Genomic DNA, 115343 nt, shown 5'->3' with positions numbered 1-115343 from the left:
AAAGCGCCAGGTACTGACCTGATTGTTGAATTGCCCGAAGGTCACTTGTGGTGTGGAGCCGGTAGCGTCAATGAGAAGGGAGATACTTTCATGGCTAATATGCCAACAGAGGAAGTATTCACTGTCCCTCTAAAAACGGGCGTCAACGGCTTTATATCAAGCACAAAACCGTTAAGCTATGGTGGAAATATCATCGATAACTTCAAATTAACATTTAAAGATGGACGAGTAACTGAGATTTCAGCCGAACAAGGTGAAGAAGTCTTGCAACGTCTAATTGATACAGATGAAGGTGCAAAACATCTTGGTGAAGTCGCACTTGTTCCACATGCTTCACCGATTTCCCAATCGGGTCTGCTTTTCTATAATACATTGTTCGATGAAAATGCATCGAATCATTTTGCGCTCGGCAGTGCCTATTCATTTTGTATTGAGGGTGGCAAAACGATGGCACGTGAAGAGCTTGTAAAACATGGTTTAAACCAAAGTATCACACATGTCGACTTCATGGTTGGTTCTGGGGAAATGGATATTGATGGAATTAATGATGATGGCTCTTCAGAACCTGTGTTCAGCCATGGGAACTGGGCTTTCTAATAATCGTCACAATTAGGTAAAACATTTCATGAACCCCTTAAATAATTTGGGTTTTTACTGTATACTGATGATAGTACCTAAACTAATAATTTTGAGAGGGGTCATATATATGGGCTTGATGTTCACTACAGTTATCGGCTTTATGGTTTGCCTTGGTATAACAGCTATGTTCACAATGCACTTTCTGTCTTCGGCTATGATTTCCGCCGATTCTTCAACAATTGATCCAAAACCAGACACAAACTTCTAAGAGTTGCCTTTAGGCAGCTCTTTTCTTTTTACATATTTTCAAGTATGATAAATAAAAACTTACAGAATGGGAGTATACGATGACAATTCTTTCAGAAATACTTGATTTTAATGATACATTTGTAGCTGAAAAACAATATGAACAATACGCAACAACAAAGTTTCCCGATAAGCGAATTGTAATATTAACATGTATGGATACAAGACTGACTGAGTTGTTGCCTAAGGCGATGAACTTAAAAAATGGCGATGCTAAAATTATTAAAAGCGCCGGTGCAGTCGTCACACACCCATTTGGCGGCATTATGAGAAGCTTGCTTGTAGCAGTTTATGATTTGCAAGCTGATGAAGTTTACATTGTCGGGCATCACGATTGTGGAATGAGTGCTGTCGATACAGGTCTCATTATAGAAAAAATGGTCCATCGCGGGATTGATAAAAATATCTTTAAAACTCTCAAGTACTCCGGTGTAGACATGGAAGATTGGTTACATGGGTTTGGCGATGTGACGGAAAGCGTCAAGATGAGTGTGGATGCTGTACGAAATCATCCCCTTATGGACAAAAAAGTAGCCGTTCACGGACTTGTCGTCCACCCTAATACTGGGAAGCTCGATATCATCATAGATGGCTATATGCACAATTCCAATGATTAAAATCGACGCATTTCCCGGGAAATAAACAAAAGCCGATTCCTATTTACAGGAATCGGCTTTTTATTTTAGCTATTAATTTCCGCAATGCGGTCTTACCCTTTCAAAAATCATCCTCCACAATAGCGTAGATATAATGGTCTTCCCAGACACCATTGATATAAAGGAGTTTGCGCAGCAGTCCTTCTTGGAAGTACCCAGACCTCTCCAGTACTTTTAACGAGCCGCTATTACGGGGTGAGACATATGCCTCGATCCGATGTAAAGCGACTTTATCGAATGAAAAATTAGTAACAAGACGAACCGCTTCCGTACCAATTCCCCTACCCGTTTCACGCTCATCGATTGAATAGCCGACAAAACCACTGGAAAAAGGAAGTCTTTTAATACTGTAAAGCGAGATATGACCAATTAGCCTACTTGTTGCCTTTTCGAAGATACCGAAGTTATATTCCCTTCGGTCCCGCATTTGATAAATTGACTCCCTTATTTTCTCTCTTTGGACAGCCACGGTAAAATAACTACTTTCGTGCCGTGGTTCGAAAATAGACCAGTATTCTTTATTAGCGCTAAGTAATTCCGTGAAGCTAAATGCGTCTTCCTCTGTCAATATTCGTAAATAACAAGTTTGCCCTTCAAGCAAAATCAATTCATATTCACCCTTTTACCGAAGTAAGTTCCAAGAACTCCTCAACATCTTTTATGCATAACGCTACGCCTTTTGCCCAAAACTCTTGTTTCGTAATATCCTCACCAAGATGCTTCATCGCAAGGTCTTCAACACTCATAACCGCAGTGTCCCGTAAAAGCGCCATATATTTCTGTTCAAATCCTTCTCCATCTTCTAAAGCTTTTGCATAGATGCTAAGGGAGAACAAATAGCCGAATGTGTACGGGAAATTATAGAATTGCACGCCCGTAATGTAGAAATGGAGTTTCGACGCCCAGAAGTGTGGATGTACCGTATTAAGAGCGTCTCCGTAAGCTTCTTTCTGCGCTTCTGCCATTAACTCGTTCAATCTTTCAGCCGACACGATGCCATTTCTTCGTTCTTCATAAAATCTCGTCTCAAAAAGGAATCTCGCATGGATATTCATAAAGAATGCAACACTACGTTGAATTTTATCTTCCAGTAATGCAATCTTTTCATCCTTCGTTTCCGCGGCTTTTACAGCAGCATCTGCGACAATCATCTCTGCAAATGTCGATGCCGTTTCAGCTACGCCCATCGCATATTGGCGGTTCATCCAATGCACTGGACGCAGTGCATATGAATGGAACGCGTGACCCAATTCATGGGCAAGTGTTGCAACGTTCGACATTGTTCCGCTGTAAGTCATGAAGATACGGGATTGTTCGGATGCTGGCATACCCGTACAAAAACCACCTGGACGTTTATTCGGGCGATCTTCCGCTTCGATCCAGCTATCTTCAAATGCCTGGCGAGAAAAGGCTTCCAATTCAGGACCAAACTCTCCAAAGTGTTTTAGGATGAATTCTGCACCTTCTTGATACGACATCTTCTTTGTTGATGCTGTAACTGGCGCATCAATGTCATACCAGTTCATTTTGTTAGTACCTAGCATTCTCGCTTTGACTTGCAAGTATTCTACAAACGGGGCTTTATTTACACCAATTGCTCCCCACATTGCATCAAGTGTCTCTTCGCTCATTCTATTTCGGAGGAGTGGCTCTTTCAATACTGAATCCCAACCACGTTTTTTGTATACTTCAAGCCTAAAACCCGCAATATGATTTAATGCAGATGCGAAGAAGTCCTCTTTTCCTTCCCAAGCTTCTTCCAACGCTTCAAATGAGCGCTTTCGCACATCTGCATTCTCATGCGAACTTAGGTTATTTGCCTGCCCAACGGAAAGTTCTTTCTCTTCTCCGTCCAATTCGATTTTGATTTTAATGTCACCAACGAGCATGTCGTATAACTGTCCCCACCCATGATAGCCGTCTACGCTTAGCGACGTGATCAAACTCTCTTCTTCTTCAGACAGTTTCAGGTTGACCTCTTCACGCCATTCATTCAGTACAAATGCAAATTCCTTCAGTTCATCCGATTCCATTAATCCATTCCATGTATCCTCATCTGCTTTTGCCAGCGTTTGTCGGATTTTAAGCCCGATTGTAGAAAAACGTGCCCCAAGGGAGCCGGTTTCGCCTTGCAGTTGCAATGCTTTTTTATCTGTTGTATCCGCTGCAAGGAAACACCCAATAACGGCACCTGCCTGTGACAGGTCAAGTGCAACCTCTTTTAATGATTCAATAAGGTTTACAACTTCTTTTGACGCACCAGCTGACTGAGGAACTTCAAATGCAGAAGCCGTTTCTTCTAATGAACCTAACTTTTCTTTTACGCTATCCAAATGTGTCCGTAGTTCTGTCGATCCACTTCCACCTTTAAAGAAAACGTCAAGATCCCATACTTCAGAATACGTTTTTTGCGTCACTATTATTCCCCCTTAATTCATTCAAAATTTTCTAAAAACACAACTTGATTATAACATGAATTTTCGGTATGCGAAATAATGCAATTGTGACGGAAGGTTCATACTTTCCTTCGCAGGTTCCACCATTCCTCTGTATACTATTCAGTAGGAGGATTTAAATATGTTTAGAATTATAATTATGACCTTTTCGCTCATTGCGGTCGTTCTAGTCAATGCAGCTGCGAATATAATGCCTATCAATGGAAAAACAACCGGGCAAATCTCTAATAGTTTACCGGTACTATTTACACCTGCAGGATATACCTTTTCAATTTGGGCAGTTATTTATCTGCTTCTCGCTATCTGGTTATACGGCTTTATGCGCAACACAGTAAACATTAATCATGCATTATTCAATCGGAGGGTAGTTTTGTTTGTGCTCAGCTGCCTATTAAATATCACTTGGATTTTGCTTTGGCATTTTGGTTTCTTCGGATGGACAATTATTATCAACCTGCTTCTTCTTTTAACACTGTTAACCATTTATTTTACTTATTCTATAAAAAATAGTCATATTCATGGTAGAGTTCCGATTGCTGTCTATCTAGGATGGGTTTTTGTCGCGACCATTGCAAATATCAGTTACGTCCTTACTTTGCATGAATGGTCTGGTTGGGGACTAAGTGACCCGCTATGGACCGTCATCTACTTGACTATCGCAACCGCTATTGCACTTCATTTTTTATACCATTACGCGGATATAGCATTTAGTGCTGTCTTCATATGGGCATTTATAGGTATCACTGTAAAAAACGGTGCTGATGAACTATTCGTCTCTGCCGCAGCCCTATTTCTTGCAGCTACAATCGCAGGATTCATGTTCTTCAGACGAAAGTCATTCACACCTAAATAAAAGTGCAAGACGCTGTTTAGCCCCGACAAGCGCTGAAAGACTTGAAGACAAAGGCGGTCTTTGCCTTTTCGGCAAGACTGAAATTAAAGGAAGGCAGTCTAAAATCGCGACATCCTGTCGCAACAAGGAGGGATGTAGCTCAATCCCTCCCCACTGCATGACCCACTTCGTGTGGGCCCAGGGGGCTGGCGTCTGGAGTCTAGACATCGATCCATGTAGAACAACTTATACTTTCTTACCTTTAAAAAAATCGCCGTCCTCCCACATTGGGCAGAACGGCGATTTTCTATTTTCTCTCTAAAAGACGCGGTGCTGTAGTGAATAATATTGACGCAACAATTGCTGATAATATTATTGAAGGTATCATGTAACTTGCATTGTATACGAGTGAATAGAGCCATACGGGCTGTCCCTCAGGTGCATAAGATGCAAAAAATACAATTCCACCAATGAAGTGAATCAAGTATCGAAGTAGGCCACCGATAACTGTCCCCACAACGATTGCTGTAACCATTGAGCCTTTGTTGCCTTTTACTTTACTACTTAACAGCCATGCAAGTGTAACACCTGCCACTCCAACCAACGTGTACGCCACGAAGTAATCAAGGGCAGCCTGTATTATATTAAAGACATAGCCTCCCATCATCAGTTGCAATAACCCGCTGACGAAGCCAGTCAGCATACCGCCTGCAATCCCCCATCTAAATGCCATGACAACAATCGGCAACATTGACAGCGTAACCGAGCCACCCTGTGGCATTTTAAAACCAATCTGATCAAGTACAAATGAAATTGCACCTAAAATAGCTATTTCAAGTAAAAGTTGAAGTCTTTTCCGATCCAAATTAATTCATCCCTTTCCTAGCTCAGCGAAAGATGTGGGCATAAAAAAAGACATCCCGAAATAGATGGGACATCGAATATGTCAATTTCCATCCACATTCCTACGCAAGAATAATCTTACAGGTTCTAAGGGTCAGGACGTGCTGTCCAATCTCAGCCAAATAGGCTCCCCCTGTGGTTCCAGTAATTTAGTTGTCTAGTTCATTGTATAAGATGGGGATCCTATAAGCAAGATGATTAACAGGGATGATAATTATCCTATATATGTTGAAATTAAGAATTCCATTAAATTCGCTGCGGCGCTAGGAGATGCCGCCAATCTCAGGCTCCAGTTAACCCTTGTATGGCCTCTTCGCCAAGTTTAATCTAGGGATTCATTTACTCAATATATATATAGTTAAACTAAAATGGAGGGATTCGTGTGTCGAACAATAAACTGTTAGCCGCCCTATGCTACTTTAGTGTCTTCTTCACCCCTTTACTTATACCCGTCATTATTTATTTCGTTTCGGATGACCGTGAAGTAAAACACCATGCCAAGCGCTCTCTCGTTTCACATCTTGTTCCTGTCGTACTTCTTATTGCAGGATTTATCATTTTTTCTTTTTCAATGTTTTCCTTTACCTACGACCTGAATGTAATGCCTAGTGGTAACTTTGGATTTTGGAAATTAACACCTGTCTTATTCATGCTAGTTTATGGAGTTTTGCTCATAGCAATTCTAATTTGGAATGTGTTTCAAGGTGTTAAAGTATTGAAGTGAATGTTTATAAAACCACCTATTCGGGAAAAAAGTAACAAATGCTGTGTTTAGGAGTGATTCGTAATGAATATTGGAAAATTATTAAAAACCGCTATTAAATTGGCGCCTATCGTCTATCCGATTGTTCGCAAAGTAATGAAAGAAAAAAAAGCAACAAGCACGACAATCCCAAAGAAATAATTCGACAGTCTGCAAACGTTTTTTAAGTTTGTAGGCTTTTTTGTTCAGCTCCATATGATATAGTATGGTATGGAAAAGAATGAACGGAAGAAAGGATTTGAACATAATGATTGCAAAGACTGAACAGGAAATTGAAGCGTTAAAGAAAATCGGCAAAATTGTTGCTGAAATCAGGGAAGCGATGAAAGAAGCAACTGTCCCTGGTAAAACGACGAAAGAAATTGATGACATCGGCGGTCGCCTATTCGAAGAAAAAGGTGCAATTTCAGGTCCTATCGCAGAATATGATTTCCCTGGATTTACATGCATCAGCGTCAACAGTGAAGTTGCCCATGGCATGCCTGGTTCCCGCGTCATAGAAGATGGAGATCTCGTTAATATTGACGTCTCAGGTTCCTACAATGGTTATTTTGCTGACACTGGCATTTCATTTGTTGTCGGTACACCCGATAAAAAGAAACAACAATTATGTGATGTGGCTAAGAGTGCATTTGAACGTGCAATGACGAAAGTTAAAGCAGGTTCAAGCTTAAACCAAATTGGTAAAGCAGTTGAACGCGAGGCAAAAGAAAATGGCTTAAAAGTCATCAAAAACTTGACTGGCCACGGCATCGGTAAAGCGTTGCACGAAGAACCTTCGCATGTACTCAATTATTATGACGCTTGGGATAAGACGCTTCTGAAAGAAGGAATGGTTCTGGCAGTTGAACCGTTTATCTCTGAAAAAGCAGAGCATATTATTGAATCAGGGGATGGCTGGACGTTCATTACACCAGACAAATCTCTTGTGGCTCAAATCGAACATACAATTATCGTCACAAAAGGCGAACCAATTATTTTGACGCAACTATAATTAGTGCCTAATGCGTCCTTTCAATATATATAGAAAAGGGCTGTCCCTGGAAATCCAATGCACTTGGATTCCTGGATAGCCCTTTTTATTATTGTCTAGATATGTGGTAATAAAATATTCCATTAAATTCACTACTGCGCTAGGGGATGCCTTCACTCGATTTATATAACTATTTTCCCACGTCTATTGATTAATCAAAAATCACCAGTGAATAACATGATCACCTACTGGGCGCTACTTGTATTCACAACAGGATTACCGAAAAAAGTGTGGCTAGAAGTGACAGAGTCACTTCTAGCCACACTTGCCTCATGGTAAATGTGTCGTGAATAGTTTGCCGAAAGCGAACCGGAAATGATTCAGTGAAAACGGATTTTTCTAAGCCCTATTCACCAGTGTTTTATGCAAATAAATGGTTAATCAACACACGTGCTATTTTCCCGACATATATAGATCCCTTGCGCTTGTCTTATTTCTTTTTAGGAGCTGCAATTGTTTTTGAATTTCCTTCGGCAAGATGGCCTTTATACCATACTTTTTGAACCGTTTTAATTCCTTTAGTCAGCTTACGATAATCTCGTTCTTCTGGGTACGACAACAATGTCAATACTTCCCCGTCTCCGCCTGCTCGTCCAGTTCTGCCTGAACGGTGTAAATATTGCTCAACCGTATGTGGCACGTCGATGTGAATAACATGTGTTAAGCCATCAATGTCTAGCCCTCGTGCCGCAAGATCAGTTGCTATCAAAATCTTCAACTCGCCTTTACGGAAACTTTCCAATGTTTGCTGTCTCTCAAATTTCGTCATTTCTGAATGAAGAACCGCAATTGGTGCTTCGTTATACCTAAGCTTCATTTCTTTCATGCGAAGCTGATCCACATTATTAATAAATGCAAGAGCACGAATTCCATTCAAATAAGAAATCCCACGCAATACATCCGTTTTGTCCCGTGCATCCGTTTTCACAAATGAATGAACGACCTTACCCGATTTCGGCATTTCTTCCGCTCCAACTTGGATGCGGATTGGATCATTCATAAACTTGCTAGCAACAATTTCAATTTCATCTGTAATTGTCGCAGATACGGCAATAACTTGTCTTTCCGGATTTGCCGCTTCAATCATATTTTTCACAACGACACGATGATCACGCGCTAAAAGCTGATCACCTTCATCAAGAACAATGTGACGAATATCATGCATTTTCAACTTTCTGACCTTGATAAGTTCAGCCAATCGACCAGGTGTTCCAACAACAATTGTTGGTTTTTTCTTCAATTGTTCAATCTGACGCTGCATATTAGCTCCGCCAATTAGTTGTGTAACCGTGATACCAGTTCCTGTTACCCATTCTCTGATAACATTAACGATTTGCATCGACAGTTCCTGTGATGGTGTTATAATCAGCGCCTGCGTCTGTTTTTTATCGCCATCAACCAATTGCAAAAGTGGCAATACAAATGCAAGTGTCTTGCCCGAACCCGTCGGTGACTCTGCAACGATATCTTTACCTGCTAGCATTTCAGGAATCATTTTCTCCTGGATTGGCATTTCGTACTCAAACTTCCATTTTTCTTTAAACATTTCGTCCATATTTTCTAAGAAGGACATCATTATCCCCACTTTCACTCTATTCCTTTCAGTTTATCATAATAGGCTCTGCTACACTCTATTTCTGACAAAACTGATTAAGGTTTTTTCCGTGCGTTGACATGCTGTTCGAACGCGTATGCATAGCCTATTAATTCAGGTTCAGTAAATGCTTTCCCTGAAAATGTAATGCCAAACGGTTCACCTGCCTCGGAATAGGCTGCTGGAACAGTAACAGATGGGAAACCCGCTGCCGCTCCGAAACTGCATCCATGATCTTGTGGAAATACTAGCGCTTGAATAGCATGCTCATCAAGTGCTTTGCCAAGTGCGATGTCCCCTGCCAAATGACGATTGCGGAGAAGTGCCTCGATATAAGCCCTTTCCGTCAGCGTTCCACTTGTTCGCTCCACTTTTTCCAGCATCACTTGACCGAATTTCAATGTTTCTTCCGCATGCTCATTGTTGAAGTTGATAATATCGGACAATGTACGAATCGCATTTGTTGCAGGTGTCTTCCCTAGATACGCATTCAAGGTCGCTTTAAATTCATAGAGAAGCACATTATAACCGAGGTCATTTTCCATTGTCCCTAATTCTACATCATCTATGATTACAGCTCCTGCTGCCTCGAGTTCTTTGAGCGCGGCATCGAAAAGGTTCAAACGTTCCGTAGATGCTTCTCGTTCGAAAATCGTTCTTGCAACGCCAAGACGAACACCTTCAAGTGCTCTACTATCAAGCACAGACGTCCAGTCAATTCCTACTAGACGGGATGCCTCCGCTGTTACAGGGTCTTCTGGGTCCGTGCCAATCAGCAGGCTAAATGTAATTGCTGCGTCGTGTACGGTCCTTGCCATAGGCCCCGGAGTATCCTGTGTGTACGAAAGAGGCATCACCCCTGTACGGCTGATTGTTCCTACAGTCGGCTTAATGCCAACGAGCGAGTTCTGCGCTGAAGGGTTAAGGATTGATCCGGTCGTCTCCGTACCAATTGCCACAGCTGCCATATTTGCTGCAATGCCTGCAGCGGCACCCGAACTCGATCCACCGACATCAAATAAACCATATGGATTATTCACTTGACCACCACGTGAACTCCAGCCGTTCGTCATCCGATCGGACATAAAATTCGCCCACTCTGTCATATTCGTCTTTCCGAGAATAATAGCTCCCGCATCACGTAATTTCTTAACGAGAAAAGAATCCTCTGCCGCATAGAAATCCTTAAGCGCAAGTGACCCACAACTCGTATGCATCATGTCGCGGGTCCCCATATTATCTTTCAATAAAATCGGAATACCATGAAGAAGTGAACGGATCCCTTTTTCCCGTCTTTCTACGTCAAGAGCCCTAGCAATCTGTACAGCTTGTGGGTTCAACTCAAGCACTGCATTTAAATTTTTGTTCCTATATGAGATCGTGTCAATATACATAAACGTAAGCTCTTCAGCCGATAACTCTCCGCTACTCATCTTTACCTGCATAGCAGAAATTGTTGCTTCATCTAGCCAATCGCTTTGAAGTTTTTTTAACTTGTCATCTAACATCGGATTTCCCCACCATTCTGAACCTTATCGCACTAGTTTACCTCAATTGGTTAAACATAAGACAATACACGCTAAAAATACCGGCTGATGCAATGGTTCCAGCCGGTACGATATTATTCGGTACGTATTATATAGGCTTTCATAAGTGCGTAAAGCGGGAGTTCGTAAAGATGTTTCCCATGTAGTTTGAAAACCCCATCTTTCACAAGTCTTTGGATGACTTTCTCTCTCTTCAAATCCATCTGTGTTTCTTCCATCTTTCTCATGCTGTAAGTTCCTCCTTGATGTCGAATCCACAACATGTATTCCTCTAATGACCTTATTTCAAACATAAAACCGCTAATTTTTCACTTAAGCAACCATATATGCGATAATTAGAATAGCAATTGGACGGAGATAAGTTCTGTCCTATTCATGGAGGGATTTAGGTTGACGATTTTCTTAACGGGTTCTACTGGCTTTCTTGGTGGTAAATTACTAAATAACTTACTAGAAACGACTGATCATACATTATTTGTACTCGTTCGGGATATGGACAAAGCTCAACGACTTGTCGCGAGTCTCTCAGGGGATGCCGCGAACAGAATCCAACTTTTAAACGGCGATATTACACAACCGCTTTTCGGACTTTCTGACGATGTCATTCATGAATTACAAGGCAAAGTCGACCTGTTTTATCACATCGCAGCTCTTGTGAAATTCGATGAAGAATTACGTAAAGAGCTCTTTTCAGTCAATTACGAAGGTACAAAAAACGCGTTGGAATTGGCCAAACTATTTAATGTAAATCAATTCATTTATATCAGCACTGCTTACACTGTTGGGAAACGTGCGCATGGTGTAGAATCACTCTATCCAATCGATGCAAACGTTCATAATCCTTATGAGGAGAGCAAAGTAAAATCCGAACACCTTGCCCTGTCCTATTCCGATTGTATGGATGTATCAATATTCCGTCCTTCAATTATTGTTGGTGATTCTGAAACAGGCGAAGCTGATTCTGAGTTCACGCTTTACGGTTTTATGCGGGCACTTGATGTGTTCAAGCGTCGTATCGCTAGATCTTCTGACAAGGCTGATGTGATTTACCGTGTCGTCGGAAGTAAAAACGCAACATCGAACTTTGTTCCAGTCAATTACGTCGCTGATATTTTAGCATTGGCTGCAAGTAAAGCGGAGGCTGGCAAGATTTACAACATCACAAACCCCTCGCCTGCGACGAATTACGATCTTCTATCTCTCATCAAAAACGCACTTGATTTTCAACAGTTGGAAATCATCGAGAACGCAGAACCTGGAATGCTGACAGCTGAGGAAGAGAGGCTGAACGGCATGATTAGTGTATTCAATGCCTACTTATCCCGCTCATTCAATTTCGATGACAATAACACGCAGCTACTTATTGAAGGAACTGATGTTAAGCATTTGGAGATGGACGAACAAACGACAAAGTTAATCATCGAAGCTTACTTCGCTGTTTAGAAATATATTTCAACACGTCTGGTGAGTAGGGCTTGATGACCTTGATTTTCACTGGACTATTTTCGGCCCGCTTTCGGCTAACTATTCATGACAGATTTACTGAGGGATCCTAGTGTGGCTAGAAGTGTCTCCGACACTTCTAGCCACACTTTTTTCAGTAATCCTGTTGCAAATAGTTGCCTGTCGCGTTCCTACACTATTCAAGTGAAAAATGCAGTAGTTTTGGAAGAAAAGAATAGATGATATTCTATGTAGAGTGTAAGTGCCCGAAGATACAATTTCGGGCACTCTTGCACGTTGTACAATGCGTTCCTTTCTTACTTTCAGTAAAGTTTATGCATCTAATTCATGTGATGTCTTATAGAAAGCGACACTTCTTTACTAAAAAAAGTAAAAACCATATAGGAAGAATCAGCCGGATATGAAGCCAAAAATTCTTTCGTCCTTAAAAGCTTCAGCGCTACGAGTACTCATGGATTTGGAGCACGACAGATAAAGTTAATCTTCAATCAGAGGGGGGTTCTTCATCCCCCACTGATTGTTAGTTTAACCATTCGGGCTTTTACGGGCAGTTGAACCCCCACTTATTCTTCTTGTGTCCTTGAATACTTGAAGTGGGGGTCTTACTGCCCGTTAATGCGGGATAAAGGACCACTATACGATTACCTACACATCTCGGTAATCGTATAGAAGTCATCCAATCCAAAGTCAACTATACACGTAGCGCGCTGTAGCCGATCATGTTATTCACTGGTTACTTTTGGTTAATCAACAGACGTAATATTTCAAAAAAATATCAAAAGGACGAATACCAATATGGTTTCGTCCTTTTTTATACGCAAAGAATCTTTAATTGAGAGTATCGCTTTTGAATCGAACTACTCAATTAAATACTTTATCAATCTTTTCTCTATCATAATCCAATATCCAATCGTTATATTTCGTATAGATACTCCGAATTGCTTCCGGGGACTTAGCCACCAAATCACAGCCTCTGTCATCATACACATGGAAGATGGTTTCATTTTTCACATTGATAAAAAAGACTCGATTATTAATACTCGGTTTTACTCCCATATCAGTATTGCATATGGCTTTTAAGAGGGAGACGTATCTAATGTCAGAGGTTTTACATTTAAGAATAAAGAGATGTGTTTTGTATTTACCGTCTTCATCGTCTTCGGGAATTATGTAAGGAATCATCTTATGCTGTAATTTGTACAGAACAGACTTATCCCGTACATACCGTGAGAACAAATTCAATTTCCCACGGAACGCCCATTTACCTCCGTAATCATGTGCATTTACCACAACTAAAATCTCTTCATCCTCTTGGTGTAAAGACTCAAACAAAGTGATAGCCCTGTCGTAAACTCCTCTAAGATAGACACTACCTTCTTTATTCTCTTCCCTTTTCCAGTCCACTCCTAATTCAAATCGAATACCAATGTCCCAGTTATAAAACAATGGTGGCGTAAGAACTAAGTTTGGGAAATTTGTTGCCATAAACTTTTCTAACTCCATATTTTTTGCTCCAATCTTCGTAGAAAAATTTGCGTTTCATTTTCTGCTCTCTAAGTCCTCTCTCACTAAGCAAGACATGTTCTTGAAATGTTTCTTACTATTAATACGTTGCGAGAACATGTTAAGTTTCCCTAGTTGCAATAACCAGGGAAACGAGTATTGTACTTACACCCTGTTTTCCAAATTACGTGCGGTCGGACTTTTTTCAACTTCCTTGTTTTCTTTAAAGGTTCCAAGCGTTTTATCGAATGAAGTATGGGTGACACCAAACCAATAATTCTCATTTTTAAAGTGATGCAAAAGATGGTGCTTCTTAATATATTTCCCCATTTTCGTACGGGGTTGTATTGGCTTATGGGCAATATAATGTTTCCATTCATAATAGAGGAAGTAAGCCACTAAGCCCGTCGCGAATGACGCCGTCAGGTTCGTGCTCCCCGTTATTAGGAATACAATAAGTCCATAAATGATAAATCCCGGAATACTGAACCATAACGGCAGAAACAATAATTTCAAATCATCTGGATCGACATGATGATCATAGTGTAACCGTTTGATCATCTTCAGCATAAACGGGTTTTCTGGAGTCTTAATGTGAAATAAAAAACGGTGAACCATGTATTCACTTGTTGCATATGTCAGCATTCCCAAGACTAAAGCAACCCACGTCCAAAGATGGAGTACATGTGGAACGGTTAATGAAGCACAAACTATCAAAATAAGCAGCATAACAGCAATGTCAGGAAAAGCGCCGAACTCCCTCAAGTATTTCCTCATTTACAAGCATCCCCCTTTCCTTATAATTATATATAAATAATTCAGACAACTCAACCATCTACTAATCATCCAATTGTAAAGATCATTTATTTTAGCAACTATAAGGTCAAAAGTATCCTTTATCATTTCAATCCATTACTGCCGCTATTAGTTATAAGTACCTATCTCCTGTTTCACCTTCGTTAGAAAGCCAGACGCGAGAAGTCTTTTTGTTTCGGTATAAGGCTACTAGACCTTTTGAAATCCCAGTCTTCGCTTGAAACTCCAATTGTAGGTGGAATGAAACTTGGTTCAAGTCTTCTATCTGATTGAACTTGTTTGTGATACCATGGTAGAAATAAAGATAATACCGAACTATTCATATTAGTTGAAACAATGTAGCCGCTTGAGGAGGAATACATATGGGCCGTAAAGACGATATTTTTTATTATATTAAAAAAGTAAAAAGTAGTGTCTCCGCCATCGAGGTAGCCGAACACCTTCAACTTGATCGGTCAAATGTCAGTAGATATTTAAATGTACTTTACAAAGATGGTTTAATTGAAAAAACTAGCGGGAAACCAATCCTCTATTTTTATAAGGAGTTATTGCCTAAACCAAAATATGCAGAACCCAATCACGATGCGTTTTCTCACTTAATCGGTACGGAAGGAAGTTTGAGAATTTCCGTCCAACAAGCGAAAGCCGCAATCCACTATCCACCAAGGGGTTTGCACACTTTAATTCTAGGTAAAACAGGCACTGGAAAATCCTTTTTCGCTAAAATTATGTACAACTATTCTCTTGAGTCAAAATGTATCGAAGAGAATGCCCCTTTCATTCAATTCAATTGTGCGGATTATGCTCAAAATCCCCAGCTGTTGTTCGGACATATTTTCGGAGTGAAAAAAGGGGCTTTTACAGGGGCCACTGAGAATCGGATAGGGCTAATCGAAAAAGCCGATAAAGGGGTCTTGTTTTTAGATGAAATTCATCGGTTACCTCCCGAAGGCCAAGAAATGCTATTTACTTTCATCGATAAAGGGGAATTTCGAAGCTTAGGGGATAGTGAGGAAACGAAAACCGCTTCTGTCCAAATCATCGGGGCCACTACGGAATCTACGGAATCTTATTTACTTGAAACTTTCACAAGAAGGATTCCGATGACGATAACATTGCCCTCATTAGAGGAGCGCCAATTTGAAGAACGTTATCAGCTAATCGAGCACTTTCTTATCCAGGAGTCAGGATCTTTGAATGAGACCATCTATGTTGAAAGGCATGCACTAACCGCATTTTTACTTTATCGTACGACTGCTAACATTGGTCAATTACAGCGTGATTTAAAACTCGCTTGCGCAAAATCTTTTTTGCATTATATATCAAATCAAACATCGAGCATCCTAATTCGGCAGAATGACCTATCAATCCATGTCCAAAAAGGATTACTGGACGTTAAACAATATCGAGAAAAAATGGATGGACTCATTGATACGGAAAAGAAAGTTTTCACGTTTTCCCATAAAGATGAAAGTACTGAGTATATTGACCAAGAACACGAGGAAAATCTTTATCAAAATATGGAGAACAAGTTAAAACAACTCCACCAAGAGGGTAAGAACGATAAAGAGATTCAAACAGAATTGCTTGTTGATTTCAATCAATATTTTGATGAATACATTGACCATTTACCACAAGTTGGTTTAAAAGAAATGGTTAATAATCAAATTTTGGAGATCACTGATAAGATTTTCCACTTTGCAGAACTAGAATTAAATCGTTCCTTTAAGAAGAAAATGAAATTTGCCTTTGCACTTCATTTACAAAGAACAATTGAGCGAATCGAACAGAACAACTTGATCTCACATCCCAATTTAAATAAAATTCATAAAAAATATCCAAAAGAATTTAAAGTCGCCATTGAAGCTGCACAAATGATAGGAAATGAAGTCGGTGTAGAAATTCCACTTGACGAAATCGGTTTTATCACCATGTTTTTAGTACCCGAAATAGAAGAAAACATGTATACCCAAGAACACAAGGTCATCATTATCGTCGTTATGCATGGAAACTCGACTGCAACTAGTATGTTAATGACTGTTCAGGATCTATTAGGCGTACGACTCGGGAAGGCTTTTGATATGCCACTTTCAATGGATGCACGGGATATGTATGACCTTATCAAAGGTGCAATACATGATCTACAACCGACAAAAGGAGTCTTATTCCTTGTAGATATGGGCTCACTTTCTTCCTTTGGCCATATGATTTTTGAAGAGATGGGCATAAAAACAAAAACAGTATCAATGGCAAGTACACCTGTAGTAATGGAAGCGGTTCGAAAAGCTTCATTAGGAAGAAGCTTGGAAGATATATATCATAGCAGTAAGCAATTACTTGAAAATCAGTTCAGTTCGTCGGCATCCCTTCCGAAACCATCCAAAAAAGCCATCATTACAGCTTGTTTCACAGGCGATGGTGTCGCTAAAATGATTAAAGAACAGTTAGAAAAAGTTGTAAAAGGAAAAAATATCGAACTTATTACTTTACAATTTCTTCATCGGCAATCTTTCACAGAAAAAATCGATCAATTACTAGAGGACTATAATATATTAGCGATTGCAGGGACTGTCCAATTCGAATACTTCAATATCCCTTACTTTTCACCGATTGAAATCTTCCAGGACCATCATTTAAAAAGATTAGAAAATTTAATTGGTAATCATGAACCCTATAGCGAGATGGTAGAAGCACTTGAAAATCACTTTAAAATGATTCCCTCTGTCTCTCGTTTAATACAACTGTTGCAAAAAACCGTGATTAAACTTGAATTGCAATTGAGCATCACACTGGATACTGGGGTCGATACGGGCATTATCCTCCATTTAGCCTTTCTCATTGAAAATATGAGATTAAATCAACCAGCACGTCCATTCCCTAGTCCAAAAAAGTTTCATCAAGAGCATGCAGACAAGCTCGCGATTGTGAAAACTATCTTATATAGCTTAGAAGTCGAATATGATATTACCTTTGCAGAAAGTGAACAGATGCATATTTATAAAATGTTTGTAGAAAACAATCGTATCTCAACATAGTTCCCTAAAAAAGTGAGGTGTGTGAACGTTTACACACCTCACTTTTATGTGTGTAACGTAAAAGGCGCAAAAAGACAGCGTTTACACCAAAAAAAGTCGGCACGCTTCTTGCATATTAAATAGACGTACAAGTAAATATACGGCTGTTACTATTTACTTGAATTATAAAAAGAGGAAATGGGGAGGAATAGACTATGAAAACCATCATGCTCGTTTGTTCTGCAGGAATGTCAACTAGCTTACTAGTGACAAAAATGGAATCGGCAGCAAAGGCTCAAGCTATGGATGTTAAAATTTTTGCTGTATCGGAAGCGGAGTCTAGTAGACACTTCGATTCAATTGACGTTCTACTATTAGGACCGCAAGTGCGTTATCTAAAAAAGAAAATTGAAAAAGCAGTTGAAGGAAAAAACATCCCAGTTCAAGTTATCGAAAGTATCGATTACGGCACAATGAATGGCGAATCCGTTCTTGCAAAGGCGCTTGCATTGCTATAATCATAGGCTCAAAGCTTTTCCAGTGATACGAAGATCATATGGGGAGAGATTCGGAGGTTTGTCGAATTTCTGATCTTTAATTTAAATTAACGTAATAATCAACTAAAAATACATTCTTTCTTATTCCAAGGAAGAATAAAGGGGAGAATAAAATGAACGGAAAAATGGATAAGTTTATGGAAATTGGTGGTCGTATTGGGGCTCAACGTCACCTAGCTGCCATTCGTGATGGCTTTGTTATTATCATGCCATTAATGATTCTTGGTTCAATGGTTACGCTTATCAATAATTTGCCGATTGAAGCATACCAGAATTTTATGGAGATGATTTTTGGCGGTGATGCTTGGAAGCAATTTGGTGGGGCCGTTTGGACGGGGACATTCGCAATTGTTTCGTTACTTATCGCCTTCACAATTTCCTATCAACTTGCCCGTTCATACGATAAGGACGGTCTGTCAGCCGGGGTTGTCTCTTTTGCTTCTTTACTAGCGATTACAACGCCCATTGCGGAGGGCTCAGGATTACCATTAGTTTGGGCCGGTTCACAAGGATTATTTATCGCTATTATTGTAGCACTCGTTTCAACTGAGATTTTCACGAGATTACTTGGCAATAAGAGGCTCGTAATGAAGATGCCTCCTAGCGTTCCGACAGCGGTAGCAAAATCATTTGCAGCTCTATTCCCAGCTATGATTGCAATAAGTATATTTGGTCTAATTAAGGTATTTACTTTAGTAGCAGGCATGCCTGATATCCATCAAGCATTCTTCGATGCATTACAGGAGCCAGTCTCCAAATTGGCTAACACACCTGGGTCGGCCATTGTTCTTGCATTGATTATCCATGTTCTTTGGTTTTTTGGACTTCATGGAGGAAATGTTATGGAGCCAGTTATGCAAGCGGTTTATTTACCAGCAATTGAAGCAAATATAAAAGCATTTGAAGCTGGATTAGAAATTCCTTATATCGTAACAAAACCATTTTTTGATGCCTTTATGTATTTAGGGGGTACAGGTGCAACGCTTGGTTTGATCATTGCGGTGTTTATTGCAGGCCGTCGTCATAAACATTATCGAAACATATCGGGCTTGAGTGCGGGACCAAGTCTATTTAATATTAATGAGCCAATTCTATTTGGTTTCCCGATTGTGTTAAATCCATTGTTAATCATTCCATTCATCTTGACGCCAGTAGTTCTGGTAATCTTTAGTTACGTTATGATTGCAACTGGAATTGTTCCAAAAACGGTTAACCTCATCCCATGGACAACACCACCTGTTATTGGTGGGTTTTTGGCCACAGGATCTTGGAAAGGGGCTGTATTAGCCGCTGTTAACTTAATCATTTCAGTAGTAATTTATCTGCCATTTGTTAAAATTGCGGAAAGAATTGAAGTGAAAAAACTTCAAGAAGAACTGGCATTACAAGATGAAGCTGATTCTCGTCAACAACAAAATGAATTATCAGTCCAAGATGGGCCTATATTACAACCAGAAGAAAAAACATTAATCTCAAGTAGGAAGTAGTGAGCAGTTATGAACTTAGAAGAACAAATCATGCAGATCATTCTTTATAGCGGGAATGCAAAAAGCACTGCCTTCGAGGCGATTCAAGCTGCAAAAGAAAATAATTTCGATCAGGCTAACGAATTGATTGAAAAAGCAAATGTGGAAATGAGCAATGCACATCGTGTTCAAACATTTTTAATACAGTCAGAAATTCGTGGTGAGAAAGTAGAATCCTCTCTCCTGCTCATTCATGCACAAGATCATCTTATGAACGCAATCACATTTAAAGATCTTGCAGGTGAATTTATCGCCTTATATGAAGCGATGAATAGCTGCCGGAAAAGTTGAATTGTAAATAATATCATTCGGGAGAAATCGAGTTAATACAGTGATTGCTCCCCCCTTTTATTTTTGACTATAAAATTCATACAAATATTATAGATATTGGAGGAACCAACTATGAAAATTGCGGTAATCGGTGGTGGCAGTAGCTATACACCTGAACTAATCGAAGGGATTATTCTTCGGGCGACTCAAATAAAAGCAGATGAAATCGTATTGGTTGATATTGAAGCGGGAAAAGAAAAACTTGAAATTGTCGGTTCTCTTGCAAAGAGAATGATTAAAAAAAGCGGTCTTCCCATCACGATTGAACTTACCTTTGATCGTGTTAAAGCAATTACAAATGCAGATTTTGTATTAACACAATTTCGGGTTGGTGGTCTTGATGCAAGGGCAAGTGATGAACGTATCCCACTAAAATACGATGTAATTGGTCAAGAAACTGTTGGACCAGGGGGATTTGCAAAAGCCCTTCGGACGATTCCCGTCATCCTCGATATTTGTAAAGAGATTGAGCAATATTCAAATGATGCCTGGTTGATTAACTTTACCAACCCAGCAGGAATAGTAACAGAAGCAATTCATAAGTACACGTCTGTCAAAGCTATCGGTCTCTGTAATGTGCCTATTAATATGAAACAAATGACTGCAACTATTTTAGAAGTTGATCGCGATAATCTAAACATGTCCTTTGCCGGATTAAATCACCTTGTCTATGCAACAAAGGTATTCGTCAACGGTGAGGATAAAATGAGTACACTTATCGAGCGCATCGCTGAGGGACGCAATATGAATATGCGCAACATTCATGATGCGCCATGGGATAAAGAGTTTTTACAAGCGTTAAATGCTTTGCCATGCCCCTATCATCGTTATTACTACATGATGGATGAAATGCTGATTGAAGAAAAAGAAGCAGCCGAACTCAGAGGAACACGTGCTGAACAAGTTAAAATCATTGAAAAAGGATTATTTGAAACCTATAAGAATCCTAATTTAGACGTCAAACCGAAAGAATTAGAAGAACGAGGCGGTTCACTTTATTCAGAAGCAGCCATCTCTCTTATTTCATCAATTGTTACCAATGACCATGCCATTCATACGGTGAACGTCCCTAATAATGGAACCATTACAGATCTCCCGGATAATGTTGTTATTGAAGTGTCTTGTACTGTTAATAGTGAAGGACCACAGCCCATTCAAGTTGGTAAACTCCCTCCTGAATTGAACGGCTTAATCCAACAGATAAAAGCATTTGAACAATTAACAATCGAAGCTGCTGTGACCGGAAATAAACAAAAAGCGTTGCTTGCCTTAACAACTAATCCGTTTGTTCCTTCCAGTAAAGTAGCTAAGTTATTGTTAGATGAGATACTAGAAGTCAATCAAGCCTATTTACCACAGTTTTCAATGAAGGCACTAGTGTAAATGAGAAAGCTCGGAATTTCAATTTATCCACAGTATGGGACAGAAATAGAACTCGTCAACTATATGGAAAAAGCTAGTTTCTATGGTTTCACACGTATGTTCACCTGTCTAATGTCCGCAACGGATGAACAAGATACCCAACAACTGCAAACTCTTTTAAAAAAGGCAAACGAACTCGAGTTTGAAGTTATTGCGGATGTCAGTCCATCTGTTTTCGAAGAAAAAAATCTTTCCTATAAAGATTTATCGTATTTTAAGGAACTTGGTTTGTCGGGACTTAGGCTTGACCTCGGTTTTTCAGGATTAGAAGAAAGCGTTATGTCTTTCAATGACTATGGACTTTCCATTGAATTGAATATGAGTCAAGGAACGAAATACCTTGAAAATATTCTTTCCTATCAACCGAACAAGCAAAAAATAATTGGTTGCCATAACTTTTATCCTCGACGTTACACGGGCCTATCAAGAGAACAGTTCCTCAAATGCTCTGCCCAATATAAAGAAAATGGCATCCGTACAGCAGCTATGATTTCTTCAAAAGATGCAGCATTTGGACCGTGGCCAGTCCAAGAAGGCCTTCCAACTCTTGAGGAGCATCGCTTTTTACCCATTGATGTTCAAGCAAAGGATTTCTTCCAAACAAATCTCATTGATGATTTGATTATCGGTAATGCTTTTGCGTCAGAGGAGGAGTTAAAAAGTTTATCCTTGCTCAACCGCTATTTATTAGAATTAAAGGTGGACTTTAAAGAACAAACTTCACAGATGGAGAAAGAAATTGCGTTAGAAAATCCACACTTCAACCGTGGAGATGTTTCCGCCTATGTTATCCGTTCTACGCAAAGTCGTGTTCTCTATCAACAACATGACTTCCCAGCTCATGATACAGATACAATTGCTCGTGGAAGTGTCACAATCGATAATTCCGGCTATGAGCGTTACAAAGGTGAACTCCATATTGCCCTCTCTCCTATGGAGAACAGTGGAAACACAAATATTGTTGCAACAGTTGACAAAGAGGAACAGTTTTTACTAGATCAGATTCATCCTTGGCAAAAATTTAAGCTAATCGAAAAGTAATCATTAGCGGTGTCAGGCACCGATTTCTCCACGTCTGACACCGTTTTTTCACAAACTCTGCCTGATAGTATATAACTACTTTGCCTTACGGGAAAAAAGTCTGGAGTGAGAGAAATGCTTACAAAGAGTTACTTATTCATGAAATTAGTAGTCGTCCATGGTGTCCTTGTTTTATCCGTCGGAGGAGCTGCCTCTCTTTTTGCACAATGGGAAAGCTTGCTTCTTGCCTATTTAGCCATTGGCGTACTTACAATTATGAGCATACTGGCATTCTATTTAACTTTTGGAAAAACATTTACGTTATTGGCACAAACCGCGTTGGAGGCTTCATCACTAACGAAAATAGATTGTTCGAATACACCGGATGACATTAAAAAGCTGCATTTGGTCATTCACAGCCTTTCGAATGACAATGAGGTGCTTTTCCAACAAGTTAGTGATGCAAGTATGCACGTCATAATGTCTGCCGGAGAACTTACAGCCATTTCCGAAGCAACCTCAGCCACTAGTGCTGATATCAACAGCGCCATTCTTGGCATTTCACACGAAGTATTACATCAGGTCGCAGATATGGAAATCGTCAGCAACCGAGTGAAAATGATGAACGATTCAATTGATATGATGAATCAACAAAATCAGATCATTAGACAAGTGACAACAAATTCAGAAATGGCCACACAACAAGGTGCAGAGATGGTTGCACAGCTTAAACAATCCAATGAAGAATCCTTACACGCCTCAGACCAAATTAGTGTAAGCATTTCAGCACTATATAATAAAACATTGGATATTTCCCGGATAACCGAAACGATTAAAGGTATTTCTTCAGAAACAAATTTATTGGCATTAAACGCCAGTATAGAAGCAGCAAGGGCGGGAGTGCATGGGAAAGGGTTTGCTATCGTTGCTATTGAAGTACGTAAATTAGCGGAGCAGTCAAATACTTCAACACAACAAATTCAAAAAATGATCGCAAGCATTGAATACGAAACAGAAAAGACCATACAGACAATGACGGAAACCATCTCCCATTCCAAGCAGCTTGATGAGTCCGTTAAAGCAACGGAAAAAGAATTTATCGCCATTCGGCAAGCCGTTACACAAACCATTGAAGCAATCGATACTTTAAATGATGAATTAAAAAAAGTGACCGAACAAAACCATACGATATCGATTGCTGTCCAAAACTCATCCGGTGTTTCTCAGCAAACTGCAACATCCGTAGAAAATATTACTTCATCAATAAAAAAACAAAGCAAAATGATCGCCATGATTGCAGAGTCCGCCGGAAGTCTAAGCGTGATCAGCATGCAGCTAGATTCGATAGTGGAATCTTAATAACACACCGCACTTATAAGTCGAAATAAACAATCCCCTATGCATATCGCATAGGGGATTGTTTTACCATGTACTATTTTTATATTTTCGATAGTAATTAACTTGTCTGGCGAATAAATACAGCTTACGTTTGAAATGACGGTCTTTTTTATAAAACAAAGGATTGCCGTACTTCCCTGCTCTAAGCAACGCTTTCACATCTTTGAGAACTTCTTGGTTTGACACAAATTTCTTCAGTACGATTTTAGGTACGACAGTGAATAGGAATTTTTTATTCAGTAGCGTCAGCTCTTTCTGTTGACCATGAATGACGTCATCGACTAAATACTTCGCCATATTATGTCCACAAGCCGTAATATAGTAGCTTGATCGTCCTTGTCGTATATTCACCTCAAACACTTTGAACTTACCGTCCCGCTCGTCATACTTCAAATCAAAGTTCGCATAACCGACGTAGTTCAATGCTTCAAGGAAGCCTTTTAGTTTCAACATCATCTCTTCGTTATATCGAGTGATGAGCGCTGTATAATTCCCTATTGCAGTGACTGTATGCTCTTGTAGCACGACTTGTGCGAAAGTGATCAGCTCAGCTTTTCCTTGACTGTTCATGTAGAATACGGAATCCCACATGTATGTATCGTCCCCTGGAATATAGTCCTGGATAATGAGATCCTCTCTATAGCCGCCCGCTTTAATCGTTGTAATAACGTTATGGACTTCATCGTAGGAATCGACCTTATACACTTTCTCCATGCCTGCAAACGGATTCTTATAGTACTCGACACCGTTGCTTGGTTTGATAATGATTGGGAACATGACCTTTTCTGAGAATGGCTTTTCATCCCGACAAGAATAGTAATATGTAGCCGGTGCTTCAATACCATGTTCTGCGCATAACTTATAAAAATTCGATTTAACGAGCACATCGTTCATAAGTGGTTCCGAAATATAATTAAACACGAAATGACTTTTCAACTCGTCCGCATTTTCAATAATCATCCGGACGTAAAGATCATTTGTTCCGATAAGCAGCATTTTTTTCCCTGGCTCCGCATACTTCTCTGCAATCTCTTTCAAGAAGCTCACGAATACTTGTTGTTCAGGCAGTTTTGGATTGAGTTCTATCGTCTTTATAATTGAGCTTAAACTGGTGAATGATAAAGATTCTTTTCCTACTAGAATTGGGTTGATACCATACTCTTCATGGAATGAGATCGCCATGTTGTAAGCATTCATGTCTGTTCCGATAATGATTGGTATGAAATTATTATTTGTCATTTTATCCTCCAACTATCTTTTCTACTCATAAGTGTATGGCTCCTGTTTTTCATTGTCAAGGAAGCGCATTATGAGCTGGACCATAATAAAATCCAGTACTGCCCCAATTGGCTAGTACTAGATTCCTTTTCATACTATGGATTACTCTCATGTCTATTGATTAACCATTTTCTTACACAACATACAGGTAAGCTAGGCGCAAAAGTCTTTATGTCGACTAGTACGTTCCTGGATCGCTTTCGGCTACAATAATCACGGCAGCTTTCCCAAGGAACAGATGTGGATTACTCTTGCACCAGCTGGATGGGGCCCTCGACTGGCCAAATTGAAAAATCTGTAATGATGCCGTCAACGTTGTATTGATAAGCTTTGTCCACCCATCCTCGATTTTTCGTAGACCAAACTAATACTTTTCCACCTTGATTATGTATTTGATTGATCTCACGTTTATTGACATATGAGACATTAAAGTTAATATATGTCGCAAAGGATGTCAGGTCAATTATTTTTTGAGAGGACAGAGATTGAATAGATGGTTTTATGAGTAGGGCCACCTCTAATTCTGGAAGCAACGTGTTCATTTTCCTCATCGATTCGATATCGAAAGATTGAACAATAATGCTGTTCAAATCATTATATTCCCCCAACAAAGCCACTACTCGCTCTTCGATACCCGGGTACATCGATGGCTTCTTAATCTCTATTAATAAACCAGTTTCCCCGTAAAATTCTTCGAGCAATTCATTTAAAGTAATGATTTTTTCTCCGGCAAATGAAGAATGGAATTTCCCTCCTGCATCTAGCTCTTTCAATTCGGCAAGCGTGAAGTTTTTCACATAGCCAGAACCATTTGTTGTCCTGTCCACTTTGTCATCATGCATAATGATTAACTCTCCATCTTTCGACAGGTGCACATCACATTCTAAAAAGTCTGCCCCAAGCTCTAATGCTTTTCGAAAAGCTGACTGCGTATTTTCTGGAGCAAAATTAGAAGCGCCACGGTGCGCAACACTAATCATTCCATTCATTTCTACATGATGAAAAGGTCGTGCCTCGTAACCAACTAGAAGTAGCATACATATACTTACAAAGACGAATAATAGCTTCTTTTTCTGTAACTCCCCCATAATTATAACCTCAGACCAAATGATGAATACTAACTATTCTAATCATTCTTTTTATTTATTATAGCATATGCGGAAGGTCCTGCAACTGTTAATTCTTACTAGGCTTAAAGATACAAATAGTTCCAATAAAAATCTCTATAGATAGTCGGCACTTAACAAATAGATTGTTCTTCCAACATCGCTTTGTCGCTAGATTCGTTCGTTATACTTGCGAGGTATACCACCTAGTTAATTCTAAATAAGCAGTGCGGAATATATAGATTGAAATAAAGAACCCCAATGAATTCGCTTCGGCTGCCCCTTGGAAGGCGCCTTCACTCAGTTTATATAGGTATTCATTTGTTAACATAAATTATTTCTTTTCTTATAAATACAAGGATTCACATGATCCTATTTCATTTAAAAGGGAGCTGTAAAATATGGCTATAAAACCACCTCACTTGCAGCCAGGAGATACTGTTGGGATTGTTACGTTGGGGAGTCCATTGGCAGCAAGTAGAATAGATGCAGGAATAACAACTTTACGGAATTTGGGGTTTAAAGTACTTGTAGGCGAGCATGTCTATTCATCGAATGGATTCCTCGCAGCGACGCCCCAACAAATGGCGTCGGATTTGATGAACATGTTTCAGAATAAAGAAGTGAAATGGATATTGCCTTCAAGGGGCGGCGTTGGTGTAGCAAGTATTCTCCCCTTCCTCGACTTTTCTATCATTTCTCAAAATCCGAAAATCGTCTCAGGCTACAGTGACATTACAGTACTACTAAATGTACTGTACGAATATGCGGACTTAATTTCATTTCACAGCCTTCTCCTGCTAGACTTCAATCCAAATACTCCGGCATATAATTTCAATCAATTCTTCTCAGCAACCACAACATTAACCGCGCCTTGGCTAATAAATAATCCACCTGGTATGCTTCTCGAAAGCTTAGTTCCCGGAAACGTAACCGGTCCCGTTGTCGGAGGCAATCTCACATCTTTCATCGGTACGTTAGGAACTTCTTTTGAAATCAATACGGAAGGAAAAATTATCGTACTTGAAGAAACGCATGAACCGATTAACACAGTTTACAGGTATTTGAATCATCTTTTATTAGCCAAGAAGTTCGATGATTGTGTAGGGATAATAATGGGGGAATGTACAAATTGTGTAGATGCATATGGAAAGTCCTATAACGATCTTATAAACGATTTTCTAGTACCTTTAGGTAAACCACTCATGTCCAATCTAGCAACTGGACATGGCATTTATAAAGCTACAATACCTATTGGAGCAACCTTGAATATGAATACAGTTAACCGGACAATAACTGTGATTGAACCTGCTGTTAGCTAGCAATAACACATTGCTTAATCCCTGAGTATTAATTATTAAATATGAAAGCAGTATGGATTCATCCTACTCCGAATACAGTAGATAGCATCGACACTATAAGAGGAGTGAATATCCGATTCCGACATTTGTAACACAATCATTGGATGAGATCCGATTTTGGTCACGGATTATGAAGGAACACGCTTTCTTTTTAAGTCTCGGGTTTACTGCAGATGATACAGAACTTATTCGAGAAGCACAGCAATTTATTGCAGTATTTGAACGAATTGAAGAACAAATTAGCAATTACAACGAAACAACAGATCCGAATGTAATTAGACAACTAAACATTCAAGTGTATCAGGCGGCAGCTTCTATTTGGGCTTATAAACGAAAAGTACTGGGATTGATATTACGGTGCCAAATTGTGTCCAATAATATTCCTTTATTAGTTGATCATACAAGCCGAGAGGCGGCTTATTTTGCTAAGCGATTGAAAGAATTAAATGAAGGTAAGCTGATACCTTTACCTGAGGCAATTATTAAAGAGAATGTGTTTTTCTTAAAAATAATGGCGGATCACTCAAAATTCATCAGCCATCTATTAGACCCATCCGAAAGAAAACTTGTCGATCAAGCTCGAGAATTTAGCCATGATTTCGACCAACTTCTTTTCCAAGCACAAGATTTGGATCACATGCGTCCTCAGTCAGAAACTCAACCGCTTTTAGAACACTTTCTTGACCAAAATCGCGTTTCTGTCGTATCGTTACGCGATTTCAAAAAGACGGCAAGAGATTTAATTGAAGCATGTAAAATAAAGAGCAACATTCCCGCTTTGCTTGCTGACCACGTTTACCGTGAAGCGGATCACTTCCTTCAAATTATTGATGCATTCGATGAGCATCTTACAACACAAAGTACTTAACACCTTATTATGAAAAAATTGCTGGGATTCATTTCGAGACACTTATTCCCCTTCCGGCGTATTTCATCATATACACCTCCACTATCATAAAAAAGTTATTACCTGACGTGGTATATCCAAAGAAAAAGAACCAACATATAAAATGCTGGTTCTCTCCTACTGAGGAATTATCTAAAAAATTCTCCAATAATATAATTCTTCCGTTTCTTTATACATTTCTGCACCCGTCTTTTCTAATACTCTATGAGAAGCATTATTGTCTTTTTCGGTATCTGCAATTATATACCGAACATTAGGCTGACTTAACAGCCAACTTTTCGTTCTAATAATCGTTTCCGTCAAATAGCCATTACCTTGATAGTTAGGCAATGTGTAATAGCCGATTATTACTTCACCATTTGCATTTGGCAAGCCCTTTAGCATCATGCCGCCAATTACACAATTATTATCATCAGAAACAATTAACCAATTTGTATTCCACAAATAATTTTGCTTATCATTTACTACCTTTGTAAGTCTATATTCCATGGCTTGCCTAAGTTCCTCACTAAGAATTTCATCTGAATGACTTAGTGATAACTTTAATTCCATTGCCTTCTGATTATCAATTAGTAATTTTAAGTTTACCGCATTTAAGGGTATTAATCTTAACCGTTCTGTCTTTAATTCCATCATTTATACACTCCTATCATAATTTGCGTCTATTAAATAGACAAATAACAAATTTAGAAATAAGTATATGTTATTGGCAGCGGCTCCCATAATATTAATTCCATATAAAAGAGGAAGCAATAAATTCATTTCCAATAAAAGTATGGATAATTAATTCTAACAATTAGATAACTTCCGTGCAAGTTCGCTGGTACTTTTCGCTATCTAACGGGATTCTTATAAATAATTCCGTATACAACCAGAAGATACCAATCATCAAAATAATTCCAATATAAACGGACATTATTGCAACAATTAAATCAGCTCCGCTAAATGGAATCTTTGAAAAGACCGAATAAGACTTCCGTTAATCTGCCAGAATCAAATCAAACAGCATCATTATATACCAAGCATTCGCCGACATGACCGATACTCTAAACTATAAGGCCAATCAACAGCCTGTTTTCGATATTAAGAACGCTCAACAAACGTACAACCGCAACTTCAACTCCATCAACATGTATGAATTCAAACATTTCCGCTAGACGAACACCAATATAACTATTTAAAGAAAGTTCCGCTGCAAGAACAAGTGCCTTGTTCTTGCAGCGGAACTGAAAACGCCTTTCTCAAGTTTTTTAATTAAGCGATAGTCTGATAGGATAACCATATGTTTTTTGGGAACGTCTTCCGTGTAACCACTTCGAATGGTTATACATAAATGGAAGGCGTTTTTCCTTACTATAGACTCTAATTTACAGTACAGGTATCAAACCTTGGACAGTTAACCATATAAGTAGTGCAAAATTAGCGCCACACAACAGAGAATGAAAATATGTGCAGAACGGGTATTGGATACTACGCCTGGGAGAGGAAGGTCGATCAACTATTAATCATTGAGCATGCATGCAGTATGGACATTCATAAATATTCAATTACTCGGTATATAATGATTCCAAAAGGAAAGGGAATTCGAACATTTTCTACTAAGACAGTATTTCTATTACAGTTAATCGACTGGGTTAAGAAGCATAAGTGTACGCCCAAGTTTAAACGTTTGAGAACAGCACTGTTGAGTAAATCACCTGATAGCTACTCTAATTCCACAATAATCGGTTCGAAATCAATACGTTTATTATCGCTTTGACTATTGCTTACATGTGCGAATGGATAAAATGTAATGGATGTTGCTTCTTGGGCAAGACCATGAATCGTTGCATTCCATGTGATATCTTCACTGGAATCTCCACCTTTTGTTCCTGTTCCGCCAGTATAAGGCACTTTATATTCGTTACCTAAATTATCAATTGCATGTAACTCTGCTTCAACGTACATCCAGTTGTTATGAACGGATGGTTTGACATTTTGTAAATAGTTTACTGTTAAATTGACATCTGTTTTGATTGCGTCAATTAATTCGACTGTAATACCTTCTTTACTTACTTGTTCATTAATCGAAATATGTGATCCCTTTAGCGCATTTAAAGAAAATGCAAACTGCCAATCCCCTTTTATTGTCTTTTGATCTGAAGAAATCGATTTTGGTTTCCAAATAACATTTACCGTCTCCTTAGCGTCCTCCAGCATTGATAAGGTCATCATGCCGACATAGCCGACTCCATCGACATACTCTCCTTCATAGCCAGCATTACTTATATTAGTGGGCAGATTTTCGAAAGTTGGAAATGAACCTAAATCCTCTTCTGTTCGCAGTACATACGAAAGCGTCACCGTATTCCCATCATAAAATGCTTTCTCAATAATTAGTTCGACGCCATTACTTTTTTCAACTAAACCAATATCTGTACTGATTTCCTCATACGCTTGATAATAGTCTTCTTGTAAGATGAAATAGTCGAATGCATGACCAATGACTGGAATTTGCGTAACAAAGTTAGCAAATGCAGGTGACACATAAGCAGAGGAAATCGTACAAATAGACAGAATCCCTACAACTGCAGTATATTTAACCATTCGTTTGAAGGGGAATTTTATTATCTTTTTCTCCTGTTTAAAAGCATCTATCAAAATAGCATCTAACTCTTCAGAAGGAACAGGAATTTCATTTATCACTTCTTTAAAGCGGTTTTGCTCGGTCATCTATATACACTCCTTTTAATATCGGTTTGAGTTTCGCTAACGCTCTCTTGCCATTCGATTTGACTGTACCGATTGGTTCGCCAAGTATCTCTGCTATTTGCTCAAAAGTTAAATCTTCATAATATCTCAAAATAAGGACTGTCTTATATTTGTCATTTAATCTATAAATGGCATCAAGTAAGTCCATTTTTTCATCAGATGTTGCCATCTCCGCGGAAAGGGATTGAAATTTCAGATCGTCCATCAAAACCACTTTCTTTTGTTTTTGAAGTACACCAAGTGATACATTGATACAAATTTTCATCAGCCATGTCGAAAAATACTTTGGCTCCCTTAACTGATGAATAGACTCAATTGCCGATAGCACAGTTTGCTGGAAAACGTCTAAAGCATCCGCCTTATTTCGAACATAACTAAATGCAGTACGATAAATTTTCTCTTTTTCTTGTTGAAGCAAAAACAACAACGCTTGTTGATCTCCTCCAATCGCTTTTATTACTTTCTTGTCATTAACCGTCATTTTTTTCACCGTCCTGACTATTAGAGAGTTTTCAATCAAAAAAAGATGCACTTTTTGGAAATAAAGAACTACTCAACCGATAATGGCTTCTCTTTTGGGGGGGACATTAGAGAAAAAACATTAATAAAAACGCTTATTGAAACGACTAAAAAAGCATCGGTGCAATAACCGATACTTTCACTTTTCTGAAAAAATTATAATTAAACTAAAAGGAGTGTTCGACATACATGTAGCGCAAAATCAGCGTTACAGCGCAGAGGATAAAAATGTATGCAGAACGGATATTGGATACTACGACTGATGAAGAAGGACAATCAACTATGTTGCCATAGAGCCCCCATCCGTTAGTCTAACACCAACGATTATGGTGCATCACAGACTATTGCACCCAATATGGGTAGCCACTTATGGAATATTAATCCTACTTTAGTTACTGGAACAGACTTACCTATATTATATGAAGGATGAAGCTGGAGAGTGTAAAATATCTTGTGTAAATGAATAAATACAAAAAGGAAGACCTTTTCTTGGTAGAATTAAGTCACCACAACCAATCCTAGAAAAGAGGTCTTCCCTATGACTCAGTTTACAGCAGATATTGTCCAAGCACTAGTCCAAAAACAAGATATTACCGAAGTTTTTCGTTCGCATTTAGAAACAGCGGTAAATGCGCTGCTCGCCACGGAGCTGACGGCTTTTTTAGATTATGAAAAATACGACCGAATCGGTTTTAATTCAGGTAATTCACGTAATGGTTCATATGAAAGAACGCTACACACGGAATATGGTGACCTCCAAATCACAATTCCCCGTGATCGCAACGGCGAGTTTAAACAACAGACAGTCGCACCTTATAAGCGGTCAAATGATACACTTGAATCATTTGTCATTCACATGTTTCAAAAAGGCGTGACCATGTCGGAAATTGCCGATTTAATCGAAAAAATGTATGGCCATCATTACACACGTCAAACAATATCTAATATGACACAGGTAGTGGGTGAACAAGTAGAGGCCTTTACTAAAAGGAAACTCAGTGCGCGCTACGTCTGTGTTTATTTAGACGCAACCTATATTTCTGTTCGACGTGAAACGGTCTCTAAAGAGGCTGTTTATATAGCTGTGGGCATTCGTGAAGATGGATCAAAAGAAGTAATTGCTTACACAATCGCTCCAACAGAATCAGCATTTAATTGGAAAGAGCTCTTACTAGAAACAAAAGAGCGTGGCGTTGAAGAAGTCCTTCTATTCCTTTCAGACGGCTTAACAGGTATGGTTGACACGATTACAAGCGTATTTCCTAAAGCGCAATTCCAAACATGTTTAGTGCATGTGGCGCGCAATATTTCACATAAAGTACGTGTTGAAGACCGTGCTGAGATTTGTGATGACTTCAAAACGGTTTACCGAGCTGATAATCAGGAAGCTGGGCAAGTCGCGTTAGATAATTTCTGTGAAAAGTGGAAAAAATCATACCCAAAGGTGACAAAATCACTCGCTACAAATGACCATCTACTTACCTTCTACAGCTTTCCAAAGTCAATTTGGCGAAGCATATACTCAACGAATTTAATCGAGTCATTTAACAAGCAAATCAAGAAATATACAAAGCGCAAAGAGCAGTTTCCGAACGAAGAAGCACTCGAACGCTTCCTAGTCTCGCAGTTTGAAGAGTACAACCAACGTTTCTCCACACGATGCCATATCGGTTTCGATCAAGCACGCGCAGAGCTGGCTGAGATGTTTGAAGTGAAAGAATAAAAAGTGTGATGATCATTAAGAAGAGGTCCGATTGTCATTTACACATAAATATTGACACTCCCTGAAGCTGTTGCTTAATTTACCTATACATTCAATATTATCGTTCTCTAGGCTTAGCTTTATTGTTATACATTATTATCATTAATTAGAGTTTTTTATTTCATGGAAGTTAAATAAGACTTAAATTTAATAGTCAAAATGTAATAAACAAAGTTTAACCTCTGGCCATTCATTTCGAATTCTCCGCTATCAGTAGCTGTTCTCTCAAATCCATTTTTCTCTAAAACTTTTTGAGAAGCTATATTGTTAGTTGTTGTTTTCGCTTTAATTTGTTTTATGTCTATGTCAGTTACTGTTTCTACTAATAACTTCAATGCTTTAGTGGCAATACTTTTTCCAGTATGTGCTTGCCCCACCCTATAACCGAGATGACCCGTTTTTTGAGATTTATCAATATCCACGACATTTATTCTTCCTAGAATTGAATTATCTTTATCTTTAATTAAATAAAAATATGAACCTCCTTGAACTTGTTCTTCAAGTAAATCTTCGTGTCTTTTTTTAAAAACCTCAAGGTTATAATAGTCATTTCCACGAGTAGGTACCATTTCTTCGAAAAATGCTCTGTTATCAAGTTCAAACTTATACAAACCTTCAGCATCTGTATCCTGTAATTTTTCAATATATATGTCCATGTATAATAACCTCTATTCTTATATTGTTGTCTATTAGAAGTCTCTCCATGAGATTCTACCTGTTAACAGCCATTCGATTGCTGAACGATCTCCCTTATCCCATGTGCTTAAGGTAAACATAACCCACTTCACAAACGCACTCGTTAATTGAAGAGTATACGAAGATAGGGAATTATTTTACTAATTCTTCTCCTATTAAAATTTCATAAAGGTCTGCTGAATCTTGCTTTGTTAATTTCACATATTTATCGCTATCGTTAACTATCTCTAGATTTTCACCATTTGAGCTAATCCATAGTAAATAAGACGCTATTTTGTCTTCGCTGCCGTAGCGATTCTTAGAAGGAAATTGAAATTGGTAGTCAGCATAGTGTGCCATTGCTACCTTTTCATTTTCAAAATCAGCATTTCCAACTATATCTATCGCTTTTTTTACCTGATTTTTTTTAGTGACTTCTTTGATGTCTTCAAAAACATTTTCTTCACCAGTTCGTTTCTGTACAGTTATTTTTTGCCCAACCATTTCATTCAAACAACCCGAAGTAACTAACAGAAAACCAAGTAGAGATAAAAACAGTATTAATTTTTTCAATCTGTTCTCCCCTTTTATTATTACTTTCTTATTGTACGACCCTGTACAGTTAGTTGAACAATAGTTGCACGGTTAATAAAGTTAATCTTCAATCAGAGGGGGGTTCTTCATCCCCCACTGATTGTTAGTTTAACCATTCGGGCTTTTACGGGCAGTTGATCCCCCACTTATTCTTCTTGTGTCCTTGAATACTTGAAGTGGGGGTCTTACTACCCGTTAATGCGGGATAAAACTATTCGAGCCTTTTTCGATTAGGCTAATTTCCAATCACTTCCCTTGTTATTCATTTTTTCTTGGTCCAAAAAGATATAAACCCTATAAAAGATAACAATGCTACAAATGTCCATATATTAAAGAAAATATTGTTCGAAAATTGACTAAGCAATCCTACCTCCATATATGGGTGATTTGTATTAATATAATTCCGGTATATTGTTGCTCTATAAAAAGTAATCACCCCAATAATAATGAAAACAATTAAGTAACTATACTTGAACCATTTCTGCTTTGTTAACGAAAGGATTTTATGAAGTTTCTCGAATACAAAAATCAATGAAAAATAGAAATAGAAAATAACTGGACCTGGAGCCATAACAAAAAACAGAGCTGCATTACCATTACCACCACCTAATAAATCATTTGTGGGGTCAAATGGAACAGTTAATCTATGTGCAAAGAAAAACCCAAAAGCAGTAATTAATCCAGAAATAAAAATGCTAATAGTAAATAGTATCCTCATACCCCTATCCCCCTCCAAAATATAACGTTCTGTTTCATTTATGAATTCGACGTATTTGTTACAATCATTGAACGGGCTTGCATAGTCCACACGCACCAGGTTAACATAACGCCATTTCACGGAAGTATTTAACTCCATTACTCAAAAATATAAAGCTACTATGAAAGGCAGCTATATCTTCACCAAAGCCCACCGTTATTGCAGCATATTAAATACTAAAGCAATTAGATAAAGTGGGACTCCGACAATTAACATTCCAGCAATTAGATAACAAATACTCGTAAAAATAAACTTAAAGAAATCAAAGATAGCTCCAGCTAAATCGTCAATAAACCTTGTCATTTCTACCCCTCCATAATCTGTCCTGTTATTAGAACATTTTCCCACAAAAGACAACAAAGCAAAAACAAATGAAATAATCTTACCAAACACAACTTCATTTTGAAGTATTTCTACTTTGTCCCACGCAACAACAATATCTGGTTTATAAGCGTTCGTTTTAAAATATCCAACTAACTTCATACAAGCTATATAAGATACATGGATTAATATTGAACCAATAATAGCCTGAAGAACCACCTTTACATTGACAGCTCCTTCTCAACTCACACCACCATAATAATCCATATTATTCATTTCACTAACTTGTCCATAGTTACACAAGAAACTAGAATAGCTCCATAAGAGCTAACTGAAAAACATCCATTCACTCGCTGAACGACTTTGTATACACCATTCACAATGGGTTGACATCCCCCTAATTGATTGAAGTATTTAAGTCCATTACTCAATTAGAAAGAGCTGTAATGAAAGGCAGCCTAATCTTCACTAAAGCAACCCGTTAGCCTGACTCCAACGACCACGATACGTAAAGCGCTTTCGAGAGATTAATCCTACATTAGTTTTTGCACCGGCATTGCCTATATTTTCTGAAGGATTGATTTGATTATATTTCCATTATACCATTCTCAACAAATAGACTTTTTCGAATTAGCTGTTTCCTTAAGTGTTGTTGCTTTAGGGATGATTTTTATTATATTTATATTTTCTGATATAATAGTAATGTAAACAATCCAAATGATTAATTCGCTATATCTCATATTATGTATTAGGTGGTGATTAGATTTTGAAAAACATTTCTTGGTTAAAAGGTCTTATTTTCGGTGTTCTATTTTCATTGGTTACTGCATTGTTATTTATGTTGATAGGACAAACGTTGGCTGGTGGCATAACTTTATTCAGGGGTGAAAGTTGGTTATATTTCTCAGTGATTTTTCCTTTCGCAATTACCTTTTCAGTGTTAGGAGGATATTTTCACAATAAAAACGAAATCTCCAACAAAAAACTTTGGCTCTTAAGCCTTCTAAGTGCATTTCTTGTAGCTTTATATAGCGGAACGATAGGTGCAATTTTTGGCGAAACTATCGTTAGAGGTGGCATGAAAACGATAAACGTTGAAGGTACATTGATTTGGGGTACAATATATGCTTTCATTTTACTTCCAATTACCACACCATTTGCAAGATTACTGATAGGCATTTTGCATAAAATTATCAGAAGATAGATAAATTACACATATTTCTCAAATGAACTAAAACATTATAATGCTACTATGCAGTTGAGCGATTGGATTGCTGTTTTATAGTTTGATCCATTTTTTTGCTGTATTAAAAAGTCCAATTCCGATTCCTTCTAAAATACTCTTTGCCTTGTCATCTAGTATTCCTCATCTCTTGAATAGTCCACATATAATACCTACATCGACAGTCTTCCATTTATACCTGCTTATCCAACGGACACAATGTTTGAACTCTACGAGAGTGGGTGGGTATGATAGGTTCATTTGCCTGATGCAATAACCGCTTCAGCCTTTCAATGTAAATCGTACCCACAGAGGCTCCATTTCTAAATACCTCACCTTATTTAGCTGAAGACAACCGACTTTTCTTACAGGTTAATATCGAGCTATAATTACCTTCATCTGCTACTATATATATACGTCTAAATTTAGTGAGTGATAACTGTGCCCCAACTTGGATTTAACTCAAAATTATATTTCAAAACCCAAAACCCTCGACTGGAATCAGTCGAGGGTTTTTGTTGCGTAAGGGAAAGAATTCTCCTGATGATGCTGAATTTATGAATCATGGTTTGAATTCGATAGGGGGCAAAAAAATGGAGAATCAAAAGTATAAAAACCTTAAATTAGGCGAACGTGGAGCAATCATTAGCATTATTGCTTATGTTTTTCTTTCTATCATAAAGTTGGTTGTTGGGTATATAAGTGACTCTGCCGCATTGAGGGCAGACGGTCTAAACAATACAACTGATATTGTCGCATCAATTGCTGTCCTTATCGGACTAAGACTTTCACAAAAACCACCTGACAAGGATCATGGTTACGGTCATTGGAAGAGTGAAACAATTGCCTCAATGGTCGCTTCATTCATTATGTTAGCAGTTGGTATTCAAGTATTGAATGAGGCAATTACCTCCATGTTTCAAGGTGGTAAAGAGACCCCTCATATTGGCGCCGCTTATGTAGGTGTTTTTTCTTCAATAGTTATGTATTTTGTCTACCGTTACAACAAAAAACTAGCCGAAAAAATTAATAGCAAAGCGGTTATGGCCGCCGCAAAAGATAACATTTCAGATGCCTGGGTAAGTATAGGAACGGCTATAGGTATATTCGGTTCACAATTAAATATGCCATGGTTGGATACGCTAACTGCCATTACTGTTGGACTATTAATATGTAAAACAGCTTGGGATATCTTCAAACTAGCTTCACACGAACTTTCGGATGGATTTGATGTAGATAAAATTAAACTCTATCAGGATATAGTCAAAAAGGTGGATGGAGTTCTAGGTATAGAAACAATTAAAGGGAGGTACTACGGAAATAATGAAGTAATCGATGTTGTGATTTTAGTTGATTCATCATTAAATATTAAAGACTCTCATGATATAGCCAGCCATGTTGAAAAAGTCTTGATAAATGATCATGGTGTATACGATGTTCATGTCCATGTAGAGCCTGAATGAATCTCCCGAGACTGAAGTCACGGGTGTTCTGGGCTTAATCATAAATTAATAATACCAACAAATAAATTGCTATTTCTTCCTCCTCAATAAAAAGCACCTGACATCCAAACATTTCATAACCATTTGGATACCAGGTGCTATTCGCTATACATTAACTTCTAGGCGCCCATAACATAACGGATACACCAACTATACAAATTGCAGCACCAATCCAATCGTATGTATCCGGCATCTTTTTATCGACGCCCCATCCCCAAAGTACAGATAACACAATGAATACCCCGCCATAAGCAGCATACACCCTGCCAAAAGTCGGGAAGTGTTGGAAAGTGGCAATCACTCCGTACATCGCTAAAACAAGCCCACCTATTAGACCCAAGTAAGCCGGTTTACCCTCTCTTAACCACTGCCAAATTAGATAACCTCCACCGATTTCCGCTAGACCCGCAAATAAAAAAAGCAGTATTACTGTAATCAAAATAAAGTCATCCTTTCGAAAGTTTAATATGCAGGTTTTATAGCCTTTTTATATAGATGAAGTAATCACTAGCAACCTGGAGAAAAACGCGGTAAAAAATCTCCAGAGGCATAAAGGTCATAATGATTCCCTTCAAACCCGCTTCGATCCACCCTCTTAGGCACCTTGGCTCAGTTTTTTATATGTATTCATATGTTCAATATACTTCGACATAATGCTGATTGAATTGAAACCCATTGTCAATGTTTGAATATTAATGTTTAGGAATGTCTTCATTATACTTCAATCACCCTTTCCTCTTTTGATAATATAATTGCGAAGTCCATAGGTAACAGCTTATACATTATTTCGTACCAATGAATAATCTATAGTAAGTAGTGACTTAGCCATCAGAGGAGGTTTTTATATTGTCACGGAGGAGAAATGGAAGATTTCGTTTTTGTATTCTACCAGGCTATAATTGGTGTGGACCTGGCTGTAATGGGCCCGGCGCACCTATTAATGATTTAGATGCAGCTTGTAAAGCACATGATGATTGTTATCGCAGGGGTAGAAACCCATGTGAATGTGACCGCGAATTTCTTAATCGGCTACGATCTAAAATAGATCCATGTACTAAAAAAGGAAGACACGCCCGTATGCTTTATAATTATATGAAACTACAAAAGATTTTCACTTGCAACTTTTATAGATAATGAAAGGCACTTGGTACTAAAGTAATTCAGCGTATTTTAGAACTAGGTGCTTTAAATCATGTTTTTTCCGATCTTTTAATTACCAATAAACTCATATGGTACAGTTAGCATTAAAAAAACTAGAAAAATAAGTGAAAATGATGAAGCAGATAGAACTTTTACAGGTTGCTAGTACTACTCAACTTAATATTTACACATCCTATATCTGAAAGGAATTCCATCCCTAAATGTTCCTAGCACTTATGCAAACTTCATTTGCACCACCAACCTGGCTGAAGACAATCTTGACGCTGCAATGGACTTGGTCAAATTGGGCGTTTGCAATTGTTCCGGTACGCTGACACTTCAAAACCCGAATTTGCACCTGAATTGTCCTGGTGACAGTAATTTATCACCATAAAGGATCATTGATAGGATCTTTCTTCTGGAGTTCCAAATAATATGGACCTAGGCTAAACATGATATACGCAGCACATGAGACATGCACAACAATACCTAGCAATATATTATCAAATAGCTGAGGGGTGATAATCATAAAAGGTATAAATATATTTAACATACCACCTTTTAATCTTGATTTTTTCGTTCGGTACTGTATTTGACCACAGTAAGGACATGTCATTTTTGTGTTTTTCATGCTTTGTTTCAAGGCCTCTCGATAGGACCATTCTTCACCACATTCCACACAAATCGGTAAGCCTTTTCCACTTTTTTGCAAGCCTCTCTTTAACAAGGCCCGCAGAATAATAAAGAAGCTTATGTAGAGTACCGCTTTTGAAAAATCATTAGTAAGCATTGACCAAGTCGTAGTCGTTATAGGTTCAATCGGTGCTGCACCTTGCGCCTTACTTGCAGGTCCCTCCTGTTGCCATAGCAAATAACTGAAGCCTATTGCGAATATCGTGAAAATCGCGAGCACAAATCGATATTGTAAGTTGATGCGTCTCTTGTGGTTGTGTAATTTTGCTTTTGCCTTCGTTACAATTAGCTGCTTCTTCTCTTTGGATAATGACACAGACTGAAGCTCACGATTTAAATCTTCCTTAAATTGATTCACGGCCTAGTTCCTCCCATTCATAATCAATTATCCGATTTCCCAGTTGCTTTCGCGCACGCTGTAATCTAGTTCTTACCGTAGCTTCCGGACGCTCCAATAATTCCGCGATTTCTACCGTCGTCATCTCCTGAAAATAATAAAGAATGAGCACTTCACGATAGGTGATTGATAATGTAAACAAGGCTTCCACTAATTCCTGCTTTTCCACTTTCTCAATCATTGCACGTTCAGGCGTATGAGTTGTGCCTCTCCCTTTAATTTTTTCAAACAGCATGGTTCGCTTGTTCTTCCAACTTCGTAAATAATCATGGCTGCGATTAACCGTCATTTTCACCAAGTAGGTCCTCAGCGATGCCTCCCCCCTGTACTGATCCTGTTTCTCATAGAAGGCAATGAACACGTCTTGTACAATATCCTCAGCGGTTGAATTATTTTTCACGTACAAATAGGCGACACGCAATAAATAATCACCATGTTCGGCAATAATTTCTTCAATTTCCGTCACAACCTCACCTACCTTCATCCTACTGACGCACCCCAAGCCTTTTCCGATTCACTTTTACTAACTTTATTTACTATGCATGTATTTTAAATCCTCATTAGATGCAATTATAGCGCTCTTCTTTGGGATAATGAAAAATACCTGGTAATAAACCCAAATGGGATTATTACCAGGTATTCGGGCTGTTCAAATTTACTTTGGGGTAACTCCAACCAGGCAACATGCTCGCAGTAGTGAACAATGAAAATAAGGTGTAGTGGTGCATCTTTTAACAATTCCGTTGAGATTGGACAAATTCCCAAGCGTTATTGGCTTATATTTTCAAACTTCCAGATTGCATTTTATAATTCCTAAAAACCATACCATTTGTCTGCGTCATACCGAACTTATCATAATAAGGAATTAAATCGTCATCACAGCATAGGTCAATCATATAGATGCCATCGAGTTCTTTTAGCATCCGATCTACTAATTCCTTACCTATACCTTTATTTTTGTATTCCGGTAAAACCTCAAGAAATGGAATGTAGGCAGATAGAACTCCATCACTTATCGCTGTAATAAATCCAACTACTTGATTAGTTTGATCATCAATAGCAATAATCACTTTACTGCTTTTCTTTAATAGTAGTAAGTGAGTTTGCGGATTTGGTGGCTTTGGCCAATCTACAAAAAAGCCCTTTAACATATCAGAAGAAATACCATCGAGTGTGTTCTTGTATATCATAATATATCAGCTCCTAATTTATAGTTATTTATTAGATAGATGATATATCTCAAAAGTAAAGTACCAAAAATATGACCTCCAAGCATTCTAAAGAATACTATACAGCAATTATTAAAAGATGCAATATTTAGTATTTTACCTATTAAAGCTATTTCACCTATATATGATGAAATAAAAAAGATACCCGGTCCTAACACAAGTCGCAATTGTATCAGAACCAGGTATCTTACACTATCGATTATTTCATAATTCTTTACTACTACACAAAGCTGGTGGGTACCTTTTATTCTTTCATTATATTATCAACCCTTCACTCTTCACTAATCTCTAACGGTTTACCTTCTAAAATCTGCTCGACTTCTTCGTAACCAGTTAAAAATGCGAAGTCGTAACGTGCGGGTATTGCAAAAACATATTTTTCATTACGATTTAATTCTTTTGGTCCGATAGGTGCTGCCCTATATGGAACTTCTCCTGCTGTAATGAATCCCATTGCTCTATTGTGAAAATCATAATCGGTATATCTTGACGCGGATTTTCCGAAGTCCACTGAGGATGTCGAATAGAATTCATTGGACCATTTTCAATTACCTCTTCCGTTTGAGCCTGTGAAACCGTCAAGCCCTCCCACTCGTCCGTTACAATCGAATAATCCTTCCAAGTTGCGGGTAATGTAAAATCAAACCCATATTCTGTGTTTTTATAAAGGAGCGCCATTTTAGGCGCTCCTTTATGATATATTCTGTTACATATCCCAAGCCAAAATTAGTAATGAACCCAAGATGGTAACAAGCGCTATGGCAACTGCATAATAGATATTCATATAAATCGCCTTTTTATCTTCAGTTTCACCAGCATGCATAAAGACAACGAGTTGGACTGCTGCTTGTACGAATGCTGTGACTAAAAGAATTGTCATCCCCACTGCAAATGAAAAATCTAAGAAATAGACAGTCAGTGCAGCTGCAGTAAGAACTAACGAAAAGATAAAGCCCATTACTTGTTTGCGCGGGAATAATTCGCTCATGTTACATCATTCCTTTCAAGTAGATGAAGCTGAAAATAAAGATCCAGACAACATCTAAGAAATGCCAGTAAAGTGAAAAGATAAATGATTTATTGGCTGTCTCAGGCGTCAAACCGCGCTTTTTCACTTGAAGGATGATGAATAATCCCCAAAAGAAACCAAGTGTAACGTGAGCTCCATGTGTCCCTAATGTAGTTAATAGGATAGCTGTGAATGCACTCGTTTGAAGGCCAGCTCCAACATGGACATAATGCGTAAACTCATAGATTTCTACGCCTATGAATGCAAGACCAAGTAGCAAGGTAATCGCAAAGAATGTCATCATTGCATTTTTTTTACCTAGACGCATTGCATGAACACCAAGACCAATCATAAAACTACTTGTTAACAGTAAAATCGTTTCAAAGAGCACTGGAGTGAGTTCAAAAATCTCAGCTCCGGACGGTCCGTTGCCCGTACGATGCTCTAAAATGAAGTAGGTTGCGAAAAGTGTTGCAAACAGCATTACTTCGGCTCCAAGGAAAATCCAGAAACCTAAAATGTTCAATTTATTTTGTTCTGTACCATATTCAAGTGGAAGCGAGTTATCTGTTTTCATCAGCCCGCACCTCGCAATCTTTTTCAGTGTCTTCTACTTCTTGAACGGAAATGTAATGCCCGTGGTCTTTCTCGAATGAACGGTAAGCCAAACACGCAAAGATTCCAATTGTCGCAAGAATTGCAGGAAGCCACATGTTGAATATGAGCGAGAAGCCCCATACGAAGAAAATACAACTCATGATGAACGGCATACCGCTGTTATTCGGCATATGAATCTTTTCAATTTCATCTTTGAATAATGGTTGTCCTTTTTTCTTATGATCCCAGAACGCTTCAATTGAATTAACTTGAGGTGTCTTCGCAAAGTTATACGATGGCACCGGACTGTGAGTGGCCCATTCCAACGTACGTGCATCCCACGGATCTGAACTGATATTTCTTGATGCATAGCGAATGCTGTGATAGATGTTATAGACAATTAAAGCAAAGCCTATCGCCAGTACAATTGCTCCAGCAAAGGACAGTAAATTAAGCGCTCCATACCCCGATGCTTCAGAGTACGTGTACATCCGACGTGCTTGTCCATCCAATCCAGTGAAGAACATTGGGAAGAATGTTACGTTAAAGCCAATCGCGATAAACCAAAATGCCCATTTCCCAATTCTTTCACTTAACATGAAGCCAAACATTTTCGGCCACCAATACGTGAGACCAGCTATCATCGCGAAGACAACACCAGGAATAATTGTGTAGTGGAAATGCGCAACCAAGAACATCGTATTATGGTATTGATAGTCGGCACTGGCCATACCAAGCATTACCCCGGTCACTCCACCGATTGTAAAAATCGGAATGAATCCTATTGTATAAAGCATCGGAACAGTAAATTCAATTTTCCCTTTACGCATCGTAAGCAGCCAGTTAAATATCTTAATCCCGGTCGGAACGGCAATCGCCATTGTCGTGATTGAGAAAATACTGTTTGTCAGTGGACCTTGTCCCATTGTAAAGAAATGATGAGTCCAAACCAAGAATGAGAAAAACGAAATGATTACGATCGATGCAACCATTGATTTATACCCATAAAGGTTACGACGGGAAAAAGTAGAAATGATCTCACTATAAATACCGAATGCCGGCAAAATCAGAATGTAAACTTCCGGATGTCCCCAAATCCAGAACAGGTTCGCCCAGAGCATATCCATCCCGCCATTTGTCATCGTAAAGATATTTGTGCCGAATAGCCGATCCATCGTTCCCAATAGAAGCGCAATTGTCAGTACAGGAAATGCGAAAACGACAATTGCATTCGTGATTAAAGCAGTCCATGTGAACATTGGCATTTTCATCAATTTCATTCCAGGCACTCTCATTTTGAGTATCGTAGTCGTGAAGTTAATGCCTGATATTAATGTACCAATACCGGCAATCTGAATCGCCAGCATGTAATAATTGGTTCCTACAGATTGACTGAAGTCATTCCCTGCAAGTGGGAAATACGAAGTCCAGCCGGCATCAGGAGAGCCACCAACTACGAATGAAATATTGAATAACATCGCCCCCATAAAGAACAACCAGAAACTAAGCGCATTCAAACGAGGGAATGCTACATCGCGCGCTCCAATTTGCAATGGAACAACGAAGTTCATTAATGCATAGATAAATGGCATAGCCATGAAAATGATCATAACAACTCCATGTGTGGTGAAAACTTCATTGTAATGCTGAGCATCTAGCAGCTTGTTGTCAGGTACAGCAGTTTGTGCCCGCATCATAATTGCGTCTACTCCACCACGGAATAGCATTATCAAAGCAGCAATTAGGTACATAATACCGATTTTCTTATGGTCTACGGTTGTCAGCCATTCACGCCATAAATAACCCCATTTTTTAAAATATGTTAATCCGAAGAGAATCGCAATCATGGTTAGGCCAATGGCAACCATTGATGCGTAAATCGCAGGACTTGGATGTGGAATCGCAAAACGATCAAAGTACTCCATACTTCTATGACTCCTCTCAAAAATTAGACTCTATATGCAAAGTGATTTGTTTGGAAATTTTAATGTTGATGTTCCGAATGTCCCATGTCTGATCCACCATCAACATCGGCAGATTCGTCTTTTTTTGCTTTATCATCGGAATTACCTGATCCATGTTGATGTCCCCCATGCTCCCCTTCTGGAGCCGGTGAGAATTCCAAGTGAGTTTTATTAAACGTTAATTGGCCAAGATGACCCGGTTCTAATAACTCTTCAAATCTCTCCTCAGTAAGAGTATCCGCAGTCGCTTTCACTTCTTCTACCCATTTATCGAATTCCGATTCAGGCATCGCTTCCACATGGAATATATTCTCAGCGAACCCTTTACCGCTAAAGTTTGCATTTCTCCCCATGTATTCTCCCGGAACGCTAGCTGCCAAATGTAACGTGGTCACCATGTCCGACATTGCATATTTTTGTCCGCCAAGTTGTGGAATCCAAAAACTCGTGATGGGTCCGTATGAGTAAAGTCTAAATTCCAACGGTCGATCTGTTGGGATATACAAATAGTTAACAGTTTCGATATTTTCTTCCGGATAACTGAAATGCCATTTCCAGTCAGAGGAAGATGCATAAACAACCAATGGCTTTTGACCTTCATATCCCTTTGGTGTCGCCTCAACTTCATAAGTGGATTTGACAGTGATGATTGAAAGGAAAATGATAATCAGAACCGGAATACCAACAATAATCGCTTCAACCACCGGATTACCTTCGATATGTGGGGGCTCATAATCTGCACTCTGTTTCGACGCACGATATTTTATTACGATGTATGCCAACATACCGAAAACCACGACCACAACCAACGCCATGGTAGCAATCGAAATCCAAATAACATTAGAAATCGTTTCAGCTTGCGGCCCTTTTGGATCCATAACCATTACTGGTTCACAGCCAGCTAACACTGCGATAATACTGATAATCAAACCTAAAAAAGTCCATTTCATTCTCATGAAGGTACCCCTTTCTTTTACTCTATAAGCTTTATTAGCATAATAAAAAAACATATTAGTCGGTTACTCTCACAACATATTTTCATCTTATTATAATGAAATACTAAAAACAATTACCTAAAGCGAACTTCATCAAAACTTCATCAATTCTTCACTGAAAGGCTGGTAATTACGTCACAAAACGTTCAACAAGTTCGCTTTTCATTTATATAAAAATAATGAATATCTTATTGTTATTAAATGTTTTAAAGTCTGATTACTGAAAAAATATGTTATTCACCCCTTATTAATTCAGGCTTTTCTCACCTCACAAATCCTGAAAGAAATAATTTAATTAAAACCCGTATTGGAATCAATTACATTAGTATTCATTTACTCGTTACCACACAAAAAAAACACTTTTTTCTAGAATGCATTTTCGTTTCACTTTATTAATAACATGCCAAACATCAAATCAATTAATAATAATTTGAGTACCGAGAGGATTAAGTGATTTGTTATTGAGTCGAATACTGGACACAAAAAAGGTACTAGGTTAAAAACAATTGGGAATTGTTTTTAACCTAGTACCTTTTGCAATACATGAATACCTGTAAACGATAAACTAAAGTGAGCAGTTTTCCACAAATAAGATTGAGCAGTTTCCCTCTAAATAATTCACTTCCTTTATACTAAACGTGTAAAAGGAAGTGAGGAAACTGGAGTGAAGAAAATCATGGTTTATATGAAAATCTGCGAGTTATCCGAAATGGGCTTTTCTAAGTCGGCAATTGCGAGAAAGTTGGACATTTCAAGAAATACCGTTTCTAAATATCTAAAGAGTACATCTGAAGAATTTGAGGATTATTTAGTCTCCTTACAATCACGTAAAAAGAAGTTGGATCCCTACAGGGATGTCATTGTTGGATGGTTGAAGAAATACCCTGATATGAGTAGTGCCCAGGTCTACGACTGGTTGAAAGAGAATCAGGGGTTGAATGAAGATAATATTGTGGAGAATACTACTAGGAATTATGTGAATGAGTTACGTACTGCATACCATATACCGAAAGTGTCTGAACAAAGAGTTTATGAAGCAGTTCCGGATAGTCCGATGGGTTTTCAAGCACAAGTAGATTTCGGTCAAGATTTGGTGACTTGTAATGACGGAATGAGAAGAAGGCTTTATTTTATTGGGTTTGTATTATCCAATTCTAGGTATAAGTACATTGAATTCTTAGATAGACATTTCCATACAAGAGATTTAGTCCGCTGTCATGAAAATGCTTTTGAGTTTTTTGGAGGCATGCCTGAAGAAATGGTATATGACCAAGATGCTTTACTAGCTGTAAGTGAAAATGCGGGTGACTTATTATTTACCAAGGAATTTGATAATTACCGTAAACTAAGAAAATTTTCTATTTATTTATGTAGAAAAAGCGATCCCGAATCAAAAGGGAAAATAGAACAAGTCGTCAAGTTCGTGAAGCATAACTTCATGAAGAATCGTGAATTTCAAGACATCCATTTGTGGAATCAACAAGCCATTCAATGGCTTGAGAGAACCGGAAACTACAAAGTGCATCATAATACAAAAAAAAGACCTTCTGAAGTGCATACAGTCGAAAAACTGCACTTAAGAAAAGTCTCTTCAAAATTCTCTTTCGAGAATTCCCTAATAGAAAGTATAACAAGAACAATTCAAAAGGACAATGTCATACGCTTTGAATCCAATCGTTATTCCGTACCTACAGGTACGTACGATGCGAAAACTAAAAACATGGCATATTTAGAAGTAACCGCAGATGACCACCTAAATATTCGATTACAGACATCTGGAGCAATAATCGCGAGACATTTACTCTGTAGTTCGAAAGGACAGTTAGTTTATGATCCAACTCATCATAAGAAACCAAGTCCAAAGAAAACGCTATTGAGAGACGAAATTGTGATTAGGTTTTCTAATAAAGAATTGATTTGTTGGTTTTTAGATGAATTGAATAAGAAGTATCCAAGACACTTATTAGACCAGTTGAAAGTATTACAAATGGTCATTCGAAATCATCCAGAGCATATAAATGAAGCGCTGGAAACTGTGAAAACTTTGCATATGATTAGTGCTAATGACTTCAGAGATGTCGCTTTCACGCTACATAAAGAATCACAGACGCAAGTAAAAGAAGTAAGTACCAATTCACCAAAATATCAAGAATATAAGGCAGCAGAACGATCAGAAGATTACTACACCGATTTATTATCTGGGGGTAAAAGGTCATGACCTCTCCTATTGAACTATTACAAGAAAAATGTAGAACCCTGAGACTCGCTGAAACCGCAAAAGAGCTTCCCGCTCTTTTGCGTAATGCAGAATCGGGCAGTTGGACTTATCACGAGTTTATTAATGAACTCCTTACCCATGAAATGGTGTGCAGAGAAAAAAAGACCATTCATCGACTAATGCAATGGGCAGACTTTCCCTATCCAAAAACACTGGCAGATTATCGACTGGAAGAACAAAATGCGATTGGCGATAGACAGTTTAAATTATTAAAAGATTTAAATTGGATTGAAGAGATGTTTACCCTAATTCTAATGGGCCCACCTGGGACAGGCAAAACACATTTGTCCGTAGGACTAGGCACTTTGGCTATTGAACATGGATATCAAGTGACCTTCGTTTCAATGGGAGAACTAATATATATTTTAAAAAGCCGTGATTACGTTAGTAAATCAAAGACACGCTATAAACGTATTACAACATCAGATTTAATAATTATTGATGATGTTATGTATATGACTGTAGATCCAAAGGAAGCAAGCCTGTTTTTCCAGTTTATATATGACATGTATGATAAAACCGCATTTATATTAACTTCGAATAAGGGTCCAAATGAATGGGGTAAATTTTTAGGAGATACCTCACTGACAACCGCTATATTGGATCGCCTTCTACATCGAAGTGAGGTGATTTCCTTCGGAGAAGACGAAGAAAGTATGCGTATGAAGTACAGAAAGACTTTGTTTCCCGAAGTAAGTGCTCAAACTTAATTGTGGAAAATTGATCAAACTTAATTTGTGAAAACTGCTCAATTCTACTTGACGGTTACAATACCCAATAAACCTTTACCCCAGTTATAGTAAAGAGATTATTTTTAATGGGTTTGATTCCTTATTAATCTATAATTAAATCTCCAACCATGTAACGCATTCAACGTGCGCTGGGTGCTGACGGTAGAATAAATTAAGATGTAACTGTATTCATTTCTAGAGCTACATATCTAAATTGACATTCGTTGCGTATGACATAATAAAAGGAAGGAGAAATAATCATCCCCTTCCTTTTATATAGTAAACTCAAATTCTTTTAAAGAAGGATTATTTGTCACTAAACCTTTTACTCTTTCTATTGTATTAGAATCTTTGGGTACCCCACCACTTCTATTAAGCACGAGCCACCTGAGTTCAAAAACTTCAAGTTCCTTCTGCTGAATATCCTTTTCTAAAAGATAAGCAGAACGAAACACATAAGCATATCGCTCTGAGACATATATTTTCAGTAAAGTAAGTGACCACGCAAAATCATATCTCGGGTCCCCTAATTGCCCATTCGTCCAATCGATTACAGTATACTGGTCATTTTCCTCCATAATGTTATTCACATGAAAATCGCCATGAATAATATGTTCTTGCTTTATTTGGGTTGTTTGTACAAGAGAAATCAATGCTTTATATATGTCAGAGTGTTCTCTTACTCCAGGAAAAAAGTAGTCAATGAAATCGTACTTTGGAAGTTTTATATTTCCAATCTCTTTAACGGGAATTTGATGTATTTTTGATAAGATGTTTGCAATCTTTGTCATTTTCTTTTCGTTTGCTTTAAGCACAGGTATTCCGTCAAATGTTGTTAACAACACCTTATCTCCGTTTAGATTTATCCCCCAGCCTAATGGTTTAGAGACTGATAATCCTCGTTCCAATAGGACATTCAATAATCGATATTGAAAACTAATATCGGGTTTGGAACTCTTACTCCACACTTTCAATACAAAGCTATCTTTACCTGAACATATCTTCATGACTTCAGCTTCAAATCCATGTTCCATTGGGTGCATGGTTAAGGTGTCTCCTTGAATTAATAGATCATCTATAACTTCATTTTGTTCTACCCAATCCACGATACCTGAAGGGTTTCCCAATAATATTCCATCTCCTTAGTGAAAGATACAAACTGCCCAAACAACTCGAAATACCTTTTTACATTTTCACAAGCACTATATTTCAATTTACTACATCTTTTTTCTCCTATTCACAACTACGTGACACCAGTCAATAACGCGATTAAATATCCCTTAGCACAACAAAGATATATTGTCATCTAACTGTTTTACAGCTCTGCTTATAGTATCTATAACTAATTCTGGGTTTTCTAAATGTATTGAATGATTGTTGTTAGTTTTAATTTGCACAGTATTATTTGTCAAATTACTAAGAAGTTTTTGTTGGTTAATCCAAATTGGGTCTATATTATTAGAACTTAAAATTGTTACGGATAAGTTTAAATTCAGTGGTTCGGACTTTTTAAGTTGCATAGCAGATTTTTCGCTATATAGAAATTCCTTAAAAACAGCTTCATAAGATTTTGAACGGTATCCTATATACTTAATATACTTCTGATATGGTTCTGGAAGTTGTTTTCTTCCAACAGGAAGTTTTAATAGTTTCGGAAGCCCTAAACCACTGGTGAGATAACCGAACTTGAATAACTTGAGATTTTTCTTATGCATTTTCCTTCGAACAGTGTCCCATTCAGCACTCAAATATCTATTTTCATGAACAGAATCAATTAAGATTAAAGATGCTACCTTATTTGGATATTTACTAGCAAATAATCGCATATTTAAACCCCCAAAGGAATGTCCTACTAAGATATATGGTGGATTTATTTGAAGTTTCTCTAAAATCTCCGATAAATCACTAACAACATCTTCGCTTGTGTATGCTTTCTCTATTGCAGTGCTCCAACCATATCCTGCTCTATCAAATGAGATTACCCTACAAAACTTAGACAATTGAGGCTGAATATAATACCAATCAATTGAACAGCAACTTAACCCCGCGTCTAATATTACAGTACATTTAGTCTCTTCACATTCAGAAACAACAGTATGAACTACCCTATCTTTTATATTTACTAAATCACCTATTTCTCTTACCCTATTCTTCTTATCAAAATACATGTTTGCCATTACAAACGGAAAACCTACTATCTCTAATGTGGTCTTAATGATTTTTTCAGTTTTCATGTCTTCCCACCTTCCCATACAAGGTAAATAATACCATAAACTAATTTAAATTCGCAGAAAACAATGCGAATTTGATAAATTGGTTAAAATCCCCTGGATCCGTTCACCTCTTCCAATTTAACCAAATTGAAGTAAGTTGTGACCTCAACCATCGGGGAACTACAAGTAAAACATCACCAAGAACAATAGAGAATACGTTTTCGAACACAAAAAAACGATCACATTTCGAAATGTGATCGTTTTTATTAAAGTGACATTGAATACCCATGCCTCGCCAAATACTCTTCCTTCTCTTTATAATCCGGCATAATACTTCCGACACGTCTCCAAAATGAGCGATCATGATTCATATGAAGTATATGACAAAGTTCATGGATTATCACATAATCGATGACTTCAACCGGAGCCATAGCTAGACGATAATTAAAAGTTAGCTTTTTATCCGAACTACAACTACCCCACTTGGCTTTAGACTCTACTATTTCGATGATTTTAGGCTTTACTTTTAGTTGTTTTTGATATATTTTTATCCGTTCTTCTATAATCGACCTACAGCTGGCGATATAGAACTTCTTGAGATTTCTTTTAAGTACCTCTTCATTTAACTCACTACTATCTATTAACTCATGAAGAAAACGGTCTTTCCCAAGGTATAAAAACTTCCCTTGAGCGTGATACTCTCTTGCCTTAGGGGCTTCTCGAGCTACTTCAATTTCATGTATTTTCTCTAGTATCCTTTTCCCTTTGCTCTCAATGGCACTGACAATCATTTCTTTACTTGTGTCATTTGGAGCTTTAACAGTTATGAAACCAAACGAATCTATCTGAATCGCTAGCTTCTTCCTATTTCCATACTGAACATTAAATTCTATAATTTCATTTTCAATTTCAACTTTCATAACTAACATCACCTTTATACATTTATTCCTAACTCTTGTTTATTAACTAATCCGCTGTTTTCTTTCTATTCTTAGCCACAATCCATCGATTCGCTTCCTGATACATTCATCTTAGTGTGTATTAACCATTCTGGCAACAAACGCTACGTGTACAACTACTTTTTGGGACGAAAGAACAGCGGTTCTTCTTATCTGGATATAATCCGCCAAAGATACAATTTTGGCGGCTGAAACTTTCTTTATGATTTTCTCTTTTTTAATAGTAAAGAAGTGTCACTTTCTATTAGGCATCACATGATTAGATGCATAGTCTTTCTTAAAAGTAAGCAAGAAGCACATTATACAACGTTCAAGAGTGCCCGAAATTGTATCTTCGGGCACTTACACTCTCTATAGAAAGTCATCTATTCATTTCTTCCAAAACAGCTGCATTTTCCACTTGAACAATGCAGGAACGCGACAGGCTACTATCCACAACAGGATTACTAAAAAATGTATGGCTAGTACCCCTCAGTAAATCTGTCATGAATAGTTAGCCGGAAATAGTCCAGTGAAAATGAAGGTCATCAAGCCCTTCTCACTAGTATTTTATTCAAATAAATGGGTCATCAACAGACGAAATAACATTTAAAAGAATATCAAGTCCCCATTAAATTCAGAACCTTTCTAGAACTCGGCACCTTTCCCTTGCAATTGCGTTAGAATAGAGGTAAGGTTTGTCTAATTAGAAATTCACTTATTTCAAAAATTTTGAAGTAAGGATAGAGGCGCAAAGACCATCAGTACACACGTGGAGGATGATGAGATCCTGTGACATTTGTGGAAAGGGGAATTTGCCGAAGTGGAGAGAATCTCATTTTCTTGAAGCTGGTTCTGTGTTGAATAAACACAGAATTGTCATATAGGAAACTATATGGAGGGCTATCTTATGCAAAGAAATAATTTATTATTTCTACTGCAACAACGAGCCCTTGTTGTTGCTTTTTTGCGTTCATTCACTAACTGCCCTTCTTCCTCTATTTTTTTAAAATAAATTATAGGATGTGGAGAAATAATGAATTTCGGACAAGTATTAACTGCTATGGTGACTCCTTTTGATGAAAATGGTGAAATTGATTTTCAAGCTACAAAAAACTTAATTAATTATTTAATTGCTAATGGAACAGATGGCTTAGTGGTATCTGGTACAACAGGAGAGTCTCCGACGTTAACAGAAGAAGAAAAGGTCAAATTATTTAAGTTTGCAGTGGACGTTGTGAATGGCAGAATTCCGGTGATTGCTGGTACAGGCTCGAACAACACAAAAGGATCAATTGAACTAACAATACTTGCAGAAGATGTAGGTGTCGATGGTATTATGCTCGTTGCGCCATACTATAACAACCCATCTCAAGAAGGATTATATCAACACTTTAAGACAATTTCGGAGGTCACATCTTTACCGATTATACTTTATAATGTTCCCGGACGCAGTGTTGTCAACATATCTGCTGAAACAGTCATTCGCCTTTCAAAAATACCTAATATCGTTTCTATTAAAGAGGCAAGCGGTGATTTAGATGCGATGGTCGAAATTATTACTCATACACCTGAAGATTTTTCATTGTATAGCGGTGATGATGGTTTAACAATTCCAGTGTTATCAATTGGTGGAACAGGTGTTATTTCTGTAGCATCCCATGTTATAGGAAATGAAATGCAAACGATGATTGAACATTTCAAAAGCGGCAATATTCAAGAGGCAGCTAAGGTTCATCGTAGACTACTACCAATAATGAAAGCACTTTTTGCTGCTCCAAATCCATCACCTGTAAAAGCAGCTTTGAATTTAAAAGGAATCCCTGTCGGTGGTGTCCGCTTACCTATGATTCCTTTAAGCGATGAACAACTAAGTTCACTACAACGAGCACTAGATATCCATGAAAAAGTAACTTCTTAATAAACCATTGTGACAGGTACCAGGTTCTAAAACAATTCACAAATCAATAAGAACCTGGCACCCATCACTCTATCTCATCGTCTATAAGCTTAGTGGGTGCGAAATTTAGACCCTCAGCGAGCCACGGAACCCCCTGGCAGCATAGTAGGATTCTGCTCCATTGTGATACACAAAGACAGTGTCGTAGCGCCAATCACAAAAGATAGCCCCTCCGAGTTTTCTAATATTGGCAGGTGTTTGCACCCAGCTCGATGTTTTCATATCGAACTTTCCAAGTTCCTGCAACTCCCGGTATTGTTCTTCCGTTAAAAGCTCAATGCCCATGTCGGAAGCCATATCAAGAGCATTATTTTCTGGTTTATGCTTTTTTCTTGACTCCAACGCTTCTAGGTCGTAACAAACACTTCTACGGCCTTTAGGGCTTTCTATTGAACAGTCATAAAAAATATATTCGCCCGACTTTTTATCATGACCAACAACATCCGGTTCACCACCGGTTATTTCCATCTCATTAAGCGACCATAGTTTTTCAGTATTCGCTTCCAACTTCGCTTGGACTTTACTCCATTCAAGTTCTTTATGGCGATTCATGTTTTTCTCAAAACGAGCTTTCAATATTTCGAGTAATTCTTCACGTTGTTCTAGTGACAACTCCTTGTTTCTCTTTGTCATACTAGTTTCCTCCCCTATTTTTTTATTATGTATAGAATACTCTTAATTTTTATTACGAGCTACCTTAAATAAAAACGGAGGAGAAAATTTTTCATTTTTCTCCTCCGTTTTTATTTTATGAATTGAAATCATATATTTGACCTTTAATCAAATATGCTGCGCTTTCAGCGATATTTGTGATATGGTCTGCTGTTCTTTCAAGATAACGATTTACAAATAATAATTGGACAAGCTGATTTGTTTCTTCTGGATGTTCACTTAGATACGTAGTCAGTTTTTTATAGTTTTCACGACTGCATTGATCCACTTCATCCTCTAAGTCGCCAACTTCTTTAGCAAGTACCATATTTTCCTCTAAAAAAGATTGGAGTGCTTTTCGGAGCATTTCAATTGATATGTCTTTCATCTTTTCTACATGTGTGATTTCCAGTAAAGATGTTGTTTGACCAATCTTAATGGTTGATTTTGCAATATTTACGGCAAAATCCGCAATCCGTTCAATTTCAGACGAAATTTTAAGTACACCAATAATTTCGCGTAAATCCCTTGAAATAGGCGCTTCTTTTGCCATAATCCAGATTGCAAACTGGTTAATTTCCACTTCAAGTTTATCTATTGCTGTATCTCCCTCCATGGTTTTTATAGCAATTTCAACATCTTGTGTTTTCAAGGCTTTAACTGATTTTTCTAAGGCAATAATTGATAGTTCACCCATTTCGGTGATTTTACTTTTTAATTCCTCTAAATTTTTCTCGAAGTTTTCACGCATGATCCTTTGTTACCCCCTGTTATCCGAATCGACCTGTGACATAATCTTCGGTTCTTTGATCTTTTGGCGTAGAGAAAATATTATCTGTATCATCGTATTCAACAACTTCTCCATTTAAGAAAAATGCTGTTTTATCAGAGATTCGTGCAGCTTGTTGCATGTTATGAGTAACAATAACAATCGTATAATCTTTTTTCAATTTCGTGATTAGTTCTTCGACTTTTAACGTAGAAATTGGATCTAGTGCGGAAGTAGGCTCATCCATTAATATAACATCTGGTTTCATCGCAATGGCACGTGCAATGCAAACACGTTGTTGCTGACCACCAGACAAACCTAGTGCTGATGTTTTAAGACGGTCTTTTACCTCTTCCCAAATCGCGGCTCCGCGTAAACTTTCTTCCACAATTCGATTTAATTCTTTTTTATTTTTTATGCCTTGCCCCTTTGGACCATAGGCAACATTATCGTAAATGCTCATTGGGAATAAATTTGGTTTTTGAAATACCATTCCCACTTTTGTGCGTAATTTAATTACATCACTTGAATTATAAATTTTTTCATGATCAATGACAACTTCACCTGTAATTTTCACACCATCAATTAAATCATTCATTCGGTTTAATGTTCGTAAAAAAGTGGATTTGCCACAACCTGAAGGACCGATTAAAGCAGTAACCTCATTTGCACGAATAGCAAGATCGACGCCGAACAGCGCTTGTTTCTCACCATAGAATAAATTCAAATCCGTTACATTAATTTTCGATGTACCTACTTTATGTTGCTCCATATGCGCAAATACCTTTCCTACTTGATTTTGTGTGATTGCTGGTTCTATTACTGCTGTACTCATTGATAAGCACTCCTTATTTGTTGGTTCCTTTGTTTAACTTTTTTGATATGTAGGTTGCTGAAAGGTTGATGATCAAAATGAGAACGATTAAGATGATCCCCACTGCTGCAGCAAGTTCAATGTCTCCCGATTCTTGTGTGACTAAATAGGAATGAACCGTTAACGTTCGAGCCGATGAAAAGATTCCATTTGGCATGGCAGCAACAGTTCCGGCTGTTAAGAAAATAGCAGCTGACTCGCCAACAATTCGTCCAACAGAGAGGATGATACCCGATAAAATCCCCGGCATGGCATTAGGTAAAATCACCTTATATAAGGTTTGTAGCTTCGTTGTCCCAAGTGCTAACGAACCTTCACGATAGGAAGCCGGTACTGTTTTCAATGCTTCTTCTGTTGTTCGGATGATGACAGGCAAAACAATAATCGTTAATGTTAATGAAGCAGCAATAATGGACATACCTAACTTTAAGGTTGTTACAAAGAATACTGCCCCAAACAAACCGTAAATAATCGAGGGGATTCCTGTCAAACTTTCTGTTGCAAAACGTATGATTCTTACCAAACGCCCTTGTTTCGCGTATTCTTGCAAGTAAACGGCCGCTAATATCCCAATGGGTGTTGCGATGATCAATGAAATAAAAATTGTGTAGACCGTTGTTACAATCATTGGCCAAATACCGCCGCCTCCAGTTGGTGAATAATCGCCAAAGATGAAATCGAAGCTGATTAAACGAAATCCTTTATAAAAGATGAACCCCACAATCATAACGAGGACAGCAACCGATAAGAAAGCCGAGAACCATAAAAGTCCACGTAACAAGTTATCTTTAAATTGCCTCATCTTAGTTGCCACCCTTCGCACTGATTCTGGCTAATACAAAATTCAAAATTAATATAAATGAGAATAAAACAATTCCCGTTGCAAACAACATTTCTTGATGTGTACCGAATGCATAACCCATTTCTAAAGCAACATTTGTCGTCAGTGGACGAACACTATCTGTAAGGCTCGTAGGGACGATTAAACTATTACCAGCTACTAAGATAACTGCCATCGTTTCCCCAATGGCCCTACCTAAACCTAATACGATTGCCGTCATAATTCCTGACTTAGCTGCTGGTACAATGACTTTAAAAATTGTCCCAATATGAGATACGCCAAGTGCTAATGATCCTTCACGATATGTATGAGGGACCGCACGAATCGCCGTCTCTGCTACAGTCACAATTGTGGGTAACATCATGATTGCTAGCACAAGAATAACAGCTAGTAAACTTTGTCCTTTCACTAAACCGAACGTATCTTGTAAAAATGGAACAATGATTGCAAGTCCAAATACACCATATAATACAGATGGGATACCAGCTAGCAACTGAATGGCTGGTGAAATAATTTTAGCTACTCTTTTAGAGGCAATTTCCGCCAAGAAAATCGCTGTAAATAAACCGATAGGAACCCCAATAATTAATGCTCCAACTGTTGCATAAATTGATGCAACAATCATTGGGAAGATACCGAATTTATCTTCACTCGGTACCCAATCAGTACCAAAAATAAAATCTATAAAGCTATAACCACCTGCTACAAAGGGATGAGCTCCTTTATAAAATACAAATCCAATGATTAACAATAAAGTGATAACTGAAAGAAGTGCGCAAATCAAGAAAATTCTTGAAGACACCTTCTCTAACAAATACTTCCTTTTATTTGCTTTACCGATTGCTACGGCCTGCTCGTTAGTTGTTGGGATAGACACACTTTATTCCTCCAAAATCACACTCAAAATTATGGTTCTGTTTTTCTTTAAGAATCTTTTATTTTATAGGAATAGCTCCTGCTTCAGCTGCAATGAGTTGTCCATCTTCACTTAAGATGAAATCTATAAATCGTTGGCCATCCTCTGTTAATTGACCTTCTTTATATAGAAATAAGAATGGTCTAGACAAACTGTATTGTTCTTTTAGAACATTTTCTGCATTTGCTGCTACGCCATTAATGTCGATTGTCGAAATGGAGTCATCTATATATTCAAATGAAATAAAGCCCACTGCATGTTTATTGTTCCCTACTGTTGTTTTAATATTACCGTTACCACTTGCAATAATTGCATTTCTTATTAATTCGCCAGAGCTGTAATCGACAATTTCTTGGAAAGCATCACGTGAACCTGAACCATCCTCGCGAGAGACAACAACGATTTCCATATCATCTCCACCAAGTTCTTTCCAGTTCGTCACTACTCCAGTAAAAATCTTCTTTACTTGCTCCATCGTAAGATCTTTTATTTTGTTAGTTGGATGAGTCACTACTACAATTCCATCATAAGCAATAACGACCTCATTCAATCCACTCGCTATTTCTTCATCCTTTAAATCTCGTGAAGACATACCTATTTCAGACACGCCACTGATTGCGTTGGTAATACCCGCAGATGAACCAATTTGGTTTATTTCAATATTCGTTTTGTCTTGCTCTGAATATTTGTGGGCTAGTTTTTCAGCAAGCGGCCCTACAGATGTTGATCCTGAAATAGACACTGTTGCGTTACTACCTTTTGACGCTTGTCCGTTAGGTTCATCATTGCTTGTACATGCGGATAGTATAGTAATTAGAGACAGCGTTAATAATCCCATTTTCACTCTTTTCAACCTAGTCATTTGTGACCTCCTAGAAATAGGTTAGGAACTTTTTTATGTCGTATCTTGTCTAATACTAGAATAATCGCCTAGTGTAAATTTTCAACAGGTATTTTGTAAAGCTTTTGTAAATTTCATTAAAAGCAAGATGCTTTATGTTAAAAATTGTTAAGAATTAATACTCGACAAGATAACTTAGGATGAGTTGAAATTAAAACTTAAATACCTTCCATTTATTTCACAGTCATTCTAAGTAGATTGAATACATGATTTCAATTTTATAGTCTCAAACAAAGCTGTGTAATCATCTCGTCATGTCATAGAATACAGTTTCCAAAAGAACCGCCTTTTGTCCCACTGATGGTTTTGAAGGTTTACCGAGTGATATTCCCTTCTTTGTAAGCAGACCTATAACTATTAACTGTAAAGGGATGATGACCGATTATTTGAGCAATCTAATTGATTTTGGACGCCCTATTGGTTATCTCTATACCCGCTAGGAAGAGCTTAAAATCTTTAAATCAACTATGTTGTTTATTTAGTTTCTTATTAATTTTTAAAATCGATATATTAAACACTGGAATTGTAAAAAGCTTGAGGATTCAAATTTGAATCCTCAAGCTTTTTACATTTATATAGTATGTAAGTCTAACCATGCCAACTCTTCGAATAAAGCTTTTAAGGAACAATATAAAACTGTTCGTTTCGAATTGCACCAAAGAAATTATATGAAAATCTCTAATTGGATGAAAGATGGTGTGAATATCGGTGTTAAAATCCTCAATAATAACGGTTTAAAATTCCCCAGTTTTCACAGATAATCTATTTCAGATAGAGATAGATTGGAAGTGTAGGAATGACCTTATTGTTGGAGGATTTTTTTATGATAAGAGAATTGAAACAGAAAGGTTGGACGATTAGTGCAATCGCAAGGGAAACAGGATTTGATCGAAAAACTATCCGGAAATATTTAGAGGCCGCAACAACCCCTCAATCAAAAAAAAGAATAAAAAGAGGAAGTAAGCTGGATTCATACAAACCATATTTACTGGAACGAATAAAGGAAGGTACCACGAATTGTGCAGTCTTAATGGAAGAAATTCGAGCGAAAGGCTACGAAGGAAAAAGTACTATTCTTCGAGAATTTGTCCAGCCCTACCGGGAGGCACCTAAGAAACAAGCAACCGTTAGGTTTGAAACGATTCCTGGACGGCAGGCGCAAGTAGATTGGGCAGAGAATGTCGGAGAGTTTTATGTAGATGGTCTGAAACGTCCATTGTACGCCTTTATTATTATCCTGAGTTATTCCCGTAAACGTTACATTGAGTTTACAACGGATATGACGCAGGAGACGCTGATGAAATGTCATATGAATGCCTTTAGCTATTTCAATGGCATTCCCCAGCAGCTTCTTTACGACAATATGCGAACGGTTGTCACGAAACATAGTGTCAGCCAGATTCGGTTTAACAAAAAGTTCGAGGATTTTCTATCCTATTATGGTGTAGTTCCGAAAGCATGTAAGCCCTATCGGGCACAAACGAAAGGAAAAGTAGAGAGGGCTGTAGCTTATTTAAAATCAAATTTCCTTAAGCGTCGCCTTCCTGAAAATCTAGAAGATTTGAATTCAGAAGTACGTAAATGGTTGGATGAGGTGGTTCACAAAAAGCGCAATCAAACTACGCAACAACGTCCATGTGATCGGTTTGAGGAAGAGCGTGCTCTCTTAATTACATGGAATACAAAACCGCTGTATCAAGTAAGACAATGGGAACTCCGGGAAGTGAGTAAGGATTGTTTTATTTCCTATCAGCAGAATAAGTATTCCGTACCGTATCGGTACGCCGGACAGCAAGTTAAATTACATGAAACTAATGAAGGAATGCTTGAACTATACGATGAGTATGAGCGCATAGCCGTGCATCCGCTACTAGACGGAAGACATCAAATGACGATGAAATCTGAGCATTATCAGGGATTACCTGGAACAAAAAAAGAGCAGGAAACGAATCTAGATGGTTTGGCGACCCCAGATTCTCCTACTCCAATACCGACTGTTGAAAGTCGATCGTTAGCTATATACGCTGCGCTCGAGGAAGGAGAATAACTCATGCATTCATTACTCGAAGAGCGCTTACAAACGCTCGGATGGCAACAGACAGCACAACAACTAGATGAACTGGTTGAAAGTGCTTCTGCCAATACTTTATCATATTTTGACTTTCTTGACACCCTGGTGAAACAGGAATGGGAAAATCGAGAATCAGAGGCATTGGCAAAACGAATACGAAAGGCGAAGTTTCCTTATACGAAAACGATTCATGAATTCGATTTTAGCTTTCAGCCTAGTATTAGTGAGCAACGTGTCAAAGAAACCTGTACCTGTCGCTTTATCGCAAATGGAGAGAATCGAATCATCCTTGGCCCACCTGGGGTGGGAAAGACACATCTAGCCATCGGATTTGGATTAGAAGCGTTAGCCAAAGGCTACCAAGTCTTATTTATGACGGCAGATGAATTAGGCGAGCAATGTCAAAAAGCTTCTCAAAAAGGTACTCTCTCTTATTTAATGAAACGTTTATGTAAACCGGATCTTATTATTTTGGATGAGATTGGATACTTTGACTTCGATGAAGTCACAGCCAATGTGTTTTTTCAAATCGTTTCCAAGCGATATGAGAAAGGGGCTATGATCATTACTTCAAACAAATCTTACTTAGAATGGGGAAAAATATTTGGAGACGATGTGTTAGCAACAGCGATTTTAGATCGTCTCTTGCATCACTCTGTAACTTTTAGTATTAAAGGCGATTCATATCGCATGGAGGAGAAAAAGAAGGCTGGGGTGTTCCCTCTGCCTTCAGTATCAGAATCAATGAAGTGAGGAATTTTAGTCCGGCGTTTTTGGGGAATTTTAACCCGGTATTGACAGATGGCACTATATACTTTGACTACACCTCTCTATTTATCCTATCTAACCAGTTTACCGATGAAATTCCCCATACCATTTCACAATTACCCTGCCTATTTATCGTTTGACTATGTCTGTATAAGAGCCAATTACATGGTGATTGGCATATATTACTCAACATAAAAGGTGAAGAATCAAGTTAAAAATGATTCTTCACCTTTCATTCAATATCTCGTTTCAAATCTCCAACCATGCAACGCATTCGACATATGTGTATTCACCTACACCATCATTCATGTATATATTTCAGTTGCTTCCCTTTTAAATAGTTGTTTGTCATCAAATACTTTAACTAACAAGAAGTGAGTATGAAGAAATTAATTTTCGCATGCAACATTGGATTCATAGTTCAATGTTACATAGGAACTTTTTATTAAGTATTCTAGCTAACCTGATTTAATTAAAGTTTTTTTGCAAGACTTGAAATAAAAAACCATTTAATTGATAATCGTTATCAACTACTATATATTTAATAGTGACAGAAAATATAAATGTAAAGGGAGAGTATAATGCAAATATACTGGACTAAAATAAATAAAATTATTGAAGAAACTCCTGAAGTGAAAACATACTTGCTCGATCGTCCGGAGGACTTTTCATGGGAGGAAGGTTCCCACACTCATTTCGCACTTAAAGGTTTTAACGCTGGAGATAAGCCGAACCGTAGCTTAATTCGCCACATGTCAATATCCACTTTACCTCATGAAAATTCAATTGGCATTACAACCCGTATCAGAGAACATTGCTCCGAGTTTAAAGCGATTTTAAGAAATCTTGAAGTTGGCAATGAAGTTGCAATATTTAAAACTCATTCGAATATACCACTTAAAAGAGAAAACAAAAATGTTTATCTATTGTCATCAGGCGTTGGCCTGGCAACTTTCAGACCACTTGTACTTGATTACTTTGAACGTGCGGAAAACGTCAATCAAGTTCATTCCTTAAACATCGATTCGTCAAAGGATTTCCTATTCTCTACTATTTTTGAATCTGCACCTGATAAGAAATTCATATCACGGTTCGTCGATAATCGGAAAGACTACTATGAAGAAGTGAAAAATCTAACTGCCGATAAAGACGGACAGTTCTATATAGTTGGCAGTGACGAATTCCTCATGCAGAATATTGAATTGCTGCGTGAACGAGGGATCAAACCAGAACAAATTATGCTCGATAAACGTCAACAGCAACTGTCTGAGTTTTTATGATTTTAAAAACGGGAAAAGATTCACCTTTTCCCGTTTTCCTTATCCTCGAATCAAATCTCCAACCAAGCCACACACTCCACATGTGGTGAGTGCTGAAGGTGGTGTGAAATATTGTAAAGGTGTAGTAGGATCTCCCCTTAACTTTTAGAAATTATATTTAATACTCTCTTTCTTCCCTAGTCCTTCTAATTTGTTCATCTTTCTGAAGCCCCTCTGATTGTTTAATTTCATATTCTGCCCATTGTCTAACTCTACTTACTCCATGGTTTAAATATGGCTCCATTTTCACTTTAAGATTTTCATAATTTTCTATCGCCTCAGAAATATTTATTACTTCAAAAGAATGTCTTCCAGCAATGAACTCGCGGAATAGTCTATCGTCCCATTCATAGGTTGAAAGGATCCACTCTGTAAGAGGAGGAACGTACGCTTTATCCTCTCCTTTGCTAGCTGGTGATTCAATATGTCGAGCTAAAGCTCTAGCTGCATTAATTCCATTTTCTTCGACCCACTTCTTAACAATTTCTATTTCAATAGATTCAAATAGCCCCCTGTAAACATGTAAATAAAAAATATAATTATTATCATTTAACATAACTGTACCTAAACTAGACATAACATATTCCGAGTAACCTTCTTTAGCAAACTTTTTAAGGTACTCTAGGGCAATATGTTCTAAATTAGAATGTCCAGCCTTTTTACTTTTTAGAATTACAACTAATAATGATATCTTATGATCGATTAGTTCTTCTGATACGATTTCAAAAACTTGTTGCCAGTCCCAATCGTCGAATTTATAGTTCTCATCAATCAAACATTCTAATAGTATTTTCGTTAAAAGTACGGACATTTCTGGAGTCGCAACAGTTTTAGCATTTTGACGATGATATCCATGCGCTAACTTCAGTATTATATATCTTGATAATATGTCACTAGATGCGCTTTCAATCTGTAAAAATAACTCATACATTTGAGAATTAGATAAAATTTCATTCCAAGTACCATATTGCATCGGTAATAAACTTCGAATAAGACTCATATCTTTTTGAATTATTCTTAATAACCTATCATATCCTGAATTATTTATTTCACAGTCAATTACTATTGATAAAATACTATTAGGGAATTTTTCTTCGTATTCATCTAGTAACGATTTATATATATCTGGAAGTGAGCATTCTTTACTTACTAGACCTTGTAAATATGCAATAATTATTATTGTATCCTTATCCTCTTTAATACAGTTAATAATAAAATCTTTAAAATGACTTTTCATATCTAAAAAACCAATTCTTCTCATTAACTTTTGAAGAAAAATATTATTTTGAGTATCTCCCACCAATTCTAAATAACTATCCATACTGATATTATTTTTCAGTACTTCTTTCGCTAAATAGTCAATATCTCCATCAACTGCTAACTCACCTTTTCTATGGTAGTTTCCCCAATAATCCCCCAGGAGATATCCTTTCATAAGAGCATCAAAGCTCGAGTCACTTAATTCATCTAACCAGTCTTTTAATGACTCAACATTTTTTACAAAATGACCATATTTATCATGACTATATAGCAATTCTTCAATCGCATTTTTTAACTTAATTTCCGTTTCTTCTTGGATTCCATATTTTCTAAAGATATCTTTTAAATCTTCTATTGCTCCATAATCAACGAACATTCTAAATTCCTTAATTATGAAATTATTTGAAATTTCTATTCTCTCACCTTGAATATCTCTTAAATTAGATACTAGTGTTTTCATAGCTTTTATTTTCAAATCATATAACTCTTTCTCAGTAGCAGGCCGCCACTCTTGCGGTACCACTCTACCTCCAATTACTTTTGGCGGTACCATCTTCATTCCTACTCCATTAAACACCGGTACAATAGCGTCTAGCATTAAATCAATATTTAAAATTGTTGAGTTTTTCAATCTTTTCATCAGTAGACTATATCTACCCTCAAATGGCGCCTCAGTATTCGATAAAATAGGTGTAAATAACCCTGTCCAAACTCCTTTACTATTATTCGATATATGTAGCTCAGTTTCATTCTGAGCTAAAATAAATAACACTTCCTCACAAGCCCAAAAATATTCTTTAAAGCACGCTAAATGTTCACACAGCCATACTATGTATCTTCTTTCCTTGTTCGAACTTAAAAACCCTCCATTCCCTTTAAAGTTTAATAATTCTTCACTACTAGCTCTCTTTAAAGTTCTTTTCAACCATCCTAGACCAATTTCAGGTGCAAACTCTGTATATACCTTAAAAACTTTAGCATTATCTACATTATTCAATAATTCTAATCTTTCTTCAGAAAAAGTCTCTAGAAACCATGCGGATAATTCCGCACCTACCTCCTGGCGAAAAGTTTCATGGCACTCTTCTACCCTATTAATAAAACGTTTTTTCATCTGGTTAGTTGGCATACCATTAATAAAATTACTTAAATCATTTTTAACAAAGGACCATGAATCATTCTCAAAAATATACCTTGATAAAGCTCTTGGTAGTGTTTCAAAAAATTCATTTTTTATTAATCCTAACCAACACTTACTCGCTTTATCAATAAACCCAAACATGCTTTGTTGATTTAATCCAAAATAATCTGATAGATAAATTATTTCTTTTTTATATTCTCCTGCTATACCAATATCTATTAGGAGACATAACTTACTATAATATTTTTTAAACTCATTTATATCTCCAAGTTCAGAAGCAAATTGGTGAAGAATTCTATCTAATGTGCTATCTATACTAGAAAATCTATCTCCAACATGGAGCATACTTGTTAACGATTGTTCTCTATGATATGTGTTTAATAAAAGTATTAATAATCTCAAATCTTTATCACATAATCGTGAAATATTCTCACGACCTAGAGGGTCTATAAACGGGTTAACACTTTGAATTAAGCTTATAATATCTTCATCTGATGGCTGCTCTATTATTCTTAGACCTTCTATAGCTCTAATTTTATGTTCAGGAGAGACACCTAAAGTAATAACTCGAATATTAGAGAGAGAAAACATTCTATTTAGACTTTCCCACTCATTAATAGTAATATCATCTATTACAAAGTGATATCTTTTATATGGATCAAAAATATACTTATTTACAGATTCAATAAATGAGACATAACTATTAAAGTAAAGTACATTCGATAGTTCTTCTTTCTCACTACAAGCTTGTAGTGTTGATCTGGTTTTACCAATTCCGGACCTTCCAACAAGGTGCAATATATTTATCTCATCATTATTAAAAAAATGATGATGAATATCATTAATTAACAATCGATTTCTTTCTGAATCTATCCATTCCGTAGAATTTAAGCGTTCATCTTTCTTCCATTCACTTAAAAATTTCGCATGTGGAAATACTTTTTTTAAAATGTAATCCGGCTTTAACATCGGTAGCTGTTGGTACTCAGTACTTGCTATTATTTCGTTAAATTGCTCAATAGACTCAGCATTTAATGTACGATATGCAACTTGCCGATCCTTAATTTCAGTAAAAATCCCAACTAAAGCAATTTTTCTATCTGTGGTTTCAATAAAAACTCCTGAACCTGAGAATCCTGGCAAATAAGTAGCTGCACCTCGATCAAAAGTTGATAAGTCATATTCTGTTTTCAATTCAATTATATTACTTTGTTCTTTTAACAAGTTCGCATCAAAGCTTTCCGCCGGATTTCTATGTGATCTTGTATGCTGCGGAAAACCATAAATTGTTACATTTTCTCTATAATTTTTTTCTGCTAATAAAATTTCTTCCAGATTTTCAGGGGATTTAACAATTATTAAAGCTAAATCGGCCTCATCATGTAATTTATAATCAATGACCTCAATTGAGTTCCACTCTCCATTTTCTAATCGCAAAATTTCTATATTTGCTTTTGAAAAACTTTGTGCTTCTTCTAAAGTCCCTTCTAAACAATGTTTAGCTGTAAAAACATGCGCATAATCTTGAGATGGTATTTTAAATAATAGACCACTTCCCTCTTCACCTATACACTTAATTTTCACTGCAATATTCTCATATATTTTTGAAAAACTCATATTACACCTCTATTTCCTCTATTTCATAACATTGAATTTTATGTTCTACTAATTCTTCCTTCGAGAAAATTTCATTAAAAATTTCATAATTAAAGTGAAATTTAGTTGATTCCTTATTTTTAATTATTCTTGCTAAGGCTTCTTTGTTTGGATGACCGTGTTTAGATCCATCCGTACTTACAATATAATTTTCACAATCTATCAAATCTAATAACTCTTTACTAGTGTTCTTTTTACTTGCATGATGTGACACTTTAAAATAATCGATTTTCAATTTATTCTCCTCGGAATAACCTAACTCTTTTAAAGATAAAACTATATCGCTCGGCCAACAATCTCCTAACAAAAGCAATTTTTTATCAGTATACTCCAACAACAGTGCTATCGAGCTTCTATTGGTATCAGAAGAATCTTCCGTAAATTTCTTTTGAACTAAATCGCATATATTCTCATCGTAATCCTTTTTATTTGCAGCTTGTAATGTCGTTTCATCTTCTTCAACTTTCATAACTTTTTTTAAAGCCTTTATACCTTCTAAAGTTGGTGCAAGAACTGTAATCTTAGCATTATCAATATTTAATTTTTCACCAAAAAAAATCACCTTTTCTTCCCAATTATTTTTTTTTATTAATTCTGCTTCTAATGTGTTTCCACTTTTCATTCCCATCTTAGTATCGCTAGGCATAAGTAAATTAATTTCTTCACTTGATTCCTCTAAATTTGGTGCCATACTTTTTAATAAACCTTTAGAATTAAACCATACTTTTTTTATTAAATCTTTATTAAAATCAATATCCTGATAGAACTCCACTATCCCTCCAATATGGTCATCATGTATATGTGTAATAACTAATAAATCTATACTCTCTTCTTTATCCTGAACACATTGTAAAATCGGTTTTAAATTTCTAGAATATGTTCTATGAGTCCCGCCATCAACTAATATATTTTTAACTTTTTCATCACTATCTAAAAAACTAATTAATATACAGTCTCCATCAAAAGCCTTAATAACTTTTATCTTTAACATGGTATCTCCTCTAATCTAATATTTCCAATCGTCTTTATAACTATCTAAGAACATTGGTACCAATTTTTCGCCATTTCTTTTCAATACCTCTTCTCTATGTATAGCCAAAGAGGTAAGAATTATCGCCTCTCTTACATATGAAATAAGTATCATTGCAGCTTCTACAAACTCTTCATAACTAATTGAATATGCTATAGGATCATATTTTTCCTTTCTATCTCTAGCTAAAGGAAATAAAAAACTGTCATGAATTTTTAAATATTTATGTTCTAAGTGATTGCGAATTGTTGCTAGCATTTCTATGTTAGGATCTAGATAATAATGCTCTACTTTTTGTTTACTAATATCTTTGCACAACCAATATAAACCTATTAATGGTTGGTTATAAGTTTGAGGATTTACCATGTACGCTTTTAAATGAGTTCTTGTTTCATAGGTTTTTTTCCCACGTCCCTGTCTGTTTCTCCAAATGGACTTATAGGATACATCCTTTTCTTCTATACCTAACTCAAAATACTCATTTATTAAGAAGGCTATTCTGTCAAAAATTGAATATAAACTTCTAAATGCAAATTTTATTTTTTCAATCCTCAAGCCGTATACAGGATAGTCTAATGTATTCACTAAATGAACTTCCTTATCTGAAAAATGTGGCTCATTTTGGTTAATTCCTTCGAATAACATATACCTAGCAGATACATATTCTTGTTTAATCTGATTAAATAGACCATGATATTTAGGTCCTTCATTAATACTCGTTACTATATTTGGCAAATGTAAAATATCATAGGCTGCTACTGGATGCAGAGTTACATCATTCATAGTATTAAGAAACAATTTTCTTTCTATACACCACATTCGATATGCTTCTTCCAAATCGTCACCTAAATCAATCTCTCCAAAGTCATAGTCTTCTAATAAAAAACTTTTATCATACTTTTTTTCGATATTTTCTATAATGCCTTGCCAAAAATAAAACGCTTGTCCATTTTCAGGGTCTTTAGTTAAACTTTTTAATTGTTTATATGCATAATGATGAAAATAGTCTGCATGTCCTTCATCATAATCATATAAGCCATAACTAATTATTGTTGTAGCATGGTTTCCTATAGCCATTGAAAAATTTTTATCTACTAAATCTTCAATAGAGTTTATAGATTTAATAAATCTTCCTATTCTATTTAATAAAATAGAATAGTTAGTTATAGCTCTATTTTGAAATTCAGTATAATAAAACAGTTCTTCTTCAGAACAGGCTTCAATAAAATCTTTCTTAAATTCGTTAAAAAATCCAATACAGTTCCTAAAAAGCAGCAAACATAATTCTGTATCCTTTTCATTGTCTTCATATATTTCTGCTCTATTGTATTTTAATTCTATATAATCACTACCTGCCGTTGCACCATGATAAGATAATATAGCTTTTTCTAAAGGATTATATTTATCACGCTGTGACAATTCTAGACCTGTAAGAGCGATTTTTTTTAGAGTATCTTCATCCTTCTCTTCAAATGCTTTATCTGCGAAAAAAGCTAATTCATTAATCTCTATACTAATCAAAATTAATTCCCCCATAGAATTATTTGAATGAACTAGAAAAATACTATTGTTTAATTTGAATATATATTAAGTTAACAGACGGGTAATCATCTTAAATTCCTTCATCTCTCAGCACGCATTTTTGTTAAATAAGTGTTGATATAGTTCCGCTGCGTGTTCGAATTGTGTCGCTAACTTATCCCCAGCTTCAGTACTTTTAGCGTGGTAGATGTTCAGGGACCCATGACGGGTCTACTTTATGCGCAGCTTTTATCATTTGTTGAACAATATTATAGATGAGTTCCCAACGAGATAACTTCTTGCAGGAGCTACTTAACAGAAACGAGTCCATGCGCGCCATGCTTTTGTCTAGCTCGGTCAGATCGGCTAATTGTGCAGACAATGCATCTACCTCAGCTTTAAGTAGGTCGATGCCCGATGTTATTTCATATTCAACTAAACGTTGACGGAAGTTCGTGAGCCTATTGATGCAGATTTTTCCCTTGTCGAAACTCTCAATACCTAAGGCATATTGATAGCGATAATCAAAGTAGAAAGTAATTCTTGAGGATCAGCAGGCTGACTAGGATGTTTACGGGTTTGTATATCGCAACCCAATTATGAGCCAATTGTTAACTGGGCCAGTGGGCCATTTTACACTACCTGTCTTTTCCAAAAGAACACCTCGGCTTTATTTGGAGTGGCGGGCATGATATCCTTGTACGGGCGTTAAATTACTGATACTACGCCCTTTAAGTGCGAATTATGCCCGCAGAGGCTCCATCTAAAGCCCACCGGGAAATATGCTGCGACATTTAACTTGTCCACTGAAATGGATTGCCTGTTCAATTACGAAGTGGCTCAATTTTCATTTGCAAAATACACGGGTTTATTAGGGCGACTAAAAGTCTCACTATAAGGCACGGAAAAACGATCTTCATTGACCTTCAAAAAGATATCTGTAATAGAAGCTTTCCGCAAAACTCTTTTGAAGTGCTTCCAAAATATACTTTGGAAGGTCAAGGAATCAATCATCTATTGAAAGCTGTTGTTCTTTTCTTCCGGGTTTAAACATAAAAGAGATCTCCAATTAGTAATGTTAGGCCTATTTTATCACTTTTTTGTTCTATAAAGGTGGATATATAGCGTTTTTATGTAAAACTAGCGAAGGCGCCTTTCAAGTGGTCACCGAAGTGATAAGACAAAGGAAGGATGCAGTTCAATCCTCCCCCAGCAGTGGTTTTCTGTCTGGCTTATCACGGGAGGCATCCAAAAAGCGCCGAAGCGGTGTTCGAGGGGATATCGGCTTTTGGGGTGCGAACCATATTAAAAATTCTAAATATAGTTTACACGCAAATATCCGTTGAATTTTTCAAATTAATTAACACAGTTAATTGTTCCATCAACTACGTTGTGGTTTTCCTTCGTACTTTTTGGCTAATTTTAATAACATTCTTTCACGCCTTTTTAGGATTACTAGCCTCCGTTCAAAGAAACAACGAGCTTTAGAAATGCTCTTAGACGATAAAATTAATCAAGAAGACTATGATGATCTTGTAGTCAAATTAAATCCACAAATCGACCAATTATATATGTTGATCAAAAGAATCCCCGTTCTATAGTCTCACACAAAGTCGATCAATGACCTCATCGGGTCCTTGGTTGACACCCTGAATAAATTCCCTTACTCCCAAAACAATTTTTTGAACACCAGGAAAAAAGACATTATTAATCACAGACTCTTTCAGCCACTTCTAGAGGCCCTCAATCAGATTCAGTTGTGGGCTGTAGGGAGGCAGAAAAATGAGCTCAAGCCTGTCTTTGTTATCCTCTAAAAAGTCCTGTAAATAGTTAGCGTGATGAATACATGCATTATCTAAAATCATTGCGATCTTGCCAGTAGGATAATGTTCGAGTACTTTTTCTAGAAAGCCCTTGAAGGTGACCGCATCATACTTTTCTTCTTCGACGCAAAAGATTTCACCTGTTTCATAATTTAATGTTCCAATCAGCTTAACTCCTTTGTGCTACCCGTATGTTGGGATAACCCGTTGTTGCCCTTTTAGAAACCAGGTCAGCTGAATCGCTTGATAATCCAGAATCATCGACTCATCCTCAAAAAGGATATGATCAATTTCTCCGTCTATCAGCTTTTTTTAGAATGGGAAATGTTTCTTCGACAAATACTCTCTGTTTTTCAGGATCTGCCTTTTCGAGTGTATAGCTAAGGCCTAGCTTTTCTAGTAGGAGGGACATTCCACGCAGAGAGTAAGTAATCTCCCATTTCTTTTCTACAAATCCAACGATAAGCTCAAGTGTCCAATTGTATCTGGCTGTAAACCCTACATCAGCTGGGACTTGGGTAGAGACAGATTCTAAAAGAATTGCCTTTTGTTCCTGAGATAATTGTGGGGTCTCCCAGTAGAATGACCGAGTGCAAGACCTTCAAGACCATTTTCTTTATAAGTAGAGATGTAGATTCTAACCGTTTCGGAGGTTCGGCCAATCTCCATGACCTTGTACCCAGATAAATAGAGTTAGACAGCCTGATACCTTTCAAAATGGCGCCGGTCTTTTACAGAGCGTAATGCTTCTTTTACTTCATCCATGTGATTATGAGTAGTCATAGCTGATCATTCCTTTCCGTTTTTTTACTATCTATACACGTTTAAGGATGCGGGGAATCTTTAAATCAACTTATATATTACGTTTAATCCATGTTCTTTAAGGGCATCGGCAGCCTGTGTAACGGCTACATCTAAAACAATTTCCGTTCCCATTTGTTTTGCCGTATCCCTATCCAATATTTCTATCCCCTTTGTACAGCTATTATCGTATTTAACCTACATTATATTGGCACATGCCGTATATATTTTATTATCCGTTAAAACACTTTTAAAATCGACAGACTTTTCATTACACTTATAGCCTTTTTGCTTTAAACCGTTAAAAATAATCTTCCATCTACTATTCGAAAGGCCTTTTTTAAATGCTATTATAAGAATATGTAACATTTAATTTTCATCTTTTTTCTCCTCATTTACTAATTTCATGTGATCTTTTGGATCCAACATTTCAATATTCACAGTAAGTCCTCATTAACAATTCCTTATGTTAAATATGAAAAACAATATTTTTAGTAACTACTTTATGGACTAAATCAACCTAATAATCATTTATTTTGAAAGTAGCTGACTAATGAACCGTCTGCTGCTTTTTATTTTGTATTTTCCTTTTCTATAGCAATTCTTTTTCAATTAAAATTTCTACTTTAACAATCCCCAATGAGTTATCCCCAACCATCTAAATTTGTAACTTCATTCTTTAATTAATCACTATTGTATTTTAAATGGATCCATAACAATCTAACTTTCATCATTTCTTAATAATCCAGCAATTCGCTGTTAACATATAAAAATTCAATTTCTTGTAAGAGCAATAAAGAACGTTGATTTCTTGCTCTTATCGTTCCATAACACAACGTTTATATAAATGAAAATCCATTCGCAAATCGTGCCGTTGCCTAACTTTGCGGTGGTCTGGTGCATATAGCCGTTGCTCGCAACCAGTGCATACAATTTAGTATCTCAACTTAGGCTTGGAGGTACCCCTAACGGTGACAACACACCTAAAAACGGAAGAAGCCATACTCTTTGGGCGGAGAGTAAAAATATCAGCCAAGTGCATATGCGACTGCTTAAAGCGGGTTACACATTATACAGTCTTTTGAATTTTTGTCTGCGGACATTGACCTCACTTTTCGTTATAGAAACTTGCAGTATGCGAGCATAAGTGAGATGCACCTGCCAGCTATTACGGCAGCAAGTGGAATACTTGTAGTGTGCAAATGTATTACTTAACAACCAATTGCCTTTGTTTTTAACAGTTTCACTCCACATAGACAGTGAGTTATGGGGTGGGATTAACGCTGATATATAGGGTGTTTCAATCCACCAGGTTTTATAAATATCATATAGATGGGGCTTATTTTACAACGGGTGAACTCTGCCCATTTTTACTTTTAAAATTGAAAGGAAAGATTTTATGAATGGAAAACGAGGCTGGATTAAAAGTGATCAGCAAATTCGCGAGGTAGCTTTCGCAAATGAAGAATTAAGTAACAAAGGTGCGTATATAAATTTAATGCTGCAATTAAATAGCCTTGCGCGGCATGCAAAAGGAATTAGCGTGCATAAGTCATTACCACAGTACTACCATCACATGCATTTACTTTGTCAGTTTCTAGCTGATAGTTTCAATTTAAAAGCTCTAGCAAATCTACAGGACAAGCATATAGTCGAATATGTCCTTGAACGACAAGACGAAGGAAAATCAGCTGCTACTCTAAAAAATGATTTAGCTGCTATTCGATACTTTCACGATCAACTTCCTCAACCGCGCTATCAACTGAGTAGTAATCAAGCATTAACAAAAAAGTATCTAGATTTTAATTTAGAAAAAAGAAAATTTGGAGGGATCAATCGACAACCGACAGAACTTGAATATCAGGCATTAGTAGCATTAGCTAGAAAATCTATAAATCCTGAAATGGCGAATATGATTCAGCTTTGCCGAGAGCTTGGTCTACGTGTGCATGAGGTAGTAAGACTTTACCGCGCAGATGCAGAAAAAGCACTAAGAGATAGCTCTCTAACAGTTAAAGGTAAAGGCGGGCTAATACGTGAAGTTCCGCTTTCCGATCATGCAGCAATCATTTTAAAAGACGCCATGCAATCGGTAGAACGTGGAGACAGGCTCTTTGTCTCAAATGATTTAAAAGCACATCAAGTAATTCAGCGTGTGCAAGATTTTGTAAAGAATAACCGAAATAAGGTATTGGATCCACTCAATCAACGCCCGCCTGGCATCGAAATTACAATGCATAGTTTCCGCCATGCCTACGCTAAAGATCAATACCACCAATTCATTGCTAAAGGGATTGAATCCCACAAGGCAAAATTGCTAGTTTCCAAGCTAATTGGGCATAATCGCGCGGATGTAACAGATATTTATTTGGCAGAATAAAATTTTAAAAATCCCCCTAGGAATATTAAAAATCGAGGATAAAATGATGTGAAATGGAGATGAGACAATGCTCACATTGGAACAAGCATTACAGCAAATTGAAGAGTTAAATTTGATAATCGAAAAATCTAATTAAAATTTTGAAGCTGAAAGAAAGCGGTTAATTAACCTGTTAGCGGCTTGGAAACGAAAGGCTGAAGGTAAACACGGATTCCGACGCGAGGCATTACGAGAAGGCTATAGCGCGATTACAGGTATGCATTACAAAGTTTATTCAATCGATCTTCCAGGGGACCTACCTGTAGAAGAAGTTTTAAATTACCTTAAAGAAAATATACTACAAGGGTTATACCCCTATACTTTCAAAAAGATGGATTATGTACCTAAAAAGAAGGAATGGGTTTTTGAAGTGGAAATGGACATAGCATTTGATATTCAGCTAGAGAATGAATTTCTTCTACAGTATTACGAAAATAGCTAACTGTTCAAGCAGCATGTTAATTAACATGCCGCCATTTTATTTCCTCGCAGAGCCGCCATCTAACACCATTTTCTCAACATCTTTAATCATTGTATGTGGATGGACACCCAAAACTTCTGCAATCTTAAAGACAGTTGATATAGTAGGTTGCCTTTTTGCCCTTTCAAGCAACCCTATATATGTACGATCTAGATTGCAAGATAAGGCTAACTCTTCTTGTGTCAGTTCACTTTTTTTGCGGTATTCCCTTAACACCATTCCGTATGCTTTGATTGTATCCATATAAACACCTCTTGGTTTAAGTAAAGACCAATTAATAATCATTTCTACAGACTATAGTCATCTTTGGTGATATAGTATTAATAGAAAATACTGGGGAGGAATTGTAGCCAATGGATATACGTAATGATATTGAGTGTGTACTAAAATGGCATGAGGAAATTATTACTCTTAAAAATAAAGGAGAATTTATGAAGTACCTTTATGATTTTCTTAATGAATATTTTAGGGGGTTAATCAATAATAGACATGATAAATTTAAAATTTCTTATGAGCCACATGAAATTACCGTAACCATTTTTCGGGAAAAGTTTACGGCTCGAGTTGAAGGTGACGAAGTAGCATTTATTAAAGAATCTAATCAGGATAAGGCTTTGATTGGTCGTTACGTTTTCGATACTTCATTCGATAGTCCACATTATTTATTGGATGAGCCAATAAGACAATTTCACCCTTACTGTATTGTCCGCCTACTTGAGTATGCTTTTGAAGACTTCAGTAAGAAAAGCGAAGAAATCCAAAAAGGTAAATATAGACCATATTAATAAATAGAGGTAGCAGTTAATTCTTAACGGGTTCGGTTGATGGGGAGAAAACAATAAAAAACACAGTGTTCGGGGACACAATTCGTATATGAATTGGTACCATAATTGGCACAGGAATTAGCAGTAGCGCATAAATTTATGTGCCTTTGTTAATTCCGTTGTTAAAACACTTGCTAATTGGATATTGGGAAAAAATAGAATGAAGACGAGAAATCTATGCTAAAATATATTAAAGATTATGAAATAAGGTTATTCAGCTAACGGGGCAGGTTAGTTGAAGATGGTTGTTTAACTTGTGTTCAACAATCGGACCATTTTATTGCACAAGACTTGACGAACTAACGATGGAGTTCAATGGGAAAATATGGTAAGATGTGGTTATTAGTCTGTGTAGGAGGGATTGTTAATGGGTAATACAAAAAACAAATATAGCATTGCCAATGTAAAAACAAGCTATTATGTATTTTTCGGTGCCACAATTGGCGCTATTATTGGATTAGTTGCTTACGTGAATAATTGGTTATGATAAGCGGGCATTTATTAAACTAACGGGTGCTTTACTTCAAGAAGGAGTAAAGCCTTTTTCTTATTGAACTAAAGGGGCAGGTTAGTTGAACAGTGTTGTTTAACTTGTATTCAACAATCGGGCCATTTAGTTGAAGTTCAGAAGTGCGGGAAGGAGAAGTTCTGATGAATAAGATACTTTTTTTCTTTTGTAATTTAATAGCTGTTATCGGAGTCTCTATACTATTTACAACAAGCATTTTAAATAAGGTGATGCCAATGTTAGGATTCGCTGCTTATCAAGCTGCAGCGGCAGGAGGCTATTCTCCAAGCGACTATGTAATGAATTTTATTGTAATAAACCTATTCGCCATTTTATTGATAATAATAGGTGTGGTAGCTGGCTATAAGATTTATAAAAAGGGCTTGTAATTTTAGATACCGCAGTTCCACAATTGGGCGCGATTGTGGAAGAAGCGTTTCTTTTCTTATTCAACTAACGGGTGCTTTAGTTCAATAAGGATAGTAAAATATTTCGCCAAAAAGCGCTTAGATTTCTGAGCGCTTTTACTTGTTTTTTTTAATAGTTATTTCACTGTTGAAGCACGTGCTGATTAACCTGTGATTTACGTTGTTAATTGTACTTTTCTCCCCATGTTCCGAACCCGTTAGTTAATTCTGCTACCTTTTTTCATTCAAAACCTTCCTTAACACAACGAATGATTCTTTATACCTAATAAGAGCTATTAGAATAAGAAAAAAAAGCGACTATAATATTTTTACTTTTGGCCAAAAGAATTTATTTAACACTTTTCGGAGGGAAACATGAAAATTAAACGAAACTTTGCTGATGATGATCCCATTATTGCAATTTCACAAACATTTGAAGTCCTGTTTGACACTTATATTGAACAGTTTTATGCTTATATCAAGGTGAACTCTACTACATCTTCTGACAAGGAGGATGTATAACATGAGGTGTGCAGTTTATGCCCGTGTATCAACTGGATCTGATGGACAAAAAACGTCTATTCCAACGCAAATAAAGCTCTTTGACAATTTCATTCAAGATAAAGGCTGGGAGCTTTACAAAGTTTATACCGATGTAAAATCAGGTTCGAAATCTAATCGAGATGGAATTCAGGAGCTTATCCAAGATGCCAAAGATAAAAAGTTTGATGTCGTCGTCGCTAAAGAACTATCCCGTATTTCTCGTAACGGGGAATTTTCATATGAGTTTAAAAATGTTCTAATAATGAATCAAATTCATTTCATTACGCTAGATGGGGCAATTAACACCTTTGAGGACAATGCTATGAATTTTGGATTATTTGCTTGGCTTTCAGAAGTAGAGGCGGCACGTACAAGTAAACGGATTAAGGAATCTTATTACGTTCGCGCAAAGTCTGGCCGCTTCGACGACGCCCCCTATGGATACGATTTAAATAATGGACAACTACTCATTTCTAATGATGGTAGTGCAGAAATCGTAAAGCGAATTTACGAAGAATATATTGTTGGAAAAAGTTTTGATGCAATTGGTCGTTCTCTTTATAACGAAAACGTCCCCACACCTGCACTGCGTAAAGGACAAAAAAATGCTGGTGTCTTTTGGCATGGTTCAACCATCCGTCAAATTTTGGAACGTGAAATCTACACAGGGTGCTTAATAGCAAAAAAAACTACTACGATTTCGCCAGCCACAAATAAGCGGATTGTAAATAAACCTGAGGATTGGATTATACGTGAAAATACACATGAGCCAATAATTGCTGAGGAAGATTTCAACCTTGTTCAACAATTGATACAATCCCGTAAACAAATTCGCTCACAGCAGAATACACATCTATTTACGGGCTTACTCTTTTGTGGAACGTGCGGTGCAGGAATGCACTTTAAGCGAGATCGTTATGTTTGTGGTAGGCAAAATAAATTTGGTAAAAAGGCTTGCCCTGATAACTTCCGACCAAAGGAGCTATTATTAAGTCAAGTGCTATTGGATGACTTAAATCAACTCTATTTCTCAAACATTTCAAATGCAGCTACCGAAAAATTGCTAGCTGCTCGTACAAAAAAAGAAATAGCTAAAGTAAAATCCCTTTCGAATAGTGAGGTAATGCAAGTTGAGCTGGATTCTTTGAAAGCTCGCAAACAAAAAGCGCTAGATATGCTATTAGATGAGAAAATTGATCAAGACGCATATGATGGGCTTATCATGCAGTTGAATCCAAAAATAGAGCAATTAGTCAAGAAACTAGAGCAATTGAAATCTGAGGCTTCTGGGATCGTTGTAGACGAGGAAGAAGTGAAGGCTTATATCCTTAGTCAACTTAATCCAAAGAAGCCCATTAAAGAGTTAACCCCAACAATATTAGCTCGCTTCATTCATAAAATAATAGTAAAAGCAGACGGCCAATTAGAGGTGCATTATCGCACTTCTAAGCCGTCTGCTTTTTATATTTCAGAAAACATTAAATTAGATATACCCAAGAACCATCCAAATAAAAGCTATGTTCAAAGACACGCTTAATATAGGATTAGTCAGCTAGTTCGAGCAACGCACAGCACTCCACATGACTCGAATGAGGGAACATATCAACCGGCTGTACTTCCTGCGTGCGATAACCGCCATCTTCAAGTATGCGTAAATCCCGTGCAAGTGTACCTGGATTACATGATACGTAAACAACACGTTTTGGCTTATACTCCAAAATTGTTTTCAAAAGTTCTTCGTCGCAGCCTTTACGCGGTGGATCAACAACCAGCACGTCGAATCGTTTGCCATCTGCATACCATTTCGGAATGACGACTTCAGCAGGGCCTGCTTCGAAATGCGCGTTATTTATGCCATTCAATTCCGCGTTGCGTTTAGCGTCTTCGATTGCTTCGGGAACGATTTCAACGCCATAAACTTCTTTTGCTTTTTGTGCGATGAACAACGAAATTGTACCAATACCGCAATACGCATCGATGACAGATTCATTTCCTGTTAGCTGTGCGTACTCTAGTGCCTGTCCGTAAAGAACTTCCGTCTGTACAGGGTTCACTTGGTAGAAAGAGCGTGCAGATATTTCGAAATCGATGTTGCCGATTGAATCGACAATAACCGGTTTCCCGAATAACAAAACTGTTTCATCACCGAAAATAACGTTCGTTCTCTCGGTGTTAAAGTTTTGCATAATTGACGTTACATTTGGAACGACACGTTTAATAAGTTCTATGGCTGCATCTTTTTGCGTAAATTTCTTTTTGCGCGTTACTAAAACAACCATTACTTCGCCTGAGGTACGTCCTTTCCGGACAATTAAGTGACGAAGCAAACCTAAGTGAGTCTTTTCATCATAGGCATCAACGCCGATTGCATGTAGCTCATATTTCAACATAGCCATTAGGTCATCTGCTTCATGACTTTGGATGAGACAGATATCTGTGTCAACGATGTGATGTGTACGCGATTTATAAAATCCAGAAACAACTTTGCCATCCCGCTCACTGAAAGGTATTTGTGATTTATTGCGGTAGCGCCAAGGGTCGTCCATCCCTTTTACTGGGTGCACTGGCACATGGGGGAGTTTTGCGACACGGTCCATTACATCACGTACTGTTTTACGCTTTTGCACAAGTTGACCTTCGTAAGACAAGTGTTGCATCTGACATCCACCGCATTCTGAGAATACATGACAAGGCGGTTTTACACGATCAGGGGATGCTTTCGTTATAGTTAACAGCCTGCCAAAGCCGTAATTTTTCAATGTTTTACCTACTTGTATATCAACCTCTTCGCCTGGAAGCACACCGGGGATGAAAAGCGGATAGCCGTCCACTTTTGCTACGCCCGAACCATCGTGCGTTAAATCTTCTACGTAGACGCTGAGACGATCGTTTCTATTTACACTATATGACATTATATTTTCCTCCAAATTTCAGATGTCTTTAGTTTACCATGCTGAGGGTGAAAAAACAGATGTCGCATGGGCATCTATTAGACAATACATGTACTTTACTGTGGGAGTAGATTTTTTTTGGCTAGTCGGCACTTGTATATGCTCGGTTGGTCTACCCATATAATCGGTAAACTAACCTATATGATCGGTCAGTGTACACTTAGGATCGGTTGCCTACTTTTAGGATCGGTTCGCACACGCTTACGATCGGTTGCCTTCTTATATGATCGGTTCGCACCCACATACGCCCGCCTACTGATCACCAACAAAAAACAGACGCCACAATCGACGTCTGCTCTCTTTTACTTTTCTTTTTCAATCTGCTTCTTTATGGCTCCGTCCATTGGTGCAATAACGAACGCAACGACGAGTCCCCCGATGAGGACGATGAAAGGTGCGTAAAACATTAAAAAGTGATTCATGGACCATTCCTCCTTATGCGTGGTAGTCGCCTTTTCCGCGGACGTAGTCTTTATCGAATAGGAATAGACGCATGAGCAAGTACAATGACGGAATCAGCAGCCCAAGTCCCATGATGAACACCACGATAAGCGAGATGGCCATGGCCGGGTTCGTGAAGCTGTCGTAAATCGTCAAGTACGGGTACAACAAGTATGGATAATGGGACGCACCATAGCCAAAGAAGGCGAAGGCAAACTGGCCCACTAGCAATAGGAACGCGAGACCGTAATTACGGCGCTTCCAGATTAGCCAAACCGTTCCGATGAACATGATAAACGAGATAAGGAACATCGGCCAGAAGTTTTGGATGTTAGTGTAATGTTCCGGATTGTGATTTCTTAGTTCGAATATAATGCCCCCTGCTGTGATAATTGTCGGCAATGCCCAGATGAGCGCATATTTCCGAATCATATTCGTCGCTGCAACATCACGTGCTTTATTCGCATACCAAGTCAGGAATACCGCCGATATATAAAGCGTTGCGGCGATGCTTAGCACAACGATCGACCAGGTCAACGGACTGGAGAACAGCCTCCAATAATCGAGTACGGGATTGCCGTTTACCATGTCGATAAATCCACCTTCAGAAATGGTAAGTACGATGGACAGCGATGCTGGAATAAGTATTCCGGCAAGGCCGTACATGAACGAATACCCTTTGTGTCCACGCGCCCCATATGTCTCAAATGCATAATAGGAACCACGGATGGCCAGTAGGATAATCCCAATGCTGACGGGGATTAATAACGTCGTTCCATAATAAAACGCTGTTTTCGGGAAAAACCCAATAATCCCCACAAAGAAGAACACTAAGAAAACGTTGGTCACTTCCCAAACAGGCGATAAATAGCGCTGAATAATGTTGGTCAAAATATGCTGACGGCCAGTGAGCGTGCTGTAGGCATTGAAAAAACCTGCTCCAAAATCAATGGCACCAATCAGTATATAACCGAACAGGAAAGTCCATAGAACGGATATGCCTAGTATCTCAAGTGTCATAGCACGTCGCCGCCTTTCTCCGTATCACGATCTTCAATTTCACGTTCAACTGGATTGTTGCGGAACATTTTTCTCAGTACGACTATACTACCGACTCCTAGGACAAGATAAAGCAAGCAGAACAAGATAAGCATGGAGTCAACATGTCCGCTCGTCGTAGCAGCGTCCTGCGTTCGCATAATGCCTCTTAGAATCCATGGCTGTCTACCAACTTCAGCAAGCCACCAACCGGCTTCAATCGCTACTAGCGTTAGCGGACCACCGAGTACGATAAGCCAGCGGAACCATTTCGTAGAAACCATTTTCCAACCTCGTTGAACCCCCAACCAAAATACGCCCGATAGAAGGGTCATCCAAATACCAATTGACACCATTATGTCGAATAAGTAATGGATGTAAAGTGGCGGAACTTCATCTTCAGGGAATTGATCCAGACCAGCTACCTCTTGAGTAAAACTACCGTGTGCAAGGAATGATAATGCATATGGTATTTCGATGGCATATTTAACTTCTCCATCTTTGAGAATGCCGTACATTATCAGCGGCGCATTTTCACTTGTTTCAAGATGCCATTCTGCGGCAGCCAATTTCTCAGGTTGATACTCCGCTAAATATTTCCCTGAGAAGTCACCGATAATTGCTGATGCAATTGCAAAGACAAGTCCAACTTTCATCGTTAGATAAAGTGCTTTTTTATGGTACTCATGATTCGAACCTTTTAACAGGCGGAACGCTGCAATCGCTGCAAGCACAAAAGCAGCTGTCATATAAGAAGTCGCAACAACGTGTGCCACTTTCGTCGGCATCGCTGGATTGAACATCGCAAGTAGCGGATTGACGTTAACGAATTCACCATTAACGATATCAAACCCTCTTGGTGCATTCATGAATGCGTTAACGATTGTGATGAACACCGCAGAAAAGGATGCTCCGATGGCAACCGGAATAAGTAATAGAAAATGTTTCTTTTGGTTTTCAAAACGATCCCATGTATATAAGTAAATACCGAGGAAAATTGCTTCAAAAAAGAATGCAAACGTCTCCATAAATAACGGAAGTGCAATGACGTTCCCTGCAAGTTCCATGAAATTAGGCCATAACAAGGATAATTGTAAACCGATTGCGGTTCCTGTTACGACACCAACGGCAACTGTAATGATAAAACCTCTTGCCCAACGTCGTGCAAGTAAAATATAGTGATCATCGTTTTTCTTTATGCCAACCCATTGTGCGATCATAATCATCAACGGTACTCCGACGCCAATTGTTGCATAAATAATATGGAATGATAAAGTTGTTTCGGTTAAGACCCTTGAAAAAAAGACTGCTTCTTCATTTCCCATCTGCGTATCCCCCTTTAGCTCCCGAAGATTTTACCGAAAATTGATAACAGCATAATTCCTGCAATAATAAATGCAAGCCATATAAGTCTTTTTTCATGTATTTTGTACACTTGCACCATGTCCTTTCAAATACATCATGATTCTATTGTATACCCTCTATACCACCCAGTAGTTACGTTTAAAACGATTTACATGAACTATTTGTGACTAGACATATTGAACAAGTGAATACCAATATAAAAAGTGAACGAAGGCGTTCAACAATGAATAGCTTTAATGAATTCAATGAAATTCTTTATTTCAACAAATATGTAGCAAAGTACCTGCTTGCCGGAGGACGGAATATTGTGTATATTTAATAAACTAAAGCGGGGTGAACACAGTGGAACTAAAAAGAAAAGTATTAGCTTATATTACAAAAGGTGAGGGTACCAAGCGTGAAATTCTGGTGTTCGAGCATAAAGATAATCCTAACGCCGGCTTACAGGTCCCCGGAGGAACAATTGAAGTTGACGAGCTTCTGATAGACGCATTATATCGGGAAATCGAAGAAGAAACAGGTATTAATAGAGAAGATTTAGAGTTGAAAGGGAAAGTTATTAAATCGAATTACTTCCCTGAACATAAGAATGTTATCTATGAAAGGAATATTTTTCACCTCACGTTTATCGGTAAAGAACATGATGGGTGGGAACACCGTGTATATGGAGGTGGCGAAGACGACGGTATGATATTTTGCCATCGCTGGGTACCCATCAACAAGTTGCCCGAACTAGCCGTCAATCAAGATCAGGCAATAGAATTTATTTAAGAAAAGCGAAAGGCGCCGTCCAGCCCTGACAGGTATAAGACGGTTTGTGAGGAGGCGTACTTCAGCCCCACAGCAAAACGACTTATAACCCGAGGGACTGGCGCCTGGAGTCTAGACATTGAAAAGCGAAAGGCGCCCGCAAGACGCGACAGGCATAAATCAATCTAGCGGCATGGCGCTCTTTGCCATATAGCTGGATTGTTTTCAAGGAACCTAGCCTAAGTACGCCGCGTCCTGCGGCAACGGCTACGTGACCCACATCCTGTGGGCCTCCGAGCGGCTGGAGTCTGGACATAGAAAAGCGCAAGGCGCCGTCCTGTCGCAACAAGGAGGGATGTAATTCAAATCCCTCCCCACTCATACCTGCATCCTTGCATGGCCTACTTCAAGCCCCACAGCTGTACTGTACTTTAAAGCTACCTAGCCTAGACACTGCTCCAAAGTGACATTCTTATATTTTCTTATCTTTTTTAGAAAATGAGCTGTAGGAATGCCCACTTTCGGCATCCTTACAGCTCATTTTGTCCAATCCACTAACTACCTAATCCTGACTGCAATTTACGACTCTACAGAAGAATCCGGTAGGTCTACTCGATCCTCATTCCGTAATTCACTCATAGGAACAAACATCTCAATATGCCTGTAAAGATTTTCAAACCTTGCCGGTAATACTCCACCGTATTCTCCATCCAGATTTAGGAGAACCTTTTCAGTAGATGTCACTGTAATCTTTTCTGCTTTAGTTGAAATAACAAGCGGATCATCTAGATGCTCACCTCTGAGAGCAAGCGAAACAACACGTATGAATTCAGCGATATTACACTTTTTCAGGATGAGCAAAGTGAATTTCCCGTCATTAATGCTTGAACCAGGGGCAAGTTTTTCAAAGCCGCCGACTGAATTCGTTAAGCCGACGAGAAACATCATTGCTTCATCCTCAAATACTTCACCATCGTATTCAATCTTGACGTGAGTAGAGTGGATCGACGGCAACATCTCAATACCTTTTAAATAATAAGCAAGCTGCCCAAGTACTGTCTTCAATCTGCTTGGGACATCATATGTCAATTCGGTCAATCTGCCGCCACCTGCAATGTTAATAAAGTGGCGATCGTTCATTAAACCAACATCGACAGGTATCGTTTCTCCACGAATGATAATATCTACCGCTTCGTTAATATCACGAGGAATACGTAACGCGCGCGCAAAGTCGTTCGTCGTTCCAGTAGGAATAAGTCCAACTTTGGGACGATTGTCAAATGGACTCACGCCCGCGATGACTTCGTTCAATGTGCCATCCCCACCTGAAGCAATTACAAGGTCAAAACCAGCTTCTACAGCATGTTTAGCTGCTTCTGTTGCATCTCCTTCACACGTTGTCGCATGACAAGATGTTTCATAACCGGCCTTTTCAAGCTTCTCGAGTACCTCACCCAGGTGTTTGCGGAATGCTTCGCGTCCCGACGTCGGATTATAAATAATTCTTGCTCGTTTCATCCGTAATTCCCTCTATTCGTACATATGTTTTTTAAAAGAATCAGCTAAAATGCTCGATTAATAAGACATGCCACTTGGCACTTAAGATTGTTTCTGCAATACCGGTAAGAATGTTTTACGAATGTCATCGTATACTGTCAACCACAGCTCTGGCTTGGATGTATATTCGGCAGTAATCCGCTCGATGAATGCCTGTTGTTTTTCTTTATAAACTGTTGAATCAGCTGCAGGTAAGTCTTTGCGCAATTCTAAAACATATTCTTGAATGGCAGCTGCTCGCGGTCCCCATTTCGCCTCGACTTCCCCGTCTTCATCAAGCAATAAGTATACAGGAATCGACCTACCTCCATTTGTCAGATGTTTGTCGATTAAGTCCGTATCTGCATCACGGTATGCCGTACGTACGTCAAGACCCGCGGCTTCCGCTATTCTTCGAAGAACCGGATTATTCATCATAGCGTCTCCGCACCAATCTTCCGTAATGACTAAGATATTCGGTTTCTTTGCTTTTAATAGCTCGATGAATTCATCATCTGCCGGCACTTCGAATTGTTCATAAATGCGAAAACTTTCTTCTTTATGTTTTTCCATCTTATTCATATACTGTTCGAGTGAAATGGCTTCATCAAAGTATTGTTGTTCAGTTTTCATCAATCATCCACACTCCTTTTCTTTAATTGTACGTCGTCCCTTCCCGCGAATCAAATTACGAGATTAAAAAAAGACGCTCTGTACAGGGACTTGGAAAAGTCTTATGCAGAACGTCTCAATTAAAAATAGGAAATAATAAGTTTTCGCCTAAAAATGGTGTCAAGGCGCCTTACGCTTTTCTAGTTACCTCTTCGCAATTTCCTCAAGAAGAATTTTATTAACGAGTGGCGGGTTTGCCTGCCCTTTCGTCGCTTTCATAATTTGACCAACGAGGAAGCCTACTGCGCGCTCTTTCCCGTTTTTATAGTCTTCAATCGATTGTTCATTTGCATCTAATGTTTCAGTGACGATTGTTCGAAGCGTGCCTTCATCAGAAATTTGGACAAGCCCTTTTTCTTTGACGATGTCTGCTGCATTTCCGCCGTTATCAATCAATTCCTTGAACACTTTTTTCGCGATTTTAGATGAAATTGTACCATCTGTAATCAGCTTAATCATACTTGCAAGTCCTTCAGGCGTTAATGCCGTAGCATCAAGTTCTTTTGCCTCTGCATTTAGATAAGCTGAAACTTCACCCATAAGCCAGTTAGATGCAAGCTTCGCATCCGCTCCCGCCGTAACAGTTGCTTCGAAGAAATCAGACATATCTTTTGTCAGTGTCAATACCATCGCATCGTAAGCAGGTAAGTCAAGGTCGTTGATATAACGGTCCTTACGAGCGTCCGGAAGTTCTGGAATTTCAGCACGAACACGTGCCATCCATGCCTCATCGATATGAATATCTGTCAAATCAGGTTCTGGAATAAAGCGATAATCATTCGCTGGACCTTTGACACGCATAAGAATTGTTTTACCTGTTGCTTCATCGTAACGGCGTGTTTGCTGTTCGATTTTACCACCGGATAATAAAACTTCTTCTTGACGATCCACTTCATATGCGATTCCTCTACGAACGAAGTTGAATGAGTTCAAGTTTTTCAATTCCGTTTTCGTTCCAAATTCCTCTTGTCCAAACGGACGGATAGAAATGTTGGCGTCACAACGGAGTGATCCTTCTTCCATACGGACATCGGAAACACCTGTGTATTGAATGATAGCTTTCAATTTTTCAAGGAAAGCATACGCTTCTTCAGGAGACCGTACATCAGCTTCAGTTACAATTTCAATTAATGGTACACCTTGTCTGTTTAAGTCAACAAGCGAGTGACCTTCATCGGTATGTGTTAATTTCCCTGCATCTTCTTCAAGGTGAACGCGTTCAATACGAATCTTTTTCTTTTTACCATCAACTTCGATTTCTACCCAACCGTTTGCACCAATTGGACGGTCATCTTGAGAGATTTGGTAAGCTTTCGGATTATCGGGATAGAAGTAATGCTTACGGTCGAAATTAGTAATAGGCGCAATTTCACAGTTAAGTGCCATTGCAGCTTTCATACCGAAATCAACTGCTTGTTCGTTCATCACCGGTAATACACCTGGATAAGCCAAGTCAATCACATGAATGTTCATGTTTGGTTCCGCACCAAAATGTGCATGAGCTGGGGACATGATTTTCGAATTTGTTTTAAGTTCTACGTGGACTTCAAGTCCTACTACTGTTTCAAAGTTCATTATTATTTCCCCTCCCATATGACTGGAGTTTGTGTATGGAAATCAGTCGCTTGTTCGTAAGCATGTGCAACTTTGTAGAGTGTCGCTTCATCGTAATGTTTCCCGATAATTTGAAGACCAAGTGGAAGTCCATTCGAAAATCCGCATGGAACCGAAATTGCCGGTACACCCGCAAGGTTAATCGGAACTGTTAAAATGTCGTTTGCATACAGCGTCAACGGATCTTCTAGTTTTTCACCAATTTTATAAGCCGTTGTCGCAGATGAAGGTCCGATGATTACATCGTATTTTTCGAAAAGAGTAGCAAAGTCTTGTGCAATGAGTGTACGTACTTTTTGCGATTTCACATATAAACCACCGTGTTGAGCTGCACCTAATGAATACATACCGAATAAAATACGTTTTTTCACTTCATTGCCAAAAGCTTCAGAACGTGTACGCGCGTATAATTCTTCAAGATCCTTGACGCCTTCAGCACGATAACCGTAACGAATCCCGTCAAAACGAGCAAGATTCGATGATGCTTCAGAAGATGATATGACATAGTAGACTTCAGATGCATACTTCGAATGTGGAAGTGAAACTTCTTCCCACTCGGCACCAAGTGATTCGAGTACTTTGAGCGCTTCCAATACTGCATTTTTCGCTTCTTCAGATACGCCTTCACCTAAATACTCGGCTGGAACGCCGATTTTTAAGCCTTTGATGTCGCCGGTTAGTGCAGCACGGAAATCAGGAACAGCCTGCGGAGATGTAGATGAATCTTTTGCATCTAAGCCTGCAATTGCACTTAGTAGCAATGCATTGTCTTCAACGTTGCGCGTAATCGGACCAATTTGGTCTAGTGATGATGCGAAAGCAACAAGACCTGAACGAGACACGCGACCGTATGTTGGCTTCATGCCGACAACGCCACAGAATGCAGCGGGTTGACGGACAGAGCCGCCTGTATCTGAACCAAGTGCGAATGCTACTTCGCCGGCTGCAACTGCCGCCGCCGAACCGCCTGATGAACCTCCGGGAACGTAATCAAGATTCCATGGATTATGTGTCGTTTGGAATGCAGATCTTTCTGTCGTCGATCCCATCGCAAATTCATCCATATTCAGTTTCCCGATTGTTACCATTCCTGCTTCATTGATTTTATCAACCACTGTCGCATCGTAAACTGGTACGAAGCCTTCAAGCATCTTACTAGCAGCAGTTGTAACAATGCCTTTTGTAACGATATTATCTTTCAGACCGATCGGTAACCCGAATAGAGGTCCCCGTCCTTCTAATGGCTGGTTGTCCAATTCTTCCGCTTTAGCGAGTGCCTGTTCGCCATTTGTTGAGAGGAAAGCTTGTACTTTTCCATCCATCTTTTCAATACGGGCTAGTGACTCCTCCGTCAGTTCTTTGACAGATACTTCCCGATTATGTAATAGCGACTGAAGTTCTGTTGCCGTCTTTTCAAATAACGTCATTTTTCTTCCTCCTTAAATCCATTCATCAAATGATAGTCGGCACTTTGATTTGTCCGTCTTCATGCTCTTTCACGCTCTTCAGCATCTCTTCCCTGTCAAGTGCGTCTGTCGGAATATCCTTACGTAATACATTGAAAAGCGGTAGTGGATGTGTCATTGGAGCAATCTGCTCAGTGTCCACTTCTTCTAGTTTAATGGAAAATCCAATCATATCTTCGAGTTGCTCAGCAAACATTTCTGCCTCAGCGTCTGTCATAGCAATCCTTGCAAGACCTGCGTGACGTTTCACTTCATCTATCGTCAATTGTGTCATTGTTTCTCCTCCTCCTCTTTGAATTGTACGGTTAATCATATCATCTTCCTATTATGATGAAAAGTTATGTTGATCAATAGCCGTAAATATGAACGAATGGCTTATCATTATCTGCCTCTTTCACGATTAATGCTTCCGGTCCATTGACGGACGTTATACTTACTTCTGTATGCACATTCGGGAAATGTTGATTAACGAGTGACGTCATATATTGCGTGAAACCGATCGTTTCACTTGTACCAAAGAATTGGATTGGTACTTTTATTTCAAGCGACTTTAAGTTGTTGTCTTTATAAAATCCGGTGCCTATGACGTTGACGAAACTCGGGAAATACGCATCGATATCCTGTTTAAAGCTATCAAATGTAGTATTCATTTCCCTATATTCGCCATTCGCAGAAGACGCTGGGAAAACAACATACTTCTCGTTAACTACTTTCCAACCTGTCGGTGCCGATTGCCCTTTTCCAGCGATGGCTGTTGCAAAATAAGTGCCCGGGACAATGGAGTTGCGGCTCTCTTGCTTAAACAGTCCGACAACAATCGGGATATCTGATAGCCCTTCCTGTGTACGCAGCCGCTTTACAACTTCTTCAGCCATTTTCATACCTTGCTTCTCAAGTACCTTATCCGTTATTTTGGTCTCTTTTCCACTTCTCGAATAGCTGGTTGAATTAAGTGCTAGACCGACGGAAATCCCGGCAAGATGGAGTTTCTTGTCATCCGTCATTACGAGGTAGTTCTGTTCGACGATATGGGCCAGATAATTCGGCGCCACTTCCGAGGCTGTCTCTTCGCTCATGCCTTCCTCGATGGGTGGATTCAAACCAGCTTTATTCGCTGAACTTCTTGACAGCCAGGCCTGGGCAGTCTCCTTGTCGATATGTTGCCCTTCCTGAAAGTAATGGTTTTTCGGATTAAAATGCTGATTGGAAAGACGTAAGAGCCCTTCCTCTGCTTCCTGCATATCGTATTTTGTATAGATATTGTTTACGATTAGACCACGACTCGCACTTTTCTTGAAAGAGATAGGTGTCTTGTAAAACTCTTCTTTTAATTGGACATCCGGTATCATGACAGTCTCTTCAATGCTTTCGTCGTTCTCCTGGACGGCTTCCTCTTTCTCCGTTCCGAATGAAGGAAGACACCCTCCAAGTAGAAGAATGGCTGCAAGTCCAGGTAGTATACCTATTTTTCTCATCATATAATTACTCCTTTTCGCCAAGTGCTTCAATCAACTCAGCTTCATTCCACACAGTAATTTCAAGCTCCTCGGCTTTTGCCAATTTCGAGCCGGCGTCTTCCCCTGCAATCACAAGATCTGTCTTTTTACTCACGCTACCACTCACTTTTCCGCCGAATGCTTCGATTTTCTCTTTCGCTTCGCCACGGGTCAAAATGGATAGTTTCCCTGTTAGGACAACAGTCTTGCCAGAAAATAGGCCGTCTGTCGGTACATCTTGCCGCCTGCGTCCTTTATAGGCTGTATTCAATCCGTAAGCCTCCAGCTTTCGAAGCACTTCAAGAACTTTTTCATTGCTAAAATAGGTCGTAATTGAATCGGCTACCTTGTCCCCGATTTCGTGGATGGTTACAAGCCGCTCTGCATCGGCTACCATTAGATCAGCAAGTGTTCCGAACTCCTCCGCAAGTATTGCTGCCGCTTTTTCACCTACATGGCGGATACCTAGTCCAAAGAGCATTTTTTCAAGTGAATTTTCTTTTGATGCTTCAATTGCAGTTAGTAGATTCGAGACGGATTTTTCACCCATCCGTTCGAGTTCAATTAATTGCTCTCTTGTCAGCGTATATAGATCCGAGACGTCGTGGACAAGATCTGCCTTGTACAAAAGGTCAACTACCCGTTCACCAATTCCTTCGATATTCATTGCATTGCGGGACACGAAGTGAATAATGGCTTCTTTCATCTGTGCTGGACATTGTGGATTAACACAACGTATCGCAACTTCTTCCTCGATTCGAACGAGTTCTGAATCACAGACAGGACAGTTCGTTGGCATTTCAAAAGGTACTTCATCGCCAGTGCGTTTTTCCACAATTGCAGCGACTACCTCCGGAATAATATCTCCTGCTTTTCGGATAATAACTGTGTCGCCGATTCGAACGTCTTTTTCTTTAATGAGATCCTCATTATGCAACGATGCGCGTCCTACAGTCGATCCCGCGACAAGAACTGGTTGAAGTATAGCTGTTGGAGTCACTACACCTGTTCTGCCAACACTAAGCTCTATATCTAGCAACGTTGTGACGACTTCCTCAGCGGGAAACTTGTAAGCAGTCGCCCATTTCGGACTTTTCGCCGTAAATCCAAGCTGTTCCTGATCCTCAAAGTTATCGACTTTTACAACAATCCCGTCGATTTCATAGTCAAGAGCGGAACGGCTTTCCCCCCACTCCCCAACATAGTCAATCACTTCTTCAATTGTGGCGCATCGCTTGCGTTCTTTGTTCGTTTCAAAGCCAAGCGCAGCAAGGTAATCTAGTGAGTCTGAATGACTATCTTGTCCGAATAAACTTCCATCGCCACCGATTCCATAAACGAATATTGCCAAGTTTCGGCTCGCCGCTATTTTTGGATCGAGTTGGCGAAGTGAGCCTGCCGCCGCGTTACGTGGATTGGCGAACGGCTCATCGCCGGCTTCGTCGCGCATTGCATTCAATTTCACGAACGATTGCTTCGGCATATAAGCCTCGCCGCGAACTTCAATCGCAACAGATTCTTTCAGTCGAAGTGGGATTGTCCGGATTGTTTTTAAACTTGCCGTTATATCTTCCCCGACCGTACCATCTCCACGAGTTGAGCCCTGTACAAACTTTCCGTCGACATATCTGAGCGAAATAGCAAGCCCATCTATTTTTAGTTCACAAATATACGAAACATCGTGTCCTGCTGCCGCCTTAACACGCCTGTCAAATTCTCTCAAATCTTCTTCATTGAATGCATTCGATAGACTAAGCATCGGAAACTCGTGAACGACTTTTCCAAATCCCTTCAGTATCTCTCCACCTACACGCTGTGAGGGGGAGTCCGGATAAATGAGGTCAGGATTTTCCGCTTCAATCGACAACAGTTCCTGCATATATTGGTCATAGATTGCGTCGGAAGTAAGCGGTTTATCAAGCGAATAATAAGCATGACCATACTGATGAAGCAGGTTATTCAATTCTTCCACCCGTTTTTCGAGTTCAAGTCGATCCATCGATTTTTTCTCTCCTTCAGCCATCATGCTTTTTCAATTGGTGCAAATTTTGCTAAGAGACGTTTGACTCCGACTGGATTTGGAAATGCGATGTCCAGTTCTACTTCTTCGCCTGTCCCTTTTACGCTGACAATCATGCCGGTTCCCCACTTTTTGTGAACCGCTTTGTCGCCAGGGCTCCATCCCATTTTGTCTCCACCACTGGTATTATATACAGGCTTTTTAACAGCAGATCGCACAGGTGCTTCATTACGTGCTTTGGATCCGCCTCCAATGGAGAATCCGGAATCTCTTGAAACAATTTCCGTAATGTCATCCGAAATTTCTGCAATGAAACGTGAAGGGCTATTATAGCTCGCACGTCCATAAAGCGTGCGGTACGATGCGGAAGTTAGATAGAGTTTTTGCTCTGCACGCGTGATTCCCACATACGCCAGACGCCTTTCTTCTTCCATCTCCTCGTCATCTCCCATTGAACGGGAGTGCGGAAAGACGTTTTCTTCCATTCCGATGATGAAGACAACAGGAAATTCAAGACCTTTGGCGGCGTGCATCGTCATAAGGACAATTTTCTCTGTAGATTTGTTCTCTTCTTTATCAAGTGAATCAATATCTGCGATGAGCGCAAGATCTGTCAGGAAGGCGACTAATGATTTGTCACCTGTATCTTCTTCTGCACGTTTTTCAAAAGCTTCCGTTACAGATAAAAACTCTTCGATATTTTCCAGACGACTTTCTGACTCAATTGTTTTTTCACGATGAAGCATTTCGCGGTAACCCGATTTATCAAGTATTTGCTCAACAAGTTCAGTCACCGATAAGTATTCCTGCATTCGAGTAAATCCTGCGATCAGCTCACGGAACTTGGCAACTTCATTTGCAGCTCTTGACGTAATGCCCATAAAGTCAACTTCTTGTAATGCGTCAAAAATGGAGCGGTCATGTTCAATTGCAAAGCGCGCCATTTTATCGAATGAAGTAGCACCAATACTGCGCTTTGGTTCATTAATAATCCGGGCCAGTGCAAGATCATCGTCATTGTTGGATACGAGTTTTAAATATGCAAGCAAGTCTTTAATCTCTTTCCGTTCATAAAACTTCGTGCCACCAACAATTGTGTAATCGAGATTGGATTTCACAAGATATTCCTCGATAACGCGCGACTGAGCATTTGTACGATACAAAACTGCAAATTGGTCGAGTTTTAGTTTCTCCTGCTCTTGCAATTCAATAACTTTACCTACGACAAACTGCGATTCATCTTTTTCATCGCTTGCTTTGTAGACATAAATTGAATCGCCTTCTTCATTATCTGTGCGTAGCTTTTTATCATAGCGGCTCTTGTTATTTGTTATGACGTCGTTCGCTGCCTGTAAGATGCGTTGTGTCGAACGATAGTTTTGTTCAAGCATAATCATTTCGGCATTTTTATAGTCTTTTTCAAAGGACAGAATATTGCCGATGTCCGCACCGCGCCATCTATAGATAGATTGGTCAGAGTCTCCAACAACACATAAGTTTTTAAATTTAGCCGCCAGCATATTAACAAGCCTATACTGTGCGTTATTTGTATCCTGGTATTCATCCACATGAATGTATTGGAATTTGTTTTGATAAAATTCAAGGACATCTGGTACACGTTCGAATAAGACCAACGTCATCATGATTAAATCGTCAAAATCAAATGATTGGTTTTTACGCAACCGCTTTGCATAGCCATCATAGACGTCTGCAATCGTTTTTTCATAGGGGTTATGAGGGTTGATTTGTGCGCGGTACATTTCTGCATCAATACACTCGTTTTTCGCTGAGCTAATAGCATTCAGCATTGAACGTGGTTCGTATTGTTTCGCATCAAGGTTCAACGTTTTCAAAACGCTTTTAATGACCGACAATTGATCGGCTGAATCGAGAATCGAAAATGATGTTGAAATACCGATTCGATCAACGTTACGTCGCAGTATTCGGACACACATTGAGTGGAATGTCGAAACCCACATCCGCTCGCCTGTGCCAGCACCAAGCAGTCCATCGATACGGTCACGCATTTCACGTGCCGCTTTGTTAGTGAATGTAATCGCGAGAATATTGGAAGGATAAATGTTTTTCTCAACGACGAGATAGGCAATCCGATGTGTTAGGACACGTGTTTTACCAGAGCCAGCACCCGCCATAATAAGCAGTGCACCTTCTGTTTTCTTCACTGCGCGAGCTTGTTCTGGGTTCATACCTATAAGTAAGTCTTCTGCTATTTTATTCATCTATTATCGCCCTCTCGGAACATTTGTTCTTTTATTATACACTGATTTGGCCTTAACGGGAAACCGATTTCACCGCGTCTACTGTTCCCAATGCCGCCTTGAAATCTTCATAGATGACGTTACCAACGATAATTGTATCCGCAATTTCAGCCATCTTTTTAGCATCTTCACCATTCCTAATGCCGCCTCCATAAAATAGGCGAGTTTTTTCGAGCACGCGTGATGCTGCTTCTACTATTTTAGGATCACCATACATACCGCTGTACTCCAGATAAAAAATGGGTAATTTGAAAAGATGTTCTGCCATGCGAGCATAAGCGACGACATCCTCTTCGTTCGGAACTTCTGTCACTCCAGTCAATTTCGCCGCTTTACAATCGGGGTTCATAATGCAATACCCTTCCGGTTGAATTTCATCCCAGTCCATCATATGCCCATATTCACGAAGCGCGGAATGATGAAGTCCATTAATCCATTCGACTTTCGTTGAGTTAAGCACCGTTGGGATGAAATAATAATCAAAACCCGGTGTCACTGAGTCAACTGTCGATATCTCAAGTGCAACTGAAACGGAATACCTTCTAATTCGGACGAGCAAATCGAGTACGTTATCGAGCGTCACTCCATCTGTTCCACCAACAATAATTCCATCTGTTCCTGACTCTGCAAGCAGTTCCAATTGTTCGTCTGTCACTGTTTTTTCAGGATCTAATTTAAAGGCATGACGCCATGTAGTGAAATCCATGTTTGACCACCCAATCTTATAATGTACGTTTCTCTAGTATACCAAAAAAACCGGACAGATTCTTTCCCTGTCCGGTTCTAACTAAAAGCGTAAGGCACCTGAAGTGCTTATTTAGTCTCCGCTTCCTCTTCATTCACTTGCGGATAGAGGCGTCCAAGTACTTTTCCATACCCGCCAGAGCCGTAATCCACACAGCGTCGTACTCTTGAGATAGTTGCAGTACTGGCACCTGTCTCACCTTGTATCTTATCGTACGTCTTCTTCATCATAAGCATTTGCGCCACTTCCAAGCGTTGGGCGAGTGACTGCAATTCACTTATCGTGACGAGATCATCAAAGAATTCATAACATTCATCGAGGTCTTTTAATTCGAGCATTGCTTTAAATAGTTGGTCCGTCTGATGACCACGGATTTTGTCGATTTGCATATGTCTCCCTCTCTCTGAATGAATTTCTTAAGGGGTATATGTGACAGACGTTTCCATTCCAGGTTGAGTCGAAACGATGTGAATCCACGTTTTACCCGGAACAAGTTTCGCAGGAACACCATTTTCCATCGGTGTTAGGATTCCGTCAATATTTTCCCATTCGATTTCCTTTTCAATACCTGCATGGAACATCATACCTCTACCGCCCGATTCAATATCGACTGACTGTCTGCCGACGTTATCGATTGTACGATGGGCTGTTTCGAATATAAGTATATTAGACAGTTCCACTGGCTTTTCGTTGGATTTATCGACTGTTAGGATCCCTTTTACCATTCTATTGTACGTTCCTTTTTCGGCATCGTAGGAATACGTGCTTGTAAAGTCCGGGTCTGTGCCATAACGAACAACAAGCATCGATGCGATATCCCCTATTTTAGCACCTTCTATCGAATCTAGGAAAGAAAATGCCGGTATTACGGACAATTCTATCGACGAATTGGTTTTCTCCATACCTGCTAGCACATTATCTTTCGTTATATACGAATTATGCGGAGCTCTTCGTTCTTTGGAGCGATTGAAAAGCGTTCCATCATATTGCATACCGTTTATATTATCCACGAAACGATTTTGCAGCATTTGTTTGGCATCTGGGCTATATCCGTGCGCCACGTAAAATGCGTCAAGTCCTTTTGAGATTTGGACAAAGTAATCCCTCGCACTGCGGATAGGACCGATTTCTTCAGGTAGCTCACTTTGAAATAATGCCAAAAGCCTTGTAATGTTGCCTTCTGCTGCAAGTTCATAGACAATATCTGCATCACTAATGCCTGATTGTGGTCTTGCAAGCGGATGATTGTTAATCGTCATCAGAACTGCGCGACGGGTACTTTCCTCTTCTGATAGAACACCAGTGAACGGTTCTTTATACAAGGTTGGCCCCTGTACAGGTTCTTCTTCAACGATTACTTCTTCCTCTTCCTCTATCGGCTCGGGTACAACGTCCTCCGCCTTCTCTTCTTTTGAACACGCCGCTAACAGCAACATTAAGATAGCTATGTACAATAGCCACCCTCTCATTTTCTTCTCCATTTACGCCTCCTATCTTCCGGTTACCGGAACAATCATTTCTTTTTTCATAACATCGTACAGCCCCATCTGTGTGATGCGTATGTACGGTAAATGTGTTGATTGCAAGAAAAGCAACGTATAGACTGCATCGCCTTTCGTGTAACCACGATCTGCCAGTGCCTGTTTCAATTCTATCTCCTGCTCAATCAATTTTTGAACCGGTTCTGCCGATAAACCGCCACCGATTGCCAGTGGAAGAGTCGCGACGATACCACCGTTTTCCGAGAGCACCATACCGCCACCGATTCGTTTAATTTCCTTGAAGGCATTGTGCATTTCTTTTTTATCTTTGCCGATTAAGATAATATCCCCTGTATTCGAATACGAAGACGCAAAGCCTTGAATTCCTGTTGCGAACCCTTTAATAATTGTATTGACATGCCATTTTCCATTTCTATCGAGAAGCATAAGGAAACTTTCATCGTGATCATCCGCAAGTTTATCGACCTTTGTGTCAATCGTCACATTATACGGTTTTGTAATGACATCGTTAAGCATTTCGATACCAACCGGATTGTCAAATATGAAATCCGATTCATCAAGTTCGAAATTCGGTGCGAACGCTTCAACAAACGACCAATCAATGGTTGGGAAAGGTTCCGTCGATTCATTTTCACGTTTCAACCATTTTCCTTTGGATAAAACATCCGTCGGCACTGGATTGTACTCATCGTCCAGAATATTTAGCGTTGCAAAACGACCTGTCGCAATGAATCCATGTAAATCGGTCATATCATAATAGCGCGCAACGTTATAAGATGCCATCTGGTATGCATCAATTGGCGGAACCCCCGCTTCAAGCGCAGCACGGATACATTTATCCATTACGCCATCGAGGTGAAATGAAGGCGTCGATCCGTCCGTCGTCATCATCAAGTGATCAAACACATTTAATTCTTTGGCAACAATGTCTTTTAATAAATGTGGAAGATCCGGACGAATGGATGAATAGCGTAGGGTCACTCCATACCCGTGCAGTAGCCGTGCCTCTACCTCTTCTATCGTCATCGCTTCATGATCACCGTCTGTTCCAAGAAGACGCATCCGTGCCAACGTCCGCTCAGAGGCACCAGGGAAATGCCCTTCTATTTTCTTGCCCCCTATTTTTGCAGCATTTACAGAGGCGACCATATTGGGTTCCCCTGTCATGAGTCGTGGCCAACCTGTCAACTCCCCGCCTACCAATACTTCTGGACGTTCAATCCACTCCTTAATAGAAGCTAGATTAAACAATTCAGCCTCATTCTGTAGAATCGTCTGTGAATCAAACCGTGCCCACCAGTAAAATGAAAACGGTAATTTATTTAACTCATCAAGCAGCCCAAACGATGTTTCGTTATCAAGAGACATGAATAATATAAGATTATCCGAAATGAATGTCGTTGTCCCAAGCCGCGATGCATAATCTGCAAACGTCCGCGGGTTGTACAATTGAAACGGATGAACATGCGGTTCAATATAACCAGGAACAATTTTCTTCCCTGTAGCATCGAAGATTTCGGCGCCTTCTGTCATTACCGGCATTTCCTTCCCGGCGTACACAATCCGATCGCCAGCAATCCAAATGTTGCCTGTCACCCATTTTTTATAGATTGAATGTAAATATTCTGCATTAGTAATAATGAGGTCCGGCGCCTTCTTGCCGTCGATCATATGTAGTTGGTCTTTTATTTCTTTAGGCTCCCACATGATACACTCTCCCTTTAACTGAACTATTCATACTATTTATCGTAGCATAGCATTGAGGAAATAAATAGGGAGTTCGGTAGACATTTTTTGTTATTTCGGACAAACGAGGAGTTCATATTGAGGCGGGCGTTGTGAAGTTTACACTGAACGTTGTTAACTTTTGATATTCTGTTGTCTACTTTTGAGGTAACGTTGCGAACTTCTTGATACGTTGCATGCTTTCTCAACTTTGTTGTTTAGTTTACGCGGTGTGTTGTTTATTTTACGATTAGTGTTGTTTACTTCCCGAGATACGTTGCATAATTCTTGATACGTTGCATACTTTCTCAACTTTGTTGTTTAGTTTACGTAGCGCGTTGTTTACTTTCAGAGATACGTTGCGAACCTTTCCTCAGTAAAAGGGTTCCGACACCTTTTGACGAAATAGTATAGTATTACAATCGATTGGATTTGATAAAATGACCGACAAGATGCAGTTTGATAAAGAGATGGCCGCAGAATATGACAGAGGAGTGCGCCGAACGTTGCCTACCTACGATTCGATGTTCAAACTTGTACAGGCTTATCTTCGAGCAAACATAACACAACAAGAAAGTGTATTGATAATTGGAGCGGGTGGCGGCAATGAACTTGCTACGTTAGGACCAACTAATCCCGCGTGGACATTTACAGCAGTAGATCCCGCACCACCAATGCTTGATTTCGCGCGAATGAAAGCAATTGACTTGAAGATAGATGACCGTGTGGAATTCATCGAAGGAACTGTCGATGATGTAACAGAAGAGAAACTGTTCGGGGCTGCAACCTGTATGCTCGTCCTCCATTTCATTGAAGATATCGATGAAAAAAGGATCCTACTGAAAAAGATCCGACATCATCTATCACCTGGTGCTCCATTCGTTATGGCGTCCATGTACGGGAACCCGAGCGACCCCTCATTTAATGAGCTATTCGCTTTATGGAAAGCGTACTGGTTGGATTCAACAAATTTAACTGAAACAGAGGTAAATGAAATGGAGAAAACAGTAAGGAAGCTTTCCTTTATTCCTGAAGAGGAGATTGTCCGTTTGCTAAGGGAAGCTGGATTTGGGAACATTGCTAAGTTCTTCACGACGAATATGTTTGGTGGGTGGATTTGTAAGGCCGAATAATAAGAAAAACAAGTAAATCTCCTCAAATAAAAAAATCCCCAAATCCATCACCTAGATAGATTTGGGGATTTTTTATTCAAACGTACGCCAGCCAATGTCCTGCCTGTAGAAGAATCCGTTCCATTCTAATTGAGACAAGCCTTTATAAACCTCAACCTGCGCTTCTTTCAATGAATCTGCTTTCGCTGTAATGAGGAGTACACGTCCCCCATTACCAACAAACCCTTCGCCATTTGATTTTGTGCCTGCATGGAAGACTTCTAAGTCACGTGCTGACAAAACGTCAAGATCAGGTAATGCCGCCCCTTTTACTACATCTCCTGGATATCTATCTGCCGCAATGACAACGCCTAACATCGCTTTGTCATCCCACTTCAAGTCATACGGTTTACCAGCCATAAGTGCAGCCATGAATTCACCAAAGTCAGACGCCATTCGTGGAAGGACGACCTGCGTTTCAGGATCGCCGAAACGAGCGTTGAACTCAATCACTTTCGGGCCCTTGTCAGTCAAAATCAGACCGGCATATAAAATACCAGTAAACGGAGTCCCTTCTGCAGCCATTGCTTCAACAGTCGGAACGACGACTTTATCGTATGCTTCTTTCACAACTGCGTCCGAAATTTGCGGAACGGGTGAATAAGCGCCCATACCACCCGTATTCGGTCCTCTATCACCGTCATAAGCACGCTTATGATCCTGCGCGACAACCATCGGGTAAATTTGACCGTCATGGACAAACGACATGTAAGAGAACTCTTCGCCGTCCAAAAACTCTTCGATAACAACACGTGATGAAGATTCGCCGAATTTCTGGTTGCCAATCATATCGTCGACTGCTTCAAGCGCATCCTCCAGCGTCATCGCAACGATAACACCTTTCCCAGCTGCAAGTCCATCTGCTTTAACGACAATTGGGGCACCATTTTCTCGGATAAACGCTTTTGCTTCTTCTGCATCGGTAAATGTTCCGTAGGCAGCTGTCGGAATAGCATACTTTGTCATCAGCTCTTTAGCGAATGACTTACTTCCTTCGATCAACGCCGCCGCTTTCGTTGGTCCGAACGCTGTTAATCCACGTTCAGTAAAGTAATCAACAATTCCTTCTCCAAGCGGTTGTTCAGGGCCGACAAATGTCAGGTCCACATGGTTCTCTTGTGCAAATGAAGCAAGTGCCTCAAAATCCAACGCATCGATTTGCACACATTCAGCATCATTTTTCATGCCATCATTGCCGGGTGCGACAAAAACTTTATTTACTGAAGGGGAGACATTGAACTGTCTGGCAATCGCATGCTCGCGGCCACCGCTCCCGATAACGAGTATATTCAATGCAATCTACTCCTTAATGTTTGAAATGACGTACGCCTGTAAACACCATCGTAATACCGTATTCGTTAGCTTTTTTAATCGAATCTTCATCTTTCACTGATCCGCCTGGTTGAATAATTGCCGTAATACCCGCTTTCGCTGCAGCTTCGACTGTATCGTCCATTGGGAAGAATGCATCAGATGCAAGTGCTGCACCTTTAGCGCGTTCGCCTGCTTGTGTTAGCGCGATATTCGCTGCTCCAACACGGTTCATCTGCCCCGCACCAACGCCGAGTGTCATATTGTCATCAGTCACGACAATTGCGTTGGACTTCACATGTTTTACAACAGCCCAACCAAGTTTCATCGCTTCCCATTCAGCTTCAGTTGGCTGGCGGTCAGTCGCAACACGAATGTCTGCATTCGCAAATCCGTATGCATCCGGCTCTTGCATAAGCAATCCACCTTCAACAGAAACTGTATTCCATTTGTCTTTTTTGTTTTGATCAAACGAAATTGTCATCAAGCGAATATTTTTCTTCTTCGTCAAGATTTCAACTGCTTCTTCTGTGAAAGCAGGCGCAATGATAATTTCAAGGAAAATTCCTGATAATTTTTCAGCAGTCGCCGCATCGACTTCACGGTTTAATGCGATAATACCGCCGAAAATAGACGTTGAATCTGCTTCATATGCTTTATTGAACGCTTCGAAAATTGATTTGCCTGTTCCAACACCACATGGATTCATATGTTTTACCGCTACTGCAGCTGCTTTATCAAATTCTTTAATGATTTGGATAGCCGCATTCGCATCTTGGATATTGTTATACGAAAGTTCTTTGCCATGTAATTGTTTCGCGTACGCAATTGAGAAATCAGAACCAAGTGGACGGCTGTAGAAAGCTGCTTTTTGGTGTGGATTTTCTCCATAACGAAGCGGTTGTTTTAATTCATATGTATACGTAACCTGCTCAGGGAATTCTTCGCCTGTAAGGTCAGTCAAGAAACCGGCAATAAGTGCATCGTATGCTGCTGTATGACGGAAAACTTTTGCTGCAAGACGTCTGCGCGTTTCAAGTGTCGTTTTGCCATCTGCTTTGATCTCGGTAAGTACTTGATCGTAATCTGTTGCATCTACGATAACTGTGACGTATGCATGGTTTTTCGCTGAAGCACGAAGCATCGCTGGTCCACCAATATCGATATTTTCAATTGCATCATCATTGGTTACGTCAGGCTTTGAAATCGTTTCTTTAAACGGATACAAGTTAACACAAACAACGTCAATCGGCTGGATGCCATGCTCTTCCATTTGTAAGATATGAGAGGGATTGTCTTGTTTCGCAAGAAGTCCTCCGTGAATCATTGGGTTGAGCGTTTTAACGCGGCCTTCCATAATTTCAGGGAATCCGGTTACTGCTTCGACTGCTGTTACTGCGACGCCATTGTCTGCAAGATGTTTCATTGTACCGCCTGTTGATAACAGTTCATAACCGAGACTTTCCAATTCTTTTGCAAATTCCAAAATACCGTTTTTGTCTGACACGCTAAGCAATGCACGTTTTTTCACGAATAAAACCCTCCAATTAGTATGTTAGGATAGCAGTCTAAAATCGCGACTTCCTGTCGCAACGACTGCATGACCTGCTTCCTGCCGGCCCAAGCCTTGATCATTACCGGCTAAAAAGTTCGTTTAACGTATCTTTATATAAACCGTGTTCAACAGCATGAATCGCTTCGGCTGTTTTATCTTCATCTCCACTGACAACATCGACTGCACACTGTGCAAGAATTTGTCCTGTATCCATTCCTTCATCCACAAGATGAACGGTAACACCCGTCACCTTCACGCCATGCGCAACCGCTTGTCCAATCGCATCTTTTCCAGGAAACGAAGGCAGTAGTGATGGATGAATATTGACTATGCGAGAAGGATAAGCCATCAATAGGACCGGCCCAACAAGACGCATATAACCTGCAAGAACTAGCCATTCCGCCCCGGATTCTCGAAGTGCATGAAGAATTGCTTCTTCGTACGCATCTTTTGTTTCGAAATCTTTTGGACGTATTGCTGCAACTGGAATACTCACTTTGTCAGCACGTTCAACAACAAATGCTTCCGGCTTATTTGTCACCATCAGGACGATTTCAGCATTCAATTCACCTGCGCTACATGCTTGTTCAATTGCTGCAAAATTACTGCCGCTTCCGGATGCGAAAACGGCAATCTTCACTTTTCGATTCATTCGGCAAGACTTCCGTCATGTGTCCCTGTAAATGTGACGCCATCGCCTTCAATTACACGTCCAATAATGAATGCTTCTTCCCCGTGCTCAGCTGCAATTTTAAGGGCAGCATTCGCTTGTTCTTCAGAAAGCGCAACTACAAAACCGATACCCATATTGAATACGCTGTATAGATCTTTATCCAACAGTTCGCCTTTTTCTTTCAGCATTTTGAATACTGGAAGTACTGGCCATGAACCAAGGTCAATTTCCGCTCCGAATCCATCTACCAACATACGCGGTAAGTTTTCGTAAAAGCCGCCGCCCGTAATATGGCCCATTGAATGGACGTCGAGTTCGTTATGCATTTGAAGAACAGGTTTCGCATAAATTTTCGTCGGTGTAAGAAGTGCGTTTCCAACTGTTCCAAGATCTTCGTATCCAGCAATCAAACCGTCAATTTCACAGCCCTGATCTTCAATTACAATTTTACGGACGAGTGAATAACCGTTCGAATGAATACCGCTTGAAGCGATACCGACAAGAACGTCTCCAGCAACAACTTTTTCACCCGTGACAACTTTACTCTTTTCACATGCTCCAACTGCAAATCCTGCAAGGTCATACTCATCGACTTCGTAAAGTCCTGGCATCTCAGCCGTTTCTCCACCAATTAATGCTGCACCAGATTGAACACAACCATCTGCGATTCCTTTAACAATCGCTTCTACCTTTTCAGGAACGGCTTTGCCAAGTGCGATGTAATCAAGGAAGTAAAGAGGTTCTGCGCCCTGCGCCACAATATCGTTAACACACATAGCGACACAGTCAATACCAATCGTGTCATGCTTATCTGCCATGAACGCCAGTTTCAACTTTGTACCAACACCGTCTGTACCGGAAATAAGTACCGGTTCTTTGTAGTTAAGTGCGGATAGATCGAACATGCCACCAAAACCGCCGAACGTTCCTGTAACACCTTTACGCGCAGTTCGCGCAACATGTGACTTCATCCGTTCAACAGACTCGTAACCAGCTTCGATATTTACACCTGCGTTTTCATAAGCCTTCGACATGTAAAAGTCCCCCTATCAAACAATTTCTTTCTTATGTGGCAACACTGTATCTGAATAGATTTCTGTAGGATATTCTCCTGTAAAGCATGCAAGGCATTGTCCACAGTTCTTTGTTTTATCGGGACGTCCAATGGCTTCGACCATTCCCTCAGCAGACAAGAATGTCAGTGAATCTGCACCGATAAGCTCTCGGATTTCATCAACCGTCCTATTTGTTGCTATCAATTCTGAATCCGTACTGATATCTACACCATAAAAACACGGACTGACAAGCGGTGGAGACGCAATCACAACGTGAACTTCTGTCGCACCGGCTTCTTTCAACAGATTGACAATCCTTTTAGACGTGGTGCCGCGAACAATCGAATCATCCACCATGACGACTCTTTTACCGTTCACAACTTGACGCACTGGAGAAAGTTTCATCTTCACGCCTCTTTCACGCATCTCCTGTGTTGGTTGAATGAACGTTCGCCCGACATAACGACTTTTGATCAGCCCTAACTCATATGGAATTCCACTTTCCTCAGAAAACCCAATAGCCGCTGAAATACTTGAATCCGGTACACCTGTGACGACGTCTGCTTCGATATGCACTTCACGTGCAAGTCGTTTGCCGCAACGCTTCCGTGCTGAATGAATATTAATACCATCAATATCCGAATCAGGGCGTGCGAAATAGACATATTCCATCGAGCACATAGCCGAGTCCGCAGCTTTCGCAAAACGGTCCGACTGAAGACCTTTATCATTAATAATGATGAGTTCTCCCGGCTCTACCGAACGAACCCATTCTGCGCCAATAAGATCGAACGCACATGTCTCAGATGCTACGACCCAAGCATCTCCCAGTTTCCCAAGGGATAATGGACGCAAACCATTCGGATCCTGCGCAACCATTAATCCGTCATCCGTCAAGATGACAAACGCAAAAGCACCTTTTAACATCGATAATGCTTTTTTTACACGATCACGCTGTGTTAAAGAACCGCTACTTTTCTTAATTAAATGCGCTAGCACTTCTGTATCAGAATTCGTTTGAAAAATACTACCTTGACGTTCAAGATGCTCGCGTAGTTCGACCGCATTCACAATGTTGCCATTGTGAGCGACCGAAAGACTTCCAGTTGTTGAACGGAAAACGAGCGGCTGAACATTTTCGATTCCGCGACCGTTCTCTGTAGAATAACGCACTTGCCCAATTGCTGAATTTCCTTTTAAATCATTGATCTCATTACCTGAAAACACTTCATTGACAAGACCTTCGCCTTTAATCACATGAAACTTTTTGCCTTCCTTCGTAACGATACCGGCTCCTTCTTGTCCCCGGTGTTGTAACGCGTGCAGACCATAATAACTGATCTGCGCCGCGTCTTCATGACCCCAAATGCCAAACACACCGCACTCTTCGTTTAAGCCTCTGAGTTCAGCAAGCATTGGATAGCCCCTTTCCAAGCAGAACGGAGTTCATCCACCGTCCCGTCGATTAACGTACCGTCTTCACCGTTAATAACGATACGGTTACTATCCGTAACTACACCGATCTTAATCGCATCTGCTACAGCTTTTTCGAAATCTGACGCTTTTTCTTCTTTTACAGTCACAAGGAAACGTGATTGCGTTTCACTGAATAATGCTGTTACTGCAGATCCTGAAACTGTAACGCCTGCTCCAAGACCTTCCGTACCGAATGCTTTTTCACAAAGCGCTACTGCAAATCCGCCTTCTGATAAATCTGTTGCTGATTGAACAAGTCCCGCTTGGATCGCTGTCAAAAGTTCTTTCTGGCGTGCTGCTTCAACTTCAAGGTCAATTGCCGGAGCTTGGCCGAAAATTTTCCCTTCCGTCATTTGTTGCAATTCACTACCGCCGAAATCAAGTGATGCTTCACCGATGACATAAATGACATCGCCTGCATTTTTGAATTCAGTAGTCGTTACTTGTGATAAATCATGAACAAGGCCGACCATACCAATCGTTGGTGTCGGATAGATTGGAACACCATTCACTTCATTAGATAAGGAAACGTTCCCGCTTATTACAGGAGCATTCAACTTGCGGCATGCATCAGAAATTCCGTCAGCTGATTTCTCAAGCTGCCAAAATACTTCCGGCTTGTCCGCACTACCAAAGTTTAAGCAATCTGTAATTGCAATTGGTTCCGCGCCTGAACAAATGAGATTACGTGCTGCTTCAGCAACGGCAATTTTCCCGCCTGTTTCTGGGTCAAGATAGACGAAACGTGAGTTACAATCGGATGTCATCGCAAGTCCTTTATTCGTTCCAGTGACACGAATGACACCCGCAGATGAACCTGGTGCAACTACCGTATTTGACCTAGCTTGTGTATCGAACTGATTATAGACCCATTCTTTCGATGCAATCGTTGGACGTTGCAAGAGGTCTTTAAGTGTTTCATTCAAATCTGTCACGACAGGTTCTGTCATTTCCATCGCTTGGAATTCTCTGAAATAAGCAGGTTCCTCGGATTTCTTATGGTAAACCGGTGCGTCTTCAGCAAGTGCATCAGCTGATACTTCAGCGACAACTTCACCTTTATGAAGCAGGCGCAGCATTTTATCATCTGTTACTTTACCAATCGTTACAGCTTCGACATTATATTTCGCAAATAAATCCGTTACTTCCTGTTCACGGCCTTTTTTCACGACGATTAGCATACGTTCTTGAGATTCTGACAACATCATTTCATATGCTGTCATTCCTTCTTCACGTTGTGGTACTAGGTCAAGGTTTAACTCAACACCATACCCTGCTTTTGATGCCATTTCAGCCGCAGAAGAAGTAAGTCCTGCTGCCCCCATATCTTGAATCCCAATTAACGCATCTGATTTTACAAGCTCAAGGCATGCTTCCATCACAAGTTTTTCAAGGAACGGGTCACCAGCTTGCATCACTGGAAGTTCTCCATCTTTTACTTCGGATGAAGACATCGTCGCACCGTGAATCCCGTCACGTCCTGTTGTAGCACCGGCATACATCACACTATTACCGATACCGGAAGCGATCCCTTTTTGAATGTCTTCATGATTTAACAAACCAACAGCCATCGCATTGACGAGTGGACGTTTAGAATAACAATTATCGAACTGAACTTCGCCAGCAATAGTAGGTATACCAATCGCATTTCCGTAACTTGCAATCCCTGCAACCGCTTCTTCGAATAAATAACGGTCACGTTCGTCTGTTAGATCGCCGAAACGAAGTGAGTTTACAAGTGCTACAGGGCGGGCACCCATTGAAAATACGTCACGCAGAACCCCACCAGCACCAGTTGCTGCCCCGATGAACGGTTCAATCGCAGAAGGAGAGTTATGGGATTCCATTTTGAAAACAGCTGCTTGATTGTCGCCAATGTCGACGATTCCTGCTCCTTCTCCTGGTCCTTGAAGAACACGTGGCCCATCAGTTGGGAATTTACGCAGTACTGGTTTCGAGCTCTTATATGAGCAGTGTTCAGACCACAATGCAGAGAATAAACCCGTTTCCGTATAGTTTGGAAGGCGTCCTAACATCTCTGTTGCACGTTCGAATTCCTCATCTGTCATTCCCATTTGGCGGTATAATTGTTCATCTTTAATTTGTTGTGCGTTCGGTTCATGCTTGGCTGACATTATTTTCACTCCACCTTTTCAAGATTGAATTGAATAGAGGCAATCCATCTGTTCCTCCGATGATTTCCTCAACTGCACGTTCAGGAAGGGGCATCATACCGAGCACATTGCCTTTTTCGTTTAAAACACCCGCGATGTCCGCTGTGCTGCCATCTGCATTACCGTCCGCATATGTAAATACGATACGGTTAGTACTTTTCAATTCTGCTACTGTTTTTTCATCAACATAATAGTTGCCGAATTCATGAGCAAACGGAATTGTGATTTCTTGCCCGTTGTCGTAATCTGCCGTAAATATAGAATCTGTATTCAAGACAGTCAAGTTCGTTTTGCCAGACCTGAATTTCAGTCCTTTATTGCGCAAGAAAGCGCCTGGTAAAAGGCCTGCTTCAGCGAGAATTTGGAACCCGTTACCCACACCAAGAACAGGTTTCCCTGTTGCAGCAAATGCTTTCAAGCTCTCGATTGCTGGTGAGCTTTGCGCTAGTGCACCCGCACGCAGATAATCCCCGTACGATGCTCCACTCGGAATAAGTACTGCGTCATAACCGTCAAGATTCGCTTCTGTATGCCAGATGTATTCTGCTTTATTGCCCAGGACGGTATTTACCGCATGATACATGTCGATGTCGCAACCCGATCCTGGGAAAACAAGTATAGCGAACTTCATTTGCCCGCGACCTCCCCGATTTCATATCGGTAGTCCTCAATAACTTTATTGACTAAAAGCTTTTCGCACATTTCTTTGACACGTGCATCGATATTTGTAACTGATTCGTCTAATTCTAGCTCAATCAATTTCCCAATGCGTACGTTTTCGACCTCTTTATAACCCATCGTTTGAAGCGCTTCTTTAGTTGCTACCCCTTGTGGATCAACAACACTTTCACGGAGTGTTACGTATACGTTTACTTTCGTCATGTCTTTTTTCCTCCCAAATGGAATTAGATTAAGTTTCTTTTTGAAACTTTGAAATGTTGAAAAGCTGCCGTCAATTATTCAGTCAAGACGGAGCTGCTTGAAATTCGTATAACACTTATTTTGTTCTAACCGTACAGCGTCCATTTCTGGACTGGGGTATCGCTTTATCATAAGTATCCCCCTCTATTCAGACCAAATTCCCGTTGAATTAATGTCTTCCAATGTCTTTTCAATGTTGTCCGTCATGATTGTGACATGTCCCATTTTTCGCTTTAATTTCGCTTCGGCTTTGCCATATAGATGGATTGACCAATCTGGATAATCCGTAACAATCTTCGTCAGTGGTGCTACATGTTCGCCGAGCACATTCACCATAATCGAAGATTGCCATAATATCGGCTTGCGAAGTGGCCAGCCACAAATAGCACGGATATGCTGATGGAACTGCGAAATGTTACACGCCTCAATTGAATAATGACCCGAGTTATGTGGACGTGGTGCTAATTCATTAATAATAATTTCATCATTTTCTAAGACGAACATTTCAACCGCCAATGTTCCGACAAGATTGAGATGATCTGCGATTTTCTTCGCTGCATCTTCGGCTTGGGCTAAGACTTTTTCATTGACCCGTGCTGGAACGATTGATTCATGCAGTATATGGTGTTTATGAATATTTTCAGCAACTGGAAGACAGTAAGATTGTCCTTTATCATTCCGTTGAATGATCACTGATATTTCTTTTGTAAACGGAACGAACGCTTCTGCAATACATGCCGAATGAACAAAGAGTGATTCCGCTTCGTGAAGATCACTTTCAGAGTCGATTTTCACTTGCCCTTTGCCGTCATAACCACCGAATGCAGTCTTGACGATACAAGGGTAGCCGACTTCTCCAATTTTCAACGTTAGCTCTTCAAACGTCTGTGCCGCTACATAGTTTGCAACAGGTGCACCCGATGCTGTAATTTCTGCTTTTTCATTGATACGATTCTGTGTGATCCGGACAAGTTCTGCGCCCTGCGGTACGTGTGCGATTTGAGTGAGCCTTTTCAATCCCTCATAATCAATGTTTTCGAATTCATATGTGATGACGTCACTCACTTCACCTAGTTCCTCGAGTGCAATCTCATCGTTGTAAGGTGCAACAATCCGTATATCAGCAATTTGACCACACGGTGAATCCATAACAGGATCTAGCACCGCGATTTTGAATCCCGCTTCCTTCGCGGCAAGCCCCATCATCCGACCAAGCTGTCCCCCACCAATGATCCCTATCGTTTGTCCAGGTAAAATTGTTTTCATAGTAAGTCACCGCTACTTTCTAGTGCCGCATCACGCATGTTATTACGGCGCTCTTCAATACGTTTCATTAGAGCTTTGTCATGGACACCTAACATCTGTGCTGCAAGAAGACCTGCGTTCACAGCGCCTGCTTTTCCAATTGCCATAGTCGCCACTGGAACACCTCCAGGCATTTGAACAATGGATAATAAGGAATCCATTCCATTCAACGCTTTTGACTGAACAGGTATGCCAATAACGGGTAGCAATGTTTTTGCTGCAACCATCCCTGGGAGGTGTGCAGCTCCCCCAGCTCCTGCAATAATGACTTCTAAACCTTTATCTTGCGCTTGTTCTGCATATTCAAACATGAAATCAGGTGTACGGTGTGCTGAGACGACTTTCTTCTCGTAAGGGACTTCTAGTTCGTCCAAAATGTCACACGTATGTTTCATTGTTTCCCAATCACTTTTACTTCCCATAATGACACCGATTTTCGGTTCCACTTATAATCCGCTCCTTTTAAGAAAAGCGTTAGGTGCCGCTACAAATGAATGTTGCATAAGTTTGCCACATTTTGTGGCAACAGGCCGTCTTATGACCCGAGCGTCTGGCACCTGAAGCCTAGCCAACATTTCCTAAACTAAAAAGTCCTCGAACAAACCACTCTTCATATGCATGAAAAGCAGATCATTCGAGGACGTTGAAATATACGTTAAGATGGCTGTACCCATGGGTACCCACACACCTTTCGCTATCAATCCTGAAAGTCGCTTTCCCGCATAGTCCGGACATTACGGTGTCCTGGTAGAAACACTGCGGCCAATTCCACAGCATATATGGGGATTCTATTTACTCTCTTTATTTTAACAAGACCGCGAGCATTCGTCAATAGAAAAGGCGAACAATTACATATCGCTATCCCATAACGTTCGCCTTTTAGGCATTTTCATCTTCTCTTAGTACACCTTTGAACTTGATAACTTGCCGTACTGGAATAAATTCTCCATTCACCTCAGTAAACAGCGGCTCTTCCTTTCGTCCCGCAACTGCATAACCTTCTGCAGCCATTCGCTTCAAACAATCCTCAATAGTCTCTTCTGTTTCCACGTCAAACCATATAGTCTTCTTTTTACTCACTTGAACAACTTCCCTTTCCTCACACTCTTAACCCAGAAACCGCCATGTATCATTTTCGCCTCGTATGCAATAATAAATGCTTTTGGGTCTATTTCTTTAATAGTAACGTAAAGTTTCAATTCATATTTACGCGGGGTAAGAATCTGCATAGCAGACCGATCCCCATCAAGACCATTCGCTGACCAATCTGTGACTCCGTAACCTTTTTCCCGCAGTATACTCGGTAATTTCAAGTTCTTCTCTGACGTAATTACATTTACTGTAATATAGCCAAGTGCCATCTTCTCTTCAATCTTCGACCCAATAATAACTCCACAACCATAACCGATTGCATAGGCTACTAAGTTCTGTATTTCATTCAGGTTATCAAGCACTAAACCAAGGCCGATGACATAGATAACGATTTCTACTACACTAAGTCCGGCAGCGATGTATCTATAGCCTTTTAACGTTAGAATCATGCGCACTGTAAAAAATGTAACATACACGATATTAATCGCGAATATAATGAGCACCATTTGCAAAATAACCACCCCTTTCAATATTGCTTGACCCTTATCGTATCGCTGTTAGGCTATGATTTCAAGCTATTAAGAATAGACGGACAAGTAGCTCGGATCCGAAGATGAATTTAGGTATTCTAATCGCCACTTCCATAATCTAACGCCAATTCTTATGTCGCTAATTGTTCAATCATAATGGCTAAAATTATAGGCGAGCGAGCGTATAAGGAGCACGACCGATCATATCAACACGTAAACAATCATAACCAATGTACGACCGATCATATCAATTCCTAAACAATCATAACCAATGCACAACCGATCATTTCAACACGTAAACCGATCATATATATAACTCACTTACATTAAGACCTGTACATTTACGGATTTTCGTTATTATATAAATTGAAGTAAATAAACCCTTCAATATCGCATTTTGTATGCCCAACCCCATTAATCTAACTGCTTCACCTATCCTATAGTCATTTGGCTCCGTCTTTCCCAGTAAGAAGCTAGCGCTTTGTTTTCATATCATATTCAATACTTTAACTTAGATAGCATTTCTCCATAGTACGAGATTTTATTATTTCCCGGAAGACAAAAAAAGTCATTACCTATTGGCAATGACCTTACTACCGGCGACGTCCAACTCCTCACAGGAAAGAGCTCCGAACCACCATCAGCATGCGAACTTATTATCCCTATGCCTAGTAATGTAGACACGGAAGGGGAAAGGCGACGTTTTTCTAATTGAGACCACCCTTTTTTCGAAAGACAAGAAATTATAAACTTTTTCACCTAGAGTAGTGTCTATACTCCAGCGCCTAGCACCCGATCCTACACAACGGGGGGCATGCAGAGCTGTTGCGACATTGTGTCACCTGTGTCGCGCTGATCCTAAGCTGCCTTCCTCTATCGCTTGTCGTCCTTTTCGGCTCCACCAAGGCACTTGAGTTTTTTATGTATACGATTATCCTTACTTTTTTTTGTATAAGTACAAATTAACCTATGTAAGTTAAAATTAAGAATCCCTTTGAATTCCTTATTGCACTAGGGATATCTCGCTCCCTAAGCCTAGTTAGTGCTCCATTACTCTCAGAGCTTCGGATGCCTCTTTAAATGCGCATTCTCTAGGTTCCTATAGTTACTCATTTATTTAATATATATATCTAAAAAAAATTCTAAAAATAAACACAAAAAAAGCCATTACCTATTGGCAATGACCTTGCGCCCGGCGGCGTCCTACTCTCGCAGGGGGAAACCCCCAACTACCATCGGCGCTGAAGAGCTTAACTTCCGTGTTCGGGATGGGAACGGGTGTGACCTCTTCGCAATCGTCACCAGACTCTTTGAGCTTGTTCGCTCAAAACTGAATAAAACAGACATTGTGCTACACGAATCAGGGTAATCAAGCCCTTTTCAAAATTGGTTAAGTCCTCGATCGATTAGTATCCGTCAGCTCCACACGTCGCCGTGCTTCCACCCCAGACCTATCAACCTCATCTTCTTTGAGGGATCTTACTTACTTGCGTAATGGGAAATCTCATCTCGAGGGGGGCTTCATGCTTAGATGCTTTCAGCATTTATCCCGTCCATACATAGCTACCCAGCGATGCCTTTGGCAAGACAACTGGTACACCAGAGGTATGTCCATCCCGGTCCTCTCGTACTAAGGACAGCTCCTCTCAAATTTCCTGCGCCCGCGACGGATAGGGACCGAACTGTCTCACGACGTTCTGAACCCAGCTCGCGTACCGCTTTAATGGGCGAACAGCCCAACCCTTGGGACCGACTACAGCCCCAGGATGCGATGAGCCGACATCGAGGTGCCAAACCTCCCCGTCGATGTGGACTCTTGGGGGAGATAAGCCTGTTATCCCCGGGGTAGCTTTTATCCGTTGAGCGATGGCCCTTCCATGCGGAACCACCGGATCACTAAGCCCGTCTTTCGACCCTGCTCGACTTGTAGGTCTCGCAGTCAAGCTCCCTTATGCCTTTGCACTCTACGAATGATGTCCAACCATTCTGAGGGAACCTTTGGGCGCCTCCGTTACTCTTTAGGAGGCGACCGCCCCAGTCAAACTGCCCGCCTGACACTGTCTCCTGCCCCGATAAGGGGCATGGGTTAGAAGTCCAATACAGCCAGGGTAGTATCCCACCAACGCCTCATCCGAAGCTAGCGCTCCGGAATCCAAGGCTCCTACCTATCCTGTACAGGCTGCACCGGAATTCAATATCAGGTTACAGTAAAGCTCCACGGGGTCTTTCCGTCCTGTCGCGGGTAACCTGCATCTTCACAGGTATTATAATTTCACCGAGTCTCTCGTTGAGACAGTGCCCAGATCGTTACGCCTTTCGTGCGGGTCGGAACTTACC

101 protein-coding genes, 2 rRNA genes, 1 pseudogene and 3 riboswitches (2 of these 107 only partly in view) are annotated in these 115343 nt (G+C 39.2%); of the genes and pseudogenes, 34 read left to right on the top strand and 70 right to left on the bottom strand.

Annotation, left to right across the window (positions count from 1 at the left end):
* Both MKX62_RS11145 and MKX62_RS11140 read left to right on the top strand, forming a co-directional pair.
* On the top strand, nt 1-597 hold the end of the coding sequence (locus MKX62_RS11145) for an aminopeptidase (RefSeq protein WP_067205763.1). The gene continues 636 nt to the left of window position 1, outside the view; the window shows 597 of its 1233 coding nt (coding positions 637-1233); its start codon lies off the left edge, out of view; its stop codon occupies nt 595-597.
* Between the two features lie 329 nt (nt 598-926).
* A complete protein-coding gene (locus tag MKX62_RS11140; protein ID WP_067205761.1) occupies nt 927-1502 on the top strand; it encodes a beta-class carbonic anhydrase in 576 nt (191 codons plus the stop codon).
* 100 nt (nt 1503-1602) lie between these two features.
* On the opposite strand, the gene MKX62_RS11135 is transcribed toward MKX62_RS11140, so the two are convergent.
* Both MKX62_RS11135 and MKX62_RS11130 read right to left on the bottom strand, forming a co-directional pair.
* Nucleotides 1603-2148 carry a GNAT family N-acetyltransferase gene (locus MKX62_RS11135; protein WP_067205759.1) on the bottom strand — a complete coding sequence of 182 codons (546 nt, stop codon included), beginning with the start codon at nt 2146-2148 and terminating at the stop codon, nt 1603-1605.
* 7 nt (nt 2149-2155) lie between these two features.
* On the bottom strand, nt 2156-3958 hold the full coding sequence (locus MKX62_RS11130; protein WP_338653595.1) for a M3 family oligoendopeptidase: 1803 nt from the start codon (nt 3956-3958) through the stop codon (nt 2156-2158).
* A 160-nt stretch (nt 3959-4118) separates the two neighbouring features.
* On the opposite strand from MKX62_RS11130, the gene MKX62_RS11125 reads away from it, so the two are divergent.
* Entirely contained in the window at nt 4119-4850 is a 732-nt protein-coding gene (locus MKX62_RS11125; protein ID WP_067205754.1) for a tryptophan-rich sensory protein, read from the top strand.
* Between the two features lie 286 nt (nt 4851-5136).
* Here MKX62_RS11125 and thiT read toward each other — a convergent pair whose 3' ends face one another.
* Complete coding sequence (gene thiT, locus MKX62_RS11120; protein WP_187046640.1) at nt 5137-5694, bottom strand: energy-coupled thiamine transporter ThiT; 558 nt, start codon at nt 5692-5694, stop codon at nt 5137-5139.
* Nucleotides 5695-5774: 80 nt separating this feature from the next.
* Nucleotides 5775-5876: riboswitch (TPP riboswitch) on the bottom strand.
* Between the two features lie 238 nt (nt 5877-6114).
* Here thiT and MKX62_RS11115 point away from each other — a divergent pair.
* From MKX62_RS11115 to map, 3 genes are all read left to right on the top strand, one after another.
* Nucleotides 6115-6456, top strand: coding sequence for a DUF4870 domain-containing protein (locus MKX62_RS11115; RefSeq protein ID WP_340741416.1), 342 nt, complete (start codon nt 6115-6117; stop codon nt 6454-6456).
* Between the two features lie 63 nt (nt 6457-6519).
* Entirely contained in the window at nt 6520-6636 is a 117-nt protein-coding gene (locus MKX62_RS11110) for a hypothetical protein (protein WP_338653596.1), read from the top strand.
* A 106-nt stretch (nt 6637-6742) separates the two neighbouring features.
* Nucleotides 6743-7489: a type I methionyl aminopeptidase gene (map, locus tag MKX62_RS11105; protein WP_340741415.1), complete on the top strand. Its 747-nt coding sequence runs from the start codon at nt 6743-6745 to the stop codon at nt 7487-7489.
* Between the two features lie 469 nt (nt 7490-7958).
* Here the strand turns inward: map and MKX62_RS11100 are convergent, their stop codons facing one another.
* The 3 genes from MKX62_RS11100 to fbpA all read right to left on the bottom strand — a co-directional run bounded on the left by MKX62_RS11100 (nt 7959) and on the right by fbpA (nt 10896).
* Entirely contained in the window at nt 7959-9101 is a 1143-nt protein-coding gene (locus tag MKX62_RS11100) for a DEAD/DEAH box helicase (RefSeq protein WP_067205742.1), read from the bottom strand.
* A 77-nt stretch (nt 9102-9178) separates the two neighbouring features.
* Nucleotides 9179-10630, bottom strand: a complete 1452-nt coding sequence (locus MKX62_RS11095; protein WP_340741414.1) for an amidase family protein — start codon at nt 10628-10630, stop codon at nt 9179-9181.
* A 113-nt stretch (nt 10631-10743) separates the two neighbouring features.
* On the bottom strand, nt 10744-10896 hold the full coding sequence (gene fbpA, locus MKX62_RS11090; protein ID WP_340741413.1) for a Fur-regulated basic protein FbpA: 153 nt from the start codon (nt 10894-10896) through the stop codon (nt 10744-10746).
* A gap of 163 nt (nt 10897-11059) precedes the next feature.
* On the opposite strand from fbpA, the gene MKX62_RS11085 reads away from it, so the two are divergent.
* Entirely contained in the window at nt 11060-12112 is a 1053-nt protein-coding gene (locus MKX62_RS11085; protein WP_340741412.1) for an SDR family oxidoreductase, read from the top strand.
* 882 nt (nt 12113-12994) lie between these two features.
* Here the strand turns inward: MKX62_RS11085 and MKX62_RS11080 are convergent.
* Both MKX62_RS11080 and MKX62_RS11075 read right to left on the bottom strand, forming a co-directional pair.
* A complete protein-coding gene (locus MKX62_RS11080; protein ID WP_340741411.1) occupies nt 12995-13636 on the bottom strand; it encodes a DUF3885 domain-containing protein in 642 nt (213 codons plus the stop codon).
* Nucleotides 13637-13801: 165 nt separating this feature from the next.
* A complete protein-coding gene (locus tag MKX62_RS11075) occupies nt 13802-14413 on the bottom strand; it encodes a sterol desaturase family protein (protein WP_340741410.1) in 612 nt (203 codons plus the stop codon).
* A 401-nt stretch (nt 14414-14814) separates the two neighbouring features.
* On the opposite strand from MKX62_RS11075, the gene MKX62_RS11070 reads away from it, so the two are divergent.
* The 7 genes from MKX62_RS11070 (at nt 14815) to MKX62_RS11040 (ending at nt 23680) form a co-directional block, all read left to right on the top strand.
* Entirely contained in the window at nt 14815-17487 is a 2673-nt protein-coding gene (locus MKX62_RS11070; protein ID WP_340741409.1) for a sigma 54-interacting transcriptional regulator, read from the top strand.
* Between the two features lie 194 nt (nt 17488-17681).
* Complete coding sequence (locus MKX62_RS11065; protein WP_067205726.1) at nt 17682-17984, top strand: PTS sugar transporter subunit IIB; 303 nt, start codon at nt 17682-17684, stop codon at nt 17982-17984.
* Nucleotides 17985-18136: 152 nt separating this feature from the next.
* Nucleotides 18137-19510: a PTS sugar transporter subunit IIC gene (locus MKX62_RS11060; RefSeq protein ID WP_187046633.1), complete on the top strand. Its 1374-nt coding sequence runs from the start codon at nt 18137-18139 to the stop codon at nt 19508-19510.
* A gap of 9 nt (nt 19511-19519) precedes the next feature.
* Nucleotides 19520-19840, top strand: coding sequence for a PTS lactose/cellobiose transporter subunit IIA (locus tag MKX62_RS11055; RefSeq protein WP_067205725.1), 321 nt, complete (start codon nt 19520-19522; stop codon nt 19838-19840).
* Nucleotides 19841-19951: 111 nt separating this feature from the next.
* A complete protein-coding gene (locus tag MKX62_RS11050; RefSeq protein ID WP_156475950.1) occupies nt 19952-21262 on the top strand; it encodes a 6-phospho-beta-glucosidase in 1311 nt (436 codons plus the stop codon).
* On the top strand, nt 21263-22342 hold the full coding sequence (locus tag MKX62_RS11045; protein ID WP_340741408.1) for a DUF871 domain-containing protein: 1080 nt from the start codon (nt 21263-21265) through the stop codon (nt 22340-22342).
* Between the two features lie 114 nt (nt 22343-22456).
* Nucleotides 22457-23680 carry a methyl-accepting chemotaxis protein gene (locus MKX62_RS11040; protein WP_340741407.1) on the top strand — a complete coding sequence of 408 codons (1224 nt, stop codon included), beginning with the start codon at nt 22457-22459 and terminating at the stop codon, nt 23678-23680.
* 63 nt (nt 23681-23743) lie between these two features.
* Here MKX62_RS11040 and MKX62_RS11035 read toward each other — a convergent pair whose 3' ends face one another.
* On the bottom strand, nt 23744-24958 hold the full coding sequence (locus tag MKX62_RS11035) for a carboxylate--amine ligase (protein ID WP_340741406.1): 1215 nt from the start codon (nt 24956-24958) through the stop codon (nt 23744-23746).
* A 284-nt stretch (nt 24959-25242) separates the two neighbouring features.
* The gene (locus MKX62_RS11030; protein ID WP_067205712.1) at nt 25243-26085 is read right to left on the bottom strand and encodes a glycerophosphodiester phosphodiesterase; all 843 of its coding nucleotides are present in this window, start codon (nt 26083-26085) and stop codon (nt 25243-25245) included.
* 419 nt (nt 26086-26504) lie between these two features.
* On the opposite strand from MKX62_RS11030, the gene MKX62_RS11025 reads away from it, so the two are divergent.
* Both MKX62_RS11025 and MKX62_RS11020 read left to right on the top strand, forming a co-directional pair.
* On the top strand, nt 26505-27425 hold the full coding sequence (locus MKX62_RS11025) for a S66 peptidase family protein (RefSeq protein ID WP_340741405.1): 921 nt from the start codon (nt 26505-26507) through the stop codon (nt 27423-27425).
* Nucleotides 27426-27594: 169 nt separating this feature from the next.
* Entirely contained in the window at nt 27595-28332 is a 738-nt protein-coding gene (locus tag MKX62_RS11020) for a DUF2935 domain-containing protein (RefSeq protein WP_082786792.1), read from the top strand.
* Nucleotides 28333-28503: 171 nt separating this feature from the next.
* Here MKX62_RS11020 and MKX62_RS11015 read toward each other — a convergent pair whose 3' ends face one another.
* From MKX62_RS11015 to MKX62_RS11005, 3 genes are all read right to left on the bottom strand, one after another.
* Nucleotides 28504-29007, bottom strand: coding sequence for a GNAT family N-acetyltransferase (locus tag MKX62_RS11015; RefSeq protein ID WP_340741404.1), 504 nt, complete (start codon nt 29005-29007; stop codon nt 28504-28506).
* A gap of 1068 nt (nt 29008-30075) precedes the next feature.
* The gene (locus MKX62_RS11010) at nt 30076-31083 is read right to left on the bottom strand and encodes a DUF4179 domain-containing protein (RefSeq protein ID WP_187046629.1); all 1008 of its coding nucleotides are present in this window, start codon (nt 31081-31083) and stop codon (nt 30076-30078) included.
* Entirely contained in the window at nt 31061-31603 is a 543-nt protein-coding gene (locus MKX62_RS11005; protein ID WP_187046628.1) for a sigma-70 family RNA polymerase sigma factor, read from the bottom strand. Before MKX62_RS11005 ends, MKX62_RS11010 begins: the two co-directional genes overlap by 23 nt.
* A gap of 576 nt (nt 31604-32179) precedes the next feature.
* On the opposite strand from MKX62_RS11005, the gene MKX62_RS11000 reads away from it, so the two are divergent.
* On the top strand, nt 32180-33364 hold the full coding sequence (locus tag MKX62_RS11000; RefSeq protein WP_340741403.1) for an IS256 family transposase: 1185 nt from the start codon (nt 32180-32182) through the stop codon (nt 33362-33364).
* Between the two features lie 155 nt (nt 33365-33519).
* Here the strand turns inward: MKX62_RS11000 and MKX62_RS10995 are convergent, their stop codons facing one another.
* From MKX62_RS10995 to MKX62_RS10980, 4 genes are all read right to left on the bottom strand, one after another.
* On the bottom strand, nt 33520-34059 hold the full coding sequence (locus tag MKX62_RS10995; RefSeq protein WP_187046627.1) for a GNAT family N-acetyltransferase: 540 nt from the start codon (nt 34057-34059) through the stop codon (nt 33520-33522).
* A gap of 172 nt (nt 34060-34231) precedes the next feature.
* A complete protein-coding gene (locus tag MKX62_RS10990; RefSeq protein ID WP_187046626.1) occupies nt 34232-34651 on the bottom strand; it encodes a hypothetical protein in 420 nt (139 codons plus the stop codon).
* A gap of 283 nt (nt 34652-34934) precedes the next feature.
* A complete protein-coding gene (locus MKX62_RS10985; protein ID WP_340741402.1) occupies nt 34935-35390 on the bottom strand; it encodes a hypothetical protein in 456 nt (151 codons plus the stop codon).
* Nucleotides 35391-35585: 195 nt separating this feature from the next.
* On the bottom strand, nt 35586-35969 hold the full coding sequence (locus MKX62_RS10980) for a hypothetical protein (protein ID WP_340741401.1): 384 nt from the start codon (nt 35967-35969) through the stop codon (nt 35586-35588).
* Nucleotides 35970-36516: 547 nt separating this feature from the next.
* Here MKX62_RS10980 and MKX62_RS10975 point away from each other — a divergent pair.
* Nucleotides 36517-36954: a hypothetical protein gene (locus tag MKX62_RS10975; protein ID WP_340741400.1), complete on the top strand. Its 438-nt coding sequence runs from the start codon at nt 36517-36519 to the stop codon at nt 36952-36954.
* A 611-nt stretch (nt 36955-37565) separates the two neighbouring features.
* Nucleotides 37566-38435 (top strand): cation diffusion facilitator family transporter, encoded by an 870-nt coding sequence (locus MKX62_RS10970; RefSeq protein WP_340741399.1) that lies wholly within the window; start codon nt 37566-37568, stop codon nt 38433-38435.
* 151 nt (nt 38436-38586) lie between these two features.
* Here the strand turns inward: MKX62_RS10970 and MKX62_RS10965 are convergent, their stop codons facing one another.
* The gene (locus MKX62_RS10965; RefSeq protein WP_067205681.1) at nt 38587-38913 is read right to left on the bottom strand and encodes a YnfA family protein; all 327 of its coding nucleotides are present in this window, start codon (nt 38911-38913) and stop codon (nt 38587-38589) included.
* Between the two features lie 407 nt (nt 38914-39320).
* Between MKX62_RS10965 and MKX62_RS10960 the strand changes: the two genes are divergently transcribed.
* Nucleotides 39321-39608 (top strand): phospholipase, encoded by a 288-nt coding sequence (locus MKX62_RS10960; RefSeq protein ID WP_335339513.1) that lies wholly within the window; start codon nt 39321-39323, stop codon nt 39606-39608.
* Nucleotides 39609-39999: 391 nt separating this feature from the next.
* Here the strand turns inward: MKX62_RS10960 and MKX62_RS10955 are convergent, their stop codons facing one another.
* The 8 genes from MKX62_RS10955 to qoxA form a co-directional block, all read right to left on the bottom strand.
* On the bottom strand, nt 40000-40665 hold the full coding sequence (locus MKX62_RS10955; protein WP_340741398.1) for a TIGR04104 family putative zinc finger protein: 666 nt from the start codon (nt 40663-40665) through the stop codon (nt 40000-40002).
* The gene (locus tag MKX62_RS10950; RefSeq protein ID WP_340741397.1) at nt 40652-41188 is read right to left on the bottom strand and encodes a sigma-70 family RNA polymerase sigma factor; all 537 of its coding nucleotides are present in this window, start codon (nt 41186-41188) and stop codon (nt 40652-40654) included. The genes MKX62_RS10955 and MKX62_RS10950 overlap by 14 nt, the downstream gene beginning before the upstream one ends.
* A gap of 292 nt (nt 41189-41480) precedes the next feature.
* On the bottom strand, nt 41481-41894 hold the full coding sequence (locus MKX62_RS10945; protein ID WP_067205675.1) for a GNAT family N-acetyltransferase: 414 nt from the start codon (nt 41892-41894) through the stop codon (nt 41481-41483).
* A gap of 429 nt (nt 41895-42323) precedes the next feature.
* A complete protein-coding gene (locus MKX62_RS10940; RefSeq protein WP_340741396.1) occupies nt 42324-42611 on the bottom strand; it encodes a hypothetical protein in 288 nt (95 codons plus the stop codon).
* Between the two features lie 28 nt (nt 42612-42639).
* Nucleotides 42640-42921 carry a cytochrome aa3 quinol oxidase subunit IV gene (gene qoxD / locus MKX62_RS10935; RefSeq protein WP_067205671.1) on the bottom strand — a complete coding sequence of 94 codons (282 nt, stop codon included), beginning with the start codon at nt 42919-42921 and terminating at the stop codon, nt 42640-42642.
* A 1-nt stretch (nt 42922) separates the two neighbouring features.
* Complete coding sequence (gene qoxC, locus MKX62_RS10930) at nt 42923-43519, bottom strand: cytochrome aa3 quinol oxidase subunit III (RefSeq protein WP_067205669.1); 597 nt, start codon at nt 43517-43519, stop codon at nt 42923-42925.
* Nucleotides 43506-45464 (bottom strand): cytochrome aa3 quinol oxidase subunit I, encoded by a 1959-nt coding sequence (gene qoxB, locus MKX62_RS10925; RefSeq protein ID WP_067205667.1) that lies wholly within the window; start codon nt 45462-45464, stop codon nt 43506-43508. The genes qoxC and qoxB overlap by 14 nt, the downstream gene beginning before the upstream one ends.
* Before the next feature lie 59 nt (nt 45465-45523).
* Nucleotides 45524-46459, bottom strand: a complete 936-nt coding sequence (qoxA, locus tag MKX62_RS10920) for a cytochrome aa3 quinol oxidase subunit II (RefSeq protein WP_340741395.1) — start codon at nt 46457-46459, stop codon at nt 45524-45526.
* A gap of 703 nt (nt 46460-47162) precedes the next feature.
* On the opposite strand from qoxA, the gene istA (MKX62_RS10915) reads away from it, so the two are divergent.
* Both istA (MKX62_RS10915) and istB (MKX62_RS10910) read left to right on the top strand, forming a co-directional pair.
* Nucleotides 47163-48716 (top strand): IS21 family transposase, encoded by a 1554-nt coding sequence (istA, locus tag MKX62_RS10915; RefSeq protein ID WP_338655197.1) that lies wholly within the window; start codon nt 47163-47165, stop codon nt 48714-48716.
* Nucleotides 48713-49486, top strand: a complete 774-nt coding sequence (gene istB / locus MKX62_RS10910; RefSeq protein WP_338656273.1) for an IS21-like element helper ATPase IstB — start codon at nt 48713-48715, stop codon at nt 49484-49486. The genes istA (MKX62_RS10915) and istB (MKX62_RS10910) overlap by 4 nt, the downstream gene beginning before the upstream one ends.
* A gap of 293 nt (nt 49487-49779) precedes the next feature.
* Here istB (MKX62_RS10910) and MKX62_RS10905 read toward each other — a convergent pair whose 3' ends face one another.
* The 3 genes from MKX62_RS10905 to MKX62_RS10895 form a co-directional block, all read right to left on the bottom strand.
* A complete protein-coding gene (locus MKX62_RS10905) occupies nt 49780-50634 on the bottom strand; it encodes an aminoglycoside phosphotransferase family protein (RefSeq protein WP_340741394.1) in 855 nt (284 codons plus the stop codon).
* Nucleotides 50635-50787: 153 nt separating this feature from the next.
* Nucleotides 50788-51741, bottom strand: a complete 954-nt coding sequence (locus MKX62_RS10900; protein ID WP_067205660.1) for an alpha/beta fold hydrolase — start codon at nt 51739-51741, stop codon at nt 50788-50790.
* A gap of 245 nt (nt 51742-51986) precedes the next feature.
* A complete protein-coding gene (locus MKX62_RS10895; RefSeq protein WP_340741393.1) occupies nt 51987-52640 on the bottom strand; it encodes a M48 family metallopeptidase in 654 nt (217 codons plus the stop codon).
* Between the two features lie 754 nt (nt 52641-53394).
* Nucleotides 53395-53572: riboswitch (Lysine riboswitch) on the top strand.
* Nucleotides 53573-53694: 122 nt separating this feature from the next.
* Here MKX62_RS10895 and dapA point away from each other — a divergent pair.
* Nucleotides 53695-54579 (top strand): 4-hydroxy-tetrahydrodipicolinate synthase, encoded by an 885-nt coding sequence (dapA, locus tag MKX62_RS10890; protein ID WP_340741392.1) that lies wholly within the window; start codon nt 53695-53697, stop codon nt 54577-54579.
* Between the two features lie 105 nt (nt 54580-54684).
* Here dapA and MKX62_RS10885 read toward each other — a convergent pair whose 3' ends face one another.
* The 6 genes from MKX62_RS10885 to MKX62_RS10860 form a co-directional block, all read right to left on the bottom strand.
* Nucleotides 54685-55251, bottom strand: a complete 567-nt coding sequence (locus MKX62_RS10885) for a DUF4256 domain-containing protein (RefSeq protein WP_187046614.1) — start codon at nt 55249-55251, stop codon at nt 54685-54687.
* A gap of 115 nt (nt 55252-55366) precedes the next feature.
* Nucleotides 55367-56020, bottom strand: coding sequence for a phosphate signaling complex protein PhoU (gene phoU / locus MKX62_RS10880; RefSeq protein WP_197485362.1), 654 nt, complete (start codon nt 56018-56020; stop codon nt 55367-55369).
* Between the two features lie 19 nt (nt 56021-56039).
* A complete protein-coding gene (gene pstB / locus MKX62_RS10875) occupies nt 56040-56810 on the bottom strand; it encodes a phosphate ABC transporter ATP-binding protein PstB (protein ID WP_067213825.1) in 771 nt (256 codons plus the stop codon).
* A gap of 76 nt (nt 56811-56886) precedes the next feature.
* The gene (gene pstA, locus MKX62_RS10870; protein WP_340741391.1) at nt 56887-57714 is read right to left on the bottom strand and encodes a phosphate ABC transporter permease PstA; all 828 of its coding nucleotides are present in this window, start codon (nt 57712-57714) and stop codon (nt 56887-56889) included.
* A 1-nt stretch (nt 57715) separates the two neighbouring features.
* Nucleotides 57716-58630, bottom strand: a complete 915-nt coding sequence (pstC, locus tag MKX62_RS10865; RefSeq protein WP_187046612.1) for a phosphate ABC transporter permease subunit PstC — start codon at nt 58628-58630, stop codon at nt 57716-57718.
* A 58-nt stretch (nt 58631-58688) separates the two neighbouring features.
* The gene (locus MKX62_RS10860) at nt 58689-59531 is read right to left on the bottom strand and encodes a phosphate ABC transporter substrate-binding protein (RefSeq protein ID WP_082786475.1); all 843 of its coding nucleotides are present in this window, start codon (nt 59529-59531) and stop codon (nt 58689-58691) included.
* Nucleotides 59532-60366: 835 nt separating this feature from the next.
* Here MKX62_RS10860 and istA (MKX62_RS10855) point away from each other — a divergent pair.
* The 3 genes from istA (MKX62_RS10855) (at nt 60367) to MKX62_RS10845 (ending at nt 63689) form a co-directional block, all read left to right on the top strand.
* Nucleotides 60367-61617, top strand: a complete 1251-nt coding sequence (gene istA / locus MKX62_RS10855; protein WP_422397631.1) for an IS21 family transposase — start codon at nt 60367-60369, stop codon at nt 61615-61617.
* A gap of 3 nt (nt 61618-61620) precedes the next feature.
* Nucleotides 61621-62394, top strand: a complete 774-nt coding sequence (istB, locus tag MKX62_RS10850) for an IS21-like element helper ATPase IstB (protein ID WP_340741390.1) — start codon at nt 61621-61623, stop codon at nt 62392-62394.
* Between the two features lie 596 nt (nt 62395-62990).
* The gene (locus MKX62_RS10845; RefSeq protein ID WP_340741389.1) at nt 62991-63689 is read left to right on the top strand and encodes a dihydropteridine reductase; all 699 of its coding nucleotides are present in this window, start codon (nt 62991-62993) and stop codon (nt 63687-63689) included.
* Nucleotides 63690-63846: 157 nt separating this feature from the next.
* Here MKX62_RS10845 and MKX62_RS10840 read toward each other — a convergent pair whose 3' ends face one another.
* The 4 genes and pseudogenes from MKX62_RS10840 to MKX62_RS10825 all read right to left on the bottom strand — a co-directional run bounded on the left by MKX62_RS10840 (nt 63847) and on the right by MKX62_RS10825 (nt 72942).
* The gene (locus tag MKX62_RS10840; protein WP_340741388.1) at nt 63847-67746 is read right to left on the bottom strand and encodes a trypsin-like peptidase domain-containing protein; all 3900 of its coding nucleotides are present in this window, start codon (nt 67744-67746) and stop codon (nt 63847-63849) included.
* A 1-nt stretch (nt 67747) separates the two neighbouring features.
* Nucleotides 67748-68776, bottom strand: a complete 1029-nt coding sequence (locus MKX62_RS10835) for a ComEC/Rec2 family competence protein (RefSeq protein ID WP_340741387.1) — start codon at nt 68774-68776, stop codon at nt 67748-67750.
* A gap of 15 nt (nt 68777-68791) precedes the next feature.
* Nucleotides 68792-70336, bottom strand: a complete 1545-nt coding sequence (locus MKX62_RS10830) for an LA2681 family HEPN domain-containing protein (protein WP_340741386.1) — start codon at nt 70334-70336, stop codon at nt 68792-68794.
* A gap of 1595 nt (nt 70337-71931) precedes the next feature.
* Nucleotides 71932-72942, bottom strand: a pseudogene (locus MKX62_RS10825) (IS630 family transposase).
* A gap of 1417 nt (nt 72943-74359) precedes the next feature.
* On the opposite strand from MKX62_RS10825, the gene MKX62_RS10820 reads away from it, so the two are divergent.
* Together MKX62_RS10820 and MKX62_RS10815 are read left to right on the top strand one after the other, a co-directional pair.
* Entirely contained in the window at nt 74360-75340 is a 981-nt protein-coding gene (locus tag MKX62_RS10820; protein WP_340741385.1) for a tyrosine-type recombinase/integrase, read from the top strand.
* 256 nt (nt 75341-75596) lie between these two features.
* Nucleotides 75597-75821: a hypothetical protein gene (locus MKX62_RS10815; protein ID WP_340741384.1), complete on the top strand. Its 225-nt coding sequence runs from the start codon at nt 75597-75599 to the stop codon at nt 75819-75821.
* Nucleotides 75822-75857: 36 nt separating this feature from the next.
* Here MKX62_RS10815 and MKX62_RS10810 read toward each other — a convergent pair whose 3' ends face one another.
* On the bottom strand, nt 75858-76103 hold the full coding sequence (locus MKX62_RS10810) for a helix-turn-helix domain-containing protein (RefSeq protein WP_340741383.1): 246 nt from the start codon (nt 76101-76103) through the stop codon (nt 75858-75860).
* 110 nt (nt 76104-76213) lie between these two features.
* Here MKX62_RS10810 and MKX62_RS10805 point away from each other — a divergent pair, with 110 nt between their 5' ends.
* The 4 genes from MKX62_RS10805 (at nt 76214) to MKX62_RS10790 (ending at nt 79679) form a co-directional block, all read left to right on the top strand.
* Nucleotides 76214-76645, top strand: coding sequence for a hypothetical protein (locus tag MKX62_RS10805; protein WP_340741382.1), 432 nt, complete (start codon nt 76214-76216; stop codon nt 76643-76645).
* A 690-nt stretch (nt 76646-77335) separates the two neighbouring features.
* On the top strand, nt 77336-77581 hold the full coding sequence (locus tag MKX62_RS10800) for a hypothetical protein (RefSeq protein WP_340741381.1): 246 nt from the start codon (nt 77336-77338) through the stop codon (nt 77579-77581).
* A gap of 393 nt (nt 77582-77974) precedes the next feature.
* Entirely contained in the window at nt 77975-78121 is a 147-nt protein-coding gene (locus MKX62_RS10795) for a hypothetical protein (protein WP_340741380.1), read from the top strand.
* A 1-nt stretch (nt 78122) separates the two neighbouring features.
* Complete coding sequence (locus MKX62_RS10790) at nt 78123-79679, top strand: recombinase family protein (RefSeq protein ID WP_340741379.1); 1557 nt, start codon at nt 78123-78125, stop codon at nt 79677-79679.
* Between the two features lie 7 nt (nt 79680-79686).
* On the opposite strand, the gene rlmD is transcribed toward MKX62_RS10790, so the two are convergent.
* The 4 genes from rlmD to MKX62_RS10775 all read right to left on the bottom strand — a co-directional run bounded on the left by rlmD (nt 79687) and on the right by MKX62_RS10775 (nt 83897).
* Nucleotides 79687-81054, bottom strand: coding sequence for a 23S rRNA (uracil(1939)-C(5))-methyltransferase RlmD (gene rlmD, locus MKX62_RS10785; protein ID WP_340741378.1), 1368 nt, complete (start codon nt 81052-81054; stop codon nt 79687-79689).
* Between the two features lie 341 nt (nt 81055-81395).
* Nucleotides 81396-81515: a cytochrome bd oxidase small subunit CydS gene (cydS, locus tag MKX62_RS24430; RefSeq protein ID WP_399630682.1), complete on the bottom strand. Its 120-nt coding sequence runs from the start codon at nt 81513-81515 to the stop codon at nt 81396-81398.
* Nucleotides 81516-81528: 13 nt separating this feature from the next.
* Nucleotides 81529-82554, bottom strand: a complete 1026-nt coding sequence (locus MKX62_RS10780) for a cytochrome d ubiquinol oxidase subunit II (protein WP_067205642.1) — start codon at nt 82552-82554, stop codon at nt 81529-81531.
* Nucleotides 82551-83897: a cytochrome ubiquinol oxidase subunit I gene (locus MKX62_RS10775; RefSeq protein ID WP_187046609.1), complete on the bottom strand. Its 1347-nt coding sequence runs from the start codon at nt 83895-83897 to the stop codon at nt 82551-82553. Before MKX62_RS10775 ends, MKX62_RS10780 begins: the two co-directional genes overlap by 4 nt.
* Before the next feature lie 382 nt (nt 83898-84279).
* On the opposite strand from MKX62_RS10775, the gene MKX62_RS10770 reads away from it, so the two are divergent.
* Nucleotides 84280-84708 carry an NUDIX hydrolase gene (locus MKX62_RS10770; RefSeq protein WP_340741377.1) on the top strand — a complete coding sequence of 143 codons (429 nt, stop codon included), beginning with the start codon at nt 84280-84282 and terminating at the stop codon, nt 84706-84708.
* Nucleotides 84709-85266: 558 nt separating this feature from the next.
* Here MKX62_RS10770 and MKX62_RS10765 read toward each other — a convergent pair.
* The 12 genes from MKX62_RS10765 to MKX62_RS10710 form a co-directional block, all read right to left on the bottom strand.
* A complete protein-coding gene (locus MKX62_RS10765) occupies nt 85267-86205 on the bottom strand; it encodes a diacylglycerol kinase (RefSeq protein WP_067205634.1) in 939 nt (312 codons plus the stop codon).
* 81 nt (nt 86206-86286) lie between these two features.
* Nucleotides 86287-86856: a thioredoxin family protein gene (locus MKX62_RS10760; protein ID WP_338656938.1), complete on the bottom strand. Its 570-nt coding sequence runs from the start codon at nt 86854-86856 to the stop codon at nt 86287-86289.
* A 183-nt stretch (nt 86857-87039) separates the two neighbouring features.
* Nucleotides 87040-88470 (bottom strand): Asp-tRNA(Asn)/Glu-tRNA(Gln) amidotransferase subunit GatB, encoded by a 1431-nt coding sequence (gene gatB, locus MKX62_RS10755; RefSeq protein ID WP_187046607.1) that lies wholly within the window; start codon nt 88468-88470, stop codon nt 87040-87042.
* A gap of 2 nt (nt 88471-88472) precedes the next feature.
* Entirely contained in the window at nt 88473-89936 is a 1464-nt protein-coding gene (gene gatA / locus MKX62_RS10750) for an Asp-tRNA(Asn)/Glu-tRNA(Gln) amidotransferase subunit GatA (RefSeq protein WP_067205626.1), read from the bottom strand.
* Between the two features lie 25 nt (nt 89937-89961).
* Complete coding sequence (gene gatC, locus MKX62_RS10745; RefSeq protein ID WP_067205624.1) at nt 89962-90249, bottom strand: Asp-tRNA(Asn)/Glu-tRNA(Gln) amidotransferase subunit GatC; 288 nt, start codon at nt 90247-90249, stop codon at nt 89962-89964.
* Nucleotides 90250-90322: 73 nt separating this feature from the next.
* Nucleotides 90323-91453: a CamS family sex pheromone protein gene (locus MKX62_RS10740; protein ID WP_335339512.1), complete on the bottom strand. Its 1131-nt coding sequence runs from the start codon at nt 91451-91453 to the stop codon at nt 90323-90325.
* A 4-nt stretch (nt 91454-91457) separates the two neighbouring features.
* The gene (ligA, locus tag MKX62_RS10735; protein ID WP_067205618.1) at nt 91458-93470 is read right to left on the bottom strand and encodes an NAD-dependent DNA ligase LigA; all 2013 of its coding nucleotides are present in this window, start codon (nt 93468-93470) and stop codon (nt 91458-91460) included.
* A 23-nt stretch (nt 93471-93493) separates the two neighbouring features.
* Nucleotides 93494-95731, bottom strand: coding sequence for a DNA helicase PcrA (pcrA, locus tag MKX62_RS10730; RefSeq protein ID WP_067205617.1), 2238 nt, complete (start codon nt 95729-95731; stop codon nt 93494-93496).
* 52 nt (nt 95732-95783) lie between these two features.
* Nucleotides 95784-96476, bottom strand: a complete 693-nt coding sequence (locus tag MKX62_RS10725) for a heptaprenylglyceryl phosphate synthase (protein WP_067205615.1) — start codon at nt 96474-96476, stop codon at nt 95784-95786.
* Nucleotides 96477-96583: 107 nt separating this feature from the next.
* Nucleotides 96584-96904, bottom strand: coding sequence for a YerC/YecD family TrpR-related protein (locus tag MKX62_RS10720; protein ID WP_067205613.1), 321 nt, complete (start codon nt 96902-96904; stop codon nt 96584-96586).
* Nucleotides 96905-96931: 27 nt separating this feature from the next.
* Nucleotides 96932-97996 carry a DUF3048 domain-containing protein gene (locus tag MKX62_RS10715; protein WP_231885759.1) on the bottom strand — a complete coding sequence of 355 codons (1065 nt, stop codon included), beginning with the start codon at nt 97994-97996 and terminating at the stop codon, nt 96932-96934.
* Nucleotides 97997-98005: 9 nt separating this feature from the next.
* A complete protein-coding gene (locus tag MKX62_RS10710; RefSeq protein WP_340741376.1) occupies nt 98006-99724 on the bottom strand; it encodes an adenine deaminase C-terminal domain-containing protein in 1719 nt (572 codons plus the stop codon).
* A gap of 458 nt (nt 99725-100182) precedes the next feature.
* Between MKX62_RS10710 and MKX62_RS10705 the strand changes: the two genes are divergently transcribed.
* Nucleotides 100183-100875: a class I SAM-dependent methyltransferase gene (locus MKX62_RS10705; RefSeq protein WP_187046602.1), complete on the top strand. Its 693-nt coding sequence runs from the start codon at nt 100183-100185 to the stop codon at nt 100873-100875.
* A 72-nt stretch (nt 100876-100947) separates the two neighbouring features.
* On the opposite strand, the gene purD is transcribed toward MKX62_RS10705, so the two are convergent.
* From purD to MKX62_RS10635, 14 genes are all read right to left on the bottom strand, one after another.
* On the bottom strand, nt 100948-102207 hold the full coding sequence (gene purD / locus MKX62_RS10700; protein ID WP_340741375.1) for a phosphoribosylamine--glycine ligase: 1260 nt from the start codon (nt 102205-102207) through the stop codon (nt 100948-100950).
* A gap of 13 nt (nt 102208-102220) precedes the next feature.
* Nucleotides 102221-103756: a bifunctional phosphoribosylaminoimidazolecarboxamide formyltransferase/IMP cyclohydrolase gene (purH, locus tag MKX62_RS10695; protein WP_340741374.1), complete on the bottom strand. Its 1536-nt coding sequence runs from the start codon at nt 103754-103756 to the stop codon at nt 102221-102223.
* Between the two features lie 103 nt (nt 103757-103859).
* On the bottom strand, nt 103860-104432 hold the full coding sequence (gene purN, locus MKX62_RS10690) for a phosphoribosylglycinamide formyltransferase (RefSeq protein ID WP_187046599.1): 573 nt from the start codon (nt 104430-104432) through the stop codon (nt 103860-103862).
* A complete protein-coding gene (gene purM, locus MKX62_RS10685) occupies nt 104429-105487 on the bottom strand; it encodes a phosphoribosylformylglycinamidine cyclo-ligase (protein WP_187046598.1) in 1059 nt (352 codons plus the stop codon). Before purM ends, purN begins: the two co-directional genes overlap by 4 nt.
* Nucleotides 105488-105502: 15 nt before the next feature.
* Entirely contained in the window at nt 105503-106924 is a 1422-nt protein-coding gene (gene purF / locus MKX62_RS10680; protein WP_067205586.1) for an amidophosphoribosyltransferase, read from the bottom strand.
* A complete protein-coding gene (gene purL / locus MKX62_RS10675) occupies nt 106900-109119 on the bottom strand; it encodes a phosphoribosylformylglycinamidine synthase subunit PurL (protein WP_067205584.1) in 2220 nt (739 codons plus the stop codon). The genes purF and purL overlap by 25 nt, the downstream gene beginning before the upstream one ends.
* Nucleotides 109103-109789: a phosphoribosylformylglycinamidine synthase subunit PurQ gene (purQ, locus tag MKX62_RS10670; RefSeq protein WP_067205581.1), complete on the bottom strand. Its 687-nt coding sequence runs from the start codon at nt 109787-109789 to the stop codon at nt 109103-109105. Before purQ ends, purL begins: the two co-directional genes overlap by 17 nt.
* The gene (gene purS / locus MKX62_RS10665) at nt 109786-110040 is read right to left on the bottom strand and encodes a phosphoribosylformylglycinamidine synthase subunit PurS (protein WP_067205578.1); all 255 of its coding nucleotides are present in this window, start codon (nt 110038-110040) and stop codon (nt 109786-109788) included. Before purS ends, purQ begins: the two co-directional genes overlap by 4 nt.
* A 183-nt stretch (nt 110041-110223) precedes the next feature.
* Nucleotides 110224-111345, bottom strand: coding sequence for a 5-(carboxyamino)imidazole ribonucleotide synthase (gene purK, locus MKX62_RS10660; protein WP_067205576.1), 1122 nt, complete (start codon nt 111343-111345; stop codon nt 110224-110226).
* Entirely contained in the window at nt 111342-111830 is a 489-nt protein-coding gene (gene purE, locus MKX62_RS10655; RefSeq protein WP_067205573.1) for a 5-(carboxyamino)imidazole ribonucleotide mutase, read from the bottom strand. Before purE ends, purK begins: the two co-directional genes overlap by 4 nt.
* Nucleotides 111831-112087: 257 nt before the next feature.
* A riboswitch (purine riboswitch) is annotated at nt 112088-112187 on the bottom strand.
* Between the two features lie 76 nt (nt 112188-112263).
* Nucleotides 112264-112464, bottom strand: a complete 201-nt coding sequence (locus tag MKX62_RS10650) for an NETI motif-containing protein (RefSeq protein WP_067205568.1) — start codon at nt 112462-112464, stop codon at nt 112264-112266.
* The gene (locus MKX62_RS10645) at nt 112461-112982 is read right to left on the bottom strand and encodes a DUF2179 domain-containing protein (protein ID WP_156476136.1); all 522 of its coding nucleotides are present in this window, start codon (nt 112980-112982) and stop codon (nt 112461-112463) included. Before MKX62_RS10645 ends, MKX62_RS10650 begins: the two co-directional genes overlap by 4 nt.
* A 1214-nt stretch (nt 112983-114196) precedes the next feature.
* Nucleotides 114197-114312 (bottom strand): 5S ribosomal RNA (rrf, locus tag MKX62_RS10640).
* An 80-nt stretch (nt 114313-114392) separates the two neighbouring features.
* Nucleotides 114393-115343 (bottom strand): 23S ribosomal RNA (locus MKX62_RS10635) (it continues 1981 nt past the right edge of the window).

The organism is Sporosarcina sp. FSL K6-5500, from assembly GCF_038005665.1.
Classification (GTDB): Bacteria; Bacillota; Bacilli; order Bacillales_A; family Planococcaceae; genus Sporosarcina; species Sporosarcina psychrophila.
The sequence above is the reverse complement of the archived record's forward strand: the minus strand, read 5'-3'. Positions and strand labels throughout refer to the sequence as shown.

Bases quoted from the DNA above. Each gene is read 5' to 3' on its own strand.
- MKX62_RS11110 (WP_338653596.1), top strand. From the start codon at position 6,520: ATGAATATTGGAAAATTATTAAAAACCGCTATTAAATTGGCGCCTATC.
- purL (WP_067205584.1), bottom strand. From the start codon at position 109,119: ATGTCAGCCAAGCATGAACCGAACGCACAACAAATTAAAGATGAACAA.
- map (WP_340741415.1), top strand. From the start codon at position 6,743: ATGATTGCAAAGACTGAACAGGAAATTGAAGCGTTAAAGAAAATCGGC.
- MKX62_RS11010 (WP_187046629.1), bottom strand. From the start codon at position 31,083: ATGACCGAGCAAAACCGCTTTAAAGAAGTGATAAATGAAATTCCTGTT.
- qoxC (WP_067205669.1), bottom strand. From the start codon at position 43,519: ATGAAAACAGATAACTCGCTTCCACTTGAATATGGTACAGAACAAAAT.
- MKX62_RS10895 (WP_340741393.1), bottom strand. From the start codon at position 52,640: ATGAAAGTTGAAATTGAAAATGAAATTATAGAATTTAATGTTCAGTAT.
- purM (WP_187046598.1), bottom strand. From the start codon at position 105,487: ATGTCGAAGGCTTATGAAAACGCAGGTGTAAATATCGAAGCTGGTTAC.
- MKX62_RS10950 (WP_340741397.1), bottom strand. From the start codon at position 41,188: ATGAAGGTAGGTGAGGTTGTGACGGAAATTGAAGAAATTATTGCCGAA.
- MKX62_RS10710 (WP_340741376.1), bottom strand. From the start codon at position 99,724: ATGTGGGAGCCTAAAGAAATAAAAGACCAACTACATATGATCGACGGC.
- MKX62_RS11055 (WP_067205725.1), top strand. From the start codon at position 19,520: ATGAACTTAGAAGAACAAATCATGCAGATCATTCTTTATAGCGGGAAT.
- purQ (WP_067205581.1), bottom strand. From the start codon at position 109,789: ATGAAGTTCGCTATACTTGTTTTCCCAGGATCGGGTTGCGACATCGAC.
- pcrA (WP_067205617.1), bottom strand. From the start codon at position 95,731: ATGAATAAAATAGCAGAAGACTTACTTATAGGTATGAACCCAGAACAA.
- MKX62_RS10780 (WP_067205642.1), bottom strand. From the start codon at position 82,554: ATGACACTTGAGATACTAGGCATATCCGTTCTATGGACTTTCCTGTTC.
- MKX62_RS10740 (WP_335339512.1), bottom strand. From the start codon at position 91,453: ATGATGAGAAAAATAGGTATACTACCTGGACTTGCAGCCATTCTTCTA.
- istB (WP_338656273.1), top strand. From the start codon at position 48,713: ATGACCTCTCCTATTGAACTATTACAAGAAAAATGTAGAACCCTGAGA.
- MKX62_RS10840 (WP_340741388.1), bottom strand. From the start codon at position 67,746: ATGAGTTTTTCAAAAATATATGAGAATATTGCAGTGAAAATTAAGTGT.
- ligA (WP_067205618.1), bottom strand. From the start codon at position 93,470: ATGGATCGACTTGAACTCGAAAAACGGGTGGAAGAATTGAATAACCTG.
- MKX62_RS10885 (WP_187046614.1), bottom strand. From the start codon at position 55,251: ATGACAAAGAGAAACAAGGAGTTGTCACTAGAACAACGTGAAGAATTA.
- MKX62_RS11065 (WP_067205726.1), top strand. From the start codon at position 17,682: ATGAAAACCATCATGCTCGTTTGTTCTGCAGGAATGTCAACTAGCTTA.
- MKX62_RS10805 (WP_340741382.1), top strand. From the start codon at position 76,214: ATGGATATACGTAATGATATTGAGTGTGTACTAAAATGGCATGAGGAA.
- qoxD (WP_067205671.1), bottom strand. From the start codon at position 42,921: ATGAGCGAATTATTCCCGCGCAAACAAGTAATGGGCTTTATCTTTTCG.
- MKX62_RS10715 (WP_231885759.1), bottom strand. From the start codon at position 97,996: ATGGAGAAGAAAATGAGAGGGTGGCTATTGTACATAGCTATCTTAATG.
- MKX62_RS11040 (WP_340741407.1), top strand. From the start codon at position 22,457: ATGCTTACAAAGAGTTACTTATTCATGAAATTAGTAGTCGTCCATGGT.
- MKX62_RS11100 (WP_067205742.1), bottom strand. From the start codon at position 9,101: ATGTCCTTCTTAGAAAATATGGACGAAATGTTTAAAGAAAAATGGAAG.
- MKX62_RS10820 (WP_340741385.1), top strand. From the start codon at position 74,360: ATGAATGGAAAACGAGGCTGGATTAAAAGTGATCAGCAAATTCGCGAG.
- purF (WP_067205586.1), bottom strand. From the start codon at position 106,924: ATGCTTGCTGAACTCAGAGGCTTAAACGAAGAGTGCGGTGTGTTTGGC.
- MKX62_RS10845 (WP_340741389.1), top strand. From the start codon at position 62,991: ATGCAAATATACTGGACTAAAATAAATAAAATTATTGAAGAAACTCCT.
- MKX62_RS10775 (WP_187046609.1), bottom strand. From the start codon at position 83,897: ATGGGAAATGAAGAAGCAGTCTTTTTTTCAAGGGTCTTAACCGAAACA.
- qoxB (WP_067205667.1), bottom strand. From the start codon at position 45,464: ATGGAGTACTTTGATCGTTTTGCGATTCCACATCCAAGTCCTGCGATT.
- MKX62_RS10720 (WP_067205613.1), bottom strand. From the start codon at position 96,904: ATGCAAATCGACAAAATCCGTGGTCATCAGACGGACCAACTATTTAAA.
- istB (WP_340741390.1), top strand. From the start codon at position 61,621: ATGCATTCATTACTCGAAGAGCGCTTACAAACGCTCGGATGGCAACAG.
- MKX62_RS10985 (WP_340741402.1), bottom strand. From the start codon at position 35,390: ATGAGGATACTATTTACTATTAGCATTTTTATTTCTGGATTAATTACT.
- rlmD (WP_340741378.1), bottom strand. From the start codon at position 81,054: ATGTCATATAGTGTAAATAGAAACGATCGTCTCAGCGTCTACGTAGAA.
- qoxA (WP_340741395.1), bottom strand. From the start codon at position 46,459: ATGAGAATGAAATGGACTTTTTTAGGTTTGATTATCAGTATTATCGCA.
- purK (WP_067205576.1), bottom strand. From the start codon at position 111,345: ATGAAAACAATTTTACCTGGACAAACGATAGGGATCATTGGTGGGGGA.
- MKX62_RS11025 (WP_340741405.1), top strand. From the start codon at position 26,505: ATGGCTATAAAACCACCTCACTTGCAGCCAGGAGATACTGTTGGGATT.
- MKX62_RS10970 (WP_340741399.1), top strand. From the start codon at position 37,566: ATGGAGAATCAAAAGTATAAAAACCTTAAATTAGGCGAACGTGGAGCA.
- MKX62_RS10945 (WP_067205675.1), bottom strand. From the start codon at position 41,894: ATGATATACAAGAACACACTCGATGGTATTTCTTCTGATATGTTAAAG.
- MKX62_RS11045 (WP_340741408.1), top strand. From the start codon at position 21,263: ATGAGAAAGCTCGGAATTTCAATTTATCCACAGTATGGGACAGAAATA.
- phoU (WP_197485362.1), bottom strand. From the start codon at position 56,020: ATGCGTGAAAACTTCGAGAAAAATTTAGAGGAATTAAAAAGTAAAATC.
- MKX62_RS11125 (WP_067205754.1), top strand. From the start codon at position 4,119: ATGTTTAGAATTATAATTATGACCTTTTCGCTCATTGCGGTCGTTCTA.
- MKX62_RS11020 (WP_082786792.1), top strand. From the start codon at position 27,595: ATGAAGGAACACGCTTTCTTTTTAAGTCTCGGGTTTACTGCAGATGAT.
- istA (WP_422397631.1), top strand. From the start codon at position 60,367: ATGACCTTATTGTTGGAGGATTTTTTTATGATAAGAGAATTGAAACAG.
- gatA (WP_067205626.1), bottom strand. From the start codon at position 89,936: ATGACGTTATTTGAAAAGACGGCAACAGAACTTCAGTCGCTATTACAT.
- MKX62_RS10860 (WP_082786475.1), bottom strand. From the start codon at position 59,531: ATGACTAGGTTGAAAAGAGTGAAAATGGGATTATTAACGCTGTCTCTA.
- gatC (WP_067205624.1), bottom strand. From the start codon at position 90,249: ATGACACAATTGACGATAGATGAAGTGAAACGTCACGCAGGTCTTGCA.
- MKX62_RS11095 (WP_340741414.1), bottom strand. From the start codon at position 10,630: ATGTTAGATGACAAGTTAAAAAAACTTCAAAGCGATTGGCTAGATGAA.
- gatB (WP_187046607.1), bottom strand. From the start codon at position 88,470: ATGAACTTTGAAACAGTAGTAGGACTTGAAGTCCACGTAGAACTTAAA.
- MKX62_RS10835 (WP_340741387.1), bottom strand. From the start codon at position 68,776: ATGTTAAAGATAAAAGTTATTAAGGCTTTTGATGGAGACTGTATATTA.
- MKX62_RS10765 (WP_067205634.1), bottom strand. From the start codon at position 86,205: ATGAAACGAGCAAGAATTATTTATAATCCGACGTCGGGACGCGAAGCA.
- MKX62_RS11070 (WP_340741409.1), top strand. From the start codon at position 14,815: ATGGGCCGTAAAGACGATATTTTTTATTATATTAAAAAAGTAAAAAGT.
- cydS (WP_399630682.1), bottom strand. From the start codon at position 81,515: ATGAATCACTTTTTAATGTTTTACGCACCTTTCATCGTCCTCATCGGG.
- MKX62_RS10705 (WP_187046602.1), top strand. From the start codon at position 100,183: ATGACCGACAAGATGCAGTTTGATAAAGAGATGGCCGCAGAATATGAC.
- pstA (WP_340741391.1), bottom strand. From the start codon at position 57,714: ATGAGGCAATTTAAAGATAACTTGTTACGTGGACTTTTATGGTTCTCG.
- dapA (WP_340741392.1), top strand. From the start codon at position 53,695: ATGAATTTCGGACAAGTATTAACTGCTATGGTGACTCCTTTTGATGAA.
- fbpA (WP_340741413.1), bottom strand. From the start codon at position 10,896: ATGAGAAAGATGGAAGAAACACAGATGGATTTGAAGAGAGAGAAAGTC.
- MKX62_RS10815 (WP_340741384.1), top strand. From the start codon at position 75,597: ATGCATTACAAAGTTTATTCAATCGATCTTCCAGGGGACCTACCTGTA.
- MKX62_RS11060 (WP_187046633.1), top strand. From the start codon at position 18,137: ATGAACGGAAAAATGGATAAGTTTATGGAAATTGGTGGTCGTATTGGG.
- purN (WP_187046599.1), bottom strand. From the start codon at position 104,432: ATGAATCGAAAAGTGAAGATTGCCGTTTTCGCATCCGGAAGCGGCAGT.
- pstB (WP_067213825.1), bottom strand. From the start codon at position 56,810: ATGGAGCAACATAAAGTAGGTACATCGAAAATTAATGTAACGGATTTG.
- MKX62_RS11030 (WP_067205712.1), bottom strand. From the start codon at position 26,085: ATGGGGGAGTTACAGAAAAAGAAGCTATTATTCGTCTTTGTAAGTATA.
- MKX62_RS10810 (WP_340741383.1), bottom strand. From the start codon at position 76,103: ATGGATACAATCAAAGCATACGGAATGGTGTTAAGGGAATACCGCAAA.
- purS (WP_067205578.1), bottom strand. From the start codon at position 110,040: ATGACGAAAGTAAACGTATACGTAACACTCCGTGAAAGTGTTGTTGAT.
- MKX62_RS10645 (WP_156476136.1), bottom strand. From the start codon at position 112,982: ATGGTGCTCATTATATTCGCGATTAATATCGTGTATGTTACATTTTTT.
- MKX62_RS11140 (WP_067205761.1), top strand. From the start codon at position 927: ATGACAATTCTTTCAGAAATACTTGATTTTAATGATACATTTGTAGCT.
- MKX62_RS11080 (WP_340741411.1), bottom strand. From the start codon at position 13,636: ATGGAGTTAGAAAAGTTTATGGCAACAAATTTCCCAAACTTAGTTCTT.
- MKX62_RS11075 (WP_340741410.1), bottom strand. From the start codon at position 14,413: ATGAGGAAATACTTGAGGGAGTTCGGCGCTTTTCCTGACATTGCTGTT.
- MKX62_RS11015 (WP_340741404.1), bottom strand. From the start codon at position 29,007: ATGATGGAATTAAAGACAGAACGGTTAAGATTAATACCCTTAAATGCG.
- MKX62_RS11000 (WP_340741403.1), top strand. From the start codon at position 32,180: ATGACTCAGTTTACAGCAGATATTGTCCAAGCACTAGTCCAAAAACAA.
- MKX62_RS10795 (WP_340741380.1), top strand. From the start codon at position 77,975: ATGAAAATTAAACGAAACTTTGCTGATGATGATCCCATTATTGCAATT.
- MKX62_RS10760 (WP_338656938.1), bottom strand. From the start codon at position 86,856: ATGAAAACTGAACAACAATACTTTGATGAAGCCATTTCACTCGAACAG.
- MKX62_RS11050 (WP_156475950.1), top strand. From the start codon at position 19,952: ATGAAAATTGCGGTAATCGGTGGTGGCAGTAGCTATACACCTGAACTA.
- MKX62_RS10995 (WP_187046627.1), bottom strand. From the start codon at position 34,059: ATGGACATATATATTGAAAAATTACAGGATACAGATGCTGAAGGTTTG.
- MKX62_RS10800 (WP_340741381.1), top strand. From the start codon at position 77,336: ATGAATAAGATACTTTTTTTCTTTTGTAATTTAATAGCTGTTATCGGA.
- MKX62_RS10940 (WP_340741396.1), bottom strand. From the start codon at position 42,611: ATGGCGCTCCTTTATAAAAACACAGAATATGGGTTTGATTTTACATTA.
- MKX62_RS11005 (WP_187046628.1), bottom strand. From the start codon at position 31,603: ATGACGGTTAATGACAAGAAAGTAATAAAAGCGATTGGAGGAGATCAA.
- MKX62_RS10900 (WP_067205660.1), bottom strand. From the start codon at position 51,741: ATGAAAACTGAAAAAATCATTAAGACCACATTAGAGATAGTAGGTTTT.
- MKX62_RS10725 (WP_067205615.1), bottom strand. From the start codon at position 96,476: ATGGATTTCACTACATGGCGTCATGCCTTTAAATTAGATCCTGAAAAA.
- MKX62_RS10790 (WP_340741379.1), top strand. From the start codon at position 78,123: ATGAGGTGTGCAGTTTATGCCCGTGTATCAACTGGATCTGATGGACAA.
- MKX62_RS11035 (WP_340741406.1), bottom strand. From the start codon at position 24,958: ATGACAAATAATAATTTCATACCAATCATTATCGGAACAGACATGAAT.